At 60.9% G+C, this 113,041-nt stretch carries 108 protein-coding genes, 1 tRNA gene and 1 riboswitch; of the genes, 55 read left to right on the forward strand and 54 right to left on the reverse strand.

Annotated elements, in window-relative coordinates; all coding sequences use genetic code 11:
* Positions 1-79 precede the first annotated feature (79 nt).
* Positions 80-529: a hypothetical protein gene (locus tag KBY99_RS01745; protein WP_254996963.1), complete on the reverse strand. Its 450-nt coding sequence runs from the start codon at positions 527-529 to the stop codon at positions 80-82.
* Between the two features lie 1,286 nt (positions 530-1,815).
* On the opposite strand from KBY99_RS01745, the gene KBY99_RS01750 reads away from it, so the two are divergent.
* Positions 1,816-2,529, forward strand: coding sequence for a hypothetical protein (locus KBY99_RS01750; RefSeq protein WP_254996966.1), 714 nt, complete (start codon positions 1,816-1,818; stop codon positions 2,527-2,529).
* Positions 2,530-2,549: 20 nt separating this feature from the next.
* Here KBY99_RS01750 and KBY99_RS01755 read toward each other — a convergent pair whose 3' ends face one another.
* The 4 genes from KBY99_RS01755 to KBY99_RS01770 all read right to left on the reverse strand — a co-directional run bounded on the left by KBY99_RS01755 (position 2,550) and on the right by KBY99_RS01770 (position 6,717).
* Positions 2,550-3,359 (reverse strand): prohibitin family protein, encoded by an 810-nt coding sequence (locus KBY99_RS01755; protein ID WP_106501758.1) that lies wholly within the window; start codon positions 3,357-3,359, stop codon positions 2,550-2,552.
* A 26-nt stretch (positions 3,360-3,385) separates the two neighbouring features.
* On the reverse strand, positions 3,386-4,465 hold the full coding sequence (locus KBY99_RS01760) for an alanine/ornithine racemase family PLP-dependent enzyme (RefSeq protein WP_254996967.1): 1,080 nt from the start codon (positions 4,463-4,465) through the stop codon (positions 3,386-3,388).
* Entirely contained in the window at positions 4,462-5,547 is a 1,086-nt protein-coding gene (locus KBY99_RS01765) for a DUF1611 domain-containing protein (protein ID WP_254996968.1), read from the reverse strand. Before KBY99_RS01765 ends, KBY99_RS01760 begins: the two co-directional genes overlap by 4 nt.
* Positions 5,548-5,697: 150 nt before the next feature.
* Positions 5,698-6,717, reverse strand: coding sequence for a GGDEF domain-containing protein (locus tag KBY99_RS01770; protein WP_254996970.1), 1,020 nt, complete (start codon positions 6,715-6,717; stop codon positions 5,698-5,700).
* 107 nt (positions 6,718-6,824) lie between these two features.
* On the opposite strand from KBY99_RS01770, the gene KBY99_RS01775 reads away from it, so the two are divergent.
* Positions 6,825-7,145: a 4a-hydroxytetrahydrobiopterin dehydratase gene (locus tag KBY99_RS01775; RefSeq protein WP_254941624.1), complete on the forward strand. Its 321-nt coding sequence runs from the start codon at positions 6,825-6,827 to the stop codon at positions 7,143-7,145.
* On the opposite strand, the gene KBY99_RS01780 is transcribed toward KBY99_RS01775, so the two are convergent.
* The gene (locus KBY99_RS01780) at positions 7,142-7,993 is read right to left on the reverse strand and encodes a galactose mutarotase (protein WP_254941625.1); all 852 of its coding nucleotides are present in this window, start codon (positions 7,991-7,993) and stop codon (positions 7,142-7,144) included. The genes KBY99_RS01775 and KBY99_RS01780 overlap by 4 nt on opposite strands.
* Before the next feature lie 32 nt (positions 7,994-8,025).
* Here KBY99_RS01780 and KBY99_RS01785 point away from each other — a divergent pair, with 32 nt between their 5' ends.
* Complete coding sequence (locus KBY99_RS01785) at positions 8,026-8,316, forward strand: hypothetical protein (RefSeq protein WP_254997294.1); 291 nt, start codon at positions 8,026-8,028, stop codon at positions 8,314-8,316.
* Positions 8,317-8,393: 77 nt separating this feature from the next.
* Positions 8,394-8,597 carry a hypothetical protein gene (locus tag KBY99_RS01790; RefSeq protein ID WP_254941626.1) on the forward strand — a complete coding sequence of 68 codons (204 nt, stop codon included), beginning with the start codon at positions 8,394-8,396 and terminating at the stop codon, positions 8,595-8,597.
* A gap of 3 nt (positions 8,598-8,600) precedes the next feature.
* Here the strand turns inward: KBY99_RS01790 and KBY99_RS01795 are convergent, their stop codons facing one another.
* Positions 8,601-8,825, reverse strand: a complete 225-nt coding sequence (locus tag KBY99_RS01795) for a hypothetical protein (protein WP_254941627.1) — start codon at positions 8,823-8,825, stop codon at positions 8,601-8,603.
* Positions 8,826-9,088: 263 nt separating this feature from the next.
* Here KBY99_RS01795 and KBY99_RS01800 point away from each other — a divergent pair, with 263 nt between their 5' ends.
* Positions 9,089-10,198, forward strand: coding sequence for a DUF4912 domain-containing protein (locus tag KBY99_RS01800; RefSeq protein WP_254996973.1), 1,110 nt, complete (start codon positions 9,089-9,091; stop codon positions 10,196-10,198).
* Here KBY99_RS01800 and leuS read toward each other — a convergent pair.
* Both leuS and KBY99_RS01810 read right to left on the reverse strand, forming a co-directional pair.
* Positions 10,195-12,834, reverse strand: a complete 2,640-nt coding sequence (gene leuS / locus KBY99_RS01805; RefSeq protein WP_409996513.1) for a leucine--tRNA ligase — start codon at positions 12,832-12,834, stop codon at positions 10,195-10,197. The two genes, KBY99_RS01800 and leuS, sit on opposite strands and share 4 nt — an antisense overlap.
* Before the next feature lie 58 nt (positions 12,835-12,892).
* Positions 12,893-13,132 carry an Hfq-related RNA-binding protein gene (locus KBY99_RS01810; RefSeq protein ID WP_254996976.1) on the reverse strand — a complete coding sequence of 80 codons (240 nt, stop codon included), beginning with the start codon at positions 13,130-13,132 and terminating at the stop codon, positions 12,893-12,895.
* Positions 13,133-13,164: 32 nt separating this feature from the next.
* Between KBY99_RS01810 and dapF the strand changes: the two genes are divergently transcribed.
* The 5 genes from dapF (at position 13,165) to dacB (ending at position 18,061) form a co-directional block, all read left to right on the forward strand.
* The gene (gene dapF, locus KBY99_RS01815) at positions 13,165-14,277 is read left to right on the forward strand and encodes a diaminopimelate epimerase (protein ID WP_254997261.1); all 1,113 of its coding nucleotides are present in this window, start codon (positions 13,165-13,167) and stop codon (positions 14,275-14,277) included.
* Positions 14,278-15,462, forward strand: coding sequence for a cysteine desulfurase family protein (locus tag KBY99_RS01820; protein WP_254996978.1), 1,185 nt, complete (start codon positions 14,278-14,280; stop codon positions 15,460-15,462).
* Positions 15,462-16,154, forward strand: a complete 693-nt coding sequence (locus KBY99_RS01825; RefSeq protein WP_254941631.1) for a DUF1995 family protein — start codon at positions 15,462-15,464, stop codon at positions 16,152-16,154. Before KBY99_RS01820 ends, KBY99_RS01825 begins: the two co-directional genes overlap by 1 nt.
* A gap of 73 nt (positions 16,155-16,227) precedes the next feature.
* Complete coding sequence (locus KBY99_RS01830; RefSeq protein ID WP_254996979.1) at positions 16,228-16,767, forward strand: DUF4330 domain-containing protein; 540 nt, start codon at positions 16,228-16,230, stop codon at positions 16,765-16,767.
* A gap of 1 nt (position 16,768) precedes the next feature.
* The gene (gene dacB / locus KBY99_RS01835; protein WP_254996981.1) at positions 16,769-18,061 is read left to right on the forward strand and encodes a D-alanyl-D-alanine carboxypeptidase/D-alanyl-D-alanine-endopeptidase; all 1,293 of its coding nucleotides are present in this window, start codon (positions 16,769-16,771) and stop codon (positions 18,059-18,061) included.
* On the opposite strand, the gene KBY99_RS01840 is transcribed toward dacB, so the two are convergent.
* Both KBY99_RS01840 and coaD read right to left on the reverse strand, forming a co-directional pair.
* Positions 18,058-18,930 carry a hypothetical protein gene (locus KBY99_RS01840; protein WP_254996983.1) on the reverse strand — a complete coding sequence of 291 codons (873 nt, stop codon included), beginning with the start codon at positions 18,928-18,930 and terminating at the stop codon, positions 18,058-18,060. The genes dacB and KBY99_RS01840 overlap by 4 nt on opposite strands.
* A gap of 8 nt (positions 18,931-18,938) precedes the next feature.
* Positions 18,939-19,424 (reverse strand): pantetheine-phosphate adenylyltransferase, encoded by a 486-nt coding sequence (coaD, locus tag KBY99_RS01845; RefSeq protein ID WP_254996985.1) that lies wholly within the window; start codon positions 19,422-19,424, stop codon positions 18,939-18,941.
* A gap of 65 nt (positions 19,425-19,489) precedes the next feature.
* Between coaD and KBY99_RS01850 the strand changes: the two genes are divergently transcribed.
* From KBY99_RS01850 to KBY99_RS01880, 7 genes are read left to right on the forward strand one after another with little or no spacing between them, the layout of a single operon-like run.
* The gene (locus KBY99_RS01850; RefSeq protein ID WP_254996987.1) at positions 19,490-19,984 is read left to right on the forward strand and encodes a flavin reductase family protein; all 495 of its coding nucleotides are present in this window, start codon (positions 19,490-19,492) and stop codon (positions 19,982-19,984) included.
* Complete coding sequence (gene uvrC / locus KBY99_RS01855) at positions 19,981-21,942, forward strand: excinuclease ABC subunit UvrC (protein ID WP_315857930.1); 1,962 nt, start codon at positions 19,981-19,983, stop codon at positions 21,940-21,942. Before KBY99_RS01850 ends, uvrC begins: the two co-directional genes overlap by 4 nt.
* Positions 21,939-22,250 carry a hypothetical protein gene (locus KBY99_RS01860; RefSeq protein ID WP_396093092.1) on the forward strand — a complete coding sequence of 104 codons (312 nt, stop codon included), beginning with the start codon at positions 21,939-21,941 and terminating at the stop codon, positions 22,248-22,250. The genes uvrC and KBY99_RS01860 overlap by 4 nt, the downstream gene beginning before the upstream one ends.
* 2 nt (positions 22,251-22,252) lie before the next feature.
* Entirely contained in the window at positions 22,253-23,764 is a 1,512-nt protein-coding gene (locus KBY99_RS01865) for a cryptochrome/photolyase family protein (RefSeq protein WP_254996988.1), read from the forward strand.
* A gap of 59 nt (positions 23,765-23,823) precedes the next feature.
* Positions 23,824-24,414 (forward strand): protoporphyrinogen oxidase HemJ, encoded by a 591-nt coding sequence (gene hemJ, locus KBY99_RS01870; RefSeq protein WP_254996989.1) that lies wholly within the window; start codon positions 23,824-23,826, stop codon positions 24,412-24,414.
* Positions 24,407-25,069, forward strand: coding sequence for a PHP domain-containing protein (locus KBY99_RS01875; protein ID WP_254996990.1), 663 nt, complete (start codon positions 24,407-24,409; stop codon positions 25,067-25,069). Before hemJ ends, KBY99_RS01875 begins: the two co-directional genes overlap by 8 nt.
* A gap of 29 nt (positions 25,070-25,098) precedes the next feature.
* Entirely contained in the window at positions 25,099-25,653 is a 555-nt protein-coding gene (locus KBY99_RS01880; protein ID WP_254996991.1) for a hypothetical protein, read from the forward strand.
* 19 nt (positions 25,654-25,672) lie between these two features.
* Here KBY99_RS01880 and cobN read toward each other — a convergent pair whose 3' ends face one another.
* Complete coding sequence (gene cobN / locus KBY99_RS01885; protein WP_254996992.1) at positions 25,673-29,401, reverse strand: cobaltochelatase subunit CobN; 3,729 nt, start codon at positions 29,399-29,401, stop codon at positions 25,673-25,675.
* A gap of 85 nt (positions 29,402-29,486) precedes the next feature.
* On the opposite strand from cobN, the gene KBY99_RS01890 reads away from it, so the two are divergent.
* The 3 genes from KBY99_RS01890 to KBY99_RS01900 are packed head-to-tail and all read left to right on the forward strand — an operon-like array spanning position 29,487 to position 34,394.
* The gene (locus KBY99_RS01890; protein ID WP_254997264.1) at positions 29,487-30,404 is read left to right on the forward strand and encodes a branched-chain amino acid transaminase; all 918 of its coding nucleotides are present in this window, start codon (positions 29,487-29,489) and stop codon (positions 30,402-30,404) included.
* Positions 30,405-30,409: 5 nt separating this feature from the next.
* Positions 30,410-34,072, forward strand: a complete 3,663-nt coding sequence (metH, locus tag KBY99_RS01895) for a methionine synthase (protein ID WP_254996993.1) — start codon at positions 30,410-30,412, stop codon at positions 34,070-34,072.
* 49 nt (positions 34,073-34,121) lie between these two features.
* A complete protein-coding gene (locus KBY99_RS01900; protein WP_254931395.1) occupies positions 34,122-34,394 on the forward strand; it encodes a DUF4090 family protein in 273 nt (90 codons plus the stop codon).
* A gap of 3 nt (positions 34,395-34,397) precedes the next feature.
* Here the strand turns inward: KBY99_RS01900 and KBY99_RS01905 are convergent, their stop codons facing one another.
* Complete coding sequence (locus KBY99_RS01905; RefSeq protein WP_106501778.1) at positions 34,398-34,625, reverse strand: hypothetical protein; 228 nt, start codon at positions 34,623-34,625, stop codon at positions 34,398-34,400.
* Between the two features lie 199 nt (positions 34,626-34,824).
* Here KBY99_RS01905 and KBY99_RS01910 point away from each other — a divergent pair, with 199 nt between their 5' ends.
* On the forward strand, positions 34,825-35,208 hold the full coding sequence (locus KBY99_RS01910; protein WP_254942036.1) for a DUF2237 family protein: 384 nt from the start codon (positions 34,825-34,827) through the stop codon (positions 35,206-35,208).
* An 8-nt stretch (positions 35,209-35,216) separates the two neighbouring features.
* Here the strand turns inward: KBY99_RS01910 and KBY99_RS01915 are convergent, their stop codons facing one another.
* A complete protein-coding gene (locus tag KBY99_RS01915) occupies positions 35,217-35,972 on the reverse strand; it encodes an SDR family NAD(P)-dependent oxidoreductase (protein ID WP_254996994.1) in 756 nt (251 codons plus the stop codon).
* 33 nt (positions 35,973-36,005) lie between these two features.
* Here KBY99_RS01915 and KBY99_RS01920 point away from each other — a divergent pair, with 33 nt between their 5' ends.
* The 5 genes from KBY99_RS01920 to KBY99_RS01940 all read left to right on the forward strand — a co-directional run bounded on the left by KBY99_RS01920 (position 36,006) and on the right by KBY99_RS01940 (position 40,707).
* Positions 36,006-36,980 (forward strand): NAD(P)H-dependent glycerol-3-phosphate dehydrogenase, encoded by a 975-nt coding sequence (locus KBY99_RS01920; RefSeq protein WP_254996995.1) that lies wholly within the window; start codon positions 36,006-36,008, stop codon positions 36,978-36,980.
* Positions 36,977-37,909 (forward strand): PhzF family phenazine biosynthesis protein, encoded by a 933-nt coding sequence (locus KBY99_RS01925; RefSeq protein WP_254996997.1) that lies wholly within the window; start codon positions 36,977-36,979, stop codon positions 37,907-37,909. The genes KBY99_RS01920 and KBY99_RS01925 overlap by 4 nt, the downstream gene beginning before the upstream one ends.
* Before the next feature lie 95 nt (positions 37,910-38,004).
* A complete protein-coding gene (locus KBY99_RS01930; RefSeq protein WP_254996999.1) occupies positions 38,005-38,982 on the forward strand; it encodes a SpoIID/LytB domain-containing protein in 978 nt (325 codons plus the stop codon).
* Entirely contained in the window at positions 38,972-39,811 is an 840-nt protein-coding gene (locus tag KBY99_RS01935) for an ATP adenylyltransferase (RefSeq protein ID WP_254997000.1), read from the forward strand. The genes KBY99_RS01930 and KBY99_RS01935 overlap by 11 nt, the downstream gene beginning before the upstream one ends.
* A 95-nt stretch (positions 39,812-39,906) precedes the next feature.
* Positions 39,907-40,707, forward strand: a complete 801-nt coding sequence (locus KBY99_RS01940; RefSeq protein ID WP_254997002.1) for a sigma-70 family RNA polymerase sigma factor — start codon at positions 39,907-39,909, stop codon at positions 40,705-40,707.
* On the opposite strand, the gene KBY99_RS01945 is transcribed toward KBY99_RS01940, so the two are convergent.
* Entirely contained in the window at positions 40,655-40,849 is a 195-nt protein-coding gene (locus KBY99_RS01945) for a sigma factor SigF (protein ID WP_254997004.1), read from the reverse strand. The two genes, KBY99_RS01940 and KBY99_RS01945, sit on opposite strands and share 53 nt — an antisense overlap.
* A 307-nt stretch (positions 40,850-41,156) precedes the next feature.
* Between KBY99_RS01945 and KBY99_RS01950 the strand changes: the two genes are divergently transcribed.
* Complete coding sequence (locus KBY99_RS01950) at positions 41,157-42,686, forward strand: DUF3370 family protein (protein ID WP_254997265.1); 1,530 nt, start codon at positions 41,157-41,159, stop codon at positions 42,684-42,686.
* A gap of 2 nt (positions 42,687-42,688) precedes the next feature.
* A complete protein-coding gene (locus KBY99_RS01955) occupies positions 42,689-43,747 on the forward strand; it encodes a DnaJ domain-containing protein (RefSeq protein WP_254997006.1) in 1,059 nt (352 codons plus the stop codon).
* A 909-nt stretch (positions 43,748-44,656) separates the two neighbouring features.
* Here the strand turns inward: KBY99_RS01955 and KBY99_RS01960 are convergent.
* Positions 44,657-45,151 carry an allophycocyanin subunit alpha-B gene (locus KBY99_RS01960; protein ID WP_254997007.1) on the reverse strand — a complete coding sequence of 165 codons (495 nt, stop codon included), beginning with the start codon at positions 45,149-45,151 and terminating at the stop codon, positions 44,657-44,659.
* Positions 45,152-45,265: 114 nt separating this feature from the next.
* Between KBY99_RS01960 and rlmD the strand changes: the two genes are divergently transcribed.
* Positions 45,266-46,717, forward strand: a complete 1,452-nt coding sequence (gene rlmD, locus KBY99_RS01965; RefSeq protein WP_254997008.1) for a 23S rRNA (uracil(1939)-C(5))-methyltransferase RlmD — start codon at positions 45,266-45,268, stop codon at positions 46,715-46,717.
* Between the two features lie 22 nt (positions 46,718-46,739).
* Here the strand turns inward: rlmD and pheT are convergent, their stop codons facing one another.
* On the reverse strand, positions 46,740-49,190 hold the full coding sequence (pheT, locus tag KBY99_RS01970) for a phenylalanine--tRNA ligase subunit beta (protein ID WP_254997009.1): 2,451 nt from the start codon (positions 49,188-49,190) through the stop codon (positions 46,740-46,742).
* A 111-nt stretch (positions 49,191-49,301) separates the two neighbouring features.
* Here pheT and rpmG point away from each other — a divergent pair, with 111 nt between their 5' ends.
* The 3 genes from rpmG to KBY99_RS01985 all read left to right on the forward strand — a co-directional run bounded on the left by rpmG (position 49,302) and on the right by KBY99_RS01985 (position 51,889).
* Positions 49,302-49,496, forward strand: coding sequence for a 50S ribosomal protein L33 (gene rpmG, locus KBY99_RS01975; RefSeq protein WP_106501787.1), 195 nt, complete (start codon positions 49,302-49,304; stop codon positions 49,494-49,496).
* A gap of 112 nt (positions 49,497-49,608) precedes the next feature.
* On the forward strand, positions 49,609-49,830 hold the full coding sequence (gene rpsR, locus KBY99_RS01980) for a 30S ribosomal protein S18 (protein ID WP_106501788.1): 222 nt from the start codon (positions 49,609-49,611) through the stop codon (positions 49,828-49,830).
* A 295-nt stretch (positions 49,831-50,125) separates the two neighbouring features.
* Positions 50,126-51,889, forward strand: a complete 1,764-nt coding sequence (locus tag KBY99_RS01985) for a ribonuclease catalytic domain-containing protein (RefSeq protein ID WP_254997010.1) — start codon at positions 50,126-50,128, stop codon at positions 51,887-51,889.
* Here the strand turns inward: KBY99_RS01985 and KBY99_RS01990 are convergent.
* Positions 51,886-53,706, reverse strand: coding sequence for an FAD-dependent oxidoreductase (locus KBY99_RS01990; RefSeq protein WP_254997012.1), 1,821 nt, complete (start codon positions 53,704-53,706; stop codon positions 51,886-51,888). The two genes, KBY99_RS01985 and KBY99_RS01990, sit on opposite strands and share 4 nt — an antisense overlap.
* Positions 53,707-53,807: 101 nt before the next feature.
* On the opposite strand from KBY99_RS01990, the gene KBY99_RS01995 reads away from it, so the two are divergent.
* Both KBY99_RS01995 and lptC read left to right on the forward strand, forming a co-directional pair.
* Positions 53,808-55,394 (forward strand): methionine--tRNA ligase, encoded by a 1,587-nt coding sequence (locus tag KBY99_RS01995; RefSeq protein ID WP_254997014.1) that lies wholly within the window; start codon positions 53,808-53,810, stop codon positions 55,392-55,394.
* Positions 55,391-56,581 (forward strand): LPS export ABC transporter periplasmic protein LptC, encoded by a 1,191-nt coding sequence (gene lptC / locus KBY99_RS02000; protein WP_254997016.1) that lies wholly within the window; start codon positions 55,391-55,393, stop codon positions 56,579-56,581. The genes KBY99_RS01995 and lptC overlap by 4 nt, the downstream gene beginning before the upstream one ends.
* Here lptC and KBY99_RS02005 read toward each other — a convergent pair.
* Complete coding sequence (locus KBY99_RS02005) at positions 56,484-57,182, reverse strand: cofactor assembly of complex C subunit B (RefSeq protein WP_254997017.1); 699 nt, start codon at positions 57,180-57,182, stop codon at positions 56,484-56,486. The genes lptC and KBY99_RS02005 overlap by 98 nt on opposite strands.
* Before the next feature lie 68 nt (positions 57,183-57,250).
* Here KBY99_RS02005 and psb32 point away from each other — a divergent pair, with 68 nt between their 5' ends.
* The 6 genes from psb32 (at position 57,251) to KBY99_RS02035 (ending at position 61,389) form a co-directional block, all read left to right on the forward strand.
* Complete coding sequence (gene psb32 / locus KBY99_RS02010) at positions 57,251-57,946, forward strand: photosystem II repair protein Psb32 (protein WP_254997018.1); 696 nt, start codon at positions 57,251-57,253, stop codon at positions 57,944-57,946.
* Positions 57,947-57,950: 4 nt separating this feature from the next.
* Complete coding sequence (gene pxcA / locus KBY99_RS02015; RefSeq protein WP_254997019.1) at positions 57,951-59,096, forward strand: proton extrusion protein PcxA; 1,146 nt, start codon at positions 57,951-57,953, stop codon at positions 59,094-59,096.
* 22 nt (positions 59,097-59,118) lie between these two features.
* Positions 59,119-59,646, forward strand: a complete 528-nt coding sequence (cobU, locus tag KBY99_RS02020) for a bifunctional adenosylcobinamide kinase/adenosylcobinamide-phosphate guanylyltransferase (RefSeq protein ID WP_254997020.1) — start codon at positions 59,119-59,121, stop codon at positions 59,644-59,646.
* A 2-nt stretch (positions 59,647-59,648) separates the two neighbouring features.
* Positions 59,649-60,134, forward strand: coding sequence for a tRNA (cytidine(34)-2'-O)-methyltransferase (locus KBY99_RS02025; RefSeq protein ID WP_254997022.1), 486 nt, complete (start codon positions 59,649-59,651; stop codon positions 60,132-60,134).
* A gap of 144 nt (positions 60,135-60,278) precedes the next feature.
* Entirely contained in the window at positions 60,279-61,301 is a 1,023-nt protein-coding gene (locus KBY99_RS02030) for a peptidoglycan DD-metalloendopeptidase family protein (protein ID WP_254997024.1), read from the forward strand.
* 14 nt (positions 61,302-61,315) lie between these two features.
* Positions 61,316-61,389: transfer RNA gene (locus tag KBY99_RS02035), tRNA-Met, on the forward strand.
* A 55-nt stretch (positions 61,390-61,444) separates the two neighbouring features.
* Here the strand turns inward: KBY99_RS02035 and KBY99_RS02040 are convergent.
* Positions 61,445-61,801 carry a hypothetical protein gene (locus tag KBY99_RS02040; RefSeq protein WP_254997025.1) on the reverse strand — a complete coding sequence of 119 codons (357 nt, stop codon included), beginning with the start codon at positions 61,799-61,801 and terminating at the stop codon, positions 61,445-61,447.
* A 145-nt stretch (positions 61,802-61,946) separates the two neighbouring features.
* On the opposite strand from KBY99_RS02040, the gene KBY99_RS02045 reads away from it, so the two are divergent.
* Positions 61,947-62,537: a peroxiredoxin gene (locus tag KBY99_RS02045; RefSeq protein ID WP_254997026.1), complete on the forward strand. Its 591-nt coding sequence runs from the start codon at positions 61,947-61,949 to the stop codon at positions 62,535-62,537.
* A gap of 101 nt (positions 62,538-62,638) precedes the next feature.
* Here the strand turns inward: KBY99_RS02045 and purQ are convergent, their stop codons facing one another.
* The gene (purQ, locus tag KBY99_RS02050; protein ID WP_254997028.1) at positions 62,639-63,292 is read right to left on the reverse strand and encodes a phosphoribosylformylglycinamidine synthase subunit PurQ; all 654 of its coding nucleotides are present in this window, start codon (positions 63,290-63,292) and stop codon (positions 62,639-62,641) included.
* Positions 63,289-63,561, reverse strand: coding sequence for a phosphoribosylformylglycinamidine synthase subunit PurS (gene purS, locus KBY99_RS02055; protein ID WP_254997030.1), 273 nt, complete (start codon positions 63,559-63,561; stop codon positions 63,289-63,291). The genes purQ and purS overlap by 4 nt, the downstream gene beginning before the upstream one ends.
* 241 nt (positions 63,562-63,802) lie before the next feature.
* Between purS and KBY99_RS02060 the strand changes: the two genes are divergently transcribed.
* Positions 63,803-64,009, forward strand: a complete 207-nt coding sequence (locus tag KBY99_RS02060) for a hypothetical protein (protein WP_254997033.1) — start codon at positions 63,803-63,805, stop codon at positions 64,007-64,009.
* A gap of 4 nt (positions 64,010-64,013) precedes the next feature.
* Here the strand turns inward: KBY99_RS02060 and KBY99_RS02065 are convergent, their stop codons facing one another.
* The 3 genes from KBY99_RS02065 to KBY99_RS02075 all read right to left on the reverse strand — a co-directional run bounded on the left by KBY99_RS02065 (position 64,014) and on the right by KBY99_RS02075 (position 66,525).
* Positions 64,014-65,162, reverse strand: a complete 1,149-nt coding sequence (locus tag KBY99_RS02065; protein ID WP_254997035.1) for a GTP-binding protein — start codon at positions 65,160-65,162, stop codon at positions 64,014-64,016.
* A 1-nt stretch (position 65,163) separates the two neighbouring features.
* A complete protein-coding gene (locus tag KBY99_RS02070) occupies positions 65,164-65,793 on the reverse strand; it encodes a HupE/UreJ family protein (RefSeq protein WP_254997036.1) in 630 nt (209 codons plus the stop codon).
* 14 nt (positions 65,794-65,807) lie between these two features.
* A riboswitch (cobalamin riboswitch) is annotated at positions 65,808-65,990 on the reverse strand.
* A 10-nt stretch (positions 65,991-66,000) separates the two neighbouring features.
* Positions 66,001-66,525, reverse strand: coding sequence for a pentapeptide repeat-containing protein (locus tag KBY99_RS02075; protein WP_254997038.1), 525 nt, complete (start codon positions 66,523-66,525; stop codon positions 66,001-66,003).
* Between the two features lie 15 nt (positions 66,526-66,540).
* On the opposite strand from KBY99_RS02075, the gene KBY99_RS02080 reads away from it, so the two are divergent.
* From KBY99_RS02080 to ilvD, 3 genes are read left to right on the forward strand one after another with little or no spacing between them, the layout of a single operon-like run.
* Positions 66,541-67,221, forward strand: coding sequence for a uracil phosphoribosyltransferase (locus tag KBY99_RS02080; RefSeq protein WP_315857934.1), 681 nt, complete (start codon positions 66,541-66,543; stop codon positions 67,219-67,221).
* Between the two features lie 25 nt (positions 67,222-67,246).
* Entirely contained in the window at positions 67,247-67,519 is a 273-nt protein-coding gene (locus tag KBY99_RS02085) for a hypothetical protein (RefSeq protein WP_254997040.1), read from the forward strand.
* A 55-nt stretch (positions 67,520-67,574) separates the two neighbouring features.
* On the forward strand, positions 67,575-69,245 hold the full coding sequence (gene ilvD, locus KBY99_RS02090; RefSeq protein ID WP_254997041.1) for a dihydroxy-acid dehydratase: 1,671 nt from the start codon (positions 67,575-67,577) through the stop codon (positions 69,243-69,245).
* 15 nt (positions 69,246-69,260) lie between these two features.
* Here the strand turns inward: ilvD and KBY99_RS02095 are convergent, their stop codons facing one another.
* From KBY99_RS02095 to glpX, 7 genes are all read right to left on the reverse strand, one after another.
* Positions 69,261-69,647 carry a hypothetical protein gene (locus KBY99_RS02095; protein ID WP_254997042.1) on the reverse strand — a complete coding sequence of 129 codons (387 nt, stop codon included), beginning with the start codon at positions 69,645-69,647 and terminating at the stop codon, positions 69,261-69,263.
* Complete coding sequence (locus KBY99_RS02100) at positions 69,634-70,176, reverse strand: CIA30 family protein (RefSeq protein WP_254997043.1); 543 nt, start codon at positions 70,174-70,176, stop codon at positions 69,634-69,636. The genes KBY99_RS02095 and KBY99_RS02100 overlap by 14 nt, the downstream gene beginning before the upstream one ends.
* Positions 70,173-70,919 (reverse strand): 6-phosphogluconolactonase, encoded by a 747-nt coding sequence (gene pgl / locus KBY99_RS02105; protein ID WP_254997044.1) that lies wholly within the window; start codon positions 70,917-70,919, stop codon positions 70,173-70,175. The genes KBY99_RS02100 and pgl overlap by 4 nt, the downstream gene beginning before the upstream one ends.
* 4 nt (positions 70,920-70,923) lie before the next feature.
* Positions 70,924-72,342 (reverse strand): NADP-dependent phosphogluconate dehydrogenase, encoded by a 1,419-nt coding sequence (gene gndA / locus KBY99_RS02110; RefSeq protein ID WP_254997045.1) that lies wholly within the window; start codon positions 72,340-72,342, stop codon positions 70,924-70,926.
* A gap of 130 nt (positions 72,343-72,472) precedes the next feature.
* Positions 72,473-73,768 (reverse strand): glucose-1-phosphate adenylyltransferase, encoded by a 1,296-nt coding sequence (locus KBY99_RS02115; protein ID WP_254997046.1) that lies wholly within the window; start codon positions 73,766-73,768, stop codon positions 72,473-72,475.
* 114 nt (positions 73,769-73,882) lie between these two features.
* Positions 73,883-75,193 carry a glutamyl-tRNA reductase gene (locus KBY99_RS02120; RefSeq protein ID WP_254997047.1) on the reverse strand — a complete coding sequence of 437 codons (1,311 nt, stop codon included), beginning with the start codon at positions 75,191-75,193 and terminating at the stop codon, positions 73,883-73,885.
* Positions 75,194-75,228: 35 nt separating this feature from the next.
* Positions 75,229-76,233, reverse strand: coding sequence for a class II fructose-bisphosphatase (gene glpX / locus KBY99_RS02125; protein ID WP_106501811.1), 1,005 nt, complete (start codon positions 76,231-76,233; stop codon positions 75,229-75,231).
* A gap of 202 nt (positions 76,234-76,435) precedes the next feature.
* Between glpX and rpe the strand changes: the two genes are divergently transcribed.
* Positions 76,436-77,110: a ribulose-phosphate 3-epimerase gene (rpe, locus tag KBY99_RS02130; protein WP_254936797.1), complete on the forward strand. Its 675-nt coding sequence runs from the start codon at positions 76,436-76,438 to the stop codon at positions 77,108-77,110.
* A gap of 97 nt (positions 77,111-77,207) precedes the next feature.
* Here rpe and ccsB read toward each other — a convergent pair whose 3' ends face one another.
* From ccsB to KBY99_RS02170, 8 genes are all read right to left on the reverse strand, one after another.
* Entirely contained in the window at positions 77,208-78,122 is a 915-nt protein-coding gene (gene ccsB, locus KBY99_RS02135) for a c-type cytochrome biogenesis protein CcsB (RefSeq protein WP_254941063.1), read from the reverse strand.
* Between the two features lie 46 nt (positions 78,123-78,168).
* Positions 78,169-79,347: an LptF/LptG family permease gene (locus KBY99_RS02140; RefSeq protein ID WP_254997049.1), complete on the reverse strand. Its 1,179-nt coding sequence runs from the start codon at positions 79,345-79,347 to the stop codon at positions 78,169-78,171.
* Positions 79,344-80,072: an LPS export ABC transporter ATP-binding protein gene (lptB, locus tag KBY99_RS02145; RefSeq protein ID WP_254997050.1), complete on the reverse strand. Its 729-nt coding sequence runs from the start codon at positions 80,070-80,072 to the stop codon at positions 79,344-79,346. Before lptB ends, KBY99_RS02140 begins: the two co-directional genes overlap by 4 nt.
* Complete coding sequence (locus KBY99_RS02150) at positions 80,069-80,440, reverse strand: hypothetical protein (RefSeq protein ID WP_409996520.1); 372 nt, start codon at positions 80,438-80,440, stop codon at positions 80,069-80,071. The genes lptB and KBY99_RS02150 overlap by 4 nt, the downstream gene beginning before the upstream one ends.
* A 94-nt stretch (positions 80,441-80,534) precedes the next feature.
* Positions 80,535-80,954, reverse strand: coding sequence for a DUF309 domain-containing protein (locus KBY99_RS02155; protein WP_315857935.1), 420 nt, complete (start codon positions 80,952-80,954; stop codon positions 80,535-80,537).
* Positions 80,955-80,957: 3 nt separating this feature from the next.
* Positions 80,958-82,766, reverse strand: a complete 1,809-nt coding sequence (gene typA / locus KBY99_RS02160) for a translational GTPase TypA (RefSeq protein ID WP_254941067.1) — start codon at positions 82,764-82,766, stop codon at positions 80,958-80,960.
* Positions 82,767-82,873: 107 nt separating this feature from the next.
* Complete coding sequence (locus tag KBY99_RS02165) at positions 82,874-85,432, reverse strand: U32 family peptidase (protein ID WP_254997052.1); 2,559 nt, start codon at positions 85,430-85,432, stop codon at positions 82,874-82,876.
* Positions 85,432-86,178: a D-alanyl-D-alanine carboxypeptidase family protein gene (locus tag KBY99_RS02170; RefSeq protein ID WP_254997055.1), complete on the reverse strand. Its 747-nt coding sequence runs from the start codon at positions 86,176-86,178 to the stop codon at positions 85,432-85,434. The genes KBY99_RS02165 and KBY99_RS02170 overlap by 1 nt, the downstream gene beginning before the upstream one ends.
* 142 nt (positions 86,179-86,320) lie before the next feature.
* Between KBY99_RS02170 and chlP the strand changes: the two genes are divergently transcribed.
* Entirely contained in the window at positions 86,321-87,718 is a 1,398-nt protein-coding gene (chlP, locus tag KBY99_RS02175; RefSeq protein ID WP_254997269.1) for a geranylgeranyl reductase, read from the forward strand.
* Positions 87,719-87,750: 32 nt separating this feature from the next.
* Here chlP and KBY99_RS02180 read toward each other — a convergent pair whose 3' ends face one another.
* Entirely contained in the window at positions 87,751-88,941 is a 1,191-nt protein-coding gene (locus KBY99_RS02180; RefSeq protein ID WP_254997057.1) for a fatty acid desaturase, read from the reverse strand.
* Between the two features lie 61 nt (positions 88,942-89,002).
* Entirely contained in the window at positions 89,003-91,168 is a 2,166-nt protein-coding gene (gene glyS / locus KBY99_RS02185) for a glycine--tRNA ligase subunit beta (protein ID WP_254997058.1), read from the reverse strand.
* A gap of 82 nt (positions 91,169-91,250) precedes the next feature.
* Here glyS and sir point away from each other — a divergent pair, with 82 nt between their 5' ends.
* Positions 91,251-92,987 (forward strand): sulfite reductase, ferredoxin dependent, encoded by a 1,737-nt coding sequence (gene sir / locus KBY99_RS02190; RefSeq protein WP_254997060.1) that lies wholly within the window; start codon positions 91,251-91,253, stop codon positions 92,985-92,987.
* 301 nt (positions 92,988-93,288) lie between these two features.
* Here the strand turns inward: sir and KBY99_RS02195 are convergent, their stop codons facing one another.
* Entirely contained in the window at positions 93,289-94,011 is a 723-nt protein-coding gene (locus KBY99_RS02195) for a M15 family metallopeptidase (RefSeq protein ID WP_254997063.1), read from the reverse strand.
* Between the two features lie 117 nt (positions 94,012-94,128).
* Here KBY99_RS02195 and KBY99_RS02200 point away from each other — a divergent pair, with 117 nt between their 5' ends.
* A complete protein-coding gene (locus tag KBY99_RS02200) occupies positions 94,129-95,121 on the forward strand; it encodes a sigma-70 family RNA polymerase sigma factor (protein WP_254941075.1) in 993 nt (330 codons plus the stop codon).
* Between the two features lie 39 nt (positions 95,122-95,160).
* Here the strand turns inward: KBY99_RS02200 and recG are convergent, their stop codons facing one another.
* The 10 genes from recG to KBY99_RS02250 form a co-directional block, all read right to left on the reverse strand.
* Positions 95,161-97,671: an ATP-dependent DNA helicase RecG gene (gene recG, locus KBY99_RS02205; RefSeq protein ID WP_254997065.1), complete on the reverse strand. Its 2,511-nt coding sequence runs from the start codon at positions 97,669-97,671 to the stop codon at positions 95,161-95,163.
* On the reverse strand, positions 97,620-98,750 hold the full coding sequence (locus tag KBY99_RS02210; protein ID WP_254997066.1) for a hypothetical protein: 1,131 nt from the start codon (positions 98,748-98,750) through the stop codon (positions 97,620-97,622). The genes recG and KBY99_RS02210 overlap by 52 nt, the downstream gene beginning before the upstream one ends.
* Positions 98,751-98,761: 11 nt before the next feature.
* The gene (tsf, locus tag KBY99_RS02215) at positions 98,762-99,421 is read right to left on the reverse strand and encodes a translation elongation factor Ts (protein ID WP_106501824.1); all 660 of its coding nucleotides are present in this window, start codon (positions 99,419-99,421) and stop codon (positions 98,762-98,764) included.
* A 53-nt stretch (positions 99,422-99,474) separates the two neighbouring features.
* Positions 99,475-100,188: a 30S ribosomal protein S2 gene (gene rpsB / locus KBY99_RS02220; protein ID WP_094559589.1), complete on the reverse strand. Its 714-nt coding sequence runs from the start codon at positions 100,186-100,188 to the stop codon at positions 99,475-99,477.
* A 142-nt stretch (positions 100,189-100,330) separates the two neighbouring features.
* Positions 100,331-101,284: a glycosyltransferase family 2 protein gene (locus KBY99_RS02225; RefSeq protein WP_254997068.1), complete on the reverse strand. Its 954-nt coding sequence runs from the start codon at positions 101,282-101,284 to the stop codon at positions 100,331-100,333.
* A 76-nt stretch (positions 101,285-101,360) separates the two neighbouring features.
* Positions 101,361-101,516: a hypothetical protein gene (locus KBY99_RS02230; RefSeq protein WP_011129965.1), complete on the reverse strand. Its 156-nt coding sequence runs from the start codon at positions 101,514-101,516 to the stop codon at positions 101,361-101,363.
* 35 nt (positions 101,517-101,551) lie between these two features.
* Positions 101,552-102,244, reverse strand: a complete 693-nt coding sequence (locus KBY99_RS02235) for an ATP-binding cassette domain-containing protein (RefSeq protein ID WP_254997070.1) — start codon at positions 102,242-102,244, stop codon at positions 101,552-101,554.
* Positions 102,244-103,416, reverse strand: a complete 1,173-nt coding sequence (gene devC, locus KBY99_RS02240) for an ABC transporter permease DevC (protein WP_254997071.1) — start codon at positions 103,414-103,416, stop codon at positions 102,244-102,246. The genes KBY99_RS02235 and devC overlap by 1 nt, the downstream gene beginning before the upstream one ends.
* Entirely contained in the window at positions 103,416-104,351 is a 936-nt protein-coding gene (locus KBY99_RS02245; protein WP_254997072.1) for an HlyD family efflux transporter periplasmic adaptor subunit, read from the reverse strand. The genes devC and KBY99_RS02245 overlap by 1 nt, the downstream gene beginning before the upstream one ends.
* Positions 104,348-105,127, reverse strand: a complete 780-nt coding sequence (locus KBY99_RS02250; RefSeq protein ID WP_409996514.1) for a phycocyanobilin:ferredoxin oxidoreductase — start codon at positions 105,125-105,127, stop codon at positions 104,348-104,350. The genes KBY99_RS02245 and KBY99_RS02250 overlap by 4 nt, the downstream gene beginning before the upstream one ends.
* 49 nt (positions 105,128-105,176) lie before the next feature.
* Between KBY99_RS02250 and KBY99_RS02255 the strand changes: the two genes are divergently transcribed.
* Together KBY99_RS02255 and KBY99_RS02260 are read left to right on the forward strand one after the other, a co-directional pair.
* The gene (locus KBY99_RS02255) at positions 105,177-106,445 is read left to right on the forward strand and encodes a M16 family metallopeptidase (RefSeq protein ID WP_254997076.1); all 1,269 of its coding nucleotides are present in this window, start codon (positions 105,177-105,179) and stop codon (positions 106,443-106,445) included.
* Positions 106,442-107,746, forward strand: coding sequence for a M16 family metallopeptidase (locus tag KBY99_RS02260; RefSeq protein WP_254997078.1), 1,305 nt, complete (start codon positions 106,442-106,444; stop codon positions 107,744-107,746). Before KBY99_RS02255 ends, KBY99_RS02260 begins: the two co-directional genes overlap by 4 nt.
* A gap of 21 nt (positions 107,747-107,767) precedes the next feature.
* Here KBY99_RS02260 and KBY99_RS02265 read toward each other — a convergent pair whose 3' ends face one another.
* Positions 107,768-107,992: a DUF3148 domain-containing protein gene (locus KBY99_RS02265; RefSeq protein WP_315857936.1), complete on the reverse strand. Its 225-nt coding sequence runs from the start codon at positions 107,990-107,992 to the stop codon at positions 107,768-107,770.
* A 125-nt stretch (positions 107,993-108,117) separates the two neighbouring features.
* On the opposite strand from KBY99_RS02265, the gene KBY99_RS02270 reads away from it, so the two are divergent.
* The 4 genes from KBY99_RS02270 to KBY99_RS02285 are packed head-to-tail and all read left to right on the forward strand — an operon-like array spanning position 108,118 to position 112,861.
* On the forward strand, positions 108,118-108,693 hold the full coding sequence (locus tag KBY99_RS02270; protein ID WP_254997080.1) for a biotin transporter BioY: 576 nt from the start codon (positions 108,118-108,120) through the stop codon (positions 108,691-108,693).
* Positions 108,690-109,157, forward strand: coding sequence for a signal peptidase II (gene lspA, locus KBY99_RS02275; RefSeq protein ID WP_254997081.1), 468 nt, complete (start codon positions 108,690-108,692; stop codon positions 109,155-109,157). Before KBY99_RS02270 ends, lspA begins: the two co-directional genes overlap by 4 nt.
* Positions 109,138-111,303, forward strand: coding sequence for a transglycosylase domain-containing protein (locus KBY99_RS02280; protein WP_254997082.1), 2,166 nt, complete (start codon positions 109,138-109,140; stop codon positions 111,301-111,303). Before lspA ends, KBY99_RS02280 begins: the two co-directional genes overlap by 20 nt.
* Positions 111,304-111,313: 10 nt before the next feature.
* Positions 111,314-112,861, forward strand: coding sequence for a DUF697 domain-containing protein (locus KBY99_RS02285; RefSeq protein WP_409996515.1), 1,548 nt, complete (start codon positions 111,314-111,316; stop codon positions 112,859-112,861).
* Positions 112,862-113,041 lie beyond the last annotated feature (180 nt).

The raw sequence follows: 113,041 nt of genomic DNA on the forward strand, positions 1-113,041 counted from the left end.
CACCGGGGTGTGGGCCATGGGTGGGCTGGGAGTCCTGCTCCCCCCTCTGCCAGGGAAGTTGACGCCCCGCCACCCAGGATCAATGAGTAACGGAATGACCGGTCAATGTCACGTGATAGCCAATCGCGTGCAGGACTTCCCCTGTGTTGAACACTCCGATCTCTGCTCGAATGGGCAAGATTTCAGATAACTCGATCGGGCCCGGCCCCTGGCAAGCATTGACAGCCCAGCCGACTGTGGAGACGCCCCCGATTGCATTTATCGTCAGCAGCGGGGCGCATTGCTCAAGGCGAAGACGCTGCCCCCCCGCCACGAATTCGGGGGGAAGTAACAAATCCAGTTGAAGCTCCTCTTCCGCCCACCCACTGGTTTGGGAGTGGCGCTGGGCCTGGTGAGCAGACTTGTAGTCCAAGGTGACGATGCCGCTAAGGGTGATCAGGTGCCTGCCATCCCCCAGAGGCACATGCACCATGTGGGCAGAATTGAACCGCTCTGCGCTGCCACAATCGAGCTGGCTGACGTGAAGCATTGCTGGTGGTCGATCGCAGAAACTCCAGCTTAGTAAGACGCCTATGTCACAGCTTCGTTCCTCTCTTGATGAGAGTTGGCCCGTAACCCACCTAAGCCCTAAGGTTTGGGGCATTAATGAAGTCACTGCAATCCAGATGATCAAGGCACCCTTGCGAGAAGCAATTCACCTGATGTACGGATCAAAAAAGTAAGAACTGTTCCGAACCCGAGGATCGTGAACACGTTAAGCATGGCGTTTGTATTTATCTAGGCTAGACATTGAGCTGCAGATAAATATGACTGGGTATCGCTGATCGATGCAAATGTTGTTAATCTCTGCTCCATTCGACCATTGACGCTGGGTAAATAACTGTATTTGCATCGGACCTTAAGACCCTATGACAGCCTATAAAGATTTGGCGCCTGTCGAGAGTGGAGGAGATCCCTCGCCTGAATAACTCTGTTTGAATTGAAATTAAGACGCAATTAACGCATGAAATAGCACGCTTGTTTCACTATTTGGCGCTACTGCGCCTTCGGGGTATGGCGGCGCGGAGTGAAACTCTAGGTATCTATGTGGTTGAAGAAAGTCAGCAAAAAAGATATTGGAGCAACCTCTTGCTTCAACTTAGAATTGAAATCCATCGCCGGTGAGCTGGGGATTTGGCATTGCCTTTTCATGGGCTATCAAATTGTCTCCTGCGTATGGTCTATTGCCTGGAATAGAGGTGCTGGCTGGTTAGAGGGCCTGTGATTTTTTCTCCATTTCTCTTTCCTTTTATGCCAATTATATTGACGTAGCCATCGCCATCTTCGTCGGTAACCGTGGTGAATTTGTCTCGGGCTTTGATTTTTGGTTCATCAGAATTTTACGGGGTTTAATACCTCCACTACCACTTCCACATCGGTGTGTCAGTCTTTAGCTGTCTCGGGTTCATATGTGGAACAAGAGTGGGTGCGAGAGTAGTCTTTGGGTTAATGAAGGTTGGAAGTTCTGCAACTGGTTTGCCGTGGCACAGGTAATGGTTGCCTTGCATGGTCCGCGTTTCGGTTTTAGCCGCCACAGCCTTGCCCTCCATTACAACACCGGCTTCAGCAATGATGCTCAGAAGTAGTCGGATACCTGGCTAGTATTCCCAGTCGCAAGCCGCAGCAGTTTCCATGCGTGCTCGGCGTCGATCATCAGCGGAGCCCCGGTATGGGGTCCTCGTCATTAAGGCGTGCCGATGTGATTATGGATCCAGCAAGCTGTGCCTGAAGATGCCCGTCAGCGCCATTAGTCGTCTCTTGAGACGGCTTCCGTTCTTGTTGCTCCTTCTAGCCCCGATTGCAGGCAACCTGCAGGCGGCGGAACAACCACTGCCTCACGCCATCGCGGCTGAACAGCAGCAGCAGCACAAGCGCTTCACAGGCGTCTGGGCCCTGACCGACAACGCCAACAACCTTTTCAACGTGCGCCTTAGCGCCGATGGCCGGGCCGTCAGCACCACTGGCGTAGATGGGGTGCCATTGGGCGGTAGCAGCCAGCTGCGCGACAACCAGCTTTACGAGCAGGGGCGCTGGTACCCCTGGGGCAACGGCGTGCGGATCGATTACAGCGATGGCTGGAGCGATGCGATCCTCACCGGGCCGGCCGGCCCCTGGCAATGGTCGTGGGCGCCGGGGGAGAGCCGCCTCGCATCTCCGAGCAACCAAGGCAAGGCCGTGCAACTAAGCGGTGCGATGGCCGATGCGGTTGGTGTTTATCGCATCCAGCCAGCTCAGGCGGATCGGTCCGTCACTACCGTGAGCCTGATGTCAAACGGCCTCGCCTTCAACGCCATCAATACTCAGGCTGGCGGCACTTGGCGGCTGGATAAGAGCGAGGTTGAGATCACCTGGAGCTCCGGCTGGCTTACCCGCTTCGAACCGAAGGTTCAGGGTCTGATGCAGGTGCGGATCTGGGAGCCGGGTAGGCGGCCTCCTTCTTCTCCAACAGCTATTAGGCCCGGCTTGCGCCTGGAGGCTGCGGCGCCGTGAGAGCGACCCACCTAAGGCCATCAGCGCCGACCGTTGACGATCACCGAGTTGCCGCTCCCCCCAGCCGTACCCGGCAGGGCCGGCACCACGGAGGTCTGGCCATCCCACTTGTCGAGGAAGAGCTTGTAGAGCACCTGGTCATCGAGGCTTGAGTTGAGCGTTTCGTAGCGCTTGGCTTCCTGCTCGGCGATCAAGACCTCGGTTTGGGCGCGCAAAAGCTGCTGCTCGGCAATTTGTTTCTGTTCGATCGCGGCGCGGTATTCCTCGGCGATTTGCAGGCCGGTGAGATCGAGTCCCTGCACGCTCACATAATCAAACTTGCGCAGTTCCTCGGCTACCTTCTCCTGAACCAGCTCCGAAATGGAGTTCCATTCGGTGGCAATAGTCACCAACTCGTATTGCGAAAAGACTGATTTGAGTGCCTTCAGTAGTGATGGTTGGATTACGCGCGGATAGATCTGCTGGTCATCTGTGGCGATCGTCTCGTAAATCCGCCCCGCTTCTGCAGGCTTCATGGCGTATTTCACCGTGGCAGTGGCCTGGATCACCTGGAGATCCTTGGTGAGAGTAGAAAACTGCTCCGGTCGCACCTGGGTACGCACGTCAAACAGCGAAGTGTTCTGCACCAGGGGGGCCTTGATGTTGGCGCCGGGGCTGCGGGGGGTACCGGTGACCTTGCCAAGGGTTGTGACAACGGCCACGTTGCCGGCCGGCACGATGAACACGGTTTGGCTGAGCAGAATCGCGATGCCCACCAGCACGGCCGCAATCAGGCTGAGGGTTGCTCCAGGACCATCGGGACTGCCAGCTGAGCGAAGGGGCGACTGCATGAAGGGGCCATTACCAATTGCGAACCCTAGGCAGGTCCGCCGATGAAACAACGGCTCACAAATGGAGATGTCATCGCCCGCAGCAGGCTGCTGTAGCTGACCTGGAAGCGCTGTTCATCGCCCGGCGCCAACGCCTCTGCCGCTCCGCTCACCACCAAGTGGTCGCTGGATGCGCCCTCGATGCTGATCCCAGGGGCACTAAGACCGGCCGGATCGGCATCCTGTTCGCCCAGGGCAAGTAGCGCTCGCATGGCCATGGGCTGGTCTGGTTGCGTTTGGGGAGCGACTGGCCCTTTGGCAAAACTGGTGCAGTGACGCTTTCCCCAGGCACGGCTTGGCTTGCGCTTGGACTCGATCACCTCTGCCACCAGGGTGATGGCATCGGTGTACAGCCCTGGTATGGCTGTGCGGGTGAGGGGCTCTCGCCCCAGCAGTAGGGCCTCGCCGAGGCGCAGGTGGTTGATGCGCCCCGGAACGCCGCCACCAGTCAGCCAGGGAAGATTGGCTGAATTACCTCCCGAACACCACTCGAGCCTGATGCCAAAACGCCTTTCCAGGGCTTCGATCAGACGCGATAGTTCGCCCATATTCGCTTCATCTGGGGCAACGCCGTTTTGACAACCCAGGTTGGTGCCGATGCCCACCAGCAGCAGGTTTGGCAGGGCCAGGGTTAATAACACCATCGCCTCAAGGTCTGCCGCGAGAATTCCCTCGCGCAGATCCCCTAACTCCACCATCAGCAGCACTCCGTGGCGCACCCCCTGGCAATGCGCTGCAGCTGCCAAGGCCTTTAGCACCACCGCCTCGCTGTTGCAGCTAATCGCCGCATGGGCCACCACCCGATCCACCTGGCTGAGCATCGGCGAGCGAATCAGCAGTAGGGGCACGCCAAGCCCGCAGCGGCTAAGCGATTCGATTGATTCAATTCGCGATTCACCGATGGAATGCACCCCTGCCGCCACCCAGGTGCGCACAATTTCCGGCAGGCCCAGGGTTGCCTTGCTCACCCCGGTCACCTTGATTCCTTGGCGGGCAAGCCGATTCACCATGGTGGTGGCATTGTGCTGCAGGTGCTCGAGATGAATCTCCAGCCGCGGTGCGCTCAAAGCTGGCCGTCAGTTGATATACACAACTCGGGGAAAGCCCGCAGCACCATTGCCACCAGAGCAGAGGCAGGTCGGCTCACCGCATCAGTAACAGGAATGGTGAGCTCGGCCGCATAAAGGGCAATGGCCGCACCTACCTCGGCGTCATTCATGCCCTCGTGGTTCAGGGTTAGGCCGATTACCCGCGTTGGCGCGAAGGATTCGATCAGGCGAATTTCGCTTGCAGGCGTGGGCATCGGCATAAACGGAAAGTCGCTCAGCTGCCGGCGTGCCGGCGCGTGCTGCAGCACCACCGCCTGGGGCTGGCTGCCCCGCAGGATGAAGCTGGAAGAGAGGTAGGCGGGATGGCTGAGGGCCCCTTGGCCTTCAATCACGATCACCGCTGGTTTTTCCGTGCAGTAGGCCTCCACCACTGCGGCCTCCACCTCCCCTGAGCAAAACTGCGATGGAATGGCATCAAGGGGAATGCCATAGCGCCCCCCTTGAATCAAGCCGGTTTGCCCGGTGCTCACCAAAGCGGCGTGGATACCGCTGGCGTTTAGGGCTTGAACCAGAAGCGTGGCGGTGGTGCGCTTACCGATGGCGCCATCGGTGCCGAGCACGGCGATTCGAATGCAGCGTGCCTTGGCGATCGAACCATTGAACAGGCGAAGATCCTTCAAAGCGGCTGGACGACGCACATCCCTGATTGACACTTGATGACGCTTGGCCGCTTGGGCAAATTCACTATCGTCGTTGAGGAATTCGCGCATGCCGCTGACCAGATTTAGGCCAGCTGCCATGGCCAGCAGCAGAGCCCGGCGATCCTCTTTGCCATAGAGGCCATCTGCAGGCGCCATGCCATAGATGAAGGTGCTGGCGCGGGGCCCTGGCAAGGCAAGAGCCTCATCTAGATCAGCCACGATGGGTATGCCGTTGCTGATGCCGTCTAGTAGCAGGCCTGCATCAATTCCAGCTGATTGGCTATCAATAATGGCCCTGATTTCAAAGGCCTCACAGAAGCGCACTAGGCCGTGGGCGGTTTTGCCATCGAGCCCCGCGAAGTTTCCCTCGCAGTAGACGACTGCAGCCGACTTAACCACACTGTGATGCGGTGAAATCGCAATGGTCAGGTCATTGACCTGTTTTAGAAATGCCAAATAAGCCAGGACCCATCATTTACCCAGACTTGCAATAAGTCTGATGTGGTGATTTCAGGGCTCAGAATTGGCCGCTGAAGGGCGTGGATATATTTACTCTAGGGCGCTTTCTGCTTCTAGGGGGTCAGCCAGTATTTCGGCGATCTGGTTTTGGCCATTGCCCTGCGCCAGGAATAGGGCCCGTTCGGCCCGAAGTAGGGCATCGAGGGGCTGGTGATCGGCTGGGGCAAGCAGGGTCAGGCCGCCACTGGCGGTTAGCTGGTGGCCGCTGGTCGAAAAGACGCCCCGCAGCTCGCTGATGCCAGTGCGGATGGCATCGGCCCGTTCCATGGCTGTAGCGAGGTCAACATTCACCATCAATAGGGCGAATTCCTGGTCGCCGGTTTGACCCACCAGGTCCTGCTCGCATAGCTGGGAGCGCAGTAGGGCGGCAACGTCCATTACCGCCCGATCCGAGGCCTGCAGACCCCAGCGGTTCTTGATCTGGTCGAAGTGGTCGAGCTGCAGGGCCAGCACGGCCAGGTTTTCGCCTCCCTGGCGGGCCCGCAGCAGTTCAGGCTCAGCTTGCTCCAGGAAGTTTGCTCGATTTGCTAATGCGCTCAATGGATGAACCGTGGTGAGTCGACGCAGTTCAAGTTCCCGCAGCACCAACTGGGCCAGATCCTCGAGCAGTCGCACCTGGCTGGAGCTGAAGTGGCGCGGCAATCGGTCGATCACGCACAGGGTGCCCAGGTTGTGACCGTCACGACTCTGCAGGGGTGTGCCTGCGTAGAAGCGCACCTTTGGGTCCTGAGTCACCAGGGGATTGGTGCAGAAACGCGGGTCTTGGTGGGCATCTGGCACCACCAGGGTTTCATCACCGGCAATGGCGTGGGCGCAAAAGGCCATCTTCCGCGGCGTTTCGGTGCTGTCTATGCCGTGGTGGGCAAGGAACCACTGGCGGTCGCCATCCACTAGTGAGATGAGCGCAATCGGTGTTTCCAGCACAGTCGAGGCGAGCCGCACCAATCGCTCAAAATGCTCATCGCCTGGATGGTCAAGTACCCCAAGGCGCTCTAAATCCCTTTGGCGCTGGGATTCATCCGCCGGAATCGGGTAGTCGGGATACGGCATGTACTTCGCCGATAATGCCAATTCTAGGAAGTCTTCGGCCCGCCAACCGGGCTTCACAAGGGCCATGATTTAGCTATTCCCAACAGACCTTCCCAGCAGTCCTTCCCATGGCCCTCTTCCAAGAAAGCTGTCTTCCCTGCCGCGACGGGGCGCCGCTCCTTGATGCCGCTGAACTGGCCGAATTGTTGCCCCAGTTGCCCGGTTGGGTTGTTGTGGATGGACACCACTTGCAAAAGGCCTGGAGCTTTGCTGATTTTCAGCAGGCTCTCGATTGGCTCAACCGGGCTGGAGCGATCTGCGAAGCGGAGGGTCACCATGCCGAATTCAGCCTTGGCTGGGGTCACGCAAGTGCTGAGGTGTACACCCACAAGGTGGATGGCCTAACCAGAGCTGACGCAGTTTTGGCCGCCAAACTTGACGGGGCTTAGCAGGCGCTAACGGCGTAACGGGTCTGCAGCCGGCACGTTTCGCTGGGACCAATTTCGAGCTTGCCATCGCCACTGATCAGAGCCTGGCGAGGTCCTGTCCAGGGCTCCAGGCACACCATCGGACGGGGCGGTTCGGTCCAGAGCACCACCAGGTTGAACGGGGCGCTTAGCTGCAAATCAAGGGCCAGGCCGGCTTCCGGATCCAGCAAACGCACGTCACCACTGGGACGGACCAACAGGTCAATCCCGTCGTCCAATCGCGCCATTTGTTCTGCCGTGTCGGCGTCGGCCATCGATAGATGGTTTAGGCAGCGCTCCGGTAGCCCCTCAAAGCGGGGAGATTTGAGGTTGCTGAGGTTGAAGTAGGGGTGGAGGCCGAAGCTGAATGGCATCGGCTCCTGGCTGCGGTTCTGCACCGAGGTGTCGATCTCGAGGGCCCCTGGCACCAGGCGCAGCTCAAGCCTCAGCAGAAAGCTGAAGGGATAGCTCGTCAAGGTTGTCTCGCTGTCGTTGAGCTCAAGGGCGATGCCTTGGCCATCCTCTAGTGCGCTCAACTGCCATGGCAGCTGCCGGGCGAAGCCGTGCTGACCTAGGGGAAAGTTCCCCTGGGGCAGGGGCAAGGTGTTGTCCGGCAGGCCGCCGCAGATCGGGAAGAGGATGGGAATTCCTCCCCGCACTGATTGGGCGGGGTCGAGGAAGCGTTCAAGATCGAGGTAAATCAGCTCCTTGCCGTTGCAGCGCCAGCCGGTGACCAGACCTCCCCGCTCAGGCACCACCCGCAGCAGATCCCCGGAGTCGCTGGCGAACTCCCAATGTGGATATGGGGTATCGCGGTGTACCAGGGCCACGGAGCTCGAGCGGGGATGGCCTATTTAGGCCTGTGACCGGCCTCTGGGCGGGTGTTCCTTCACACAATCTTCCATTGATAAAGATCAGAACCGGTCTCGATCCCCTGATCAATTCCATAAGGTCTTGCAATCAACGTGTAGCAGTTATGAATCGTTCAGAGGACAGAGCGCCTCGCCAGGAATTATTCGAGCCCCGCAGCCTGGAGTGGCAAGAAAATGGCGAGTTGGCAAGCACCGAGATGTTCGAGCTGGTCAAGCGTCTGCGGGCTGTGGAATCAGGAAAAACCGTCAACGAGCTTTGGCGGCTCAGCCAGAAAGCCTGAGGCTGGTTGTCGCACCAACACTTCCCCTTGCCATCCCTGGCCAGCTTTGGTTGATTGCAAAAGTCGCAGAGCGTGCCATGCCTGATTCTTCTGCTATTGCGGAGTGGCGACATCGCGGCTGCAGCGTGCGCTTGATCAGCCGCTGTCCAGCTGCAGAGGCCTACCGCATTCAGCACTGCAGTGGCATGCCCATGGGTTCAGTAGCCAGCCTTGAAGAGGCTCGCACCCTCATTGACGACCACATTCAATTGCTTAGGCAGCGCCTTGTAGCTAGCGCTTAGTTTTCAGGGCAAAACCCCCACTAAGCCGCGGCGGCGTAGTTCCTGCTGGAATTCACTGCTGAGCGGATCTAGGCGCCATTGCCGCTGAGTCCACTGCCACAGGGCCTGGAGCCGCCAGCCCAGCCACAGAAGGCACAGCACCAGGCCCAGCCAACGCATCGATAGGTCCACGGAGTTCACCTTGTTTAAGAACGGACCTCGCTCCTGGGGAGGGGCACGGCCATTCATTGACACAAGTCGCCAAGGGCCATGGCCTCGACCCCTCTTGGCGGATCGCTTGATTTGCTCCCGCTGACAGAGCTAGGTCTTCCGTAGCACTAGCTGCCCGCTGGGGAGCGCCTAGAACCGGCTCTTGAGGCAATGCCTGGTGGGGCCGCTTGCTCCCCGGACGTGGCGATCTGCTGACAAGACTCCGGAAACAGGGCCGGAATCCCTGAAAATCGACCGAGTTTCTTCGGAAAGCAGCAGTTATGACTACGTCAGGTTTTCCGATGTCGGGTGATTACGACGCCAACGATCTGACCTTGCGTCAACTGCGCCAGATGGCGAGCAACCTCGGCATCGGCCGCTACAGCCGGATGCTGAAGGATCAGCTGTTGCGGGCTATTGAGCGCAGGTCAGACTCCCAGCCCCCAGCTAGCCAGCCTGGTGGTGAGGTGCCAGAGGGTGAGGGTCTGCGCAGCATGGAAGCCGAGATGAGCGCTGCTCCCCGGCCCGCCTCCGAAACGGCAGTTGTATTTCTACCTAGGGATCCCCAGTGGGCCTATGTGTTTTGGCAGCTCTCCGAGTCCGACCGTCGCCAGGCGATGGCCGACGGTGCCAGCCAGCTGGTACTTCGAGTTGTGGATGTGACCGGTCTCGGTGCTGGTGCTGCCCACCAGCACACCATGCAGGAAGTAGTGGTTAACAGCCATGCCACCGAGTGGTATCTGCCTGTTCCCCTCAGCGACAGGGACTATCGGGTTGAGCTTGGCTACCGGCTAGCTGGGGGCGGATGGCGTTCATTGGCCTTCTCCTCGGTGGCTCGGGTACCTGCCCTCCATCCCAGTGAGCAGATCCTCGATCAGTTTGTGCCCTTCTCTTTAGATGCTGCTGCTACTTCTTCTGCAGCTAGTGGTGCAGCCGTTATGTCGACCGCAGCTCCTGGTATTCACGAGCGGGTTTATCAGGCTGCCACCACTACATGGCGGGCCGTAGGCCGCGGATCTGAGGCTTTCCACGAAGTGGATGCCAATTCCGACCACAATCAGGGTCTGAATGCTTCCGGTGCCGGTCTTTGGGCCAGTGGCCGCAACGAGTCCGGTGCTGGTGGTGTGGCTACTCGTCAGCGGGCCTTCTGGCTAGTAGCCGATGCCGAATTGATTGTTTATGGAGCTACTGATCCGGCGGCAACCCTGCGGATTGGTGAAGAAGTCGTGCCCCTCGGCGAAGACGGCACCTTCAGGCTTCAGGTTCCCTTCCGTGATGGCCAGCAGTTGTACCCGATTACTGCCGTAGCAGCTGACGGCGAACAACGGCGCAATATCACGCTTGAATTCGTCCGCACTACCCCGGACGCCAATGTAAACACCGCTGAAGAAGCGGTGGCTGAGTGGTTCTAGGGCACCAGATTCACTAGCTTTCCAGGCACCACGATTACCCGGCTGGGGGGCTTGCCCTCCAGCCATTTTTGTGCGATTTCGCTGTCGAGTGCCAGCTGTTCAAGAGTTGCTTTATCAGCGTTGGCGGGCACCGCCAAGCTGCCTCGCATCTTGCCCTTTACCTGAATAACCAGGTCAATGGTTTCGCGCACTAGGGCTGCAGGGTCTGGCTGCGGCCAGCTCTGAGCGTGGATGCTGCAGTTTTCGTCTGGATTGGCGCCCAAACGCAGCCAAAGCTCCTCCGCCAGGTGGGGGGCAAATGGAGCCAGGAGCACCAGCAAGGTGTGCAAAGCCTCTTTAGCTACAGGCGCAGATGCTGCCTCGAGATGTTCAGCCATCACATTGCTGAGCTTCATTAACTCAGAAATGGCGGTATTAAATTGATATTCACCATCAAGATCCTCGCTGATCTCGGCTATGGCAGTGTGAACTGCCCGGCGCAGCTCTAGTTCAGATGGCGTCAGGGTCGTGTTGGCAAACTGGGCCGCAGTTAGCTCAACCACTCCCCCAACACCTGATATCTGCAGGTCCCGGGCGCAGGCCCCATCCACCAGCCGCCACAGACGCTGTAAAAAGCGAAACTGGCCTTCCACATCGGCGTCATCCCATTCCAGATCTTTTTCCGGTGGAGCCTTGAACAGGATGAACATCCGGGCCGTATCAGCGCCATACTTATCAATTACCTGGGCAGGGTCGACGCCGTTGTACTTCGACTTCGACATTTTTTCGTAAAAAGTCTCTAGTACTTCGCCACTGATTGGATCACGGGGGTCGCTTGGATCGGCAACATCGCCCGGAGCGATGTATTTCCCGGAGTGGGGGTTTTTGTAGGTAATGCCCTGAACCATCCCCTGGGTAAGGAGGTGGATGAAGGGTTCATCGAAGCCAAGCAGACCCCGGTCGCGTAGCACCTTGGTGAAGAAGCGGGCATAGAGAAGGTGGAGGATCGCGTGCTCGATCCCACCCACGTATTGATCAACCGGCAACCAGCGGTCCACGGCCTCGCGTGTAAACGGAAGGTCTGTGTTGTGGGGATCGCTGTAGCGCAGGAAATACCAGCTGGAGCACATGAAGGTGTCCATGGTGTCGGTCTCACGCTTCGCCGCCTTACCGCAGCAGGGGCAGTCCACGTTCACCCAGCTTTCTAATTGGGCTAGGGGCGATCCGCCCTTGCCCTCAAGGTTGGCCCCCACCGGCAGCTCCACCGGCAGCTGTTCGGCCGGTACGGGCACCACACCGCAGCTTTCGCAGTGGATCACCGGGATCGGACAGCCCCAGTAGCGCTGGCGAGAGATCAGCCAGTCGCGCAGACGAAACTGCACCTTGGCATTGCCCCAACCCTGACCCGCAGCGGCCTCAGTAATCGCCCTTTTGGCTTCACCGCTTGGTAATCCATCGAAGCAACCGGAGTGAATCAAAACCCCGGCTTCAGTCCAGGCACCACCTTCGAAGGCGTGCTCGTCACTGCCCTGGGGAATGATCACCTGCTGCACCGGCAATTCGTACTGCCGCGCGAATACGAAGTCGCGCTGGTCGTGGGCAGGGACCCCCATCACTGCGCCGGTGCCGTAGTCGGCGAGGACGTAGTCGGCGATCCAGAGGGGGATAAGGGCGCCATTGGCTGGGTTGCGCACCCGGGCACCGATCGGCACACCCCGTTTGGGTTTGTCGTCGGCCGTGCGCTCAAGCTCGCTTTGGCGGCTCACCAGATCACAGAAGGCCTGCACGTGGATAGCCTGCTCGGCGGTGGTCAGCCCAGCTACCCGGGGGTGTTCTGGGGCCAGCACCAAGTAGCTGACGCCAAAGATGGTGTCCGGGCGTGTTGTGAACACGGTGATCTTTTCACCGGTGCCGGCGCCAGATGAATCCACAACCTCAAAGTGCAGCTCGGCACCCGTACTGCGGCCAATCCAGTTGGCCTGCATGGTGCGCACCCGCTCCGGCCAACCCTCGAGCTTGGGCAGATCGTCCAGCAGTTGGTCGGCGTAGGCGGTGATCTTGAGAAACCACTGGCGCAGCTTGCGTTTCTCCACCAGGGCTCCGGAACGCCAGGAGCGGCCCTCGCCGTCCACCTGTTCGTTGGCAAGCACCGTTTGATCGATGGGATCCCAGTTGACGCTTGCGTCCTTCTGGTAAGCGAGACCAGCATCTAGAAACTGCAGAAATAACCACTGGGTCCAGCGGTAGTAGTCGCTATGGCAGGTAGCTAGCTCTCGATCCCAGTCGATGGAGAGACCAAGCCGCTTTAGCTGCTCCCGCATCGAGGCGATGTTTTGATCAGTCCAGATGCCGGGTTCAATTCCCCGCTCGATGGCCGCATTTTCGGCTGGTAAACCAAAGGCATCCCAACCCATCGGATGCAGCACCTGCTTGCCCCGTAAACGTTGCACCCGGGCGATCACATCGGTGATCACGTAATTGCGTACGTGACCCATGTGCAGGTTCCCCGATGGATAGGGGAACATCGACAGGGCGTAATAGCTATCGCCGCAGGACCCATCCAGCTTCGCTGGCGTGCGGTGCTGAGCCGTGCTCTCCCAGCGTTGCTGCCAGCGTGATTCGAGGGCCTGGGGTTGGTAGCGGGGGGCTTCGCTCACGGCAGCCAGGCTGGATCAGGGCTTTGATCGTGCCACAGCCCAGTTGGATGACTACTGCTCAGCCGAGCGCACGGATCGTCGCTGCGGCCGCGCGTTTGATCAGGGTGAGGGGGCGATTTTCGTCCTGCTTGAGCGCCAGGTAGTCGATGTCCTGCCAATGCAGGATTCCCTCAAGCTCTCCCACACCCGGCACCTGGACCGCCACCGGGGTTTTATGGCGAATCAGATCTTGTAGGTGCCGAATGCTGGGTTGCGAGGTATCGAGGGCGGTGGACCGCTTCTCGAAAAAGCTCTGCATAAGATCTAGCTGTGGCTGCGCTCGCCCCCATCGTGCTCCAGTTCAGCAAATATCAAGGCCTGGGAAATGATTTCCTCATGCTTGATGGCAGGGGAGCCTCCAGCACCGATGCCAGCTACGGCCTCACTCCGGACCGTATTCAGCGCCTCTGCGACCGCCGCTTCGGGGTTGGCGCTGACGGTGTGATCCTGGCCCTGCCGCCCCGGCAGGGCGGTGAGTTGCGCATGCGGATCTTCAATGCCGATGGCACGGAACCGGAGATGTGTGGCAATGGCATGCGCTGCCTGGCCCGCTTTCTGGCCGATAGCGATGACGATGTTCCCGGGCGTCAATGGCAGATCGAAACCTTGGCGGGGCGCATCGTTCCCGAGCTGCGTCAGGACGGCAGCATCCGCGTCGACATGGGAGCCCCCTTTCTCGATCCTGAAGCCATTCCGACCACCTTGCCTTGCGGCGATAACGGGCTGGCCCAGGGCAACTTGGAAGTTGCTGGCAGCTCGTTTGCGGTCGGGGCGGCCGGTATGGGCAATCCCCACGTTGTGATCCCAGTTGACGACGTTGAGGCGGTGGATTTGGACCGTTATGGCGCGGCATTCGAGGTTCACCCCGCATTCCCCGCCCGCACCAACGTTCATTTCGTTCAAGTAATCAGTCGCACTCACTTGATGATGCGGGTGTGGGAGCGCGGAGCGGGCCCCACCTTGGCCTGCGGCACCGGTGCTTGCGCCACCCTCGTGGTAGCCCATCTGCTGGGGCTGGCTGAACGCTGCGCGCGCCTCGATCTCCCAGGCGGGCCCCTGGAAATTGATTGGGATGGAGCCAGTGGTCATGTGTTTATGTCGGGCCCCGCGATGGCTGTTTTTGATGGCGTCGTGACCCCCGAGCTCTGGGGCGATGAGCCCTTTGAACTCGAGGCCGCCGCCCCGGTGCAACAGCAACCAGACGCTTCGCCTGCTGTCGACTGCGCCAGCGTCTGCACCAATGGCTGCATCCGACCTGAAGCCTGCCCTTCAGCCGAAGCCAGGGCCCGGGTTGATGCCCTGCTCAACAGCAGCTCCCTCGACGACCTAGTGGCCTTGGCCAGCAATTCCCTTGAATCGCGGATTCGCTCCCGCTTTGAGCTGGATCAAGCCAAGGGAGGCTAGGTGGGCTATTCGGCCAGTCAGCTGCCAACACTCGCTGGCTACTTCGACACCAGCGCCACCACTCCCACCGCTACCGAGGTGCTGGAGGCCATGGCCCTTGCCCAGGCCACTGCCTGGGCTAACCCCTCAAGCCTCCACGGCCCTGGCCTTGCGGCAGCAGAGCAGCTCGAACGCTCGCGCCTGAGCCTGGCCGCTGGGCTGGGCTGCGAGCCAGATGAACTGGTGGTGACCTCCGGTGGTACCGAGGCCATTCATCTGGCCCTGCTCGGCGCTGCTGCTGGCCTCACACCCGGCCGGCTGGTGATATCGGCGGTCGAGCATCCCGCCACGATGGCGGCAGCTGCCCAACTGCAGCAGCGCGGCTGGAGCGTCCAAGCGGTGCCGGTGGATAGGCAGGGATTGCTTGATCTCGACGCCCTCGATGGCTTGCTGGTGCCTCCAACCCGTCTGGTCTCGGTGATCTGGGGCCAAAACGAGGTTGGCAGCCTCCAGCCGATTGAGGCGATCGGGGCCCGTTGCCGGCGGGCGGGGGTGCTGCTGCACGTTGATGCGGTGCAGGTTCTGGGCCACCTGCCGATCAATTTTCGCCAGCTGCCCATTGATTTTTTGAGTGGGGCGGCCCACAAGCTGCAGGGCCCCAGGGGGGTTGGGTTGCTGCTGGTGCGTCGTGGCCTCGCCCTCCAGGGCCAGCTTGGTGGTGGCGGCCAAGAGGGCGGTAGGCGTGGCGGCACCGAACCTGTGGTGCTGTTGAGCGGCTTCGCCAAGGCCCTGGAGCTCAGCTGTGCCACGCCTTCGCTGGCACCCCTGCGCGACTCCCTGCTGCATCGGCTACTGAGCCTTCCCGGGCTGCGGTTGAGCGGTCCGCCCCCGGGCGACTCCCGCCTGCCTCACCACCTCAGCCTGCTGGTGGCTAGCGAGGCTGGCCTGCCGCTTTCCGGTCGCAACCTGGTGCGTGAGCTCTCCCGCCAGGGCTTTGCCCTGAGCAGCGGTTCGGCCTGCAGCAGCTCTGGATCGGCTGCCAGCTCCGTGCTCCGGGCCCTGGGCTATGGCGAGGCCGACGCCGCAAGTGGCCTGCGCATCAGCCTCGGGCCCTGGCATTGCGCCGCCGATCTTGAGGCCCTGGTCCAGGCGTTGCAGATGGCGCTTGCGGCCTCGGTAGCGTCGGAGCATCTGTTGACGGCCTAATGCTCCCCCCCGATCTGCGCAGCGCAGAAGCTGAAGCACTGGCGGCGATTCAGAGCGCCTTGGCAGCAGGCGCCAAGGGGCTTTGGAGTGTCGAGCTCCGTTTCGAGGGCCTGCGATTGCTCCCCTTGGCCTTGCGATTGCAGGCTGGTCTTAGTTCCGCCGCACCCAGCCTGAGGCTGCTTTGTGCCGATGCCGGCGCCACTGCCCTTGCCCAACGCGATGCCCCTGATTTCGCAACCCGAATTGCCAGCCTGCGCGATCAGATGCGCCTTCAGCAGGCTGACGGCGGCAGCGAGGGCGTGCTGCTGCTGGTGGCACCTTCCCCCGCCGACTACGAGGAGGTGGAGCAGGTATGCGCCCTGCACCGCGGCGTTGTTTTGCTGTTAAACGGCAACCTCGAGGATGCGGCCATCGGTATCGGCAGCGTGGCTCGGGAGCGCCGCAAGGGGTTTCTGTCAGGCTGGCAGAGCGCCTATGCCCTGATTCCAACAGGAGATGGGGCCCTGCGTCGGGCCTGTCCGGGGATGTGGGAGTTGTATCGCTGCGATGCCGATGGCTATCGCTTTGTTTGCAGTTTCGACCAGAAGCCAGATATGGAGCAACGGGCGTTAGCCATGGCGGGTGAAGCCGGCTTGGGGCTCGGCGCCAACCTCAAAGTGATGGACGCTTTCATTGAAGGCCTGCGCAACTAGCTCCCTGCGGACCCACTTGCACTGGATCTAACCGGCCAGCCTCCGTACACTTCGCCAAACGCAGACCTTGCCGATGGCTTCCGAGAGCGACCAGAGCCCTGCAGCAAAAGGACGCTCCTGGAGCCTTGTTGACATCGGCGCCGGAGTTGCGGTGCTCCTTGCTGCCGCAGGGGTGATCTGGAGCCCCAAGCTGAGCGGAGCGGTGGCTCAGGCCACCGGTGGCCTCACCCCAGTCACCGTGCTGGTGGATGTGCGTGGCGTGCCGGTGGCTGATCCCAGGGCCTTGATTCAGGCCGCCCAGGAGGAGGGCAAGGTTGCAATCGTGATCCGTAACCAGCCCCATGGCTCGGTGGCGATCAAGCAGGTGTTGCCCCTGCAGCGGCGCCTGGTGGCGGTCCAACCCAACGGATCGGTGGTGACGGCTGTGGACCCCAACCAGGCAACCCTGGGCAGCCTCGATGCTCGTTTTGTGCTCCAGGGCCAGGGCCGCAAGAGTGCTGGCGGTGTCGTTTTTGGCAACCAAACCCTCAAGATTGGTGCCCCAGTGGAAATAGAGGGGGAGCAATTCCGCGTGGGCGGCACGGTTAGCGGCCTCCAGGTTGGAGGGGGCTGAGATGGCCCCTCTCAAAACCCCTGCTAAGCGTCAGTTTCTGCTGCGCCTTTCTGGTGTGCATGCCCTTGGGCTCGTTTTGGCGGTTGCGCCAGCTGCCGCCCTGGCCCAGCAAGTGCCCCTGGCATCCCTACCGCCCCTGCCCCCACCGGTTGGCTTGCCCCAGCTGCAGGCCCAGCTGAGCTGTCCGGCCCTGCAGCAGCGGCTGCTTGCCACCGTGACTGGAGAGGCTTCTGTGTGGAGCATCACCATTGCCGATGCCCAGGGGCGCCTGCTGGCTGACCTCAACGGCACCCGGCCCCGCATTCCTGCTTCCAATCAGAAGCTGGTGAGCACGGCCTACGCCCTAGACCGATTGGGCCCTGACTATCGCCTTAATACCCAGCTCTGGCGGCTGGGTGATGGCAGCTTTCGCCTCACCGGAGAGGGCGACCCCGACCTGGCCCTGCCCCAACTGCAGCGATTCGCCATGTTGGCGATGGGGTCGGGTGGCAGCAGTGGTGAGACGCCTTCGCTAGTGCGGTTGCAGATCGCCGAGGAGCCTCGCCAGGCCTGGTGGCCCCAAGGTTGGCACCCAGATGACCGCTACTACGCCTATGGCGCGCCGATCACCCGGCTGGCGGTCACTAGCAATGCCATCAACGAGGCGGTGATGAATCCGCCTTCGCGACTGCAGACCCTGCTGCAGAAAACCATGGTTCAGCGGGGAGCCAAGGTGCAGCTGTCACTGGTGTCGTCCCGCGCCCCCCTGCCCTCTGATGCGGTGCTGCTGCACCAGGAGCCATCGGCTCCGATGCACAACCTGCTGAGCCTGGCTAACACCGAAAGCCACAATTTCACCGCCGAAGTACTGCTGCGACAGGGCGCTGGTACCTGGGATCTGGCCCGAGCCACCCAGCTTCAGATGCTGTGGCTCACCGAACAGGGCCTGCCGATGCAGGGGGTTCGCGTTGCCGATGGCAGTGGCCTCGACCGCGCCAACCGACTCACCAGCCGCTTCTTGGCTGCCCTGCTTATGCGCATGGATCAGCACCCCTACGGCCGCGCCTATCTGGCGTCGATGGCGGTTGCGGGGCAGCGGGGCACCCTGCGCAACCTTTATGTGGGCACCCCCCTGCAGGGCCAGTTCTTTGGCAAGACAGGCACGATCAGCGGTGTGCGCTCAATCAGTGGCGTGCTGATGACGGGGGCCGGGCCCCGCTACGTAAGCGCCATCAGCAATGGCGCCAGCTCACCCAACGTCACTATTGGCAAGGTGTTGCGTCAAGCGCAAAACAGCCAGCTGTGCCCCCCCTAGCCCGCTAGCTGCTTGAGAGTGTTGGCTACCCGGCGGCGGCGGCCCGTCGTCTCCTCGACAGCTGGCGCGGCAGCTTCTGGCGACTGGAGTCGCACCAGCTCGCGGCGGCCCCCCAGTACCACCTGGCTCATCTCCTTCAACCTGCCCTCGAGTTCGCCCAGCACCTGCTCGGCGTAGCGGTTGGCACCCTCTTGAATGGCGGCCGACTCCTGGCGGCTGCGGCTCACCAGGGCGTCGCATTGCTGCTGGGTCTGCTGGCGGAACTGCAGGGCGTCGTTGTGCACCCGCTCCGCTTCTGCCTGGCTATCGCGCTGCACCCTCACTCCCTCTTGGCGGATCTGCTCAAGTTCAGCCATCGCCTGTTGACGATTGCGATCGTGCTGTTCGAGCAGCTGGCGGTTGCGCTCGGCCGTTTCCTGTTCGAGCTGCTGACGGCGGAGCGCAAATTGCTGCTCCATCTGGGCCGTGCGGGCCTGGTGCTCCTGCTCAGCCTGGGCAACCTGCTGGCGGGCTTGCAACATCAGCTGCTCGCACTGCTGGCGGGCCTGATCCCGCAGCTCACCCACCTGCCGCTCCGCCTCCTGACGAATGGCGGCAGAGTTGATCAGCTGCTCCCGCTCCCTTTTGCCAGCAGCAATAATCTCGTCGGACTGCTGGCGGGCCTGGCCAATAAATTCCTCACGCTGGCGGATTAGCGCTACGGCCTGCTGCAGCTGGCCCGGCAGCGATTCCCGCAGGGCATCCATCACCTCAATGGCGTCCTGCTCATTGACCAGCCGTCCGCCGCTGAACGGAATGCGGCTGCCCTCCAGCACGATCTCCTCCAGCTGATCGAGCTGATCCAGCACGGTGATGGTGGGCTCGGTCATGTACAGCTCTAAACAGATGTCCGATTAAAAAGCCTGCACAGGTCTTCCGCCACTCTGGGGGGCACCATGTGACGCACATCTCCGCCAAAGCGAGCCACCTCCTTCACCACCGAACTGCTCAGGAAGCTGTGGTGCACAGCAGTAGCCAGAAACAGGGTTTCCACCTGGGGGGCCAGGCTTTTATTGGTGTGGGCGATCTGCAACTCGAATTCAAAGTCGCTCAGGGCCCGCAGGCCCCGCAGAATCACCTGGGCCTGGCAACGACTGGCGAAATCGACGGTGAGGCCATCAAAACTGCCCACTTCAATTCCCGGGAGATGGGCCGTGGCGGTGCCGATCTGCTCTAGGCGCTGCTCGAGGCTGAAGGCCGGCTGCTTGCTGGGGTTCTGCAGCACGGCCACCACCACGCCGTCAAACAGGCGTGCTGCCCTCTCGATCAGGTCGAGGTGGCCCAGGGTGAGGGGATCGAAGCTGCCGGGGTAGAGGGCGCGCATCGGGCCAGCCTATGGGTGCCCGAGGCGTTTCTAGGGTGGATGTAGTTCTCAGCGCTCTTGCCGCCATGGCCCCCAACGCCGCCCTTAACGCCGAAGCCAAGAAAACCCTGCTGCGCAAAATTCCCCATGGCGTGTTCATCTGCGGCGTAGCTGAGGGGGATGAGGTCAATGGCTTCACCGCCAGCTGGGTGACCCAGGGCTCCTTTGAGCCGCCATTGGTGGTGATGGCTGTGCGGGCCGACAGCACCAGCAACGGCATCATTCAGCGCACCAAGAAATTTTCCCTGAACGTGCTTGCCGCTGACCAGAAGGACCTGGCCGCAGTTTTCTTCAAACCCCAAAAAGCCATGGGCGGTCGCTTCGATGCAGCCCCCTTCAGCCTCGGTGAGCTGGGCTTGCCGATTCTCGAAAACGCCCTGGGTGCGGTGGAATGCGAGCTGGTGGGTCAGGTGGCCCATGGTGACCACACCGTTTTTGTGGGCGAAGTCAAGACGGCCACCTTGCACCGCGATGGTGCTGCCCTTGAGCTCGGCAGCACCGGCTGGCAATACGGCGGTTGAGCCTGCCCCTGCTGCAGCAACCCGAACGCCTCAAGGTCCGGCTCAAGGAGGTTCCCTCCGAGCCGGGCTGCTACCTGCTGCGCGATGCCAGCGATCGCATCCTCTATATCGGCAAGGCCAAGGTGCTGCGCAATCGGGTGCGCAGTTATTTCCAAAGTGGTAGCGGCCATGGCCACAGCCCGCGCATCTCCCTGATGGTGCGCCAGGTGTGTGAGATCGAATTCATCGTCACCGACAGTGAAGCCGAGGCGCTGGCGCTCGAATCCAACCTGATCAAGCAGAACCAGCCGCACTTCAATGTGCTGCTGAAAGACGACAAGAAATATCCCTATCTCTGCATCACCTGGAGCGAGGCCTACCCGCGCATCTTCATCACCCGGCGGCGGCGGTTTCGCTCGCCCCTGGATCGCTTTTACGGGCCCTACGTGGATGTGGGCCTGCTGCGCCGCACCCTCACCCTGGTGAAGCGGGTTTTTCCGCTGCGTCAGCGACCCCAGCCGCTCTATAGGGAGCGCACCTGCCTCAACTACGACATCGGCCGCTGCCCAGGGGTGTGCCAGGAAAAGATCAGCTCCGAGGCCTACCACCTCACCCTGCGCCAGGTGGCGATGGTGTTTCAAGGGCGCAACGAGGAGCTACTCGAGTTGCTGAATGAGCAGATGGGCAAATATGCCGAGCGGCTTGACTTCGAGAGCGCCGCGCGGGTGCGCGACCAGCTGCAGGGCATCGACACCCTCACCGCTGATCAGAAGATGAGCCTCGGCGACAGCTCGGTGAGCCGTGATGTGGTGGCCTTAGCCGCCGATGAGCGGGTGGCGGCGGTGCAGCTGTTCCAGATGCGGGCCGGCAAGCTGGTGGGGCGGCTTGGCTTCACCGCTGATGCAGTAGGCGCCGATGGCCAGCCCCTGGAGCCCGGCCGCATCCTGCAGCGGGTGGTGGAGGAGCACTACAGCCAGGTGGAGCCGGTGGAGATTCCCCCCGAGCTGCTGCTGCAGCACGCCCTACCCCAGCAGCCCCTGATCGAGGAGTGGCTGGCGGAGCGCCGCGGCCGCAAGGTGAAACTTGCCGTGCCCCAACGGCAGCAGAAAGCCGATCTGATCGAGCTGCTGGAGCGCAATGCCAGCTACGAACTGCAGCGGGCCCAGCGCGGTGCCGAGCAGCAACTGCTGGCCACTGAAGACCTGGCCCAGCTGCTGGAGCTGCCAACCCCCCCACGTCGCGTCGAGGGCTACGACATCAGCCACATCCAGGGCAGCGACGCCGTTGCCTCCCAGGTGGTGTTCATCGATGGTCTGCCGGCCAAGCAGCACTACCGCAAATACAAGATCCAAAGCAGCTCGATCCGCTCAGGCCACTCCGACGACTTCATGGCCATGGCCGAGATCATGCGCCGCCGCTTCCGCCGCTGGGCCCAGGCCAAGGCCGAGGGTGCCGACCTGGGCGAGCTCCGGCGGGCCGCCAACACCACACTCCACACAGGTGGCCTCAATGATTGGCCAGATGTGGTGATGATTGACGGCGGCAAGGGCCAGCTCTCGGCGGTGATGGAGGCCCTGCGAGAGCTGAATCTGCACGAAGAGCTGGTGGTTTGTTCCCTGGCCAAGCAGCGGGAGGAGGTGTTTATGCCAGGGGCTAAGCAGCCCCTGGAGAGTGAGCCCGACCAGCTGGGTGTGCAGCTGTTGCGTCGTCTGCGCGATGAGGCCCACCGTTTCGCTGTGAGCTTCCATCGCCAGCAGCGGGGCGAGAGGATGAAGCGCTCGCGCCTCTCCGATATTGCAGGCCTGGGACCGAAACGGGTCAAGGAGTTATTGGCCCACTTCCGCTCGATTGATGCCATCCAGTTGGCCAGTCCAGAGCAGATCGCCGCTGCCCCGGGAGTGGGGCCGGCCCTGGCCCGCCAGGTGTGGGATTACTTTCACCCAAGTGACGAGCTCGTTAGCGAGGAGTTGGCCAGTTGAGGCGTCTGGCTTCCCTGCTGCTACTGCCCTTGGCCCTGGGGCTGCTGCTGCTTTTTTCACCTGCCCTTACGCCGCCGGCCCTCGGCGCCCCCGGCATCTGCGTTGGGCCCGTCTGTGGTGATGAGATCCACCGCAGCGCTAAGCATCACTGGCAGCTGCGGCTGCGGGTAAACGACCAGCAGGGTCAGCACGAGCGTCTGGTGGTGGATTGCCGCAATGGGGTGCTCAGCCCCCTGGCTGGTCCGGTGGAGCGGGGCTATGCCGCGGCCGTAGCCCGCCGTGCCTGCCGGCTGGCTGGTGAGGCCTGAGCGTGATTGGCATCTGGGTGCTGGGCGACCAGCTGGACCCCCTCCAGGCAGCTTTGGCAGCCCACACCCCTGCAACCGCCCGGGTATTGCTGATTGAGAGCAGCTCGGTGCTGCGGCAACGCCGCTATCACCGCCAGAAGCTTGTGCTGGTGTGGAGTGCCATGCGGCACTTCGCGGCCGAGCTGAGCCAGCGCGGTTGGACGGTGGATCTGCTTGAGGCCCCGACCTTTGCTGAGGCGCTGAAAAATTGGCTGGCCGAGCAAGAGATCAGCGAGCTGCATCTGATGGAGCCAGCCGAGCGCCCCTTTCGTGAAGCGATTGAACGGCTGCCCCTGCTAACGCCCCTGGTGTGGCACCTCTCCAATGCTTTTCTCTGGAGCCGGGATGATTTCGGCGCCTGGGCTGCTCCCTACAAGCAGCTGCGCATGGAATTGTTCTACCGGGAGGGCCGCAAGCGTTTTGGCGTGCTGATGGGCGATGACGGCCAGCCGCTTGGTGGACAGTGGAACTACGACCAGGAGAATCGCAAGGCACCACCCAAGGGGCTGGTGGGGCCTGAACCATTGGTCTTTGCGCCAGATGCAATCACCCGGGCCGTGATTGCAAAGGTGGACCGGCTGGCTAAGGAGCTTGAGGCCGCTGCTGAACCTGGCCTACCTGGGATTAGTGCGTCGTTCGGGTGGGCAGTTACCCGCACCCAGGCGCTGGCGGTGCTTGAGCATTTCATCGATACGCGGCTCGATGGCTTCGGTCCTTTCCAGGACGCCATGGTCAGCGGCCAGCCCACCCTGTGGCACGCCTTGCTCTCCCCTTATCTCAACATTGGCCTGTTGCAGCCGCTTGAGGTGATCCGCCGGCTGGAGCAGGCCGGGCTGGAGCGGGGTACGCCCCTTGCCTGCATGGAGGGGGTGATTCGGCAGATCCTGGGCTGGCGCGAATACACCCATGGCCTCTACTGGTGGTTTGGCGCCAACTATCCGGACCGAAATCACTTCGGCGCTAACCGTCCGTTGCCCGGCTGGCTAGAGCAGCTGGGCGGCAGTGGCATGGCCTGCATGGACACGGTGCTGGCCGAACTCGAGGTAAGCGGCTATGCCCACCACATCCAGCGCTTGATGGTCCTAGCCAACTACGGCTTGATCGCCGGCCTCGATCCCCAGACCTTCACCGCTTGGTTTCACCGCATGTTCATTGATGGCTACGACTGGGTGATGCAAACCAACGTGCTCGGCATGGGGTTGTTTGCCGATGGCGGCATGCTGGCCAGCAAGCCGTACGCCGCCAGCGGCAATTACATCAATCGGATGAGCAGCTACTGCAAGGGCTGCCGTTACAACCCGAAGCAGCGCACTGGAGCGGATGCCTGTCCCTTCAACGCGCTCTATTGGGATTTCCTGGCTCGCAACCAAGAGGGACTGCGCCGTAATCACCGCATGGGGCTGGTGATGAAGCAGCTCGAGAAGATCCCCCTCGACGAGCTGGCGGCGATCCGGGCCACAGCTGCGGCTCACTGACTGCTGCGGCCTACTGACCGCTTCAGCCCTAGTTTGTGGGCCCCAGCTTGAACTGCCCCATGCCCTTATTGACCCTGAGCTGGCCCGCCGAGGCCTACCTCTGGTTCAAGACTCTCCACATCGTGGGGGTGGTTGTGTGGTTTGCCGGGCTTTTCTATCTGGTGCGGCTGTTCATCTATCACCGCGAGGCTGAGGAGCTGGAGGAGTCGCTGCGGCTGGCTTTCCAGGCCCAGTACGGCTTGATGGAGCGTCGTCTGGCCAACATCATCACCACCCCCGGCATGGTGGTCGCAGTGGTCTGTGCGGCTGGCTTACTGAGCGTGAATCCCGCCTGGCTACAGCAGGGCTGGATGCACGTCAAGTTGGCCTTCGTGGCTGCCTTGCTGGCCTACCACGCCTTTTGCTATCGGTTGATGGGCCAGCTCAACAGGGGAGCCTGCAGTTGGAGCCCTAAGCAATTGCGGGCCTTAAACGAGTTGCCCACCCTGCTGCTGGTGATCGTGGTGATGCTGGTGGTGTTCAAAAACCAATTCCCCACCGGCGCTGCCACCTGGTTCATCGTGGCCCTGGTGGTGTTCATGGCCGCATCGATTCAGTTTTATGCCCGCTGGCGGCGGCTGCGGGCTGAGCGGTTGTCCGCGAATGCCTGAACTCGTGCCTGATCACCCCTTGCGGCAGGTACTCCGCCAGCTGACGCCGGCCTGCTGCCCTAGCCGGGTCAATTTCCACTGCCACACCACTTGCAGCGACGGCAGCCTGACTCCCCTTGAGCTGGCCCAGCAGGCCCTAGAACTCGGCCTGGAGCACCTAGCCATCACCGATCACCACAGCCTGGCCGCCCACGGGCCTGCCATGGAGGTTTTTATGGCGGCGGCTAGCGAGGGCCGTGCCGTGCCCAGCTTCTGGCGAGGTGTGGAAATCAGCTGCCTGCTCGAGGGGTGCTTGGTGCATGTGCTGGTGCTTGGCTTTGATGCCGATCACCCCAGCCTTGAGCCCTATCTGCAGGGGCGGGCGCTGGTGGGGCCAGCGCTCCAGGCTGAGGCGGTGCTGGATGCGGGCCGCCAGGCGGGGGGGCTGCTGCTGCTTGCCCATCCCGCCCGCTATCGCCTGCCCTTCCAGCGGTTGATCGCCGCCGCCGATCGTCTCGGTTTTGATGGCGCCGAGGCTTGGTACGACTACCAGATGCAGCCGCGCTGGACACCAACGCCTCTGGTGTGCGAGGCGATTGCTGCTGAGCTGCAGCAACGTGGCCTTTTTATGAGTTGCGGTACCGATACCCATGGACTAGCGCTTCTCGGCCGCTAGGGTTTCCTGACGCTTACCCCTGGCAGACGATGGGTTTGTTTGATCGCCTGTTCGCCACCCGCGACGGCAACGCCGCCGCCCCGAAGACCCCCCAGCCCAAAAAGGAGGTTGAAACCTTCTTCCTGGATGCCGACGCTTCCAGCAGCATGGGCAACGTTGATTTCATGCGGCGATCCAACACCATTCGCCGCACCTTCCCGGGCTCGGCTGACAGCCCCGGCAACAAGGAGATGGTGGCAGAGGTGGCTTCGATGGAGTCGCGGCTGGAGCGGGTCTCTGATGGCTTGGGTGGGCAGACCAGCCAGCCTGAACCAGCCTTTGATCTCACCCGAGGTGTCCCAAAACCAGTCAAGAAGACCTTCGCCCAAGCCTTGTCCCAGGCGGAACTTGATCAGCGCATGAAAGGTTCTGCCATGGGCGTGAATGTGCCTGGTGGAAGTGCAGCGATCAAGCAGGAGCAGGCTCAAGCTCAGGCCCAGGCCGCTGCGATGGCAAGCCCGCAGGTCCAGATCAGCCAGCAAGCCAGCGGCAAAGCTGGCGACATTGATCCCTTCAAGCGCATGAGCAGAGAAATAAAAGGTTGAGCAAGTTGGCTTGGTTGCCTTAGCGCTGCTCAATCAGACTTTCGCTATCAAGAACCAGCTGGCGCAACTGCCCCAGCTGGTTTTTTTGTGCCCCTTCCCAGAGGCCCCTGTTGTGGGCTTCCAGTAGCCGTTCGGCCATGTCGCGCAGGGCCCAGGGATTGCTCTGCACCAGAAAATCACGCACTGTCTGATCCCCGAGCCACTGGTCGCAGATGGCGCCGTAGCCCCAGTCGGGGACTCGGCCGGTACTGGCGTCGTAGGCAAACAAATAATCGAGGCTGGCAGCCATTTCGAAGCCGCCTTTGTAGCCATGGCCTTTCATCGCTTCGATCCAGCGGGGGTTGAGCACGCGGCTGCGCAGCACCTTGTCAAATTCCCGCTCCAGCCGGTGCAGCCGGGGCCTGGCAGCTCGGGAATGGTCGCCAAACCAAAGTGCCGGGCGCTGCCCTGAGACCCGCTCCACCGCTGCACTTAAGCCTCCCTGAAACTGATAGTAGTCGTCGGAATCGAGCAGATCGTGCTCCCGGTTGTCCTGGTTGTGCAACACCACCTGCACCGCCTTGAGCCGCTGCTCCAGGCCGCTCCGGTCGGCCTGGGCTTCGATGCCAGCCTGCCCAGAAGCCCCGGCCTGGCTGTCGTAACGCCAGCTGCTCCAGTTCAAAAAAGCCTCGCCCAGGTCAGCCCGCTCCTCCCAGTGGCCGCTGTCGATCAGGCCCTGCAGTCCTGCTCCGTAGGCGCCTGGCGCTGAGCCGTAGACGCGGGCGCTGGTGCCTTCGCGGCGATAGGCAGCGGCGAGGGGGTTGTCCGCCTCTGGTTCGTTTAGGGCGGCTACCAGTTCAGTGGCCCGGTTGACCCACCCCACCAGTTGGGGGAAGGCGTCGCGGAACAGTCCTGAGATACGCAGGGTCACGTCCACCCGCGGACGGCCCAGCAGGCTCAGGGGAATCACCTCCAGATCCACCATGCGGCGGGTTGGTCCATCCCAAACCGGTCGCACGCCAAGTAGGGCCAGGGCCTGGGCGATGTCCTCGCCGCCATTGCGCATCGTTGCCGTGCCCCAAACCGATAGGGCCAAGCTGCTCAGGTGCTCCCCCTGTTCCTGAAGGTGCAGTTCCAGCAGCAATTCGGCGCTGCGTCGGCCCAGGTCCCAGGCCGCTTCAGTGGGTAGCCCGCGCAGGTCGACGCTGTAAAAATTGCGCCCTGTCGGCAGCAGATCTGGTCGGCCGCGGGTGGGTGCTCCGGATGGTCCTGCGGCAATGCGCTCCCCCTCCAGGCCCCGCAGGAAAGCCTGCCGCTCGGCGCGGCCGCAGGCCAGTAGGGGGGGCATCAGGGCCTGGCGCAGGTGCATCAGCGCCTGCTGCAGCCTGGGTCCAGGTGATGGCGAAGGCTGGGCTTGGCTTTGTTGCACGCCGGCCAGCTCCTGCTCCACCAGGGTCAGAGCTTGCGCCTCCAACAGCGCTACCCCATCTCCCACCAGGCGCGGTAGCTCGCCGCCAAAGGCGCCCTGGAGCCGTTGCTGGTCTGCCTGGCCCAGGGGCGTGCTGTCTTCATCACCCCAGGGGTCAAAGCTGAGTTGGAGGTCTTGCGCCAGGGCCTGGGTGAGGCCGGGTTGCCCAGCCAACGGACAGCGGGCCAAACAGAGCAGCAGCTCCGCCAGGCGACCGGGCTCCGGCAGGGTGCCGAAGGTGTGGAGCCCCAGGCGGATCTGGGCCTCCTTGAGCTCGCAGAGGTAGCCATCGGCAGCATCAAGCCGGCTATCAAGCTCCGCTGCGCTACCGAGCGGCAGTTCCATACTCTCGAGCTCCTTGGCCAGGGTCTGGCGCAGGGGACCGGCCCGTTCACTGCCGAGCTGACAGGCTTCCCAATACTCATCCAGCAAAACCTCAAGTCGCTGCAGCGCCCCATACAGGCCCGCCCGCCCCAGGGGCGGTGTCAGGTGATCGAGGATCACCGCCTGGCTGCGCCGCTTGGCCTGGGAGCCCTCCCCGGGATCGTTGACGATGAAGGGATATAGGTGTGGCAGCGGCCCTAGGGCCCACTCTGGAAAACAGCTGGCGGACAGCCCCAATCCCTTGCCAGGCAGCCATTCCAGGTTGCCGTGCTTGCCCACATGCACCACCGCATGGGCGCCAAACTCCAGGCGCAGCCAGAGGTATTGGGCTAGGTAGGCGTGGGTGGGGGGCAGGTCCGGGCTGTGATAGCTGAGGGCCGGATCCCTGTCGTAACCGCGGTCGGGCTGGATCAATACGCTCACATGCCCCAGCTGCAAGCCCCGGATCGGGAAGCCGGGTACAGCTCCGGCGGCGCTAACCAGAGCCACATCGAGTTCGGGCGGTCCCCACACCGCCTCGAGCCTTTGGCGGCCCTCGCTGGGGAGACAGGCATACCAATCCTGGTATGTGGCAAGGGGCAGCAGGGTCAGGGCGGGTCGGTGCTCGCTTTCAGGATCGTTGCTGCGTCCTGCCAGCAGCATCTGGATCAGGGCCTCGCCATCGACAGGTACTGGGTCCTGCAACTTGTAGCCAGCCCCGCCTAGCCACTGCAACATCAAGGCTGTTGAGGCCGGCGTATCGAGTCCAACTCCATTGGCGAGACGGCTGTTGCGGGTTGGGTAATTGGCCAGGACAAGCGCCACGCGGCGTTCGGCAGCTGGGGTTTGGCGCAGCCGGATCCAGTTGGCACAGAGCTGGGCGATCCAGGTCAGCCGTTCCGGATCCGGTTGGTAGCGCTGCAGGGCCGAAGCCAGACGCTCGCTGGCGCCCACGGTCTCCTTAAAGGCGCCAATGCGGGTAGTGAGCCGCCCGTCCAACTCTGGCAAGGCCACTTGGAGGGTGAGGTCGGTCGGGCCTAAGCCGATGCTGCTGGTCTGCCAGCGGCTGCGGGGCTGGCTACTGCAAAGCAGCTGCAGCACAGGCACACCAAGTTGCTCCCATAGCGGCGCCCCTAGGCCGGCCTCCTCAAACTGCACTGAGGCAAAGGAGGTGCTGCACAACACGGCCTGGACTCCTTCCCGCTGCAGCAGGTCGGCCACGCCCCGCTGCACCGCCCCATCCCGTAGACCGCTTACCCACAGCGCCCGCGGGCACAGTCCTGCCTGGCGCAGGGCCTGCAGGGTGGCTTCCATCAGGGCCAGGTCACCGGCCTGCAGTAGGGCCCGATAGGCGATCACGCCTACGCGAGGGCCTTGCTCCTGCTGCCAATCATGGGGCAGTGGATCGGCGAGGGGCTCGGCCCGTGGCGGCGCTGGGGACCGACCTTCAAGGAGACCCTGCAAAGCCTGCAGCACCTGGCGCAGGTTGGCGGGTCCCCCCTCCCGCAGACAGCGGGCCAAGCCGATTGCTAATTCAGGGGCGACGGTGCCCAGCCCCGCCAGCACCTGCTCCTCATCGGCCGTGCCAGCCAGTATGAGCAATTGGCGCTCTGGGGCTGAGCCTGCCCAGCTCTGGAGCTGCTCCAAGCCATAACTCCAGTGACCCCTGCCCCCCAGTAACCGCACAACCACCAGCCGGGCGTGGCGCACCGTGGAATTGAGGTAGTGGTCGATCTGGGCCGGGTGGGCCAGGGCCGCCAGGTTTAGGCCGCGCAGCTCCGCTGGTAGCAGCTGAGGTTCCCGCTCAATCAATTGGTCAATGGCCAGCAGGTCGGTATCGGCACTGCTGAGTAGCAGCACAGGCGCGGCAGGCTGCTCCACCAGCGCGCCGATATCGGCTGCTGCTCCTCCCCCAGGTACCGATGCCAAGCGATGCATCGCCCCATCCTGCTTGCTGCGGTGAGAAGATCGGTTGATCTCGGCCACAGGCCGCCGCGCCAGCACCGCCCGCTACGCCCTCACCATGCACCAGTTCCTGCCCTACGCCTGGTTCGGTGGCCGATGCGTGCCCTTTGCCGAAGCCACCCTGTCGGTGGCCACCCACGCCCTCCACTACGGCACTGGAGCCTTTGGCGGCATGCGGGCCCTGCCCAATCCCAGCGACCCGGCTGAGATCCTGCTTTTCCGCGCCGATCGCCACACCCGCCGCCTCAGTCAGAGTGCCCGGCTGCTGCTCACTGAGCTACCCGAAGAAACCATTCACGACGCGATCGTGGCCTTCTTGCGGGCAAATAAACCAACCTGCCCGGTTTATTTGCGCCCGTTTGTGTACACCAGTGATCTGGGTATCGCACCCCGGCTGCACAACATTGAGACCGACTTTCTCATCTACGGACTGGAGCTGGGCGACTACCTCTCCCCTGAGGGTGTGAGTTGCCGCATCTCCTCCTGGACCCGCCAGGAAGACCGCTCCCTGCCCCTACGCGGCAAGATCAGTGGCGCCTACATCACCAGCTCCCTGGCCAAGACAGAAGCTGTAAAAAGCGGTTTTGATGAGGCTTTGCTACTTAACAGTCGCGGCAAGGTGAGTGAAGCCAGCGGCATGAATCTTTTTATTGTTCGAGATGGCGTTCTTATCACCCCCGGGGTTGATCAGGACATTCTTGAAGGCATCACCCGGGCCAGCGTGCTGGAACTTGCCCAGGCCATGGGCATCCCCACCCTTGAGCGTCCGGTCGATAAGAGCGAGCTGTTTGTGGCTGATGAAGTATTCCTCAGTGGCACCGCCGCCAAGGTCACCCCGGTGCGCCGGGTGGAGACCACCGACATGCCTGGCCATCGGCCGGTAATGACCGCGATTCGTGAGCGCCTTACGGCAATCACGGAAGGGCGCGATTCCGCCTATGACCACTGGGTGACCCGGATTCGCGTAGACGGTTGATCAACATGACTGCGGCAGTAGCACCCCAGCCGGTTCAGCGAATCGGCTTTCTAGATCGCTTGCATGGGCCTGAGCGGCCGGTGCTGGTGTTCGACGGTGCCACAGGCACCTCGTTGCAGCAGATGGATCTAGGCCCCGATGATTTCGGCGGCGCTGCCCTTGAGGGCTGCAATGAAAATCTTGTTTTCACCCGCCCCGATGCGGTGCAGGCAGTGCATCGCCTGTTTTTGGAGGCGGGCTGCGATGTGATCGAAACCGACACCTTCGGGGCCACCTCGCTGGTGCTGGCCGAATACGACATCGCCGACCATACCTTTGCCCTCAACAAGAGGGCGGCAGAGCTGGCCCGCGAAGTGGCGGCTGCCTACTCCACCCCTGAGAAGCCACGCTTCGTGGCTGGCTCCATGGGGCCAACCACGAAGCTGCCGACCCTGGGCCACATCGACTTCGACACGATGAAGGCATCTTTTGCTGAGCAGGCCGAAGGGCTGCTGGCGGGAGATGTTGACCTATTTATTGTCGAGACCTGCCAGGACGTGCTGCAGATCAAGGCGGCCCTGCAGGGCATTGAGGACGCCTTCGCCAAGACCGGCCAGAGGCGGCCGTTGATGGTGAGCGTGACGATGGAGACCACCGGCACAATGTTGGTCGGCTCCGATATAGCTGCTGTGGTGGCGATCCTGGAGCCATTCCCGATTGATGTGCTGGGGCTCAACTGCGCCACTGGACCGGAGCAGATGAAGGAGCACATCCGCTATCTGAGCGAGCACAGTCCATTTGTGGTGAGCTGTATCCCCAATGCAGGGCTGCCAGAAAATATCGGCGGGGTAGCCCACTACCGCTTGACACCGCTCGAAATGAAGATGCAGTTGCTGCACTTCGTTGAAGATCTAGGCGTGCAGGTGATCGGTGGCTGCTGCGGCACCACCCCTGCCCACATCGCCGCATTGACCGAGTTGGCAGCCGAGTTGCATCCAGCTGCACGACCGGTGCGCACCCCCCTGACCCAGCACGCACGTCCCCTGCTGCAGGGTGAGCCTGCTGCGGCCTCGATCTACAGCACCACGCCATACCACCAGGACAATTCCTTCCTGATCATTGGTGAACGGCTTAACGCCAGCGGCAGCAAGAAAGTGCGCGAGCTGCTAGCTGAGGAGGATTGGGATGGCCTAGTGGGAGTGGCGCGGGGTCAGGTTAAGGAGAACGCCCACGTGCTCGACGTCAACGTCGATTACGTCGGTCGCGATGGTGAACGGGACATGCATGAGTTGGTGAGCCGTCTCGTCACAAACGTCAACCTGCCGTTGATGCTTGATTCCACCGAGTGGCAGAAGATGGAGGCCGGGCTCAAGGTGTCCGGTGGTAAATGCATCCTCAACTCCACCAACTACGAAGATGGTGATGAGCGTTTCTTCAAGGTGCTGGAGCTGGCCAAGGCCTATGGCGCCGGGGTGGTCGTGGGCACCATCGATGAAGAGGGAATGGCACGCACAGCGGAGCGCAAATTTGCTATTGCCCAGCGCGCCTACCGAGACGCGGTTGAGTTTGGAATTCCTGCTCACGAGATTTTCTACGACCCCTTAGCCCTACCGATATCCACGGGAATTGAGGAAGATCGGCTCAATGGTGCGGCCACGATTGAGGCTATCCGCCGCATTCACACCGACTTGCCAGGGGTGCATGTGGTGCTGGGCGTCAGCAACGTGAGTTTCGGCCTGTCGCCGGCCTCCAGGATTGTGCTCAATTCGGTATTTCTGCACGACTGCTGCGAAGCCGGTATGGATGCGGCGATCATTAGCCCTGCCAAGATTCTGCCCCTGGCAAAGATCAGTCCAGAGCATCAGCAGGTGTGCCGCGATCTGATCTACGACCGGCGTCGCTTCGAGACCAATGAGCCGGGTTCTATTTGCAGCTACGACCCTCTCACCGTGCTCACCACCTTGTTTGAAGGGGTGAGCGCTAAAGAGGCCAGGGCCTCAGGCCCCTCTCTCGCCGACCTGAAGGTGGAGGAGCGTCTCAAGCAGCACATCATTGATGGTGAGCGAATCGGTCTTGATGCCTCCCTAAACGAAGCGCTTGCTACTTACCCGCCACTGCAGATCATTAACACCTTTTTGCTCGACGGTATGAAAGTAGTGGGCGAGCTCTTTGGCTCCGGCCAGATGCAGTTGCCCTTCGTATTACAGAGCGCCGAAACCATGAAGGCGGCAGTAGCCCATCTCGAGCCCCACATGGAAACGGCCGAGGGAGAGAGCTCGGCCAAGGGTAAATTCCTGATCGCCACCGTAAAAGGCGATGTGCATGATATCGGCAAAAATCTTGTAGATATTATTCTCACCAACAACGGCTATGAGGTTGTCAATCTAGGTATCAAGCAAAGCTGCGAAGCTATAATCGATGCCCAGCAGCAGCATCAGGCCGACTGCATTGCCATGAGCGGTCTACTTGTGAAGTCTACGGCCTTCATGAAAGACAATCTAGAAGCCTTTAATCAGGCTGGTATTGCTGTGCCGGTAATACTTGGCGGAGCAGCACTTACGCCTAGGTTTGTCAATGGTGATTGTCGGGCCGCCTATCAAGGTCAAGTTATCTACGGCCGCGACGCATTTGCCGATCTCCGTTTTATGGACGCCCTGATGGAGGCAAAAGCAGGCGGTGTCTGGGACGACCTACGGGGTTTCCTTGGACCGATTCCGGAGGGGCTTGGCATCGTTTCTCCCGAGACCCCCGCAGAAGAGCCTGCCAAGGCGGATGGGGTAAGAGAAGCCGTAGCTATTTCCCCTACAGAAGTCACTGTCAGCGTTGAACCAAATGATCAGCGCTCTACGGCTGTGGCCGAAGAGAGCGCCCTTGAGCCACCCTTTTGGGGTAGCCAGATTTTGACTGAGCAGGAGATCGACCTGCAGGAAGTATTCGCTTACCTAGATCGCAACGCCCTATTTGCAGGCCAGTGGCAGCTGCGTAAGACCCAGCAGCAGAGCCGCGAAGACTACGAAGCAATGCTGGTCGAGAAGGCGGAGCCCGTTCTGGATCAATGGATGGCGCGCTGTCTCGAGGAGGGCCTGCTTTCACCCCGGGTGGCCTACGGCTATTTCCCTTGCGGCCGTAGTGCCAACGCCGTGGTCTTGTTTGACCCAGCTAAGCGCCAGCAACAATTAGGTCGCTTTGAGCTGCCCCGCCAGCGCTCAGGCAACCGCTATTGCATCGCTGATTTCTACCGAGATCTCGCAATCGCAGCCGATGGCTCGTCGCTGCCAACTGATGTGTTGCCGATGCAGGCCGTAACCATGGGCGAAGGCGCCACCAGCTTTGCCCAGCAGCTTTTCAAAGCCGATCAATACACCGATTACCTCTATTTCCATGGACTTGGAGTCCAGATGGCTGAGGCTCTGGCCGAATGGGTGCATGCGCGCATCAGGCGTGAGCTTGGCTTTGCTGATCCCACCGCGATGCCGCTGCGCGACGTGCTGGCCCAGCGCTATCGCGGTAGCCGCTACTCCTTTGGCTATCCCGCCTGTCCAAACGTGGCCGACTCCCGCCAGCAGCTCGCCTGGCTCGGTGCCGAGCGGATTGGTATGTCGATGGATGAGAGCGACCAACTCGAACCAGAGCAGAGCACCACTGCCCTGGTGGCCCTACATACCCAAGCTCGATACTTCTCAGCCTGAGCAGGGGGGCGGCGGCTTCTAGCCTGACCAATCACCTTGCAAAACGGCTATGGCCATTGCCGGACCTGGCGGCGTTGATGCCGCAATCGCCTCGGGCATCGACCTGGATGGCACCCCGATCCCCTCCGAGATGATCGCTCTCTACACGGAGGTGATGGATCTGGAAAGCCAGCGGGCCCGCAGCGGTGTCAAAAAATCGATGCGCAATCGCATCGTCAAGACAGGTTCGAAGCATTTCGACCAAGCCAGCCTCGATGCCCGGCTTAAGGCCGCCGGATGGGATGGCTTGAAAGCTAAGGAGATTGCTTTTTTCTACTCCTGAGCTCTAGCTGCAAAGGTCTTCGAGGGCGTCGATCACCTCCTGCTGAAACTCCTCCAGGTTGGAGGAGTCGCTCAGGTCGATGCCTTCGCCGGCGGCGTTCTGGGTGAGTTCCTGGAAATGGAAAGCCCCTTCGCCGTGGGCGAGGAATTCCATGGCGGAGGGTTCACCGCTTTCTTTGTACGCATCGCAGAGGGCCAGAAAGGCCGCGTCTTCGGTGAATTCCCAGCTCATGAAGGGGGCCGCGCTGAAAGACAGGGTGAACGCGCTCTTCGACCTTTAACGCCTCCCCCCCGGAATCCGTCAACTACCCAGCCCAACTTTGTGCGGGTGTGTTGCCTTTCGCATAGCTCTGAAGCTTGTCGTCAGCCCAGTGCTGCAACCTCCGAACTGCCTGGCCAGACTGGAGCCATCCACATTTTCCCCGGTTCCCGTGAGCGATTCCAGCCAGCCAGCTTCCGCTTCGCTAAACGTGCTGGGTGAACCCTTGGTGGTGTGCGGCTGCCAACCAATGACAGGTTGGTTCCGCGACGGTCATTGCCGCACCAATGCCGCCGACCTGGGTCGTCACAGCGTCTGCTGTGTGGTTAGCGATGCCTTCCTGCGCTACAGCCAGGCCCAGGGAAACGACCTCAGCACCCCGGCGCCCGCCTATGGCTTCCCCGGTCTCAAGCCTGGAGACCATTGGTGTGTGTGTGCGCCGCGCTGGCTTGAGGCCTACGAGGACGGCATGGCACCACCTGTGCGCCTAGAGGCCACGGAGGATTCCGCTCTGGAGGTGATTTCTTTAGCAATCCTGCAAGCAAACGCTGCTTGATTTGAGAGCTACCAGGCGATTTGCTGCCCATCCCAGGCCCAGAAATGCCCAGTCTGTTGGGGCCCAAGCACCGCTAATACGTCGAGCAGCTGCTGAGCAGCGCGCTCTGGGCTGAACAACCGATCTGGCGGCACACCGGCCTGGAAGGGGGCGGAGAGGCCCGTGGCCGTGGTTCCGGGGTGGAGCAGGCTCACACACCCCTTTGGCTTTCTGCGAGCCCATTCCAGGGCCAGGGTGCGCAGCATCTGATTTTGGGCAGCCTTGGCGGCCCGATAGGAATACCAGCCCCCGAGTTGGTTGTCGCCGATGCTCCCCACCCGGGCCGAAAGGCTGGCGAAATGAAATGGGTCTGCGGGGCTAAACAGGGATTCGATCGCCTGGGCCAGCAGCAGGGGCGCAAAGGCATTCACCGCAAAGCTGAGCTCTAGGGCCTGGCGATTCACCTGACTGAGGCGCTTTTCCGGTTGGAGCAGGGGCCCATGCAGCAGGCCGGCCGTGTTGATCACCAGCCGAAGGGGGGGGCGATTTTCAAAGCTTGCTGCCAACCCCGAGAGGCTGGAGTCGTCGGTGAGATCCAGCGGTAAAAACCCGACCTCTCGCCACAGGGGATCCCCAGGCAATCGCCAGTCCTGGCGTGAGGCTCCCACAAGCTGCAGCCCCGGGGCGATTCGGCCCAGCTCCTGGAGCAGGGCCTGGCCGATGCCGCCACACCCCACCACTAGGCCTGTGCCATGCCAGTCCTGCCAGGGCGAAGTTGAGCTCATTGCCACAAAAATTCCAGAGCTGAAGCCGCACCCATGGGCCTGCCGCATGATGGCAGTGCCTACCTGCCTGCTGCTTCGGAGTCGATGGGCATTCGCATCGCCGTGTTGGGCCTGGGGGCTTGGGGGCAGACCCTGCTTGAGCGCTGGGGTCAGCAAGGTCACATCGTCACGGGTTGGTCCCGGCGCTCTGGCAGCAGTCCGGTGGACCTGCTTGCCAACCAGGATCTCGTGGTTTCGGCGGTAGCCATGGCAGGGGTCCAGCCCCTGGCTGAGCAGCTGGCTCCCCATTGGCCCACTGGACTGCCGTTATTGAGCTGCAGCAAGGGGTTGGATCTCCAGCTGCTGGCAACTGCCACCCAGCTCTGGTCAAACCAGTTGGCGGATGCCCCCTTGCTGGTGCTGAGTGGGCCGAATCTGGCAACCGAGGTGCGCCAAGGGCTACCTGCGGCCAGCGTGATCGCAGCTGCGGATCAGGATCTAGCCCGCCGCTTTCAGCAGCAGCTCAGCGACACTTCGCTGCGCCTGTACACAAACACAGATCCGATTGGCACCGAGGCCGCAGGGGCACTCAAAAACGTTATGGCAGTGGCCGCCGGCATCTCCGATGGTCTGGCTTTAGGTGCGAACGCCAAAGCATCCCTGCTCTGCCGGGGCTTAGCCGAAATTGGCGTGGTGTTGGAGGGTTTAGGCGGTGCCACCAGCACTCTCTACGGCCTGGCTGGCTTGGGTGATTTGTTGGCTACCGCCAACAGCAGCCTCAGCCGTAACTATCGCTGCGGCGTGCTTCTGGCCGAGGGCTGCAGCGAGCAGCAGGCAAGCGAGCGCATCTCAGCAACCGTTGAGGGCCCTCGCACGGCACGAGCGGCTCTGCAGCTCGCCAGCCGCAGAGGCTGGCATCTGCCGATCTGTGAGCAGGTTGTGCTGGTGCTCGAAGGTCGCACCACCCCTGCCGCCGCCGTCAAGGCTCTGATGGAGCGCGATCTGCGGCCGGAGCGGCAGCAAGCATGACCTTTCCCGGATCTGCGGTAACGCCACTTGTCTCCCTGCCAGCTGTGCTGGTTGAGGCTTTTGCTGACGGACCCTGTTGCGGCAACGGTGCGGCCGTGGTGCAGCTACATCAGCCCATGGGCGATGGCGCACTGCAGGCCATTGCCCGCAGTCTCAACCAGTCTGAGACTGCTTTTTTGCTGCAGCAGCAAGGCCGCTGGACCCTGCGCTGGTTCACCCCCAGCTGCGAAGTCCCCCTCTGCGGCCATGCAACACTCGCCGCCCTGCTGGCCTTGGGCCACTGGCAGCAGCTGGCGCCCGGCGGGGGATTGGAGCTGTTCACCCGCAGTGGCCCCTTGGCGGTAGCCCTTGATGCCAGCGGCAGCTCAGGGCAGCTGGTGCTGCCTAGCGCCGGTCTGCTGCCGGCCGAGCCATCGCCACCGCTGATCCGGTTGCTGCATGAGCGACTAGGGGTGTCACCCCTGGCCTGCTGGAGCTCAGGCCTCGGCTATCGGGTGGCCTTGCTAGCGCCAGAGGCAGCGCTGGCCCAGTTGCCTGGCCTGGCTTCGGAATTAGAGGGTCCTGATCGGGGCGGCTTGGTGTTGATGCAGGCCATCGAGAAGGTATCGATGGACGACCTTCCCTCCGTGCTTGGACGGCCAGCCGACTACCAGCTGCGTTTCTTCGCTCCAGGACTTGGCATTGATGAGGATCCGGTTACTGGATCTGCCCACGCTCTTGTTGCGCCTTTTTGGCTCGATCGCCTAGGCCGCAGCTCCGTAGTGGGTTGGCAGTGCTCGCCGCGGCCGGGGGGGATGGTGTGCGATGGCGCTTCTTCGGGCATGATCCGACTTAGCGGTTCGGGCCACCTCCTTTGGAACGGCACATTGCGGGTGCAGGCCGATGGCTCCGGAGCCGACTCCTGGGCCTCCCTGGCCGTCTGCGCCTGAATCAGGGACTACTCCAGAACACAGGGCTACTCCAGAACAGAGGTCTTCTCCAGGCAAGAAGACTTCATCTGCATGGTCTCTTCAGCCGGAGACTGATGCTGGCTGGCCCCATGGCCGTTGTGGCCGTGGCGGTGGGATTTGCGGCCCAGGGCCTGGCTCCCCGCCCCTATGGGGCCGCCCAGGGCGAGTTGCTGGATGCACTTATTGATACGCCGCCCCCGGCGCAAGACACCACTACCGCAGCTGAGCAATTGCGTCGTCTCGAGGCGCGCCGGGCCACCCCTCAAGCCACTGCCACTGCCACTGCCACTTCCACTGCCACTTCCACTTCCAGCCTCGGCCTGGCTGAGCCCGAAGCGGGTCCGGGAGTCGATCTGGAAATCCGCGTCGCCCTGCTTGGCGCCGGCACCAACCCCGATCTCTCCGCCAGCGGAGCCTGGCAGGTTGTCAGCCGAGACGGCCAGCTGCTCCAACAGGGCGGCGCTGGCAGTTCGGTGAACCTAAATCAACTCTGGCTCCAGGGCCCAGAAGCCTGGCTGCAGGCCAGTGGGAGCTCCGTACTGGTCAACGGCCGCCCCTATGGAGGGCGCCTACGTCTGATTCCGGAGAGTGGCGGGCTCAGGGTGGTCAATCACGTTGGTCTGGAGACCTACATCGGTGCCGTGGTTGGAGCTGAGATGCCTAGCAGCTGGTCGTTAGAGGCTCTGCGGGCCCAGGCCGTAGCCGCCCGCTCCTATGCCCTCGCCCACATGGCTCGCCCAGCCAACCGTCACTGGCATCTTGGTGACACAACCCGTTGGCAGGCCTACAAGGGCCTCTCCAGCAGCAACGAACGCACCCGCCAGGCTGCCGCTAGCACCGCAGGCATGATCCTCAGCTATCAGGGCGCCATCGTGGAAAGTCTTTATGCCGCCAACCGCCAGATATCCCTGGAAGCCCATGGCCATCTCGGCGCAAGCATGAGCCAGCACGGCGCCCAGGATCTGGCTATGCAGGGCTATCGCTACAACCAGATTCTTGGTCACTATTACCAGGGAGCATCTCTGGCCCGCCTCAAGGCTGGTGCGAGCTGAGCGCATCTGGCAGCTGGCGCTGCAGTTATCCAGCCAGGCGCAGGCCAGCGGCTCCTTGGTTCCCCTAGCTACCGAGGTCCTGGCGGCCCCGCAGCACCAGCCATTTGTGTTGCGGCGTTTGCTGAGCACCACCCCCAAACACCTACGCCGTGATGGCCCCAAGCCGAATCCTTTTTTGCCCTGGGAGCAAGCTCTGGAAGTTGAACGGCTCAGCAGCGGCCATGTGGTGCTGCTCAACAAATATCCAGTGCAGGCGGGCCATCTGCTCCTGATCACGGACTCCTGGCAGCCGCAATCCGGCTGGCTTTCTGCTGACGACTGGCGCGGGGTTTCGCTCCTGGCCAGTGACACCGGTGGGCTGTGGTTCTTCAACAGTTGTGCCGCCTCTGGCGCCAGCCAGCCCCACCGGCATCTTCAGCTGCTGCCCCGCCGCGCTGGCGAGGCCAGCACACCCCTGTCTGCGTCAATCCAAGCTCAGCTGGATAGGGGCGAGCGCCCCTGGCCCTGGGCCTATCGGCTGAGTCGCCGCACAGATGCCCCCGGGGATAGGGATCTACCCGCCCTTTACCTGGAGCATGCCGAGCAGCTGGGACTTGGCCATCCCCACCAGGACGCCCAGCCCAGGCACCCATACAACCTGCTCTTTGACGACAACTGGCTGCTCACCGTGCGGCGCACCCAGGAACATTGCGCTGGCTTCAGCCTCAATGCCCTTGCCTTTGCTGGCTATCTGCTGGCCACGGAAAGGTCCGATCTCGAGTTGCTGGAGCGAGAGGGGCCTTGGTCCTTACTGCAGTCGGTTGCCGCTGCCCCCGAAAAGCACCTGTGATCAAGGTTCCGTAATTTTTCGGTTGCGCAATAGGGCCCCGTCGCGGCTGGTTGGAAAGGAAGGGAACAAAAACCCCGCCAACCGAACTTCAGCCCATGACCCAATCGATCAAAACCAAATCCCTCTGCCGCCGTGCCCTGCAACAACGCAACCAGCGGGTGAACCAGTACTGCGGTCTGGTTACCCCAATTGCTGTGCACTACTGCCGCCGCTGTCCGGAGCCCCTCGACGACCTGGTTCAGGTGGGTCTGATGGGCCTGCTACGAGCCGCTGAGCTCTATCAACCACAAACAGCAACTCCTTTCGAGGCCTTTGCCAGACCCCACATCCGGGGCGCCATCCTGCACTACCTGCGCGATTCGGCATCGGCCGTGCGGTTACCGCGCCGGCAGATGGAGCTGCACGACAAGCTGCGCCAACTGAAGGCCAGCTGGAGCAGTGGCCATGGGCAGGAGCCCAGCGCCGAAGATCTGCGACTAGCTCTGCAGCTCAGCCTTGAGCAATGGCAAGAACTGCTACGTGGTCAAGCCCTAGCCAGGCCTCTGGATCTGGAGACTGGCTATGAGGAAACCAGACTTCACGAGGGTTGGAGCGGCAGCCCCTCGGAATCTGGATTCACCGGGGCGGATGACTGGGAGTATCAGGGAGCTGAAGTGCGTCAGCAACTTGCTTGCCTTGAGCCGGGATTACGTCGTGTGATCCAGAAGGTAGTGCTCTCGGGCTGGAGCTACCGGCGCACGGCAGCCCTGCTTCAGGTGAGTCCGATGACCGTGCAGCGGAGGCTCAAGCAGGGCCTGGCACAGATGCGTGCCGCCCTGCTCAATGCAGACGCGTTCTCAAGCCTCAGCTGCCAGCCGAGGCCGCATCCCGCTCCATCTGTCGCTCCAGCGTGCTGATCGAGGCATTCACGGCTGCCAGCTGGCGTTCCACACCGTCCCGCCAGAACTGCAGCATGCGCAGCTTGCGCTCTTGATGACGCCTCCAGCTACCAGCACCACCGTCATCAACGCTGCCACAGCAGCCCAGGCCGGGAGGCATGAGAAAGTGGGAAAGTTCCTAAAGGTTCTAGCGAGCCTGACGGGCTTGCCGAGTGTTGTGTTTCTCCCCCAGCGATGGCCCCGAAACACCCTTCGGTCAGTTCCATTCCCAGCCCCTGTACGAGCTCTCAATCTGGGTTTGCAACCAACTGCCCGTCATACCCTTTTGGAGTGGGGCCATTGCACTCAAACCCAACACCCTGATTACCAGATTTCCGTTGCGGCCGATCAAACTGCTGATAGCAGCTGCCCTGGGCGCTCCCCTCGGCCTGTTGCAGGCGCTGCCAGCGGCCGCTTACGTGGCTCTGATGGCGGGACAACAGGCCCGTCCCCTAAATGGCACCTTCAACAAGGTGCCGGTTCTGCACTCGAACCAGCCGGAGGAGGTTGAAGGCCCCGGGATCCTGATCAGCACAGCGCCGGGGTATGCCTACGCCGAAGAGACTGGCCAGCCCTTGCGCAACGCCGAATTCACCTTCAACGGTGATTTTGGGGTGCACATGCACCACAAGTACTTCCCCCCCAACCGCCGCCAGCTATCCCGCTCTGGTAGGCGTCCAGAACTCACCCTAGGGCTGATTCTGATCAATCCCGGAATGCGGGCAGTACACATCCGCTTTGAAACCGGTGCAGTACGCAACAGCTTTGAGGCGCCCTATCTTGTCAATTACAAGATGGGAGTAAGGCCTCTCGGGCCTCGCCCTTGGAATACCGGTCCTGGAGATGCAACCGCTGTGCAGGTTCTACGCGGTCGTCTAGATCCAAAACTTGATCAGGAAATTACTATTCCTGCCCGCAGCCGCATTGTGCTATTTCAGACCCAGCTGCCTGCGCTTGGCATTGCTAACGCCTTGTTGAAAGGTAATAGTGATGGACCTTTTCAGATGGCTGTTGTTGCTGGGAAAGAACCTAATAGCGACTGGGATCTAATCGCTATTTTGGATCGGGGACGGCTTGCTCCGGGCAGGGTCTACCTGAACCGCATCGCTGACATCAATGGCCGCCGAATTTTCTCCCGTGTGGGAGGTGTTGCCATAGGTGATACTTATCAAGCCACCCTGAACCATAATCTCGCTCAGCAAGGTCCATTACATTTTCCGCTAACGAGCACTAACCGCCATAATTTCGGCACCCGCGAGGCGCAGGTTAATCCACTCGTCAGTCGCATGGTGGATTCATCCCTAGATAATGTTGGCACCTACGGCGTTCGATTTGATGTCGATCTAAATCTCAAGGGAGCTGGCCCCTATGAGCTGGTTCTCAGCCATCCCACCGCTTCAGGCACTGGTAAACCTTTCACCGCCTTCAGGGGATCATTGCAAGTACGCACTGAGGAAGGGCTTCAAGAAATGCACGTAGGCATGCGCTCTGGCCAAAGCTTGCCCCTCACCTCTTTGAATCTTCGTGGAGGTGTATCCAACCCAGTTCGAATCAGCTTGGTTTATCCGGCCGATGCCACCCCTGGTCACCTACTCAGCATCGTGCCAGCTAGTCAGGTCGCCATGGTGCAGGAGCGACAGCGTTTGCTTGAGTTGGCTCGCAACACAGCCTCCCCCGCGGCGATGACGCCCCCCCAGTCCCTGCCTGCTATTCCAGATCAAGATCGTGATGGTCAGGATGGTCAGGATGGATCAGAATTAATGGCCCCGTTGGTGTTGCCGCCACGTTTCCCCAGCTTGCCGCCCCTCAGAGCAAATCCGCTGCCGCCACCGCCAATTTATCAGCCGCGTTATTCCCCCAACCAAACTTCAACCCCTGGGAATAAAAGCTTGGTTGATCGCTACCAGCAGGCTCTGGAAGCGCAGCAGGAAATGATGCGCGACCTTATTGGCCGTTAGGCATGGCTAAGCCGGCGGACCCCAATCGTCGCCGCTTCAGTCTGGAGCTGCCCGTCGATTTGCTCGACAAAATTGATGCGCTTAGGGCTGAGTGGGGCATCCGCAGTCGCGGAGATATTTTGGAGCGTCTGCTACAAGAGATCTTCCCAGCTACTGAGGAAGCTGAGACCTCTGTTCTGGCCGACGCCGGCAAAAACCAGCCTGATGGCTTTGTTAGCGAACAAATCAGCCTGGAATCAACCTTCAACGAACAGGGGGCTTTGGTGTTGATGACCCGGGGCTCCGGGGGAGACCTATGCCTGGATCGGGAATCAGCTGATCGTGAATTTGCCTTCGACTTCGATGTTGATGCGTCGATGGCAGCGGAAGTGCGTCCTCGTCAGAGCGGCATTGACCTACCTGGCTTTGTGAGGCGCCAATCTGACCAGCTCAAGCGCAGTCTGCAGCCCTTACGCCAACCCATGGATCTGGCGCAAGAACCCCTCCCCCATGTAGGAGGTGATGTGCTCGAACGCTCCCTGGCCAGAGCCCGCGACCACTGGCTTGAGCTCTACGGCAAGGTTGCCAATGAGGCGGTGCTGGAAGCCGCAATGGTGTGGTTGGCGCAGGACATTTGGGGCCAGAGTGATCAAAGTGAGGGCCGCCCTTTTACTTGGTCGCTTGCCTGCGATGTGGTGGCCAATACGGCTCCCAGTTGGGGCAGGGAGCCCGCAACTTTTGAGCGAGTCATGGTGATGGCAGGTTTGCTGGAGGATCCCTTCAGCACGTCAACCTTGGAGCTCCGCTTACCAACGCTGATCAGGCGCTTTGTTCATCGTTTCCGCAAGCGACGTAAGGGCACCTCGTTCCAGACCCTGGAACACACCATGACCCTGCATGGAGCCTTGAAGCTGCTGCAACTGCCAACGGCGCCGGGTCAGCGTCTCACCCTGCGACAGATACGGGAGGCTTACCGCGAGTTAGCGATGAGCCATCACCCCGACTCTGGCGGCACGGAAGAAACCATGCGGCGCCTAAACGAGGCCTACCAGCTACTGAAAGAGCTCTACCGCAACGAATAGACTCGTATACTGCATCTCATCTGGGACGCTTTATTAGTCTTGTATTAATTCTTGGACGAGACAAGCGATCTACGGCTTCCTTGCGCGCATCATCATTGCAAGCCACAACGGTTTGATATCCCGGATGCTGGACGGAAAGCTGCTTATCTTTCTCGCCTGAGATTCATGATTGGTCTCCTTAAGGGTCTTGCCTGAGCGGAATTGGATTCTGTATTCTTGGCCTAAGCAGCCTGGTCTTGCTATAAGACTACTAATCAGTCTTGGATGAGATAGCTGAGGCATAAGCCAGTGAGCTTTGCTCCCTGGTTGATGGCATCTAATTGGGCTTATTCCCAATTTTTCCGTATTTCTGCCTGCATCTCCTTGGGCGCTATGGGTTCCCTCGGACTGCCACGCCTCGAAGTCGTTTCATTGATTGCTTGTTGTTGTGGCCGGATGACGGCCTGAATAGCTTGTCCAGCCATCTCAGCTGGTCTGGTCCAGATCATCCGTCTCGCTTCAGAGTCGTTGCAGCAGCACACTCGGAAGTCTTGCGTCACTGTGTCATACACAGGTACGCAAGCTCTCAGGGCCATGCAAGAGGCTTGCCGAGGCTTCGGAACTTGCTGGCCCGAGAGGGGGGTCGAGCAGCTGGCCGAGCAGCTTGCCAATAGGATGATCAGCTATCTCATCTTGGATTTAAATATAGACTATGTTTGCGTCTAGAGTGAGACTTTTGGCAAGGGCGTTGGCTGAGGTGCACGGTCCCTCCGGCAGTTATCAAAACTTGAGCTTCGGCCTACCGCTCAATCTGTGCGAGCAGCCTGTGATTCTCTTGCGTCCCAATCAGGACGCATTAATAGTCCAATAAAAAGACCTGGACGAGACAAGCGCTCCTCCAGGTCATGGTTTTGGTTGGGATGGTCTGAATCAGGTGCTGGTTTGCATACCCTGGATCAGAAAGTCGAAGTAAGGGCCCGCAAGGGATGCCTGGTCTGTGCTCAACAGGGCTAGCGAGGCCTCCTTCATAGTGCGCATTGCATCCACCATGCCTGGCATGGGTACGCCGAGGCTGTTGTACATCTCACGGGCACCAACCAGGCCAATCTGTTGAATCATTTCGGTGCTACCGGCGAGAACGCCGTAGGTCACCAGGCGCAGATACCAGCTGTAGTCGCGCAGGCACTGGGCCCGCTGCTTTTGGCCGTAGGCATTGCCACTGGGGGCCACGTAGTCGGGGTTGCGCTGGAAGAGCTGCTTGGCCGACTCATCAACAATTTTTTTCTCGTTGTCGGTAAGAACCCGAACAACCGCCAGCCTTTCGGCTCCCCGGCTGAGGTACTCCACCATGGAGCGCAACTCGCCGCCACTGGGATACCGCAGCTGATCATCAGCCTGAAGGATCAGATCCCGAACGACGCTCATCGCAGCGACCACACGTGTCCATCACTGTATCTACTCCTCAGCAAGATCACCGTGCCCCGCCGCAAGGTGTAACGCCCCTTTGCACGGCGTAGGGTGAAGGATTGGTAGGCGGGCGTGGGCACTAAAAGCTTTGGCAACGGCGCTGGTGGTGGCAAGAGCGATGGCCTCGATCTATCCACCGGCATGACCGTGACGGTGGCCATCACCGGCCTATCCCATGACGGGCAGGGCGTGGCCCGTCTCGCAGATCGGGTCTTGTTTGTAGCTGGTGCCTTGCCTGGGGAGCAGGCGAAAGTACGCCTCACCCACAAGGCCCGTCGCCACTGGTTGGCCGAGCTGCAACAGGTGCTTGAGCCGGCAGCGGAGCGTCGAAGGCCTCCTTGCATCCTTGCTGAAGACTGTGGTGGTTGCAGCTTGCAGCACCTAGACGACTCGGCCCAGCAGCACTGGAAGCACCAAAAAGTCGTTGATGCCCTACGGCGTATTGCCCACCTTGATACGGAGGTTGCGCCCTTAATGGCAGCGCCAGAAGGGCTCGGCTATCGCAACAGGGCGATTATCCCGCTTGAGCGCTGCGAGGACGGGCGGTTGCGGGCTGGCTTTTATCGCCCTGGCACCCACAAAATTGTCAATATGAATCGCTGCCCGGTGCTTGATCCGCGCCTGGACGCTCTGATCGCACCGCTTAAGTCGGATCTTGAGACCAGTGACTGGCCGGTTGATCGGGACTGCCGCGAGGGGGGTGGCCTGCGCCATTTGGCCCTGCGAATCGGCAGCTACACGGGTGAGTTGCTGATCACCCTGGTAAGCAGCACCCCAGACCTGGAGGGCATCGAGATCCTGGCTGCCCAATGGATGCACCGCTGGCCCGAATTAGTGGGGGTGTGCCTGAACCTGCAACCCCTAGCCACCAACACCCTGATGGGACCCGAGACACGTGTGGTGGTCGGACGTAGCTGGGTGCAGGAGCGTTTCTGCGACCTCGAGCTGCGCATTGCAGCAGACACCTTTTTCCAGGTCCATACCCGACAGGCTGAGCGAATAGTACCCCTGGTGCTTGCAGCCCTTGCGGGCTCTGCGCCTGGCGTGATGGTTGATGCCTACTGCGGCATTGGCACCTACAGCCTGCCGGTGGCTGCGGCTGGTTGGCACGTTCACGGCATTGAACTAAGCCCCGAGGCCGTGCACCAGGCCAAGGCCAATGCCCGCGAAAACGGCCTAAGTGAATCAGCCACCTTTGAGACCGGGGTCGTGGCCGAGTGCCTGGCTGAGCACCTAGTTCACTGCGATGCGGTGTTTCTCGATCCCCCCCGCAAGGGACTGGAGCCCGCCACCCTGCAGGCGATCATCGAACGCCCCCCTGCCCACCTGCTCTACCTCAGTTGCGACCCCGCCACCCTGGCCCGGGACCTGGGCCAGCTGGTTGGCGGCGGCAGTTATCGATTGGAGAGCGTTCAGCCGATCGACTTTTTCCCCCAAACAAGCCACGTAGAAACATTGACCGTTCTGAGCCGTATCGGAGCTGGCGTCCCAACCCCGCAGCCCGAGGCAGCGGAGCAGGAGTAGGGGTAGATCCGCCGCCTGGATATCAGCTACGCAACAGGGCGCCCAGCTGCTTTTCCAGGGCTGCCCGGATCGAGGAGTGGGCTGCTTCCACCTCTTCATCGGTGAGGGTGCGGCTGGCATCGCGGTAGCGCAGCCGGAAGGCTTGACTGCACTGGCCTGCAGCAAGTTGACCGCCCTCGTAGCGGTCTACTAATTCCGCATGCTCCAGCAGCGGCTTGCCGGCTTTGCGAATCACCTGAAGCAGCTCAGCTGAGTTCGTGCTGGCTGCCACCACTACGGCCAGATCTCGCTCCGAAGCTGGAACTGTGGCATAGGGGGCAAAGGCTGGCTGCCAGCGGTTGCGGCGGGTGGCGGCGATCAGCAAGGCATCGAGTTCGAGCTCGAAGATGATGCTTGTTTGCGGCAGGTCTAGCTTTTCGGCCTGCTCAGGGTGCAGCTGGCCAAACCAGCCCTGGGGCCGCCCTTCCACTACTAGCTGGGCGGCTCGACCCGGGTGTAGCAATGGGTGCTGGGTGAGTGGGCGATCTTCGATTGGGATCGCCAGCGCTGCCAAGGCTTGCTGCAGCAGGCCGCGGGCCTGGTGATAGCTGGGAGGCTGGGGTTTACCACTGCTGCTCCAGCGCTCACCTCGCCGTTCGCCACAGATAACCCCAGCCAGCAGCTGGCGAGCAGACCTGGCGGCATCGCTGCTGAACACCTGGCCGATCTCAAAAGCCCAGAAACCTGGCTGCCCACTTTGCAAGTTGCGGCGTGCAGCGGCGAGCAATTCGCCATGCAGGTTGTCGCGCAGGTAGCCGTAATCAGCTAGCAGGGGATTAGCCAGGGGTATGCGCCCAGCTGCTGCCGGCACCAGTGAAAAGCTGCAGGCTTCCTGCAGCCCGGCAGCGCACAGTTGGCGGCGCAGGCGGCGCTCCACCTGCTGGGCTGGAGTAAGTCCCCCAGGCTCCAGTGGGTCGGGTAGGTGGCAGGCGAAGTGGTCGTAACCAACCAGGCGGGCCACCTCCTCGATTAGGTCAACCTCCCGTTGCAGATCCATCAACCGTGAGGGGGGCACGGTGACGAGCCAACCCTCACCATCTACGTTTTCTGCCAGCTGGCAACCAAGGGCCGTCAAGGTCTGGACGATCCTGTCGTCACTGAGGTCTGAATAGTCTTCGCCGTCTTGAACAGGTCCAAGCAGATTGTGTAGGGCGTCGCGCCTCAGCTGCAACGGCTCGATTGGCTGTTCGGCTCGTTGATGCAGCCAGCGGCCCGAAACCTTGGCAGCGCAATGTTGCTTAAGCAGGGCCACGGCCCGATCTGCAGCAGCGAGGGTGGCCTCCCTTGGCAACCCCTTCTCAAAACGGCTGCTTGCTTCAGTGCGTAAGCCAACGCTGCGGGCGGAGCGGCGCACCGCCTGGGGAGCAAACACAGCAGCCTCAAGCCAGATTGAGGTGGTGGCTTCATTAACGGCTTCATCCGCACCACCCATCACGCCAGCCAGGGCGATGGGGCGGTTGCTGTAAGTAACCACCAGGGCTTCGGGGCTGAGTTTGTGCTCCGTGGCGTCCAGGCTGGTGAATTCCTCACCATCAAGCGCCTGGCGTAGCCCCAGGCTGGCTAGCTGGGGTTCGTTGTCTCCGTCGATTACAGCTAGGCGCTTGCTGTCGAAGGCGTGCAGGGGTTGTCCCGTCTCCAGCATCACCAGGTTGGTGATGTCAACAATGTTGTTGATCGGGCGAATGCCGGCCTTCTGCAGGCGCTGTTGCAGCCAGAGGGGCGATGGGGCGACCTTCAGCCCATCGAGGGCCGTGATGCTGAATAGCCCCCCAGCCTCAACTGCGATCCGGTCGCTGGCGGAAAGAGGCAGCGGCTGGCTGGGTGCGGCAATTTCAGGGGCCTTTATGTGGGTCTGGCCGCCCACCAGGGCCGCCACCTCCCTCGCTATGCCTTGCATTGAGAGGCCATCAGGTCGGTTGGCGGTGATCGCCAACTCCAAAACCTGGTCATCCAGCCCCAGGCTTGGTCCCACTGCTATGCCCAGGGGGGGCACCTGCTCCAGCAGCTCATCAAGAATGGCGATTCCTTCCCCCTCTGCCGTCTGGCCAAGCTCGGCAAGGGAGCAGATCATGCCGCTGCTGGCCACACCGCGCAGTTCGGCGGGCTTGATCGTCAGGTTGACCGCCGGCAGAGTGGCGCCCACCAGGGCAACGGGCACATGGATACCCGCCCGTACATTCGCTGCCCCGCAGACGATCTGCAGGGTTTCGGCGGCGCCGATATCAACTGAACAGACGCTCAGCTTGTCTGCGTTGGGATGGGCCTGACGTTCACGCACGAAGCCCACCACGACACCGCCGGCTTGGGCGGCTAGGTCCTCTATGGCATCTACCTCAAAACCAGCCAAAGACAGACGCTCTGCTAGCGGCCCTGGAGCGAGGGCTTGTTCGGGGCCGGTCACCAGCTCCTGCAGCCATTGGAGCGAGACCCGCATAGCCCGTGGTGTGTTGAACCTTGATCTTAGGGATCAACTGGGGGGTGGGACTACCGCCAGGTAAGGTGTCAACTTGTCCTTTCGCATCGCTCCAGCGGCGCAACGTCCTTCATGGCTAAAAACAAGGGCGTCCGGATCGTGATCACTCTCGAGTGCACCGAATGCCGGTCCAACCCCGCAAAGCGTTCTCCAGGTGTGTCCCGTTACACCACTGAGAAGAATCGCCGTAACACCACCGAACGGCTTGAGCTGAAGAAGTTCTGTACCCACTGCAACTCCTCGACGGTTCACAAGGAAATCAAGTGATTCAGGCTTGGGCCCCAGCTTTGGAGCTCAATCATCAGTTTCAACTCGATTGCCCCAGCCCCGTCAGGTACTGGTCAGATTCAGCTTCATTCACTACTCGCCTTCGTAATCCATGTCCAGCTCTTTTTTCAAAAAGCGCCTGTCGCCAATCAAGCCTGGCGATCCTATTGACTATAAAGACGTCGATCTGCTCAAGAAGTTCATCACTGAGCGTGGCAAGATCCTGCCCCGCCGTCTCACTGGCCTGACAGCCAAACAGCAGCGCGACCTGACCAACTCTGTTAAGCGTGCCCGAATTGTGGCCTTGCTGCCTTTTGTGAATCCCGAAGGCTGAGGCCTGTCCCCTGGCGGCTTCAACCTTCCATCCTGGCGATCTGGTGGGACTGGGCGATGAGCGCGGTCCCCAGCTTGCTGTTGTTTTGGCTGTGGCCTCAAACAAGGCCTCTCTAGCAATTGGAACCAGCGCTAGGCAGCAGATCCAGCCGCTGCGGCAACTTTTGCTTCTCACTTCGTTTTCCGGCGAGTGCGACCCACCCCAGCGGCTCAGCCAAGCTCCGTGGTCGATTAGCGACGACGCTTTGACGGCAGTGCTGCCTTCTCGTAGCGATTTCGCGGCAGCTTGGATCCTGATGCAGGCTGAACCTCAGGGATTGCAGCTGAGCGACTGGGTTGATCTGGTTTCTTCGCGACGGGATGGCCTAGCTGTTGCATCCTGCTGGCGCTGGTGTGCTGGTCCCCAGACCCTGTTCCGTCTGCGTCAAAACCTCGTTGAGGCCAGGCCCCTGACGGATCTTCGCCGGCTGCGGCGAGAACGCCGATTGCGGGTGCTCCAGGAGCAAGCTGAAATGCGCTGGCAGCAGCAGCTGCGCGATCGTCAGCCGCTTGATCTGCAACTGCTCAGCGCAGAGCAGCGCCAGCAGCTTGAGCTATTGGTTGATTGGGCTGGAGGTGAGTGCACAACTCCCCTACCCCTTCCCCTGCGTCAGGCTTTGCAGGCCGCCAAAGTTACGGCCGATACGGGTTCAATTCGCCACCTGCTGGTTGATCTGGGCCAGTGGCAAGCCCACAATTTGCCGTCCCTCCGAGCCACGGTCTGGGAGCAAGGCTTTTCTGCTGATCTACTGGCTGATGCCGAACGCCTACTAGCTAGCGCTGAAACTGAACTACCGGGTGATGCCGAGCGTCTGGACCTCAGCGGCCAGCGCAGCGTCACCATTGATGACGCTGATACCTGCGACATTGACGACGGGTTGGCATTGGAAACAACCCCCGCTGGCCAGGTGAAGATTTGGATCCACGTGGCGGATCCAGGTCGCTTGATTGCGCTGGATTCGCCCCTCGACTTAGAAGCAAGACGGCGGGGCAGCAGTCTTTATCTGGCATCTGGAATTTTGCCGATGTTCCCGGAGGCGCTTGCCACCGGACCGATGAGCCTGCGGGCCGGCCATCGCAGTGCCGCCTGGAGCATCTGGGTTGAACTCGACGGCGATGGGGCTGTTAAGGCTTCGGGATTGCAGCGAAGCTGGGTTAAGCCCACCTACCGGCTCAGCTATGGAGATGCCGACGACCTGATCGATCTAGCCCCGCCTCAGGAGCGCGACCTTGCCGACCTGCACGGCCTGCTGCTGCGCCGCCGCCAGTGGCGTGTGCGCCAGGGGGCCCTGCTGCTGGATCAGCCGGAGGGTCGGATTCGGGCCCAGGGAGACGCGGCCCAGGGAGACGCTCCCCAGCTTGAGATCACCGAACCCAGCCCCGCCCGATTGATGGTGGCCGAAGCGATGATTCTGGCGGGTGCGGTGATAGCTGGCCTTGGCCAAGACCAAGCTTTAGCTCTGCCCTATCGCAGCCAACTAACGGCAACTTTGCCGCCGGAGGCCGAGCTGGCAGCCCTGCCGGCTGGCCCGGTGCGCCATTGCGCCATTAAGCGGTGCCTAAGCCGCGGCCATACCGGCACGGAACCAAGCCCCCATTTCAGCCTGGGCTTGCCGGCCTATGTCCAAGTCACCTCGCCGATTCGCCGCTACGCCGATCTAGTGGCGCAACGGCAACTGCTGGCACTTCAACAGGGAAGCCAGCCCATGATTGCCACCGATCTAGCCGCCCTGCTCTCCGACTTAGACGGTCCGCTCAGGCAGGGGATGCAGATCAGCAGGGAAGACCAGCGTCACTGGCAGCAGGTGTGGTTTGCGGCGCATGGGAGTCAGCATTGGCAGGCCTGTTTCCTGCGCTGGCTGCGGCCCCAGGACAGGCTGGGGCTGGTGCACATTGAGTCCCTGGCCATGGATCTGGCGGCTGAGTGCCCAGCCGGCTCGGATCCAGGCGATCTGCTGCAATTGCGAGTTCAGGCTGTAGACCCCCTGCGCGACCAATTGCGACTGCAGGCCACGGGCTAATCCGCGGCCAGTCGCGAGGCCCGCAACCACGGTCCCCAAGGATTGGCACAGCCAATTAACTTGGCCTTGGTCGGCTTTTCAAGGTTCTGCAGCCAGCGGTTCAGGTCTGGCTCCAGGGTGATGAGAGGCCACTCCCGTTTGGCGTTTTCACTGCTGAGATCGGTGTCGCTCACAAAGGTGTATCCGCCCTGGCCGTCCGGCAGCACCCTTCCATCCCACAGAGACTCCCTGGGTTCTGGACGGCCCTGGCTCGGACTTAGGGGTTTTTGGAATGGGCGCTCAATTTGGCCATTGGCCTGCAGGAGATCGGGATTGGCCAGCAGCTGCAGCTGTCGGGCTAACCAGTCGCTGGTATGCCAGGGGGTGTCCCAGAGCGGCACTACCGCCGCTGGAGCACTTTGATCGTGGAGCAGGCACTGCTGAACGTCCAGGGGCGCAAGCTCAGCTGGGGGGATGCCCCGCTGTACCGCCAGGGCCGCTGCCGCCCCGGCCGCCTGGCCGATGTTCAGAATTAGGGGCTGCAATCGGGTGGCCCCATTGGCCATGTGGCTGCTGCTGAAGGCCTTGTCAGCTGCCAGCAGGTTGTCGATCTCAGCGCTCAGCAGTGCGCCGTAGGGAATGCAGAAGGGAGTGCCGCTCCAGCGCCCTCCCCAGCGGATGCTTTTAGGTGCCAGTGGCCAGTCAGGCCCGGGGTAGTGGTGATCGTTGGCGTAATTGCCCACCGCTATCGACTCCAGTTCGCCGCTGGCATTGAGCGGCAGTGGCCCCTGGGATTCAGCGCTGCCTAGGGGGAGCAGGTGCTGCTCCAGCACCAGCGATCGGCCCAGCAGTCTTCGCCCCTCCCGCCAGTAGGGCATGGCAGCTAGCCAGGGGGCAGGACTGCCGGCTTCAGCTGGAAAGGCATGGCCCAGTTGAAGCCAGCCCCCACTTGCCTGCTCAAGGGCTCTTGCAAACTGCAGGCTGTAGGACTGCATTTCGGCAGCTAATGCAGCTTGCTCCGCTGGATCAGCGCTGAAGGCCCGTTCCAGCCCCTGGTGCCAGTCATTACCGTGCAGCGGCCAGTTGAGCATCACCAGGCCCCCCGGCAGGCGCCCGTAGTTGATCGTGCGCTCTAAACCGAAGGCTTCGCTGGCTCGTTCAAATGGCGCAGCCAAGGGCGGTGGGGTTGGAGCTGGCGTCAACACTTCGCTCTGGAGCTGGCCCATCACCACCCAGGTGGGCGATTGCACAGGTTGTTGCTTAAAAAAAGCTTCCGTTTGCAGCCGTTGCAGGCTGGGGGCACTGGGTTCGCCCCATTGCTCCTGGGCTTCCCAGCCGAATCGAAATGGAGCTTCCGCTAGGGGCAGCAGGTCGCCACGGTCGCTGCCATCGACCACAACTTTGCAGTCCAGCCATTGGGTTTCACCCTTGTGCTCCAGCTGTACTGCTGTGATGCGGGCCCCCTGACGCCGCACCGCCAGCAGGCTGCAGCTTGGCCACCACTGCAGATTGGCCAGTTCGCTTACCCAGCCTTGCAGGATCGCTTCTGCGGTGGCGGGCCGATAACCAAAGCAACTCACCCAGTTTTGATCCAGTCCCTCGGGCTCGGCCTGCTCAAGGGCGCGCAGAAAGGCTCCCCAGAGACCTGTCTGCCAAGGGGTGAGCTCATTGCCATCGGGGCAGCAAACCCCGGCGGCGCTCACCATGCCCCCAAGCCAATTGCCAGGGGTGAGCAACAGCGTGCTGGCACCGCCGCGGGCCGCCTGGATTGCTGCGGCCACCCCACCGGTGCCGCCCCCCCATACCAATACATCCACTGCTTCTGAAGGCAGGGTCATGGCTGGCGGACACGGCTGACCCAAGACTCGCAGGAGATGATCTGAGCAGGCGTGCTCGTGGTCAGCCTTTCTGTCCGTCGCCGCTCCGTAGGATTAAAAGGATGACTTACACGCTCACCACCCCCCTCTATTACGTCAACGACCGCGCCCATCTCGGCAGTGCCTACACAACGCTTGCCTGCGATGCGGTGGCACGCCACCAGCGGCTGAGGGGGAAGTCGGTGATGTTCATCACCGGCTGCGATGAACACGGCCAGAAGATCCAGCGCACGGCCGAAGCGGCTGGACTCAGTCCGCAGGCCCATTGCGATCTAATCAGCGAGGGATATCGCGATCTTTGGAACCGTTGGCAAATCAGCAACGACCGCTTCATCCGCACCACCGACCCACGCCACCGCCAATTGGTGGCTCAATTTTTTGCCCGCGTGGAGGCCAACGGCGACGTAGTGGAGGGGCGTCAGCAGGGCTGGTATTGCGTTGCTTGTGAGGAATTCAAAGATGACGCACCGGGCAGTGAGGATCCCGAATGCCCCATTCATCGCAAGCCCCTGGAATGGCGCGATGAGGTCAATTTGTTTTTCCGCCTTTCCCGCTATCAGGCGCAGATCGAGGCCTTGATCCGCCAGCCGGGCTTCATTGCCCCCGCCAGTAGGCAGAAGGAGGTGGAAAACTTTGTGGCCCAGGGACTGCGCGATTTCTCAATCTCCCGGATCGACCTGCCATGGGGCATTCCGGTCCCCGGCCATGAAGGCCATACCTTTTATGTGTGGTTTGACGCCCTGCTCGGCTATCTCACTGCCCTGCTCGACCCGGCGGAGCCAGTTGTGCTGGAGCAGGTGCTGGAGCGTGGCTGGCCGGCTCAGCTTCATGTGATTGGCAAGGACATCCTGCGCTTCCACGCGGTTTATTGGCCAGCGATGTTGCTGTCCGCAGGGATGCCGCTGCCAGAGCGCGTATTTGGCCACGGCTTCTTGACCCGCGAAGGCCAGAAGATGGGCAAGTCCCTTGGCAATGTGCTTGATCCCGAGATGCTGCTGGATCGTTGTGGCCGCGATGCTGTGCGCTGGTACTTGCTGCGCGACATTCCCTTCGGCGAGGACGGTGATTTCCAGCAGCAGCGCTTCACTGATCTGGTCAACAACGATTTGGCAAATACGATCGGCAACCTGCTGAATCGCACCTCTTCGATGGCACGGCGCTGGTTTGCAGATGCCGTGCCTCCAGCCGGAGCCGCCGCTGAGGCCGATCACCCCCTGGCTGTTGCTGCCCTCGCGGCCGGCAGCAGTGTCAATACGGCCCTAACCGACCTGGACTTCCGTCGCGCCGCTGAAGCGGCGCTGCAACTAGCAATCGCTGCAAATGGGTACCTCAACGACCAGGCCCCTTGGAAGCAAATGAAGTTGGAGGGTCAGGAGAGTTTGGTGGCAGCCGATCTTTATGCCGTGCTTGAGGCCACCCGCTGGGTGGCAGTGCTGTTGGCCCCGCTCCTGCCTGAGCTTTCTGATCGGATGCTGCTCCAGCTCGGTCAGGAACCATTTGCTAGCGGTCCGCTGGCTCCTGCCTGCGCCCCTGGCAGCCAAGCTTCTCCTTGGCTGTTGGCCCAGCGATGGGGTCAGCTAGAGCCCGGTCTCGCCCTGATTGAGCCGCAGCCGGTGATGTTGCGACTTGAGCTCGAGTCACCTTTGTGACCACTACTGCTGTGACCACGACTGCCCGGGTGCAGTGGTGCCCCCTGCTGGCCCTGAGCCTGGGTGCCCTGGTAAGCCTGCCCATGCTGCTGGTTGGATGCGGCACCCAGGTCTCTAAGGAGGAGCCGGCCCAGCCTTTTGTCTTCCGCTCCCTCAACCTGCGCCAGAAGGATTCCAGCGGACGCCCCCTGTGGGAATTGACCAGCCCGGAGGTCCGCTACGACCTCGGTCGTCGTGTTGCCCAAGCCCGCGACCTGCGCGGCACCATCTATGCAAAGGGCAAACCCCTGTATCGAATAACGGCCAGCAGTGGCACCGTCATTAACGATGGCGAAGTGGTCCAGTTGGAGGGCCCAACCCGGCTGCAGCGCCTTGGGCCCAAGCCACTTGTTGTGACCTCTACTCGTGTGCGTTGGTATCCCAAGCAGGAGCGCATGGAATTGGACCGCAGTCCCCGCGCCTCCCAGGGGGCGTTGCTCGTGTCCGCTCGCCGGGCCCGCTTTTGGATCAAGCAGGACAAGTTGGAGTTGAGGGGGGACCCCCTGTTAGAGGGTTCAGGGGCGGTCGGCTTGAAGCTGGCGCTGAGTTCTGCAGATTGGTTCCCAACGACTGGCCAACTGATCGGTCGAGGGCCAGTTCGGGGAGAACGGCGTCTAGCAGCTAGTGGAGTTCAAAAACTTTCGGCGCCTTCCCTTACCGGTAATTCCCTGCTTCAGCTGATCGACCTACAGGCGCCGGTGCAGGTGCTGGATCCTGGCCGGAAGGGCCGTCTTGATGCCAGCCATACTCGCCTCGACCTGGCGCGGGAGCGCCTTAGCAGTGCCTATCCATTCACCGCTGTGCTGGATCAGTCCCGGCTTAGCGGCACTGGTTTTGAAGCGATTGGTCCTAGTCACACCCTGGTGGTTCCCCTTAATTGCCGCCTGACCCAACCGACCGATTCCCTCTTCGCCAATAGCTGTAGCTGGAATTGGCAGACAAATCAGATTGAGGCCCTTGGTGCTGTCGAGCTGCGCCGTACGGCTCTTGCCCAGGTCACCCGCTCTCAGCGGCTTCAGGGCGTGCTTACTAAGCAGGGGATGGCCGTGGTTAGCAGTCCGGGGGCGCGGGTGGAATCTCGGGTGACCTTGCCTCCCCGGGCCCGATCAGGTCCTGATTCCCGCAAGCCGGTTCCATTCGCTCTCTAAGCCGCTGGGACCAACCCTCGAGCCAGGTCAAATCGCTGCGGCTAAAGCAGCGCGGCGACCAGCCGGCAAGCACTACCAAGCCCCTCGAGTCAATCGGCTGAACCACTACGGCTGGCACCCCTGGCAGCAGGCACTCAAATTCAGCACGGCCTGGATACAGGTTCAGATCTACAAGTGAGATGGCGGCACCTTTTTCTTGGGCTCGCTGGCAGATAGCTCCTGGTTCAAAGGGCACCTGCGCCAGTAGGCCGCGGCGCAGCAAACACTTGTTTTGCCACAGCACCACCACCGCTGCCGCCGGGGTGGCGGTGAGCAACATCTGGCTACCCCACCCCAATTCTTCTAATAACGCTTCCGGTAGCCCATCTGCGAGCTCCACTCCCTGCACCCCTTCGAGGGCAACTCGGGCAGCCGCTTCGGGCAAGGCCCGGGTCCAGAGCACACCTACCAACATCAGAGCAACCGCCAGGAAGCTGGCCAATACGGCGGCTCGCTCGAGGGCGGGATCGATGTTGGTCGCGGTTGTTTGATTCAGTACAACCAGGGCCAGGGAGGCCACCCCAGAGAGAAAACAGACCCTTGCGGGTGTGGAGGGGGCCATGGGGGTTAAGCAGGAGGCGACAGCTGGGCCCGCAGGCGGCAAACTAGATCCATGTTGGGCCTGAACCGTTGCCCCCTTCCCTGCGTGTGACCCGTCGGATTCCCTTATTGGGAGTTGTGGCAGCCCTGTTTATGGGCTTTGCAGCCTTTTGGATGCCTGCCCCGGCCCTGGCAATTGCCGCAAGTGGTCTACCGGCCTCCGCTCCCCAGGAACGCATCCTTGACACCGCAGATGTGCTGAGCCGAGCAGCCATCGGCGAGTTAAGTAAAACCCTCGAAAGTTTTTCAGCAGAGCGGGTGGATGCCCACTTGATCACCGTTAACCGCCTTGACTACGGGCTTAGCCTTTCCCAGCTGGGCAATTCAGTGCTGGAGCGTTGGTCTGAGTCTGGGGGTGAGCCCAACCAGGTGCTCTTTTTAATCGACAGCCAGACGAACAGTGCGGCGGTTGTTTCCTCTCCAGGCCTGGTTACCCAGCTTGATGCCAGCCTGCTACGCAGCACGGCCCGAACCACGATGGCCCAGCCGATCCGCGATGGCGGTCGCTATCGCCAGGGCAGCCTCGATGCCATGACTCGCCTGCTCACCGTGCTGCAGGGAGGTGAGGATCCCGGTGAACCAATCACCGCTGAGGTTGTCACCCAGCCCACCAACATCCCCACGAAGGAGGAAACGAAGTCAAGTAATGCCTTTACTTGGATTGTGGTGCTTCTAACGGTTGGCACGATTGTGCCCATGCTCACTTGGTGGGTCTTCTCGCGCTGATCCGATGGCACTTACCAACTGGATGGGGGCATTTGGGCGCGCCCAAGCCCTAGACCTCAGCAACGATCTTGAGCGCGGTTATGAATCCGCCCTACTAATCCAGAGCATCGAGCTAGAGCACTACAACGACCGGCCCGTACGCCCTGAATTGGACCTGCGTATTCCCAGGTCGGCCCAGGCCCAGTTACTGCGTCGTTTTCGAGCTGCGCTAGAGGTCTGCCGCCAGTCTGTACAAACCTTGCAGACCCACCGAGGCGAGCTGGCAGGTCAGGAAATTCGCCAGTTTCAACTGATTGAGTCTGTAGTTGCCCGCTACGCGGCCAGTAGGGATCCTCTGCCTGCTATCAGTCGCTCCCCGGAGGTGCTGCCCCGCAGCCTGATTGGTGTTGTTGATCAGGTGCGTCGCCAGCTCGACCCCGAGGCTGAAGCGAATGTGGTGGCTGGCTTTCGGCGACGCAGAGACTCCACTTTGGTGTCATTGCGCATCCTGCTACTGCTGATTTTGGTGCCGGTGCTGGTGCAGCAAATCAGCCGCACCTATGTGTTTTCCCCCCTGGTTGATCGCTTCGCTCCAGATAACGCCTTTCTTACCTATCCCAAACCAAAGCTTGAGGAGAAAGCCGTAGAGAAATTACGGCTTTTCCAGGCGGAGATTGAATTTGATGCCCTCTTGAACGGCAATCCCCTGCCAAGCCGTGATGAGCTGCAGATGCAGTTGGCGAGCAAGGCTCAGTCGCTCAAGGATGAAGCTGATCTGGAAAGCACCCACGCTATTAAGAACGTGCTTGCCGATCTCGGTGGCCTGGTCGGTTTTGTTTGCGTTTGCTTGTTTGGTAGGCGTGATCTTCAGGTGTTGCGCGGTTTTCTAGATGAACTTGTGTATGGATTGAGCGACAGCGCCAAGGCCTTCGGAATCATCTTATTTACCGATATTTTTGTTGGCTTTCACAGCCCGGAGGGCTGGACAGTGCTGCTGGATGGCGTTGCTCACCACCTCGGCCTGCCTGCCCAGGAGAATTTTATAATGCTATTTATTGCTACCTTCCCGGTGGTTTTAGCGACCGTGTTCAAATACTGGATTTTCCGCTATCTCAACCGTGTTTCACCTTCTTCTGTGGCCACGCTCCACAACATGAATGGTGGTGGTTGATTCCTACCAGCCATGCACTCTTGTGCTCGGTCCTGCCCGTAGTGGCAAGAGCCGCTGGGCCGAGCACCTCGCCAAGGAGTCGGGCCTGCCGGTTACCTACTTGGCAACCGGGCCTCAGCCAAGCGCCGAAGATGCTGCCTGGTTGGCGAGGGTTGAGGTCCACGCCGCTAGACGTCCACCGCACTGGAGCGTCTTGGAGGTTGATAGCGCTTTAGCCGGCGCCCTCGACTGCCTTAGCCCCCCTGGCATTGCTCTTGTCGATTCCCTCGGCACCTGGGTCGCTGCTGGCCTTGAGCTCGATAGTTCTGCTTGGCAACAGCGCTGTACAGCTCTTGTCCAAAGCCTGAGCAGCTGCAAGGTGCCCGTGCTGCTCGTGAGTGAGCAAACCGGGTGGGGGGTTGTGCCTGCCACTGCGATTGGCGGTTTGTTTCGCGATCGCCTTGGCTCCTTGGAGCAGCAGCTTGCCCCCCTCTGCGCTGCCATCTGGCTTGTGGTTGCGGGCCGCGCTCTCAATCTGAGCAACCTGGGTTTTGCCGTACCAGCTCTTTGATCGTGCCCCGGATCGTTTTGTTTCAGCCCCAAATCCCACCCAACACGGGCAGTGTGGCGCGAACCTGCGCGGCCACCGGCACGGAGCTGCACCTAGTGGAGCCCCTGGGCTTCCAAATCAATGATCGCCAGCTCAAGCGGGCTGGCCTCGACTATTGGCCCCTGGTGTCATTGCAGCGCCATGCCGACTGGTCAGCGTTTGCTGATCACCGTGTCCGCAGCGGCGGTCGCCTGATCGCCCTTAGTAGCCATGCAAGCCAGCCCTACACCAGTTGGCAATTTGAACCCGATGACTGGCTGCTGTTTGGCCGCGAAACCGACGGCCTACCAACGGATGTGCTGGCCTCGGCCGATGCGGCTCTCACGATCCCAATGTCAGGTGCCAAGCGGCCCCAGCAGGCCGGAGTGCGTAGCCTCAACCTCTCCGTGTCGGTTGGGGTGGTGTTGTTTGAGGCGCTGCGACAACAGAATTTGCTGACATTGGCGTGATCCCCTGAGGTGACAGGGATCTGGTCACCCCATCAGCGCCCTTGGTCGCAACCACCACTTGTGGCGGTGAGTTCCGTCCGCTACTGTCTGCCCGACTTGGGGATATCGGCTTCTCCACAGGTTTTGTCCGACTGAATGAATTGCATGAAGCCTTTGCAAACGACTCTGCGATTCCTGATCCCCTGCGCCATTGCCCTGCCGGCAGTGGTCGCAGCTCTTGACCCCGCCGATATCGAGAAGGCTTCTGTTGATTCTTTGATCGCTGCCCTACCTGCCCCCAGCATCGACAAGATCTGGGTCAAGGTGCGGCAGCCCATCAGCGTTGAAGAGCTATCCAGCAGCCTCAAGCTCGCCGAAGAGCGATTGGCCAAGCTCAACGACGTCAACGAAGACCACCATTTTCGTCAAGGTGACTGGCTTGTTGTTCCCAGCCAGCAGTCGAGGCAAATAAAGCAGCTGGCAGCGATCGATACCAGCGAGCTGCGCCGTACACCTCCTCTCCAGTCCCTTCCTCCTGTGGAGGAGCGTGCTGTTGTCCGCTTTGGCGACACCGTCGTAAAGATTGCTCAGCGCTATGGACTGACCCTGCAGGAACTGCTGCGTCTCAATCCTGGCCTTGAAACCGCACGCCTTGTCGTCGGTAGCCAGGTACGCCTCGCTCAGGCGTCTTCCGGTCGCACCCGCATGGTGCTGGGGCTCAAGCCAACCACTAGCGGCGGTATCAGTTGGCCCGAACTGCCTGGTTTTGATGAGCTCAACAATCCCTTTGCTGGCCCAAGCTCAGCCCAGGGCTGGATTTGGCCGACCAAGGGAGTTTTTTCTTCCGGATACGGCTGGCGCTGGGGTCGCATGCACAAGGGGATCGACGTAGCCAACAACGTGGGGACACCGATCGTGGCGGCCAAGGCCGGTCGGGTGGTCTTCTCGGGCTGGCATGACGGCGGCTACGGCTACTTGGTGACCTTGGCCCATGCCGATGGCAGCCGCTCCCTTTACGGCCACAACAGCCGCCTAATGGTCCGAGTTGGGCAGGATGTTGAACAGGGATCATTGATTTCCCATATGGGCAGCACGGGCCGAAGCACCGGACCCCACCTCCACTTCGAGATCCATCCCCCGAGCTCCGGGGCTGCCAACCCTCTTCAGTTTCTGCCACCTAGGGCCTGATAAACTCAATCAACGGCTCGGTAGCTCAGCTGGTTAGAGCGTGGGATTCATAACCCCAAGGTCGGGAGTTCAAGTCTCCCCCGAGCCATTTCTTTGACTGGGCCTTGCTTTTGGCCCCTTTTTATTTTCTATCTCCCTCCTAACTAGCGCAACTCGACTGTGTTGAGCCTTTCTCGAAATGAGGCCCCATCGACGTTTTCGCTTGCAATGCTTCCCATCAGCTCAAGTGGATCTGGATCAAGCTTTAATTGTTGAATTTCCGACGAGGCAGAGGAGGCGCCAGCAGTTGTGGCAGCACCACCCCGGCGTCCACGGCCATAGCCCTGGGAGCGCCCCTCAATTGCCCGAATCAACGACTTGCTGCGGTTGACCTCTCCAATGCTCTGGCCTTCCTTGGGCCGGACCAATGGGTTGCCCTTCAGTTCAGAGCGCAGCTGGCTAAGCAGACGGAAATGCCCAGTCGTGTTGTATTTCCGCAGCACACTCGGCTCCCAAGCCATCGCCATCACTCCCATAGACAACACAAGGATCAGCCTATGGCCCCATCAGCCTGGATCATGTGATAAATTGTGAACAGCAACTGGTAGTCGATCCGACTTTGGACTGAAGTCCCCAGTGCGCCCAGCCCTCACTTCCTTAACCAGCATGTCCCGGCTAGTTGGCCTGCAGGCTCCAGATTTCACAGCCACCGCCGTGGTGGATCAGGAATTCAAGGAGATCAGTCTCTCCCAGTACCGCGGCAAGTACGTGGTGTTGTTCTTCTACCCCCTCGATTTCACCTTCGTCTGCCCAACGGAGATCATCGCTTTCTCCGAACGCTACGCAGACTTCTCCAGCCGCAACTGCGAAGTGCTGGGTGTTTCCGTCGATAGCCAGTTCAGCCACCTCGCCTGGGTTCAGACAGATCGTAAGAACGGTGGTATCGGCGATATCGCCTATCCCCTCGTTGCAGACCTCAAGAAGGACATCGCCCGCTCCTACGAAGTACTCGATGAGGATGCAGGCGTGGCTCTACGTGGTCTGTTCATCATTGATCCTGATGGCGTGATCATGCAAAGCACAATCAACAATTTGCCCGTGGGCCGCAGTGTGGACGAGACCCTACGTCTGCTGCAGGCTTTCCAGCACATCCGCAACAACCCAGACGAAGTCTGCCCAGCAAACTGGAATCCCGGTGATAAGACCATGAATCCCGACCCGGTTAAGAGCAAGGAGTTCTTCGCCGCCGTCAACTGATTGCTATCAGGGCTGGAATTGTTTGGTCCTCAGCGATCAAACCGGGGGCCTTCGGCCCCCTTTTTTTGCGACCAATTGCTGTGTGTCGAGCTCGCCCGGCTTCAATTGCGCAGGCTGGCAAGCAGCCTCAATCCGTCGAGCCCCCCCGTGAGCGGGTCGCAGGCCCGCTCCGGATGGGGCATCAGCCCCAGCACATTGCCGCCTGCGTTGGTTAGGCCCGCCACATCACCAACCGAGCCGTTGGGATTGCTTGCATAGCGCAACACCACCTGACCATTTGCTTCGAGCTCGGCCAGTTGCTCGCTCTCGCACTGGTATCGCCCCTCCCCATGGGCGATCGGCAGCACGATCGCTTCAGCCTCGCCATACCCTTTCAGCCAGCGACAGTTGCCCGGATTAACGCTCAGCGGGGTTGGTTCACAGAGAAAATGCAGCCGTGCATTGCGAGTGAGAGCACCTGGCAACAACCCCATCTCAGTGAGTACCTGAAAGCCATTGCAGATACCCAACACCGCACCGCCTGCTTCAGCGAAAACCCTCACCGACTCCAATACGGGGGCAAACCTGGCAATTGCACCGCAACGCAAATAGTCTCCATAGCTGAAGCCGCCAGGGATTACCACAGCGTCTAGGCCGCTGAGATCGCGCTCCTCATGCCAAAGGAAGCGAGTCGGTAGACCGACACAACCCTCTAAGGCCCAGCGCACATCCCGGTCGCAATTTGAGCCTGGAAACACCACGATGCCAATGGTCATTGCTGCTGCTCCCCGGCCTTTTCAAGCAGCTCTAGCTGCCAATTTTCGATCACAGGATTGGCAAACAAGCGGTCACTGAGTAGCTCCAGCTGAGCTTGGGCGGTGGTTTTGTCCGGAGCCTCCAGTTCCAGCTCTATTGCCTTGCCGATGCGCAAGCTGCGGACGCCATCGACGCCGAGTCGGGCCGCTGCAGCCCTGGTGGCCTCGCCAGCCGGATCAAGCACCGAGGGCCGAAGTGAAACCTGAACGCGAGCGCGGAAGAGTGGCACCAGAGGAGCAGGAGGTTTGTTAAATCTTGGCAGCCCGGTGGCCCGCTGACGTCACTTTTGGTCAGCTTGAAAGCAGCCCGCTGGTATTTCGGCCGTGGTTTGGCGCTTCAACTCAGTTCCAATTGGCGTCTTGCCAGCCTGCAGGGCTCTGCTGGCTGGCTTGATAGCCCTTTGTGTGCCAGCTGCGCTTTCCCAGCCGTTGCAGTGCCGTCTGGCTGATGGGCCTTGGCAGCCATGCACGATGCTCGTTCAAGCCCCGGCAGCAGAGCTGCCTATTCGGTGGACAATTGAGCTCGGCCCGCGTCGAATCGACTTCCGCAACGACGGCACTGGCACGGTGCAGATGCTTGATTCAACAGGGTGGTTGCCGGTTGAAACCAGCTGGATTGCGGGGCCTGCGCTCTGCTGGAACGGGCTATGCGCCCAAGGGGATATCCCCTTGGATTGATCAGCTAGTTAGCAGCTGCCAGCTCACCGGTCAGGGCCTGGTCTAGGCAGGCTTCGATTGCAGGGCGATCCAGTTGGAAGCCAAGCAAAACCAGCTCTAGGCCTGGGGCCTGCTGGGTGACCGAAGCCTGCCCAGCCCCGGATTCAAACCAGCACTCCAGCCGTGGTCCAACAGCCTGGATCTGAAGCGGCAAGTTCTTACCTGAAAGCCAAAGACGGCCCTTGAGCCGGATCAGGGCGCTATCACTCACCAAATGCAGCAGTTGTTGCTCAAGGGCAACCCGGCAAAAATCGCCAGCCAGCTCGAGGGCAAGCGTCTCGATGGCAACATGGCTGTGATCGTGATGCCCGTGATCGTGGTGATCATGGTGATCATGGTGATCATGGTGATCATGGTGATCATGGTGATCATGATCATGGTCATGGTCGTGATGCTCATGGCCTGTGGTGTTTGGCTGCCGGCGCTCAAGGCCCAGCACGAGCTCTGGGGAGACCACCCCCCTGCCCATCGACAACAGCACAGCTCCGGGCTGCAGCTGGGGGGCAAGGGCCTCATGCACCAGATCAATCTCGCCTGCAGATAGGCAGTCGGCCCGGCTAATCAAAACCAGATCGGCAGCCTCAAGCTGCTCGGCAAACAGTTCATCGATAGCCGAAGCGTGATCCAGGCTTGGATCAGCGAGCCGCTGGACCTCGAGAGCGGCTGGATTTGCCACCACACTGCCTGCTGCAAGGGCTTCGCCATCGACTACTGCCACCACGCCATTGAGGCGAATGCGAGTGCGGATTTGCGGCCAATTCAGGGCTGCAATCAATGGTTCGGGCAGGGCCAGGCCACTGGTTTCCACCACGATCCCATCGAGGCTTTCTGCTCTCTCAAGCAGCTTCTCCATGGTTGGCAGGAAGTCGTCTTGGACCGTGCAGCAGAGGCAGCCATTTGCCAACTCCACCAGGCGGGTGTCTAGCTCATCTTCTGGGCAAAAACCACAGCTGCGGAGCAGGTCTCCGTCGATACCCACCTCGCCAAATTCATTGACCAGCACAGCCAGTCGCTGACCGCTGTTCAGCAGCAGATGACGCAGCAAGGTTGTTTTGCCCGCGCCCAGAAAACCTGTCACCACGGTGACAGGCAGCCTTCCACTTTGTGTCGTCATCTCAGGCCGCCAAGCCTGCCAGGGCCCAGGTGCCGCCAAGGGCCATTAGGGCGAAACTAAGCCAGCGCAGCTGGGTTGAAGAAAGGCGTGTCCCCAAGGGTCGCAACGCAATAAGTGCCAGCGCAAGCAGGCCTGCCTGGGAAAGAAACAGGCCAGTGCCGTAGGCCACTACGGGCATGGCGCTCCAGCCAAAAACGGGGCCGCTTAGTACATAGCCGTGCAAGGCCATGGCGGGAAGCAGCAGCAAGGACGGCAAGCGCCTTAGCAACACCAGGGCCTCAACAATCAGGGTGCAGGCCACCAGGGATTCAGCGCCTGGCATCCCTGGCCACAGCAGTCCAGCGCCACTACCAAGCAAGCCAACAGCGAGAAGTCCCAGGCTCCAGCTAAGCCGTTTTTGCAGCCCTACCAAAGAAAGTGCCAGCAGGAAAAGCAGATGATCCGGCCCCAGCACTGGGTGGGCGAGGCCACTCAGCACGCCATTGAAAATGGTTGGCTTTAGCTGGCCGATATCGGCAAAATGATGGGCCTGGACTGGGCTAAGGGCGCCAATGCCGATTGATGCCAGGCCAGCAACTAGGAGCCAGCTGACCAGGGCTTGGCCGTTGGATGGTGTTTTGATCAAATTCATGGGCCGGTCCGCGCCGTAGGAGGAACAAAACCGGCGGGCGTTCTGACTTGGTAATGGATCGCAAGCAGGCCCCAAAGTTGGAGCAGATTTGCGGGCCATAGCCTTCACAGCTGCGGGACAGTGCCGGATTTTCACCGACCTTTCCCCCTTACCTCCAGTGGCTGATCCCCACTGGAACCGGAAATTAGATGCTAAGTGCAAGGGGCCCTACCGGCACGCCAGGCTCTCTTTAGTGGCGACTCCGGTGCTCGGATTGACACCGGCAGCTCTTTTACAGAGTGCTTTCTGCTCAGGCAGATCGAGCACTGCATCACTGAAGTCGGCGCCTTCAATGGTTGCCCCTTTGAAGTGGCTTTGCATCAACATGGCGTTTCGCAGCACGGCACCACTGAGGTCAGTGTCTTCAAAGTGACTTGCGAAGGCCACCGCGTCTTCCAGGTTGGCGTCCTTCAGGTTGGCTCCCCGTAGGTCGCTGCTGTTGAAAACAGCTCCGCGCAGATCGGTGCCGCTCAGATCGAAGCCAGCCAAAGTCGCCTTCAAAAACTCCTGCTGTTGAAGGTTGCGGCCGTGCATGTCTGGTTGGAGGTCTTGTAGAGAACGCTGGCTGCGCAGCTCAGGCGCGGTGATCGCTGCGGCCGGAGAGACCCCAAGGCACCAGGTCAGCACCAGGGCCAGTGCGGCCAGCAGCCAGCCACCAGACCAACTCGCTCGGCTTTCAGATCTCGAGCTCATGGGCGCGCACTTACGGTGAATCATCAAGTTATGGCAACCATGGTGATGGCTTTGCGGGTGGTGGTTCCCCCCCACCCCCTGATTGGCCACTGGCTTGGCGTACTGCGCGATCGACACACGCCTAGTTCGCTTTACGCCTCCGCTACTACCGAGCTAGGTCGCTGGCTCACCTATGAGGCTGTGCGCGATTGGCTGCCCCACAGGCGCATCCAGTTGGAATCACCCCTTTGTGCGGCGGAGGCAGACGTGGTGGATCCAGCGGTTCCCCTGCTGGCTTTGCCCCTCCTAACCGCTGGGCTTGGCCTTTGGCAGGGCGGCCAAACAGTTCTTCCCTCGGCCCAGGTGCTCCACCTACAAGAAAGCCTGGGCGTGATAACCCCTCCAGCCGGGCCAATCGCCCCCCGCTGCGGAGTTTTGCTGTTTGTAGCGGAACTGGGAGACGGCGAATCCCTGCTCCAACTCCTCGATGACCTTTCAGCCCTAGGCGTGACCGGTGATCGCCTACGAGTGATTACATCCCTGGCCTCTGGGCCAGGACTCAAGGCTGTGGGTGAGCGGCACGGCAGCCTCACCATCTATGCCGCTGGCATCGATCCTGATTTGAACGAAGTCGGTGCGATCGTGCCGGGTATCGGCGATGTGAATCAGCGGTTGTTCGGTGGCACGGTGCTGGATGAAATGCCCACCGATACCTAGGCTCGCTAAAGAAAGGGCTTGATTTATGGGTAATCACAACGGCGGCACCCCAGCCGGTGGCAGTTCCAGCCTCAGCGTCTTGGCTGGAGCTGTTATTGGTGCTGCTGGCCTTGCCTGGTGGTTGCTTGCTGAAGCAGAGCGACGCCGGCACCAAGGCCGGCCTGCCCGGGCCGCTGCCATCGCTGCCTCGCCGGCGGCTGTCAGGACGGATCGGGACCTTCACGATCGGGTCCATGAGCTCAACCAGGCGATCGATGATGTGCGCCGTCAACTGGAGACCATGACCATCCAGGGTTAGGGCTCCGGGGTCATTCGGCCCGGTGGGTAGGTTTCTTCAAGCCCAACCCATCACCATGCTCCGCTCCGCAGCGATCACGCAAGGCATCCAGCGCTCCCCTAACCGTGCCATGTTGCGGGCGGTTGGCTTTGGCGATGGCGATTTTAACAAGCCAATTATTGGCATTGCCAATGGCTACAGCACAATTACACCCTGCAACCTGGGCTTAAACGAGCTTGCCCAGCGCGCCGAGACGGCTCTTCAAACAGCCGGTGCCATGCCCCAGATGTTTGGCACCATCACGGTGAGCGATGGCATATCAATGGGCACGGAGGGTATGAAGTATTCCCTGGTGAGCCGCGAGGTGATTGCCGATTCGATTGAAACTGCCTGTAACGCCCAAAGTATGGATGGCTTGCTGGCAATTGGTGGTTGTGACAAAAATATGCCAGGAGCCATGTTGGCGATGGCGCGCATGAATATTCCCTCGATCTTTGTTTACGGTGGCACGATTAAACCTGGCAAGCTCGGTGCCTGTGATCTCACGGTAGTAAGTGCTTTTGAGGCAGTCGGTCAATACAGCGGTGGTCGCATTGATGAGCAGGAGCTCACTGCTATTGAAAAGAATGCCTGTCCAGGTGCCGGTAGTTGCGGTGGCATGTTCACTGCCAACACCATGAGTGCTGCCTTTGAGGTGTTGGGGTTAAGCCTGCCCTACAGCTCCACCATGGCAGCTGAGGACCCTGAGAAAGCAGAGAGTGCTGCTCGGAGCGCTGAGGTTTTGGTTGATGCACTTAAGGCAAACATCTTGCCTAGTGACCTACTCACCCGCGAGGCCTTCGAAAATGCGATCAGCGTGATCATGGCGGTAGGTGGCTCTACCAATTCCGTGTTGCACCTACTGGCGGTCGCCCGCACCGCTGGAGTACCTCTAAGCATCGACGACTTTGAGACGATCCGCCAGCGGGTGCCAGTGATCTGCGATCTAAAGCCCAGTGGCCGCTATGTAACCGTTGACCTCCATCAGGCCGGTGGCATACCCCAGGTGATGAAGCTGCTGCTCGATGCGGGCTTACTTCATGGCGATTGCCGCACCATCGAGGGCAAAACTCTGGCTGAGTTGTTGGCGTCTGTTCCTTCCGAGCCCCCCTCTGGTCAGGACGTGATCCGTCCACTTAGCAACCCCCTTTATCCCAAAGGGCACCTGGCGATACTCAAGGGAAACTTGGCTGAAGAGGGTGCGGTGGCCAAGATAAGTGGTGTTAAAAACCCTGTAATTACAGGCCCAGCAAGGGTTTTTGAAAGCGAGGAATCCTGCCTGGCCGCAATCCTTGATAAGCAGATCAACCCCGGTGATGTGGTCGTTGTGCGCAATGAGGGCCCGGTGGGTGGCCCTGGGATGCGAGAGATGCTTAGTCCCACGGCGGCAATCGTGGGCCAGGGCATGCTCGATTCGGTGGCTCTGATCACCGATGGCCGCTTTTCAGGTGGCTCCTTTGGTCTTGTTGTGGGTCACGTTGCACCCGAGGCTGCCGTGGGCGGCACAATCGGCCTGGTGGAGGAAGGGGACAGCATCACGGTGGACGCCATCGAACTACTGATCCAGCTCAATGTGCCAGATGCGGAAATCGCTCGGCGGCGCTCCGCCTGGGTCAAGCCTGAGCCCCGTTATCGCACCGGGGTACTTGGCAAATATGCCCGGCTTGTTGGCAGCAGCAGCAGGGGTGCGGTGACCGATGAGATCTGATCGTTGAGCTAAGACTCAGTCAAGCGGCACCAACAGCGCCCTGAGCCTTCGTGCCAATGCCTCCAGGGGGGCACCATCAACTGGTCGCTCGCAGCGGAGCCCTGACTCCGGCTCCATCCACACCGGATGGCTCCCCTGCCAAAGCAGGGGGCGTTGCTGGTCGTGGCACCAGGCCAGGGTGAGGTTGAGGTCATTACCGCTGCGATAGATCTCAATTTCGAGATCGGCGGCGGGATAGCGCTCCCCATCAGCCTGTCTTACCTCCAGTCTCAGGTTGCAATCGTCGCAGCGCTGGGCATCATCCAGGGGCAGCACGGCATGACGCCAAGGTTTGCGGCAGAGATCGGCGGCGGCTGCCACCAGCTGTTGCAGGTTGCTATTAACTAGCTCAGGGGTAGCCACGTACAGCGCGAAGTTGTAGGTATATCGGACCGGCGCGGAAGCCAGCATTTAAGCCGCCATCATCGGCGAAGCGTGAATGCAAAAGCTGCAGCCGGGTGATCCGGCTTGGGTCAAAGTTCAAGGGCAGTCCCACCGGCTTAGCGCGCACCGAGGCTCTTAGATCCGCGAATGGAATCCTCAAGAGGCTGGGCCCCTCTGGCTCCGTAGCGAATTCGATCACCCAGCGCAGGCCCCCCGGGATTAAGTTGGTGAGTCCGGCCAGACCGTCAGCGCAGGCAACCGCCAACTTGAAGCGTCTGCCAGCACCAAGCAGCTCAAGTTCGAGCCCCTCACAACTCGAAAGATCGAGAGGGGGAGAAAACAGAGGCGAGCGGCAACTGATGAAGCCCCCTCCCTCCTCAACGAGCGTGCCTTCAAACTCCAGCCCGGTTGAGGCGATCCGGCAGTTGCCCTGGCTGCGCCCACCCATCACGGTGTCGTTTAAGGCATGCCAGCCAATGAAGCCGTCGCCGCTGGCGATGGGAATCACAGGCTGACTCCAGCTGCTGCTGCTTGGTCAGCCAATATCAGCACCTCAGTCTCACTGGTGGGCTGCACCAACTTGGCTGGGGTGCGCAGGGGCGATTCTTCTGGATCGAGTAACCGTTGCAAGGCCTGCACCTTGCCAGCCCCACTCACAAGGAAGACCACCCGCCGCGCCGCTGAAAGGGTTGGTGCCGTAAGGCTGACCCGGGGCAGACCCTTGCCCTCCCCCAGGGTTACGGAGCGGTCCCGCACCCCAGGTGCAGCGGTGCCAGGAAACAACGAGGCGGTGTGACCATCGTCGCCGAGACCCAACAGCACCACGTCCAGCACTGGTGGGAAGTCGCCGCACAGCTGTTGCAGCAGGTCTGCGTACGCTGCCGCTCCTTGCTCGGGGCTGGCGAGCTGGGTGGGAACCCGGTGCAAGCAGGCCTTGCTACCGGGGAGCTCCGCCATCAAGGTTTCCCTAAGCATGCGGGCATTACTGGAGGGGTCTTCGCTTGGTACCCAACGCTCATCGCCGAGGAGCACATCGACCCGATCCCAGGGCAGGTGTTGCTGACCAAGTAAGCGATAGGTCGCCCTTGGTGTCTCTCCGCCGGCGAGTGCTATCTGAGCGCGGTCGCGCTGGGCAAGTACCTGATCAATCTCAGAGGCCAGGGCTTGGGCCGTCTGACGGGCGAGCTCAGCTGCCGACTCAGCCACCACCAGGCGATAGCGAGTGGTGGAGCCTGGAGTTATTGGGGTCATTGGATCAGTCCAGCCACTCGGTGTGGAAGTTGCCAGGCTTGTCGACCCGCTCGTAGGTGTGGGAGCCAAAGCAGTCGCGCATGGCCTGGACCAGGTTTTGGGGTAGGCGGGCGCTGCGGTAGCTGTCGATGTAATCGAGGGTGCTGCTTAAGCAGGGCACGGGAATCCCCGCCAGGGCAGCGCCGGCAACCACCTGCCGCAGGCCCGGTAGACGGCTGTTGATCTGCTCGGCAAACCAGGGGTCGAGCATCAGGTTTGCCAGGCTGGGGTTGGCGCTGTAAGCATCCTGAATTCGCTGCAGCAAGCGGGCCCGGATGATGCAGCCCCCTTTCCAGATCTGGCCGATGGCCGAAAAATTGAGGTTGTAATCGTGCAGCTTTGAGGCTTCCTGCAGCAGGGCCATGCCCTGGCCGTAGCTGACGATGCAGGCGGCAATGCAGGCATCGCGCAGGGGAGCCATGGCATCTGCCGCGCTGCCAAGATCGAAGCTGTGGGGGAAAGGCTCTGGCAGCAGGGCGCCCGCCTCTAGGCGCTCGGAGCGCAGCGAGCTCAGCACTCGGGCATTTAGGGCGGCATAGATGGTTGGCACGGGAACACCCATCTCCAAGGCACTCACCACGGTCCAAAGACCAGTGCCCTTTTGGCCAGCCGCATCCACAATCGCCTCCACCAGATCGGCACCGGTTTCTGGATCCTTGGTGCGCAGGCAAACCTCGGTGATCTCCACCAGGAATGAGGCCAACTCCTCGGTTTGATTCCAGCTGGCTAGAACGTCGGCCATCTGGTCGCCGTTCAGTCCGCCAACCCGCTTCATCAGGTCGTAGGCCTCAGCCAGGATCTGTTCAATGCCGTATTCGATGCCGTTGTGCACCGTTTTGACGAAGTGGCCAGCGCCCCCGGGGCCGATGTAGGTGACACAGGGACCATCGTCTACCTGGGCTGCCATCTTGCGCACCAACGGTTCAATGGCGTCGTAGGCCGCCTTGGTGCCACCGGGCATCATGCTCGGCCCTTCCAGGGCGCCTTTAGCGCCACCGGAGACGCCCATGCCGATGTAGCCGAAGCTCTTGCTCTCCAGCTCGGCAACGCGGCGTTCCGTATCGGCGTAGAGAGAATTGCCGCCGTCAATCAGCAGGTCACCCTCCTCAAGGAAGGGGGAGATTGCCGCAATCGTGTCGTCAACGGGCTGTCCCGCCTTGACCATCATCAGGATGCGGCGTGGACGCTCCAGGGTCGCCACAAACTCCTCAAGGGTCGCGGCGCCAACAATGTCCTTGCCGGCGCCACGACCAGCCAGAAACTCATCGGTTTTTGCCTTGGTGCGATTGAACACAACTGAGGAGTAGCCGTTGCGCTCAGCATTTAGGACGAGGTTTTCCCCCATCACTCCCAAACCGATCAGGCCGAAATGCGCCTTGCCCATGACTGAATTTGAAGCTTTTGGCGACAGTGTGGCGAAGCGTGCTGGTCAGCCCAGGCATCCGTCACAACTTGGTGGCAAAGGTGTCAGCAACTCCTGGTTTTTGGCCTGACACCTTGGCCGCTTCCCCTGCTCAGATCACCGTGCCGTCAGCGATGGTCCCATTTTTGACAACCACCACAATGCCGTTGCGTATGTAGAAACTGAGCTCGGGCCGGTCAGCTTCCTCCACGTGGTCCTTGTTGACGATCGTGACGTTGTCTCCGATCCGCACGTTCTTGTCGATGATGGCCCGTTTAACGGTGCTGCCCCTGCCCACGCCGATGGGGATGCCCCCACGTTCACGTAGTAGAAGGCGTTCCTCAGAGGACTCGAAGTAGTCGGCTCCCATCACCAGGGTGTCCTGGAGCACTACCTCGTCTTCAACTCGGGAGCGCACGCCCAGTACGCAGTGATGAATGCTGCAGGCCTTGAGCAAGGATCCCTCACCGATGATCGAGGCGGTTACCTGGGCGTCCTGCAACTTGCTGGGCGGCAAGTAGCGAGGCCTGGTGTAAATCGGGAACTTCTCGTCGTAGAAGGAGAAGGCAGGGTTGGGTTGATCGGTAAGCGCCAGGTTGGCTTCATAGAAGGCGCCGATAGTACCGATGTCCTCCCAGTAGTCGTCAAAGAGGAAGCTTTGGAGCCGGTCGCCGCGGGCCAGGGAGGCGGGGATGATCTCCTTGCCAAAGTCTGTTGAGGACGGGTTGCTGCTCAGCAGGTCAAAGAGGGTGTCGCGGCTGAACACATAGATGCCCATCGAGGCGAGGTATGGGCGCTTGGCCGCCTCCTCCGGCGACAGGCCAAGGGCCTGGGTGTCAACCCGCATGCTCTCCAAGGCTTCACCCTTGGGCTTCTCCCGAAATTCTTGGATACGGCCATCACTGCTGGTGCGCATCAGGCCAAAGTCCTCAGCCTGGGCAGGATCTACCGGGAGGGCGCCAACGGTGAGCTGGGCGCCGGTGTCGATGTGGTGCTGAACAAAACGGCTGTAGTCCATCCGGTAGAGCTGGTCACCGGAAAGAATCAGGTAGTGGTCCACGTCCCATTCGTGGAAAAGCCCCTGGTACTTACGGACTGCATCGGCTGTGCCCTCAAACCAGCTTGGGCTTTCTGGGGTCTGCTGGGCTGCCAAAACCTCCACAAAGCCTTGGCCGAATCCAGCCGAAAGGTTGTAGCTCATCGTCAGGTGACGATTCAGCGACGCACTGTTGAACTGGGTAAGTACATAGATTTTATTGATTTCCGAATTAATGCAATTGCTGATTGGAATATCAATTAGCCGATATTTACCTGCCAGTGGCACAGCTGGCTTGGCCCGCATTTTGGTCAATGGGTAAAGGCGGGTACCAGCACCACCTCCCAGAATTATTGCCAGTACACGCTTCATAAATCCTGCTGCCAGCGGTTCTCGGGGCTGACCGTACTTGAGCGTCCTGCTATTGGGCGAGCCTTTTGATCCCCTGCGGCACGAACTGTTGCAGTGCCCAAGGCTGGGGCTGGTTCAAGGCTCTGGCGGGCGCTCCTGCAGCTCAAACAGATCCTCCAGGACCCTCATGGCGCTGTGTCGCTGCTGGCGCGGTTGGGGGGCCCGCAGGTTGGTAACAGGGGTGTGCAGGATCTTGTTGATGATGCCCTTGCTGAGGGCTTCAACCACCTTGCGCTCCCTGGCTGACAGGTCTGGACCCATGCGGCTTAAGGCCTTCTGGAGCTCCTGCTCACGGATGTCTTCCAGCTGGCGCCGGAGCCGGTTTACGACCGGCACCGCTTCAAGCCCGTCCCACCATTCCAGGAAGACACGAGACTCCTCCTGCAGCAGCCCTTCGGCCTCAGCTGCCATTTCGCGCCGAGCCTCCTGGTTGCGGTTCACCACCTCTTGCAAATCATCAACGTCGTAGGAGTGCACGCCGGGCAGGCCAGCCGTATCCGCCGAAATGTTGCGGGGCACGCCGATGTCAACCAGCATCAAGCTGGAGCGGCGATTCAGTCCGCTGAGGCGCTGAGCCGTGATGATTGGTGTGTCAGCAGCGGTGCTAGTGAAAACCAGCGAGCAGGTGCTGAGGCAATGGTCAAGGTCGTCAAGGGGACGGCACTGAACGGGCAGAGCTGGAAAGTCAGCGGCCAGTAGTTCCGCCTTGTTAACCGTGCGGTTGAGCAGCACAAGGCCCTTACAGCCTTTGGCTTGAAGGTGCTGTAGCAGCAGACGGGCCATGCGCCCTGCCCCCACCACCGCCACCTGCTCCTGATCAAGGGGCACCAGCTCGTCGAGGCCTCGAGCTTGGCCCACCTTGAGCTGGGCCAGCTCCACAGCTGCTGAACTTATCGAAACAGCGCCGGTGCCAAGTTTCGTTTCTGTACGGACCCGTTTACCGGTACTAACCGCCTGGGTAAGCAGCCGATTGAGGATTGGCCCAACGGAGTGGTGCTCCTGGCCAAGCCTCACCATTTTTTTTACTTGAGAGAGGATCTGCCCCTCCCCAAGCACTAGGGAATCGAGGCCTGCTGAAACCCTAAGCAGGTGGCTGATCGCCTCCTCGTGGTGAAAAGTAAATAGATGCGGTGTGAGCTCCTCGACCGCCAGGCCGGAGAGCTGGCTTAAAAATGCTCCTACTGCGGAAATACCCCGCTCCGGATGACGGAGCAGGGTGTAAATCTCCAGCCGATTGCAGGTGCTGAGGATGGATGCCTCCAGCACCTGGTCATCGGCCCGCAGCTGCTGCAGCGAAGCCTCCATGGTTTGATCCGGGATGCTGAGGCGCTCCCGGATCTCCACTGGAGCCGTGCGATGACTGAGGCCGACGACGGCAATGTGCATGGAGGCTGGCTGGGGTGCTCGGACTGGGGCAGGCGTCAGCTCAGCGCAATGCTCTGGGCCCCATCCTTCATGTGAATGGTATTGGTAAAACGAGCGGTGTTGTCCAGGTTGCTGATCACCAGGGAGCTGGTGCGGGTGCAATCCTTCTCAAACTTGACACCGTGGAACAGCAGGCCATCGGTGATGCCACTGCCTGCGAAGACCACGTTTTCACCGGAGGCAAGCTCCTCTGCTTCATAGATTTTGTCTACGTCGGTGATACCCATCTCGTTAAGACGGGCGATGTTGCCTTCCTTGGTGTAGTCAGCCCACTCAGAGGTCTGAGCCACGGCCGGGTCGTACACGAGCTGGCCCTGAAAGTGACCGCCAAGGGCGCGCATGGCTGCGGCGGAGATCACGCCCTCGGGGGCTGCGCCGATGCCCATCAGGCAATGGGTGCCAGTGCCTGCAAAACCGCAGGCGATGGCGGCCTGAACGTCGCCGTCCGAGATGGGTTGAATCCTGGCGCCAGTGGCCCGGATCTCAGCGATCAGGTCTTTGTGACGAGCGCGGTCCATCACGACGATGGTCAGTTCGCTGGCTGCAAGGCCAAGGCACTCGCTGAGGATCTTGATGTTCTCGGTAGCCGACTTACGGATGTCCACCTTGCCTTTGGCTGCCGGGGGTGCAGCCAGTTTCTTCATGTAGAAGTCGGGAGCGTTGAAAAGTCCACCGCGATCAGAAGCGGCCAGGACGGCCATGGACCCTCGCTGGCTGTTGGCGCAAAGGTTGGTTCCCTCGCAGGGATCAACGGCGAAATCCACACCGGGGCCGGTGCCACTGCCCACTTCTTCGCCGATGTAGAGCATGGGAGCTTCATCGCGCTCGCCCTCACCGATAACGATGCGGCCCTGCATCTGGATTAGGCCCATGCGAGTGCGCATGGCCTCTACTGCTGCAGCGTCAGCTTCATCTTTCTTGCCCAGGCCGGTCAGTTCGGCAGAGGCGATGGCAGCTTGCTCAACGACCTCGAGAATTTCCTGGATGAGGGTGCGATCCACGTTGATCCGGCAGGGGAATGGGCTTCAGTAATGGCGTCGGCCTGGCGGTACACGAGGTCAGAAGCCTGTTGCTGCCAAGCCTTTCGAAGATGAAGCGGCCGCAACTGTATCAGTGCTCGCGGCCATGGCACCTAGGGACCACCCAAGGCTTGTCTGCAGACCACTTCCTACAATCCAAAGCCACCCGATCGGTTGATCCAGCATGAGCACCAAATCCCTGGTGATCTCCCCGTCAATTCTGTCCGCCGATTTCTCCCGTCTCGGCGACGACGTTCGTGCTGTCGATCAAGCTGGTGCCGACTGGATCCACGTTGACGTGATGGATGGCCGGTTTGTGCCGAACATCACCATTGGACCCTTAATTGTGCAGGCGTTGAGGCCTGTAACCACCAAGACCCTCGACGTTCACCTAATGATCGTTGAGCCCGAGAGATACGTGGCTGATTTTGCCAAAGCTGGCGCTGACATCATTTCTGTGCAGGTTGAGGCTTGCCCGCACCTGCATCGCAACCTTGCCCAGATCAAGGATCTAGGCAAGCTCGCTGGTGCGGTGCTCAACCCCAGTACCCCTCTAGACACGCTGGACTACTGCCTGGAGCTCTGCGATCTAGTGCTGATCATGAGTGTCAACCCGGGGTTCGGTGGCCAAAGCTTCATCGACAACCAAGTGCAAAAGATTCGCGACCTGCGCCGCATGTGCGATGAGCGTGGCCTCGATCCCTGGATTGAGGTGGATGGCGGCATCAAGGCTGAAAACGCCTGGAAGGTGATTGAAGCGGGCGCCAATGCCATTGTTAGTGGTTCTGGTGTCTTCAACCAGCCTGATTACGCCGCAGCAATAACCGGTATTCGCAACAGCAAGCGTCCCGGCGCATGAGCATCTGACTAGTACAAAATCCCCCGCGCCCGTGTGCGGGGGGGGGGGGCAGATAAGGTTTCACTCCTAATCTATTTTGAATAGGCGCGCTTAGGCCTTAGCTGTCAAAGAACCATCCATAGCTGTGCAAGCCAATGCCCAGCAGATTTACACCGATATAGCAAACCACGATCACGACCAAACCCGCTGCGGCTACGAGCGCGGGCTTGCGGCCCTGCCAGCCACGGATCAAGCGAGTGTGCAGATAGGCGGCGTAGACGAGCCAGCAGATCAGGGCCCAGGTTTCCTTCGGATCCCAGCTCCACCAGCTGCCCCAGGCCTCGTTGGCCCACACCGCTCCACTTACCAGACCAACCGACAGCAGTAGGAAGCCCACTGTGATCGTGCGGTAGCTGAGTGAATCAAGCTGTTCAACCGCGGGCATGGCCACGCTGCTTAGTTGTAGCTGGGGTGTAGCCAGCTGGGCCTGGCGATAGCCGCCACTGCCGATGGAGCTGCTGCGCAGTTCCATCGAATTGCCGCGGTCAGTGAATAGCACCGCCAACGAAAGCAGTGACCCCACCAGCAGGGCCGCATAGCTGATCATGATCACGCTCACGTGCATCACTAACCAGCTAGAGCGCAGGGCCGGCACCAGTGGCGAGGCTTCCTGGAGCCGATCCGGCAGAGCGAAGCTTGCAAAAGCCACACAGCCGAGGGCCATGGGGGTGGCCGCTGCAGGCACCAACGGCGAAGGCCAGGTGCGCTCCACCAGCAGCTGGGTGAGGGTGCACCCCCAGGCGAGAAAGCAGAGGGATTCGTAGAGGTTGCTGATCGGGAAATGGCCCGATTCCCACCAGCGCAAGACCAATTGGGCCGTGAGGCAGAGATTGGCGCCGGCAACCAGCAAGCGGACCGCCGTGCTTGATCGGCCGCCGCTAAGGGACCAGAAGGCCAGCGGCAGGGCGACTAGCAGGAGGGCAAACGCCGTCAGACCCAGTCCAAGCACTGGGTCGTTCAACAGGGCGGGCACGGGCAACGACTCGATATCTGCTCAGTTTGGCGAATGGCAGGTGCTGTTAGCGGCTGGCCTGGCGTAACAGATACACGCCGCCACCCAAACCGATCACCACTGGCAGCCAGGCGGAGAAGTAAGGACTGAGCGTTCCCTTGACCCCAAGCGAACTGAAAACAAACGCCACCAGGTAGTAGCCAAAGATCAGCAGGACGCTGAGCCCGAATCCCTGGCTACGGCTGCGGCGCGAATGGGGTCGCACTCCAAGGCTGCTACCAATTAAGCCAAACACCAAGCAGACCGCGGGGAAGGCGAACTTCTCCTGGATGCGAACTCGAAGCTTGCGGGCACCCTGCAGATCACTGGCCTCTCTGAGCAGCCGCTCGGCGGTCCGCGCTTGGCCGATTGTCATTGAATTGGAATCCTTTGGCAGCTTTGCGACTTGGAGCGGCTGACTACCAAGGGGGTATAGGTAGCGGTCGAAATCAGCTGAAGTGGTGGAGCTGTCCGATCCTTCCGTGACTCCAAATACATGGCCATCTAGGAATTCCCACTGGGCATCGGCCTCGCTCCAGCGGGCCCGATCGGCACTGAGCAGCACCCGTTGATCTCGGCGTGAGAGGTCAAGCAGAGTGACCCGCTCCATCACCCCTTTATTGAAGCGTTGGGCATAGAAAAAGTGAGTAAGGCCGCGCTCCGTGCTGCCGTCTTCAGCCTGTATGTCACCGTATTTAGAGAACATGACGTTGTCTTTCTGCTCGCCAGCTACGGCACGGCCAATCGCTCGGTTGAGGGTGTTTTTAGCCTCGAACAAGGTGCGCGGCACGATTGCCTCGTTGAAGGTGAAGGTGAGCATGGTCATCACCAGAGCGATGGCAACGGCGGGCACCACCATTCGCCAAGTGGCAACCCCCACACTTCGCAGGGCGGTGAGCTCACTATTGCCTGAAAGCTTTGAATAGGTGAGCAAGGTGGCCATTAGCGTGGCCATGGGGAAGGAGAGCACCAGAAAGGAGGGCATCTCCAGCACCAGCACCCGCACGGCCACATCTAGGGGCAACCCCGATTCCGCAACCCGGCGCACAAGCTCAAATACGGCACCCACTGAAAGGGATACGGCGGTGAATGCGGCTACACCGAAAATCAGGGGGCCGATCAGTTCGGCTAGGAGCCAGCGATCAAGCAGGGGTAGCTGGCGCCAAGGGGTCAGCAACTGCTGGCGTGCGCGGTGTGACCAACTCATAGCTGGAAGGATTCTCCGAGGTAATGGCGGCGGACCAGGGGATCGGAACCCACCTGCTGAGAGCTGCCAGCAGCCAAAATCGATCCCTCAGAAAGGATGTAGGCCCGATCGGTGATTGCCAGGGTCTCGCGCACGTTGTGGTCTGTAATCAGCAGACCCATGCCCCGCTCCTTGAGCTGGTGGATCAACTGCTGCAGATCCGACACCGCGATTGGGTCGACTCCCGCAAAAGGCTCATCCAGCAGCAGGTAGCGGGGACCCTCAATACCCACGGCCAACGCCCGGGCAACTTCGCAGCGCCGCCGCTCGCCTCCGGACAACTGATATCCCTTGCGGTTTTGAAATTCGCTGAGGTGAAAATCCTCGATTAAGCCATTGAGACGCTGGCGCCTCAGCTCCATCGGGGTGGCACTTTCCTGCAGGGCAAGGCTCAGATTGTCACGCACACTCAGCTGGCGAAAGACGCTGGGCTCCTGCGGCAGGTAGCCAATACCTAGGCGGGCCCGTTGGGGCATGGGCAGTTTTTCGATTGCCTTGCCATCCATCAACACCTGGCCGGAGTCGGGGCGCAATAAGCCAGTCACCAAACCAAAAGTGGTGGTTTTGCCCGCCCCGTTGGGACCAAGCAGGCCCACTACTTCACCTGGCTCGAGCTGAAGGGAAACGTGGTTTACCAGCAGTCGGCCACCGATGGCCAGCGCCACATTTACGAGCTCGAGACTCATGGCATTAAGCCTTCCTTTGCTGTAGGCGCATTCATTCGGTAGTAGGTGATCACCTGTTGACCAGGGGCCGGCTCAGCCACGATCCGCTCCCTCTCCACCAGATACACCAGCCTTTCAGCCTGGATGCTGTGACCCGTATCTTGAATTACATCCACATCACCGCTGAGCACCACCCTGCCCTCACGACTGAAGTATTGGGCCTGACGGGCCGTGGCTACCACCCGTTGGTCGGGGTAAACGATGCGCACATTGCCGGTTGCTGTCACAACTCCGGTGCTGTTATCGGCCTTTTGCAGGTCGGATTCAATTGTTACCAGCCCGCTGGTGGGAGTCACCACGGCGGGGGCTGCAAGCGCAGGGGCCAACATTGCCGAGAGGAAAAGGGGCAGGGCCGTGAGCCGCAAGAACGCGGAGCGCACAAAGGGATATAGCAACAGTTGGGTGTGGGACATGGCGTAATTTTTAATCTACAGAAGGGTTTTGGGGCGCTGTCCCAACCAATCTGGGCGATTCCAAGCCCTCAATTGACCTCTGCTGCTGCAACGCCAGCAAACGCTGCATAGATGAGTCGATCAAGGCGGCTAAATCTATGCCTAGGGAGTTATGAGGACAAGCCTTAAGGCGGCCGAGACCCTCACCCATCAAAATTGTGGCGCCGCGGCAGTTACCTCGTTCAAGGTGCAGTTCAGCCACGGCGATCTGCAGAATTCCTTGCAAAACCGGCCTCATGGGGCCAGCGGTCTCATGCCAAAGGGCTTCGAAACCGTCGTGGCAGGCATACCAGTCAGCGCTGTTAAACAAGGATATGGCCTCCCCCAAGCGGGTGTCGGCCAATAATTCCTGTTCTTCGCTTAAAAACTGCTGCTCAGAATTCGGGCGCACTGATCAGCGCTTAGCGGCCTTTTTGGATGGAAGTTTGCGAAGTCTGATCGATTGGGGTGTGACCTCAAGCATTTCATCGGGTCCGATGTACTCAAGAGCCCGCTCCAGGGTCATCTGGATAGGTGCCTGCAGGGTGTCGAGCACCTCTGCACCAGCTGAGCGGATGTTGGTCACCTGCTTTGCTTTGCAAACGTTGAGCTCTAGGTCGGGTGGACGGTTGTGTTCACCAACAATCATCCCCTTGTAGACTTTGGTACTAGGCGTAATAAAGAACTGGCCGCGATCTTCCGCGCCCTTCAGTGCATAGAAGGTGGCTGTGCCTTCTTCAAAGGCAATCAACACACCATTCCGGCGGTTTTCCATGTCTCCCTGCATCGGCCTGTAGTCGAGGAAGGAGTGGCTCATGATCCCCTCGCCCCTTGTGGCTCGAATGAATTCGCCTCGGAAGCCAATCAGGCCACGAGCTGGCACCACAAACTCAAGCTGGGTGCGTCCGTCGTTTGTATTTTCCATGTTCTGCATCTCGGCCTTGCGGACGCCGAGCTTTTCAATGCAGCCGCCCACAGATTCCTCAGGCACATCCAAAACCAAGGTTTCGTAGGGCTCTGATGGGGTGCCATCAATGGTGCGGAAAATCACTTGGGGCTGAGATACTTGGAACTCATAGCCTTCGCGTCGCATCGTTTCGATCAGGATGCCCAGGTGTAATTCACCACGGCCGCTGACCGCCCAGCGATCCGGTGAGTCGGTGTCCTCTACCCGTAGGGCGACGTTGGTGAGCAGCTCTTTCTGTAGGCGATCGCGCACCTGACGGCTGGTCACGAATTTGCCCTCCTTGCCAGCGAAGGGAGAGTCATTGATGACGAAAGTCATCTGTAGGGTGGGTTCGTCAACCCGAATCAGCGGCAGGGCCTCAGGGTGATCGGGGCAGGCAATCGTCTCACCAATATTGACCTCGTCAAAGCCGGCCACGGCCACGAGATCGCCAGCGCTGGCCTGCTCAATCTCAACCCGTTGCAGTCCCTGGAAGCCAAGCAACTTGCTGATGCGGCTGCGCTTGATGCTGCCATCGTCACGGATGAGGGCAGCAGGTTGGCCAGCCCTGATTGTGCCGTTGTGGATGCGACCAATCATGATCCGACCTAAAAAGTCGGAGTAGTCCAAAGTGGTGACTTGAAGCTGTAGCGGCTTCTCGGGATCGCCAACCGGGGGCGGAACGTGCCGCAGGATTGCATCGAAGAGCGGCTTCATATTGTCACTCTCAGTCTTCATGTCTGGCTTGGCGTAGCCGCCCATGCCACTCCCAAACAAATAGGGGAAATCGCACTGATCGTCGTCGGCACCCAGCTCAAGGAACAAGTCGAGAACCTTGTCGACAGCCACCTCGGGGTCAACTCGGGCTCGGTCAATCTTGTTTACGAAAACAATTGGACGTAGCCCTTTCTCGAGGGCCTTTTTAAGCACAAATCGGGTCTGTGGCATGGGCCCCTCGTTGGCATCAACGATCAGCAGGCAGCCATCAACCATGCCGAGAACCCGCTCTACCTCGCCGCCAAAATCTGCGTGCCCAGGGGTGTCAACGATGTTGATACGAATTCCTTCGTAATCGACAGCGGTATTTTTGGAAAGAATTGTGATCCCGCGCTCACGCTCAAGATCGTTCGAGTCCATCACACAGGTTGGAACCGCCTCTCCCTCGCGGAAGATGCCCGATTGGGTGAGCATGGCATCCACCAATGTGGTTTTGCCATGGTCAACGTGGGCAATGATCGCAATGTTGCGAATCGGCGTACCTGGGTGTGCACCGCTCATACAAATAAAACCCTACTTTTACGTTGAATGGAATCTGTTGACTTGAAGTTTATGTAGACGGAACGTTTGATGGAACGTTTACGCAGACTTAAAGCCATGATCCAACTCTATCCCACACCCCTACCGCTTTTGAGGCTGCCGCGGGTCACGCCAAGACGGCTGTCCAACCGTTCCTGCTGCCAGAGGCTGCGTCCGCTGATCTCACCACGCAGTGCCGCTGAATATTGCTGCACCCGATGCTGGCTCTCGGCCGCTGATTCCTGCAGCAACTCAATTCGGAACTGCCTCACCCCAGCACGCATCAACTGCGGCAGGGCCTCAGCAGCTGTCTGAGCTCGGCCATTAAACAAGGTGTTACGGCAGCCAAGATCAGCCCGCAGCGGGTGCTCACTGCCGCTGCGATCACGCAGAAGCACCGTGTGCTTTTCGCAAGGGCGGCCGCAGTCGGTGTGGTCGTGCCCGTCGGATAGGAAGGCGCAAAACAGGCAGTGCTCCATGTGGAACAGGGGCATGTGCTGGTGGGCTGTTACCTCAACCTGCCCGGGGGGGCAGCCCCGCACCAGGGCCAGCATTTGCTTGAGGTCAAGGTCGTAGCTGGCGGTGATTCGCTGCAGCTTCCAATGGTCCAGAAACCACGCGGCGGAAAGTGGATTGGCGACATTCAAAGAAAAATCGCCACAGCAGGGAGCAAGGGGTGTGAGCACCTCGAGCTGGTCGGCATTGCGCACCAGGTAGCCATCGGGGGCCGCCCGCACCAGGGGCTCCAGGGTCCAACGCTCATCAGTCCGTGTGATTCGAGCCCCAGCCAGCCAAATGCCTCCAGGCCAGCAGCCACGGCCGATTGCCACGGCCTCGCGCAGTTCGGACGGTTGATCAAGGTCGGCAATCACTGACGCAACTGGTTGATCCCGCAGGGCCTTCAGTTGCTCAAGGCTGCGCACCAGCACAACCAACTGCGGCTCCGAAATCTCAGCAGTGCCCAAACCAGGCCCAGGTAGGGGCGAAGCATGGGCAGGGCTTGAAAGACTCTGCAGTAACTCGCTGAAATCAGTTGTGTCCCCTGCCAGGGGGGCCTGCGAGCCGCTTTGGCCAGGCTCAATTGCGGCTAACTCTTCAACTAGCTCGCGGCGCAACTTGTTGAGCTGGGCTATCGGCAGAAAAAGAGCTCCCTCGAGAGCAATCTCTAGCTGTTCCAACTGCCAGCAGGTGCCCCCTAGGCGCCCCAGCTGGGTTTGAAGTCTGGAGGTGTCTAGGGCTTGCTCGCTGGCTGTCTGCAGGGCCGAGGCGGAGCGCAGCTTTATTTGCGCAGTTGCTGCTGGATCGAGCCCCTCTGCCCCCTCAACCGTCAGCTCCAATGGCTCGCCAAGCCGTCCTTGCAGGCGAAGCCGCAGGCCTCGGCTGCATTCCGGAGTTGCCTGGCCAGCCATGCGCTGCCATTGACTTTCAAGGGCGGGATCGCTGGTGAGCCAGCAAGGGCTACCCGCTGACAGCCCGCGGGCGTCGATCCGGCCAGGGCCAAGCCGTACGGCTAGCCGGCTCATCGGGCGCTTCTGCACAGCCATCAGCCGGCCGCCAATTTCGGCTGGTGCCTCGAGGGGACCATATCCAGCGGCCTCAAACACAAGACCATCGCCTGGTTTCAGATCCGCCTGCGTCTGGATGATCCACCAGCCGTCGGCACTGAGGCGCTCGAATGCCCCAATCTGCGGGCCACGCTTCTTGCTCCAGCGGCCGTGCACGAGTGTCTGGTGGTCGAGGCCCCCCAACCACCCTGTGGAAAGTCCCCGCGAGAAGCTCAACTCCAGGGAGCGCTTCTGCTCAGCTGACTGGGGCGCGCTGGGTAGGCCCTCGGCTAAACGATCAAGTCCTTGCCGGTAGGCATCGGTAACAGCTGCCACGTAGGTGGCGTCCTTAAGGCGCCCCTCGATCTTGAGGCTGGCGATGCCGATCTGCTCGAGCTGGGGCAAAAGCTCCCAGGCTGATAGATCCTGGGGTGAGAGCAGATATCGCTGGTCTTGAAGATCGCGTACTTCGCCGTCAACAATCAGCTGGTACGGCAAGCGGCAAGCCTGGGCACACTCGCCCCGGTTTGCACTGCGCTGGCCCAGGGCTTCGCTGGTAAGGCACTGGCCCGAATAGGCAACGCACAGTGCGCCATGCACAAACACTTCCAGGGGGATGGCCAACTGGCGCCGTTGCAGCTGACTTTGCAAGCGGCCTAGGTCGGTGAGAGTCAGCTCCCGTGCAAGCACGACCCGGGCACAACCAAGCTCTGCGGCCATGGCGACCCCTGCGGCGCTGGTGATCGACATCTGAGTGGAACCGTGCACAGCCAGTTCGGGCGCCAGCCTGCGCGCCAAACGAGCCAGGCCTACGTCCTGAACAATTAGGGCATCGACATGGGCCGCAGCCGCAGACCTGATCAAACTTGCCGCCTCGACCAGCTCATCGCTGAACACGAGCACATTGACGGTGAGAAATCCCTTCACCCCCCGCCGATGCAGCCAGTGCATGAGTTCTGGCAATTCCTCCTGCTCAAAATTGGCGGCCCGCATGCGGGCGTTAAATGTCTCCACACCGAAATAAACAGCGTCGGCGCCATTTGCAACCGCGGCGCGCAAGGCCTGCCAATTACCCGCAGGGGCCAGCAATTCCGGAATAGTCATCAGCGCGCCAACCGCTGGGCGGGCTCAAACAACTGCAGGGCCTCGGCGCTGCCCTCGAATCGCCAATGCCAGGGCTCGTAACTCACCCCCTGGGTGTTACCCCGGGGGAAGGAGAGGATGAAGTGATAGCGAGCTCCATTGGCCTGCAGCCAGCCATAGGCTGCAGTTTGATCGAAGCTTGGTGAGAGGTTGGTGGCTGGTGCCAGGCCATCGCCGAGATCGATGGCGAAGCCGGTGCTGTGCTCAGAAAACCCAGGCGGAGCGCTAACCATGGCCCTTTCTCGAGCGCTCTGGTTGCGATCCGATTTCACATCAAAAAAGAGTTCTTTTTGAAGCGTATGAGATCGGAAGGCGCTCAGCACCACTAGCTCGACCCCACTACTGGCTGCATCACGCTGCATGGCCAGAAGCGCTGCTGCTGCTTCTCGATGCAGGCTTAGCCCAGGGGCAATCGCCACCCGTTTGGAAGCGGCCAGCTCGCCGTAGGGGAAATGGCCCAGCAGGCGCCCGTCAAGGCCCGTGCGGGCGTCTAGTCCCTTTACTGGCGGCGGGGCTAAAAGGCGCTGCAGCGGGCCTGGTCGCCAAACCACCAATAGGGCAAGGGTGATCAAAAGCGAACCTGTGCCCACGCTGACTCCCAGTAGCCAGCGGTTGGCCTTGGCTGAGGGCGGGCTGGTGCGGCGGGCGACAGGAATGTCTCCCAGGGCTAGGGGTTGGCCTGGCCTGCGGGAATTGCGATGCGTCACGCGGGTTCCCTGCCTGGCACCGATCAAGCTTCCTAAACACAAGCAATGAAGATCCTAGGCGGGGAGGTCCGATTGCCCACCACCTGACCGGTTATCGGTGTTAGCTTCCGACCAGCATCCATATTGGCGGAGCGTTTTTTTGATGTTGCGAGTCGCGGTTGTGGGTGGCGGCCCCAGTGGATCTTGTGCGGCTGAGGTGCTTGCCAAGGCCGGTATTCAAACCTGGATTTTTGAGCGCAAGCTCGACAACGCCAAGCCATGTGGCGGTGCCATTCCGCTTTGCATGGTTGAAGAATTTGACTTGCCTGAGTCGATCATCGACCGTAAGGTGCGCAACATGAAGATGATCTCCCCCTCAAACAGGGAGGTAGATATTAATTTAGAAAATGACAATGAATATATTGGCATGTGCCGCAGGGAGGTTATGGACGCCTTTCTCCGCAACCGAGCTGCCGAACTAGGTGCCCAGCTCGTGAATGGATTGGTTACCAAAATTGATACAGGTGCCAACCGACAGGGCCCTTATAAGCTTACCTATTCTGATTACGCCGCTGGCGAAGCAACAGGTGAAACCAAGACTCTTGAGGTTGATTTGATTGTGGGGGCTGATGGAGCCAATAGTCGAGTTGCCAAGGCTATGGATGCCGGCGACTACAACGTAGCCATTGCCTTTCAGGAGCGCATCAGGCTGCCTGCCGAGGAGATGAAGTACTACGAAAACTTGGCTGAGATGTATGTAGGTACGGATGTATCGCCTGACTTTTATGCCTGGGTGTTTCCCAAGTACGACCACGTGGCGGTTGGTACCGGAACCATGCAACAAAACCAAGGGTTGATCAAGGGACTTCAGGAGGGCATCCGCGAACGGGCCAAAAAACGGTTGGTTAACGGCGAAGTAATCAAAGTCGAGGCTCATCCGATCCCGGAACATCCCCGCCCACGTCGGGTGGTTGGCCGCATGGCACTAGTTGGTGATGCTGCTGGCTATGTCACCAAGAGCTCTGGCGAGGGTATTTATTTTGCGGCTAAAAGTGGCCGCATGTGTGCCGAACAGATCGTTGAATCTAGTGCCGGTGGCAGCAAGGTTCCCACCGAAGCAGACCTTAAAAAATACCTGAAGAAATGGGATCGTCAATATGGCGCTACCTACAAAGTTCTCGAGATTCTTCAAAATATTTTCTACCGCAATGATGCTGCTCGTGAAGCATTTGTCGAGATGTGCGATGACAAGGACGTTCAACGCCTCACCTTCGACAGTTATCTTTATAAGCGGGTGGTAGTGATGAATCCTTGGCAGCAGTTGAAACTTACGCTGCTCACCTTGGGCTCGGTTCTTAGGGGCAATGCCCTTGCTCCTCAGGGCTACAAGCCTGTAGATAGCGCAGTACGAGGCGAAGCTGAAGTTAATGCCATGCTGGCGGTTAGCACCATTAAAGGTGGCATCAAGGTTGGTGTTAAATCTCGCAAAACTAACGCAAAGCCTGCAAATAATGCAGAGCCTGATCAGGATCGCGAACCGGCACTAGCTGCAATGGATTGATTCCGGTTAGATTGTTCAATTAGAAATTTTGCTTAGCAGTTTGCAACGCTCACATTGGCTTCGCTCAATGTGAGCAATTTTTTTGTATCTGAATTCCACAGAACGTATCTAAAGCTGCTGGGGAAATCTTCTAGGCGTAATCGCGTGCAATCCTCAAGTAGCACCGCATTGGCTTCGTGGCATGCCCGCAGGCGGTAATTAGGGATTCTTTCGCAGAGGTGATGAATGCTGTGGAAGGAGATGTCTGCCCAAAACCAATTGAGGATTGCTGGCATTTCCAAGTTGCTACTGCCTTCTAGGGCGCCGCGCTGATAGTCCCAGCCTTCGTTGCCACTGGCATAGGAATCAGCAAAATTGTGTTGAATGAAAAAGATGCAAAGAAATAATGCTGCCGATAAAGTCATTACAATTAGATAGCAGCTCCAAAACAGGCCATGGCCAAGCCATGATCCCATCAGCCACCAACTAGTAAGCACCACCAGATTATTAGCAAAAAGATCTATGCACTCAGCCGATGTATACCAATGACTGGAGCGAAAATTACGATTCAGCTCTGGCAGGTCGGCAAGGCCAGCTAGTCCTTTTTGGCCTAGGTGGGATGCCATAGATGCCAGCCATTCAGCTACGCCGAGCACAAGCTGAAGCCTTGGCCGAACCAGTAGGTAGTAGCATCCACCTGGAAAAAGCATCAGAGGGTGGCGGCTAAGTCCATAAAACCAGCGTTGGCGCGGTGATAGGGCCAGGTATTCGCTAAGGGTCAGCAGCGCAGATGGGCCCCGGTAGCGATCCCAGTTGCCGTTATGTTTATGGTGAAAAGCGTGGCCGCGGGACCAGGGGTGTTGGGGGATTGCATTTAAGCAACCCAAGAGAAAACCAACGGGCCTGTTTAACCAGCGAGTTTTGAAGAGAGATTCGTGGCCGCAATCGTGCATTAGCGCGAATGAGCGCGCCGAAAAGAGGACTAATAGCAGCAGCACTGGTAGCAGCAGTAGTCGCAGAGCAGGCCCGGCGGCAGCGAGCGTGGGTACGGATACCCAAAGCAGGGCTGTCGGCAGGAGAGTATTGATTAACTGCCAGCTGGCGATACGGTCATCGGCTTGGCGAAAGGCCTCAAGCTGAAAATCTCGGCGGCGGGGGGAAATCGCGGGCGGGGCCTGCGGTGAAGGTGTCTGTGGCGATTGGGCCTGCGGTGATTGGGCAAGTGGCGATGGAAGCAAACTCAATTATTACCCTCAATTTGGAGAAGCATTTTGTTCAATAACAGGAATACACTCTATGGGAATCTCATCCCATGATGCGACTGAAGTCAGCCAATACGGCAGCTTGATTGCGCAGCACCCCCAGCAAATGTAGACGATTTTTGCGTACCGCTCCATCTTCAGCCATCACCATCACGCTCTGCTCACCATCAAAGAAGGCCGCCAGGGCTGGGGCGCCAGCCGAAAGTCCGCTAGCCAGGTTGCGGTAGCGATCGTTGGCGCTACTGGTGGTGAAGGGCTCAAGCTTGTTGAGCACCCCCAACATGGCTGCCTCACTGCTTTTTTCAAATAGGCCAGGATCGACTACTGCCGCGGCACTGAGCACGCTGCTTGGCAGATCGGCCTGGTTTGCGAGCCGCGCAGCACGTGTAACTACCGCCTGCACCGCTGCCAACTGACCCGAGCTGCGCAGCTCCATAAGCAGGGCGACTCGTTGCCGTGCATCCTCTGGATCGGAAAGCACCCGCCCTTGATCTCCCGTTTGACCTGCCACCGCTTGTACAAGGTCGATATCCATCCCACCTTCCTCGAGCAGGCTTACCAGTCGCTGGCGCAGAAAGTCGGCGAGCTCAGTGGTTAAACCCTCCGCATCCACGTTGAAGTGGGGCAGCAGCTCAGCAAAGTGCTGACATGAGCGCTGCAACAGGGCGAGCAGATCCAGGCGCCAGCCCTTCATCCACAAAATCTGCAGCAGGCCTTGGCCCGCACGGCGCAGGGCGTAGGGATCGGAGGAGCCGGTAGGACGCTCCCCCTTGGCGTAAATGCTCAAGAGCAACTCCAGGCGCTCAGCCAGGGCGACAACAGCTCCCGCATCGGAGCTTGGTAGGGCGTCGCCCGCACCACGCGGTAAGTAGTGCTCCAGTACAGCGAGGCCTACCTGATAGGGCTCTCCCTCTGCCACCAGGTATTTGCCCCCCATTGCCCCCTGCAGCTCTGGGAATTCACCAACCATCTGGCTGACAAGGTCGTGCTTGCACAGATGGGCCGCCCGACGGGCATGGCTGCCACAGCTCGAGGAGAGCTCGAGCTGCTCAAGTAGGACCTCGGTGCACCATTCGAGCCGCTCAGTGCGAGCTAGCAGGGAGCCCAAGCCCTCAGCGAAGGTGACACGCTCTAGCTGAGACCTGCGATCAATACTGGCGACATTACGGTCAGCCCGTACAAAGAATTCAGCGTCGGCCAATCGAGCCTTCAGCACCCGCTCGTTGCCACGCGCCACGCTGGCAGCGGCTTCGGGCAGGGCGTTACTGACGCACAAAAAGCGTGGCAGCAGGCTGGCTCGGGCATCAAGGGCCAGGGGATCAAGGTTATGCCCCTTTGCATATAGGGGCACATAGCGTTGGTGCGAGCGCATCACGGTGCTGAGCACCTCGGCTGGCAGGCCTAGATAGTGCTCGTCGAAATGACCCTCCAGCAAGGTGGGTGATTCGACCAGGTCAATCAGTTCCTGGAAGAGCGTCTCCGGCAGATCGGCATCGGCGTTGTGGGTTGAGGCTGCAGCCTCAACAGCGCTGCGGATCAGAGCTCCACGGCGATCGCGATCAACCTCCACCCCGGCTGCGGCCAGCAGATCGGTATGGGCCTCGGCGCTAGGAATAGTCACACTGGCCTGATGCAGGCGGTGGCCCCGGCTCTCCCGTCCCGCCGTCACTACCGGATCACTGCCCATGAGGCTTACGGGCACCAGCTCGGCATCGAGCAGAGCCACAAGCCATCGCACTGGCCTGGAGAAGCGACTCTCCCCCTCCCCCCAGCGCATGAAGCGGCGTCCCTGCAGGGCCTCAATCCAGAGGGGCACCTGGGTTGCCAGCACATCAGTGGTGGACTGCCCTGGTTCGAGGCAGCTGGCAAATAAAAACGGCCCCTTAGGCGTGTCACGAATTTCCAGGGCCTCTGGAGCGACGCCACAGCGTTTCGCAAAGCCAAGGGCTGCAGCAGTTGGCTCGCCATCCTTCAGTGCCTGAGCCTGGGGAGGGCCCTTGCGCTCCTCCTCCAGGTCTGGCTGGCGATGCGGCAGCCCAGTCACCCTGACCACCAACCGGCGGGGCGTACTTGTGCAGTAGATGCCGGCGTGACTAAGCCTCAAGGTGGCGAGATCGCGGCCCACTAACTGCTCCAGCTGGGGCAGGGCTAGCCGTGCAAAATCAGCCGGAAGTTCCTCAGTGCCGATTTCGAGCAAAAAAGTCGACACGGAGGCAGGGCAACACAGGACGACTGTATTGAACGCTGTTCGCTAGCTTCATTGATGTGCTGAGCGTTGTGCAAAGGACCTGATGCCCGAAGTCAAGCCGGCCGCCTCCAAATTTGAGCAGCTCAAGGCCAGCAGTGGCCACCTGAAAGAGCCATTGCTGACGGAGCTCGGCAACGACTCCGCCAATTTCACGGAGGGTGCTGTCCAGATCCTGAAGTTTCACGGCAGTTACCAGCAGGACGACCGCGAAAACCGACGCAAGGGCGCGGAGAAGGATTGGCAGATGATGCTACGGCTGCGCAATCCCGGTGGCCGAGTACCTGGGACTCTCTTTCTGGCGATAGACGAGCTTGCAGACAGGCTGGGCAACGGCAGCTTGCGGGTCACCACTCGCCAGGCATTTCAAATGCATGGCGTCCGAAAGGAGAACCTCAAAGAGGTGATTGGCACGATCGTGCGCGAGCTGGGCTCGACCCTGGCTGCCTGTGGCGATATCAACCGCAATGTGATGGCCCCGGCAGCACCCTTTGAAAAGGGGGCTTACCCGGCAGCCCGCAAGCTTGCCGACGACATCGCTGATTTGCTCGCCCCCCAGGCGGCAGAGGGTTCCTACCTCGACCTCTGGGTTGATGGTGAGCTCAGCTACAGGATCAAGCCCAGTCCGGCGGTAGCCAAAATCAAGGCACTGCAGCAGGAGGGTGCTGTCTTCAGCGGTGATGCGGCCGAACCGCTCTATGGCGGCACCTACCTGCCTAGAAAATTCAAGGTTGCGGTCACCGTTCCCGGCGACAACTCGGTGGACCTGCTGACCCAGGACATCGGCTTGGTGCTGTTCTGTGACCCCCAAGGCAGCCCCCTCGGCTGCAACGTTTACGTAGGTGGTGGCATGGGCCGCACCCACAACAAGGAGGAGACCTTCGCTCGTACAGCGGACCGCCTCGGCTATGTGGCCTATGGGCACGTGCTTGAACTGCTGCAGGCGATCGTCGCCCTCCAGCGGGACCACGGCGACCGGGAGCAACGGCGTCATGCCCGGATGAAGTATTTGATCCACGACCGGGGTGTCGACTGGTTTCGTCAGGAGCTGCAGGAGCGCTATTTCGCCCACCCGATCAAGGCGATGCGGCTAGAGCCAAAAACCAAACTCGAGGATTACCTCGGCTGGCATCGCCAGAGCCGTGGCCTCTGGTTTGTGGGCCTGCCGGTGCTGTGCGGACGCCTTTCCGGTGAGTTCAAGGGTGGTTTACGTCGACTGGTCGACACCTACAAGCTGGAGGTGCGACTCACCCCCAACCAGGATCTGCTGCTCTGCAACATCGGCACCTCCCAGCGCTCCACCATCCGTGCTGCCTTGGCAGAGCTTGGTATGGGCGCACCGGAAGCACCTGCACCGCTGCAGCGGCACGCATTGGCCTGTCCGGCCCTGCCCCTATGTGGTCTCGCTGTTACGGAGGCTGAGCGCATCCTGCCAAGCGTCCTGGAGCGGCTTGAAGCCCAGCTCAAGCGCCTTGAGATTTCCCGGTCGGTGCTAGTGCGCATGACCGGCTGCCCTAATGGCTGCGCCCGCCCCTACATGGCTGAGATCGGCCTGGTTGGCAGTGGTGTCGACCAATATCAGTTGTGGCTGGGGGGCACCCCCAACCTCAGCCGATTAGCGGAGCCCTACCTAGAGAAAATGCCGCTGGATGATTTAGAAACCACTCTCGAACCGCTTCTGAAGGCTTGGCAGAGTGCCGGCGGCCGCCGCAGCTTTGGTGATTTTGTGGTCAACAGTGGCCGTGACACCGTGCAGCAATGGCTAGAAGCAGGGGCTGGATGAGCTGGGCCCGCTTTGCCCTGTTCCTCCCCTTCATATTTCAGGTGGCCTTGATAAGGGCTCCCCTTTTGGCTCAGGGCCGCCAACAGTCACCACCACCTGCCTAACGCCAAACGCTCTACGACCCCGATCTGAGCACTTGCGATTCGGAGCGGATTCGAACCGCCTTTCAGCAGCAACTGCAGCCCTTTGCGGACCAGGGTGATGCCGTGCTGGCACGCCTACGCCAGATTCAGCTGGAGATGACAGCCAAAACCCTCAGCCGCTGCGTAAGCCGCCAGTTGCTGAGCCCGGAACAGGCCGCTCAGCTGAGCCGGGAACTGGCCGAATCACCTACTCGTCCATAAAAGGCCTCCCTGGCGCCGCTACGCCAGGCCCACAGCTGATCCCCCCAGCTGAAGTGCCACCACTCGTTGGGGTGCTGCTCAAATCCTGCCCCAGCCATCACCCTGGCCAGCAACTGGCGCCGCTGGTGCCAGGTAGCGGCAGGGCTGCTGGAATCAGCCAAGGCGGCAGCCTGATGAAATAAGGGTTCGGAAACCCTGCCAATTGCATCGATCTCTCCCCCCATCGCCAGGGCCTGGCCGCCAGCATCAGCAAGGGTGAGATCCACGGCGGCTCCGGTGCTGTGGGGTGGTGGGGTGGCCGGATCATCGCTGGGAGGGGCCCAGAAGCGGCCCACTGCAGCCTCTGCCCGATCTCGCTCTGGGGAGGGATGGTCGGGGTTGATGCCGATTCGGCCACACTCGGCCACTAGGGAGTGGCGCACCATGAAGCGCTGCACGGCCACGGGCCTCCAGGCATCAAAAATCGCCAAGCTCCAGCCAGGCTGCTCCTTCTGCAGCTCCTGCTGGGCTTGCAGCAGACGGGTGACCACCCCCTGCCGCAGCCGAAATGGAGATGCATCAGGCCCATAAGGCGCTCCCAGGGCCGCGTAGGGATGGGGTTCGAGCCGCAGCAAGGCCGTTGGAATTTCATGCAGCGGCTCATCAACCTCAGTAATCGGAATGGAATTCCAGGGGCGCAAAGGAGCTGCAGTCAGGCTTTGCCATTCAAGCTGGGCAGCAAAGCCAGAGGTGACCGGCAGATCAGGGTATCCAGCTCTTAAGGTTTCGAAACTCTGACGATCACCCAGACCTCGCCCATGCCCACTCGCTTCGTTTTGAGCGGCGATCACCCCCTAGATGGCAGCCATGGCCGAGATTTGTTGCGCTCCTACATGCGCGACATCAGCAGGGTGCCGTTGTTGAGCGCCGAGCAGGAGATCACCCTTGGGCGCCAAGTTCAACAACTGGTCGCACTCGATGAGGTTCGCGAGGAGCTCACCTTGAGGGCTGGCGGGGTTGCCCCTAATGACCAAGAGTTTGCTGTTGCTGCCGATCTGGAAAAAGATGAGCTTCAAGCCAGGATCCGAGATGGCAGGCAGGCCAAGGAAAGAATGGTTTCGGCGAATCTGCGCTTGGTGGTGTCAATCGCCAAGAACTACACCAACAGCAGCTTTGAGCTTGCAGATCTGATCCAGGAAGGCACGATTGGCCTGGTGCGAGGCGTGGAAAAATTTGATCCCAGTCGTGGATATAAGTTTTCTACCTACGCCTACTGGTGGATACGGGAGGGGATCACTCAAGCAATCAAGAACAAGAGCCGCACGATTCGCCTACCAGCACCAATAACGGCCGCCCTCAGCAAGCTCAAACGCTGTCAGCGAGAGCTTACCCAGCTATTAGGCCGTCCGCCCAGGCTTCATGAGCTTGCTTCAGCCGTAGGCATGTCTGAACTGGACGTAGAGGAGCTGATGTTTCGAGCCGTTCAGCCGCTCAGCTGCGATTACACCACAGCCGAAGGGGAAGCCATCAATCTGCTTGACAAAGTAGCCTGCGACGGGGTACAGCCAGATCAATTAGCCCTAGAAAATTGCCTCAAGAGCAATATCCGTAAGTTGCTGGATCAGCTGCCTGAACAGGAAGCCCAATTACTGAAGATGCGTTACGGCATCGACCAGGAGACGGCTTTGAGCTTGTCAGCGGTGGCCCGCGAACTTGGTATCAGCCGTGATACTGCCCGCGGTCTAGAGCGTCGGGCTGTTGCTTCTATGCGTGATTTATCAGGGCAGGTTTCCGACTACCTATCCGCCTAGGTAGGCAGCTCGCCATCTCATCCTGGGGCGTTTTGGTGGCTAGTTAAGCCGGGCCGCTTGATCCATCTGGCGGCGACGCTGCTCAGCCAGGGCATGGGCTAACCCCTGATGCTGCTGTAATTCCGGATCAGCGGCTGTGATCATGCGGGCTACGTCGCGGGCTTCTTCGAGCACAGTTCCATCTTCGGTGAGACTCGCTAGTGCCAAATCAGGCAAGCCGCTCTGGCGTGTACCTAATACCTGGCCTGGCCCCCGCAGGCGCAGATCCATCTCGGCTATTTCAAAGCCATCGCTGGTGCGCACCAGCACCTCCAGCCGCTGGCGGGCCAGCACGTTGCTGCTGTCGTTGATCAACAGGCAGTAGGAGGAGGCAGCTCCCCGCCCCACTCGACCCCGCAGCTGGTGCAACTGGGCAAGGCCGAAGCGTTCAGCATGTTCAATCACCATCACGCTGGCCTCCGGCACATCAACCCCCACCTCCACGACCGTGGTGCTTACAAGCACCTGGGTTTGTCCGCTGGCGAAGGCGCCGATGGCAGCCTGCTTCTCAGCGCTGCTTAGCCGGCCATGCAATAGCCCCACCGCTAAATCCGGAAACTCCTCCTCACTTAGCTGGCGGTGCACCTCCACAGCCGAGCGCAGCTCGAGCTTCTCCGACTCCTCCACCAGCGGCAACACCACATAGGCCCGCTGCCCAAGGGCCACTTGCTCGCGGATCAGCTCATAGCCCCGCTGGCGCTGACTGCCTTTGATCATGCTGGTGCTGATTGGCTGGCGTCCTGGGGGTAATTCGTCGATCTGGCTGACATCCAGATCGCCATGAAGAGACAGAGCCAGGGTGCGAGGAATTGGTGTAGCCGTCATCGTCAGCAGATGGGGCTGCAGCCCTTTGGCCAGTAAGCGATTGCGCTGGCGCACCCCAAAGCGGTGCTGTTCATCAACGACAACCAAACCAAGCCGATCGAACAGCACTGGGTCCTCCAGCAGGGCGTGGGTACCCACCAGCAGTTGCAGCTGACCGTTGACTAGATCCTGCAGCAGCTGGCGCCGTCGCGGAGCTGGGGTGGAGCCAGTGAGAAGAGCTGAAGTGACGTGCAACTGGGGCAGCCATTCAGCCAGCTTGCGGTAGTGCTGTTCGGCCAGCACCTCGGTAGGGGCCATCAGAGCCCCTTGGCAGCCCGCCTCGATCGCAGTGAGTAGGGACGCCAGGGCAACAACGGTTTTGCCACTGCCCACATCCCCTTGCACCAAACGGGCCATGGGCTGGGGGCGGGCCAGATCGGCGCGGATCTCAGCCAGCACCCTTTGCTGGGCACCGGTAAGACCAAAGGGCAGGATGGTCAGAAATCTATGCACCAGGCCCTCGCCACCAGGGGGCAAAGCCAGTGGTGGAGCAGGTCTCAGGCTCAGTTGGCGGCGCCGTTGGGCCAGGCCCAACTGCAGCAGCAAAAACTCATCAAACACCAGGCGGCGGCGGCTTGCCTGCAGCTGCTCCTGGCTGCTGGGCCCATGGATCTGGGTAAGCGCTTCGGAGCGGCCCATCAGCTTCTGGCTGCGGCGCAGGGCCTCAGGCAGGGGATCTGGCCAGCTACTCACTAAGGGAATCACGGCTTCGACCACCTGGCGCAGCCGGTCTGCACCCAATCCTTCAGTGAGGCCGTAGACAGGCAGGAGCCTGCCGATCGTTTCGGAGCGCACCGGTGACTGGGGCGACTCCAATACCTCCATTAATGGATCCTGAAACGCCGGCCCATAGGGGGTTTCCTTGACCAGACCACTGACGGCCACGGTGGCTCCAACTGGAAAAAGGCGTTGCTGGGATTGCAGCCAACCAGGACTGGAAAAGCGCTGCCCGGCAAAAAAGCGAGTCACCTTGATCCGCCCAGTGCAATCGACTAGGTGAAGTTCGAGAATCGAAAGATTGGGATTGCGCGGGCTGGCAAAGGCATGGCTGCGGCGCACCGTTGCCACAATCGTTGCGGTGGTTCCCGGTTTGAGCCCGTTGATCCGCACGAGATTGGCGTAGTCGAGATAGTCACGCGGGTAGTAGTGCACCAGGTCGCGCACCAGCAGTAAGCCGAGCTGGGCTAAACGGCTGGCGGTCTTGGGGCCAACCCCGCGAACTTCCGAGAGGGGCGTATCGGCATTGAGGCTGGCTGAATTGGGGGCCTTGCCGGCGACTGTTGAGTTTGATACCAGCCGCAGCCGGGGTGGCGCCATCGCCAGCACTGGCTGCTGGGCCTGGCGTAGGGCATGCAGCCTTTCCCTAGCCGTTCGCACCAGGCTCTGGCGCCTGGCTAGAGGCAACTCGCCATAGGACTGAAAACCAGCTGAAAGATCAAGTAAGCGCTGCAGGGCTTCGGCAGGCAGATCCTGCGGCCGCAGTTGCAATTGCTGCACCACAAAGCTGCTGAAGCAGGTTTGACGGCCCTTCAGGTCGATAAATCCCCTGTTGGCCTCCACCTGCAGGGCTTGCTGCAGAGCCCGCAGCCAGGCCTCTAGTCCGGGCAGCTCGGCAGGCTCTGGACTGGGTTGATGTCCTGCAGCCACAGCTGTTCCGCCTCTAATGCCTGAACCCGCCGCCTGAGACGGCGATAGTGCTGAGCCATTCTGCGCACCTCCTGCCGGTGCTGCTGGATCCGCGTTCGACAGGTGTGCAATTTGGGCAGGGAATGCTCCAGGTCAGCAGGTCGAAGCAGCACCGCTATAGCTTCAAGGCGACCGGCTGCAGGCTCCGGGCCGAAGGGCAGGGGCAAGCGCAGCAGATTCGCTGGAGCTTCCAGGCTCTCCAATTGCGCTGTAAGAGCAGCATCAAGCAGGCTGACAGGCAACAAGGTTGTGGTTATCCCAAGCCGCATTAGCTCAACGTTGAGAGCGTGGGAGAGATTGCGCAGACGGCGGCTGAGAGCCTGCTCAAAGCCGGCGATCCAGGCGAGCAGCAGCGCAGGGTCTGAAGGTAGGCGCCCTCCGTCCCATGGCGTAGGAGTCCGGTTGGACGGCTCCACCAACCATTCGCTGAAGGCTTCCGCCATGGCCCGCATCGTCACCTCACGGTCTTGCTGGCCATCTACCTCTTCAAATTGCTCGTCCGCTTCCTCGATCTCAGCCCCTGTGTGATTGCTATTGGGCTCCGCCAGCTCAACCGGGGGGCGGAGGGTGAAGCTGGAGGGGCTGAGGAAGTCAGCTCCAATGGGAAGGGCCATTCCAAGGTTGATTGATCCCCTTGCTGGAGTCTCCTCAGCCTGGTCGTGCTCCTCTGATTCAGAGTCGTCCCCTCCCAGGGCCGCCAGCAGCCTGCTGCGCTGGCGGCTGCGTTGCTTGTTGTGTTCGCTGGCTATCTGAGCGGCTAGGTGGGCGGTCTGCTCAACTGTGAACAAGCTGCTAGCCCTCTGCACCAGGTTGCGGATGCGCCGATGCAGCACCCGGCGCTTGTTGCCATCCAGATCGCTGTAACGATCAGGATGCACTTGGGTCGCAACATGAAAACAAGCCTGTTGAACACTGTTCAACAGGCCGTCTCTGAGCACCTGGAGATAGAGAGCCAAGTGGCGATAGAGCTGGGGGTTGGAGGCCCCCAGCTGGGATTCCAGATCCTCAAGCTGCTGATGGGCAGCCTCCAATGGGGTCACTAGCTTGCTGATCAGGCCGTCTGGCTCATGGCTGCCACTTCGGCCGCGAAATCAGATTTCTCCACCTCAATGCCCTCACCAAGGGTGAAGCGGGTGAAGCGACGCACCTGGATGTTTTCGCCTACCTTGCCGGCCACCTGCTTCACCATCTCCGCCACGGTGACAGCGCTGTCTTTGATGAAAGGCTGATCTAGCAGGGCTAGTTCCTTGAGGCGCTTGCCAATTCGGCCCTCAACGATCTTGACCTTCATCTGCTCTGGTTTGCCCTCGAGATCATCACGACCCATCTCGATGGACTTTTCGCGCTCAGAAATCTCAGCAGGAATCTGATCGGTGCTTACGTACTCCACACCAGGACAGGCAGCGATCTGCATGGCCACATTGCGCAGCAATTCCTGGAAGACGTCGCCACGGGCAACGAAGTCGGTTTCGCAGTTGACCTCCACCAGCACGCCCACACGAGCGCCAGTGTGGATGTAGCTGCCCACGGCACCTTCAGCGGCGGTGCGTCCAGCCTTTTTCTCAGCGGTCGCAATGCCCTTCTGGCGCAGCCATTCGGTGGCTTTGGTGGCATCACCACCACATTCAGAGAGCGCCTTCTTGCAGTCCATCATTCCTGCGCCGGTTTTATCGCGCAGTTCTTTAACCAGCTTTGCCGAAATCTCAGCCATGGGTTGGTATGGGGTACGGGTTACTAAGTTGTGAACGATAAGAGGGAAGGGGATCAGCCCTCGTCGTCACGGCCCTGATCTTGAGCTCCGTGGCGGCCTTCGTTGATGGCATCGGCAAGGCGGCCAAGTACCAGCTGCACGGAACGAACGGCGTCGTCATTGCAGGGGATCGGCACGTCGCAGAGGTCGGGATCGCAGTTGGTGTCGAGCATGGACACCAAGGGAATATCAAGCTTGCGAGCTTCAAGCACGGCGTTGGTTTCACGGCGCTGATCGACCAGCACGACTACGTCGGGCAGGCGACGCATGTTTTTCAAACCACCCAGATACTTCTGCAGGCGCTCCAGTTCACGGCGCAGCACAGCAGCTTCCTTCTTAGGACGCATAGCGATGGCGCCCGAACTTTCCATGCGCTCCAGATCCTTGAGCCGATCGATGCGAGCACGCATCGTGGTCCAGTTGGTGAGCATGCCGCCCAGCCAGCGCTGGTTGACATAGGAGGCGCCGCAACGGGTGGCCTCCAGGGCAATCACTTCAGAGGCCTGCTTCTTGGTACCAACAAACAGGAAGCGCTTGCCACTGCGGGCCGCACTACGAGTCCACTTGTAGGCGTTGTTCATGCAGACGGCGGTCTGCACCAGATCAATGATGTGAACCCCGTTGCGCGCGCAATAGATGTAGCGCGACATCTTGGGATTCCACCGGCGCGTTTGGTGCCCAAAGTGGGCACCTGCCTCCATCATCTCGGCAAGAGTTACAACAGCCATAATTTGGGGTTGGGGTTTCGGGTTTGCCTCCACCTGCCAGGGATCCAAAACAACCCGAACGACCAGAAGGGTCGACGGGCATTGCTGCTCGGATCACCCGAAACACGCAGGTGTGCGGTGTGATTTGTACGAAAGTACCCTATCAAATAGGGCTAGGGGCTGGACCTGAGCCCTTGATTGCTTTGGCTTCTGCAAACAGGGCCCGCACTCCCAGCCGGTTGAGTGGCACTCGCAACAGCTCCATTGCCACACCGGGATGGCCGCGGCGGATCAACCAGGCCAGCAGGGGCCGCAGGCTGTGTTCGTTGAGCAGGCCGCCCAAGGTGAGCGCCTCCCAGAGCAGGCGATGCATCCAAGTGAACTGAATGATCAGCCGCACCCGCCGGGTTGGGTGCTTTTGGTAGAAGACCAGTCCCATTTTTGCTCTCTCCCGCTCCACCCGAATCAAATCAGGTATCTGTTCCAAATTCAGCGCCGGATGCCAGTGATAGCCAACGGCCTCCGGGCAGCGCACCAGGCCAACTCCAAGCCGCCGCAGTCTTTCGCCGAGCTCCAGGTCTTCCCAGCCATACAAACGGAAGCGCGTGTCAAACAGGCCGGCCTGCTCAAGCAGCTGGCGATCGATCGCCACGTTGCCGGTGGCGAAATAGGCAAAGGAATAATCCTGAAGCTTGTGTGGTTCGCTGCAGGGATCCTGGAAATTTGCGGTGTTTATGACGGCCCCATAGGTGAAACAGCGGCGGTTGCCTCGCCGCTGCCACTCGCGCTCCAGGGCTGCAGCGTGGCAACGCAAAAAGCTGGGGGTGACCACCAGGTCGCTGTCAATGAAAACGACCACGTCGCCGCGGGCTGCCTCCACACCCCGATTGCGGCCCTGAGCCGGCCCACCGTGTTCCTGCTCGATCAGTCGCAGGTGCGGCAGCTGCAGGCTGTGCTGCCGCAGCCAGCTAACGGTGGCATCGGTTGAGCCATCGTCGACGAGTACAACCTCATAGCCCGTGATCTCCGCTGCAGGATCCTGGGCCTCAAGGGCCAGCAGGCACTTCTGCAGGATCGGCAGGCGGTTGTAGGTGGGGATGACGACGCTGAGGAACATCGGGGTCGCCGCGAGGGTCTAAACAGCAAAAAGGGGATCCTTCCGGATCCCCTCAGCGGTGCAAGGGCTGCACCGATCAGTCGGCGGCGCCACCGTTGTTGGCTGTGCCGGTCACACCATTGCCGGCGCCTTCACCGCGGCCGTCGTTGCGCAGCTTGCGCTTCTTGAATTTGCGCGCGTAGGAGCGATTCCGCTCTTGCTTTTCCTTCTTGAGATTCCTGCGCTTAGCCATGCGAGCGGCGTGTTGGGGAGATGCGATCCTCCACTCTACTCAATTGCGAAGGCGCCGTTGCTCAACTGACCGTCCTCCATCTGCACAAGACGGTCTGCCACATCAAGAATCCGGGGGTCGTGGGTCACCATCAACACACCGCAACCCTGGTCCTTGGCTAGCCCCTTAAGCAGCTCGACCACCTCACGCCCGGTACGGGAGTCTAGAGATGCCGTGGGCTCATCGGCCAATAGGAGCTGGGGCCTGGCGGCTAGAGCCCGGGCGATCGAAACCCTTTGCTTCTGCCCACCGGAGAGATCATGGGGCAGCTTGCCGAGATGGTCACTCAACCCCACGGCCCGCAACCATTCCCGAGATCTATCCCTACGGGCTCGATAACTGAGCCCTTGGAGCAGGTCTGCACCCATCTGTACGTTTTGCTCTGCCGTAAGGCACCTGAGCAGGTTGTGGCCCTGAATGATCATGCCGATCCTGCGGCGCAACTTGAGCCGGGCGGCGCGGCTAGCTCCCCTGAGCTCCTCGCCAAACACCTGTACCGAGCCTTCCTGCACCTGCCGCAGGGCTCCAATCAGTGTCAACAGGGTTGTTTTGCCGCAGCCGGAGGGGCCGGTAAGCAGCACCACCTCACCGGGATTGACGCAAAGGCTGATGTCCTGGAGCACCTGGCGGCGATTGACTCCACTGCCAAATGAGTGCCTCAAGCCTTCCAGGCGCACCATCGCAGCCATCAAAAAATCTCCGCGGGGTCTGCATCACCAAGGCGCCGCATCGCCAGGGTTGCCGAGCCCATACACATCACCAAAATCATGATGAAGACCGTCAGTGCCCTGGTCAGATTCATTGATACAGGTAGCTGGGTGGCATTGCGCACCAGTAAATAGAGACCCTGGCCGGCGGCGTAGGCAGGTAGATAGCCGAACACAGCCAGCAGCATCCCCTCCCTAGCCACCACTCCAAGCAGGGTGGGGAGCCGGTAGCCCATCGCCATCAAGGTGGCGTATTCCGGCAGGTGATCGCTGACGTCCGAATACAAAATCTGGTAGACGATTACACAGCCCACCACGAAGCCCATGGCAGCACCGAGGGTGAAGATAAAACCGATCGAGGTGCTAGATCTCCAGTAGTCCTGCTCAAAAGCGATAAAGCCTGCTTTGGTCAGCACGCTGACGTCATCGGGTAAATCCCGCTTCAGCCTTTTGACCACCGCATCGGCATCGGCCCCAGCTTGCAAGCGGATCAGGCCCACCTCAATGCTGCCTGGAGCAGTATTTGGCAGTAACTGGAGATAGGTCTCCTGGCTGGTGAGCAGATTGCCATCAGCGCCAAAGGAGGTGCCGAGCCCCACCAGGCCTGCCACCCTTACTTTCTTGCCATTGATCTCGCTTTCGACGGTGCGTCCGCCGCGAAACCATTCCGCTACAGGCCCAAACTCTGGCCTGGAGAGCTCATCAAACAGCACTCGGCCCCGATCCTGCAAAAGCTTTGCCTTAGGCGCGAGGCTGGGGTCGGTGAATAGGGGATCGGCAGGTTCAAAGCCCAGGGTGAGAATTGAGCGGGTTGCCTTGGTGTCTGGGTTGCGCCAAAGCAGCAAATTCCAGTGAACCGGAGTAATCCCCTCCACATCTGGATCTGCCATGGCCTGCACAAGACGGCGGCGGGGAAAGCCGGCCATGCTCACCGAGCTGCTGGAACGGGGGCTGATTAACACCAGGTCGGTGTCAAAGAGGCGGTGAATAGTGACGCTGGCATCAAACAGGCCGTCCCTGAAGCCCAGCTGCATAAACATCAAGATGCCGGCGAAGGCGATGCCAGCCAGGGCGACAGCCAGGCGCACGGGCTGGCGAGTCAAGAGCAGCCAGGCAAGGGGAATGCGGCGGCCCTGCCAGATACGGCCAAGCATCAGGGCTGCCCAGGCGCCCTGGTGGCAGCGAGGCGCGCAATCACCTTTAAGCCCGTCAGATCACGCACCCGCTGGCTATCAGCAGGATCTAGGGCCACCCGCACCTCCACAACCCTCGCATCGGCGTCTCCGGTGGGATCGGTCGAAAGCACTGAACGCTGCCGCACCTGGGGACTAATGCGAATCACCTCGCCAGTAAGGGTGCCTTGATAACCACCGTTTTCGCTAATCAAAGAGACGCTCTGGCCAAGGCGCACTCGGTCGATGTCACTTTCGTAGATCTCAACCAAGGCCTGCATGCGGTTGCTGGCGCCGAGTTCAAGTACGCCTGTTTCAGTCGGGCGCTCTCCAACTCGTGCATGGAGTTTGAGCACGGTGCCAGCCATGGGCGCCCGTAGTTCGGTAAGCAGCAACTCAGCTTTGAGTTTCTCGCGTTCAGCCCATGCCTCGTTGCGATCCCCCTGAAGCTTGAGCAGGTCCGTCTCCCGGTTGTCAAGCTCACCGCTGGGTATGGCGCCGGAACGACTCAGCTGGCGGTAGCGACGGACGTCGCGGGTTTGTACAGCCAATCTGGTGTCAAGGTTGCGAAGACGAGCCTCGATTAGACGTTGTTGGGCCACAAGGGTGGGTGCTGTGTCAAAGCGAGCCAGCAGCTGGCCACTGCTCACGCGGTCGCCTTCCTCAACCAAAAGCTCGGAGATACGGGGGCTACCGCCGATGCCGCTGATGGGGGCCGCCAGCAAGCGCACATCACCAGCCGGCTCCAGCCGGCCAAGCGCTGCCACCGCTTCCTGATTACTAGGAGTGACGGCAACCACCGGTTCAGTCACTGGCGATGGTCGCTGCTGGCGGACTAGGGCGACAGCCAAAATCAACACCAAGGCCGCTCCGCCGACCCACCAAAGCCGGTTAACTCCCAGCAAGACGCTCTTCACGGTGCTGGCGGATCGTCGAACAACAACTCCTCAATGTAACGATCGGCCCACTCCGGGTTGAAGGCCTTCTCCAGCACCCGGCGAGTCTTGTCGTTTTGTTTCTGTTGCTTGCAATACCGGAGCTGACCCTGCCATCTGGCAAGCGTAGCTGGGTGGGTTGGTGCCTGAGCCTCGCTGGTGGCTATGGCCGACGCCAGCACATCGAGGTAGCCGCTGACCTCATCTAGAAACCCGGCCTCCTCAGCGGCGCTCGTGGGTCTCACAAAGCGAACGTAGGGCGAAAAAATTGACGCCCAGCCCGGCAGCTCCCGTTCCTGTTCAAAGCTGATGCGGGGCATGGCAGCAAGAGCTTCGGCGATACCAACTGGTAGCTCCCCGCAAACTGGCGATAGGTCGACAATGGCGGCGGAGACCCCGGCCGGGCCGGCCACGATGTCTGCCCCAAAAACAGGTAGGTCGAAGCGGGGATCCGGGAAGAGTACGCAGTGCAAAATCTGCAATCCCGCTCCAAGGCGAGCGGTTTCTAGGTGCAGCTTGCGCAGTCCTAGGCAGCGACGCAGCTCATTGCGTATGAATAGCGATTCGCCATCGAGGCTGCCACTGATGGCTTCGAGATCGGCAGAAACCGCAAACGCTTCCAATTCGGGCAGGCCCTGCCAGAACGTACGAATCCGCGCCGCTAGGGCCTCCATCAGGGGGTGAATCGCGCCGCTTTCGGCGCCAAAGCCCTCGGGGCCAGCGTCGGGACTCTGAGACGAAGCGGGGGCGGAACTCACGACAGGAGGTGCAGCCAGCAGAATGCAGATCCTGCCACGCATCTGAGCCTTGCCCCTGGCCCCATCCCAGCCCCTGCTGCCAGGGCTGGCTAATCCCAGCGACCAACTTCTTGCCAACGGCGCCACCGTGGTCAGCCTGTCCTTGCCCGACTCGCCGCTGGTTTGCCTCGACTTTTGGTGCCGGGCAGGCAGCGTTTTTGAATCTGCCGCAGAAAGCGGCATGGCCCATTTCCTTGAACATATGGTGTTCAAGGGCAGCGAGCGGCTTGGGCCTGGTGAATTCGACCTTCGCATCGAGGCGATGGGTGGCAACAGCAATGCCGCCACCGGCTTCGACGACGTTCACTACCACGTTTTGATCCCACCGGAGGCGGCTGCAGACGCCCTCGACCTACTGCTTGATCTGGTGCTGCATCCCCGCCTCGATGCCGCAGCCTTCGACATGGAGAGGCAGGTGGTGCTCGAGGAGCTGGCCCAAAGCGAAGATCAGCCCGATGAAATCGCTCTGCAGCAGTTACTTCGACTTGGCTGCCCAAAGCATGCCTACGGCGAACCGATCCTGGGCCAGCGCGAACTGCTTCTTGAGCAGACACCCGATGCCATGGCCGCCTTCCATCGGCGTCTTTATGGCGCCAACCGTTGCGTGCTGGCCATGGGCGGCGCCTTCGAGCTGGAGCCCCTGGCCGAACGCATCGACGCCAGTGGCCTGGCCCAATTGCCGCTGGTGGAGGAGCCCTGCCGCCGACCAGCCCTTCTGGTGCAGCCAGGGGAGCACCGGATCGAAGTGCCGCGGCTCGAATCGGCGCGCCTACTGATGCTCTGGGGTCTGCCTCCCGCCTCTCAACTGCACGACGTGATGGGCGCAGACCTTCTCACAACCGTGCTGGCCGAGGGGCGCCGCAGCCGCTTAGTGGAGAGGCTGCGAGAGCAACTGCGCATCGTGGAAAGCATTGATCTCGATCTGCACGTAATGGAGTTCGGCAGCTTTGCCCTGCTGGAGGCGATCTGCGAAACGGACGAGCTGGCCTCCGTTCGCAAAGCGATTGATGCGGTCTGGTATCAGCTGTTGCAGGAGGGTATGGCTGAGGCTGAATGGCAGCGAGCCCAGCGGCTGGTGGCCAATGGCTACCGCTTTGGTTTAGAGGCCGCTGGCAGCGTGGCTGGCCTGATAGGCAACAACCGCCTCTGGGGGCGCCACCACAGGTTGGAGCTGCCACTAGAAGAGATTGGTTGCTGGAGTGCGTCCGAATTGCTGCAGCAGGCCGTTCCCCTGCTGGATCCCAGCCGGGCCTGCGTGCTCGAGGCGGTGCCGGCATGACCAGCACCAGCACCCATCCATCCTCTGCCAACTGGCAGCACACCAGCCTTCAGGGCGGCCTACCGCTGATCTGGCAGCGCCGACCTGGACCGGCGATCGTGGCCTGCCGGCTGTGGATACGGGGAGGCAGCAGTCAGGATCTGCCGGGCCAGCGCGGGGCTGGTCAATTGCTGGCGGGCTTGATGACCCGCGGCTGCGGCAACTATGGGCCAGAAGCCTTGGCCGACCTAGTGGAGGGTCGCGGGGCGGCCCTGCGTGCTGAAGCCGCCGAAGACTTCCTGGTGATCAGCCTCAAGTGCGCCAGCAGCGACACGAGCGAGCTGCTGCCCCTGTTGCTGTCAATGGCCAGGCAGCCCTGGCTCAGCCCTGACCAACTCGAGCTAGAGCGGGACCTGAATCTCCAGAGTCTGCAGCGCCAGCGGGAAGATCCGTTCCAGCTAGCCCACGACCAGCTGCGCCACATGCTCTACGGCGATGGGCCCTATGGCCACGATCCCCTCGGTGTAGATGGGGAATTAGCTGCCCTGCACACCGAACAGATAGGGGCGTTGGTGCCTGATCTCGGCCAGAACGGCGCCCTTTTAGTGGCCTGCGGCGATCTGGATGACGAACTACCCCAGCTGCTCAATCCCCTGCTGAATCAGTGCCCTTGGAATACGGCCCCGCCAAGCCCCGGCGCCGGACCGGGAGCAGCATCCGGGCAGGAGCGCTTTGCCTCCTTGGAGCAGGACACTGAGCAATTGGTACTGATGCTGGGTACGGCTACCGTGCCCCTGGGCGATCCGGATGGTCTGGCCCTGAGGCTGCTTCAGGCCCACCTGGGCATGGGCATGTCCAGCCGTCTTTTCGTCACCATGAGGGAGGAGCGGGGCCTGGCCTACGACGTTGGGGTTCACATGCCGGCCCGCCGCGGCGCTACTCCTTTCATCTGGCACCTCTCCACTTCCGCCGAGCGGGCAGAGGAGGCCACCACCGCTCTTCTGGAGGAGTGGCAACGAGTTCTCGATCAGCCCTTGAGCGTGCCTGAGCTCGCTTTGGCCAAGGCCAAATACCGCGGCCAGGACGCCATGGGGCGCCAGACCTGTGGCCAGATCGCCGATCGTCAGGCGCTGGTGCTGGGCAATGGCCTGGGCTGGAGTTACGTGGAGGACAGCCTGGAGCGGGCTCAGCATCTGGATGCAGGCACCTTGCTGGCGGCAGCTCGCCGCAGGCTTTCTGCTCCCTCCCTCAGCATCTGTGGTCCAGCGCCAGCCCTAACCGCAGCAGAACTGGCCTGGCAACGCCACGATCTCAGTTCCTGATAGGCCGTGCCCAGTGCCTGATTAAGGCGCGGCAGCATGTAGTTGGTCAGCTTCCAGCAAAAAGGTGCCGCGACGAAAGCGAACAGCCAGTTGATTGCGCGCCTTAATGGCCAGCACCTGACCCTGCTCATCGCTGTCCACCAGGTCTGGCGGACGCAACATCGGCATGGGATCAGCTGTTTTTAGATAGTTGGGCCGGCCCTTCAGCTGCACCGCATCTCCCACACCAAAAGGCAGTGACTCCACGCCAAAAGGCAGTGGCTCCAACGACTCGGCTCCTAGTGGCTCTTCCATAGCTTCTCTTGATATCTAGAAGTTAGCGGCCCCATTGGCGCGACCCCCCAAAATGGGGCCAGAAACGATGTGATCAGTTGAGGGCCCTAGCCACCTGGAGCGGCGCAATCGCCGGTCTGCTGCTGATCTTGGTAGGCGGGCTGATTCAGGCCGCCGCTCCGCTTCCGGCCGCCAGCGGCGGCTTGAACCTCACGACCCTGCCCATCACCCTGCAGGTGCCGGCCCTGCTGCTAACCGCCTTGGTCTGCGGCCCCCGCAGCGGCATGCTCGCAGCAGTTGCTTACCTGAGCCTGGGCCTGTTCCAGCTGCCTGTGTTTCAGGGTGGGGGCGGAGCCGCCTACCTGTTGGATCCTGGCTTTGGTTTTCTGGCTGGCTTCATCCCGGCGGCCTGGCTCACCGGCAAGCTCGTGCGCCAGCAGGGAATGAACGACCTGCTTGGTTTATTTGGCGCCGCAGTGGTCGGGCTGGGCGTCCTGCAGGTCTGCGGCATAGCCAACCTCTTGCTTGGAGCACTTGCTGGCCGCTGGGGACCAAATCTTGGAATCCTGCTGTTCAGCTACAGCCTGGCGCCCTTGATACCCCAGTTGCTCCTTTGCTGCGCCGTAGCCCTGATGGCCCTGCTGCTGCGCCGTCTGCTGCTGGTGGAGTCATGAGACGGCTGCGCAACCTCGCCTTCGCCTGCGCTGCCTTGGTGTTGCTGCTTGACCAGCTCAGCAAGGCTCTAGCCGTTGCCAATCTGCCGCTAGGAAGCAGTTCAACTTTTCTGCCGGGGCTCCTTTCACTGCAGCTTGTCCGCAACACCGGAGCTGCCTTCAGCCTGTTCAGTGGCAACCCCCAGTTACTTGGCCTGGTGAGCCTTCTGGTCTCCATTGGTGTGGCTGTCTGGATTCAGAGGCAGGGTCAGTTGACCCTCACCCGTAGCCTTGGGATAGGGCTGCTGCTCGGGGGAGCGCTCGGAAACGGGCTCGATCGCTGGCGTCTTGGCTATGTGGTGGATTTTTTAGCCCTGGTGCCGGTTTCCTTCCCGGTGTTCAACCTGGCCGATGTGGCCATCAACCTGGCGGTGCTTTGCTTCGCCATCGAGCTGCTGGGTAACCATGGCCAAGCCAGCGTTTGAAGCCCTAGGCCGCCGTTGGCAGCGGTTCAGCCAGCCCGGGCAAGCCCAACTCCAGGTGCATTTACCGGGCCAAGCCTCGCGCCTGGTGCCCCTGCACCCGGGCATCTACCGCATCGGGCGCGACAAAGACTGCCAAATTTGCGTTGACCATCCGGCGGTCAGCCGCCAGCACGCCCTGCTGGAGCGGCGCGGATCCCACTGGTTGCTAAGCGACGACAGCTCAACCAACGGCCTCTGGTGGCAGGGTAGGCGGGTGCAGCAGTTGTTGCTTCGCGACGGCGACAGCCTGCGCTTCGGCCCCAGCCAGGAGGCGGGACTGCCTGAGCTCGATTTTCAGGTCCGTCCCCTGCCCCAGCTGCAAAGGTTGCTGCGGGCAATGAGCCTGATGCTTGGGGCGGCGGCCCTGGGCGGCCTGGGCCTGCAGGTCATCTCCGGACTCCAGGTGCCCATACGCGGCAGCCTCGCCACGGTGAGAGGGCCGCTGGTTCTCTACGACCGGCAGGGCAAAGCAATCGCAACAGCCCAGGCCAAAGAACATCGGGAGCTCAAAGCCTTGCAGGGCTATCCCCGGGTGTTGATCGATGCCCTGCTTGCCAGTGAGGACAGCCGCTTCTGGTGGCATCCCGGCGTCGACCCGGTTGGTACGGGCCGAGCCCTTGTTACCAACGTGCTCGGAGGACGGGTACTGGAGGGAGGCAGCACTCTCACCCAGCAACTGGCCCGCAGCTTGTACCCCGATCAGGTGGGTCAAGGTGAAACCCTGGGCCGTAAGTGGCGTGAGCTACTGGTGGCGCTACAGCTTGAGGCCCGGTTCAGCAAGCGGGATTTGCTACTGAGCTACCTCAACCGGGTTTATCTAGGTGTTGGCTGGGGTTTTGAGGATGCCTCCCGCCACTATTTCGGTAAGCCCGCCAGCGACCTAAAGCTTGAGGAGGCCGCCCTACTGGTGGGCCTACTTCCCTCGCCCAATGGCTACGACCCCTGCTTCGATCCCCAGGCGGCTCTGAGCTCCCGCAATGCCGTGCTCACCAAGATGGGAGATACGGGTCGCATCAGTGCCGATCAGGCCCGCAGCGGCCGCCGTAGCCCAATCCGGCTTTCGCCCCAGGCCTGCCGCAGCAGCACCTCCCTACGCGGAGTCCCCTTTTATTCAGATCAGGTGGGCCGCGACCTCGAGCAGCTGGTGGGGGCAGAGGTGGCGGCCGAGGGCAATTTCCTGATCGATACCTATTTGGATCGACCCCTGCAGGAGCAGGTGGAACGGTTGCTGCGTCAACGACTTAGCGACAGCAAGTCGCTGGGGGTGGGGGAAGGGACCGTGGTGGTGCTCGATTCGCGCACCGGCGGCATCCTTGCCCTTGCCGGCGGTCGCGACTACCGCCAGAGCCAGTTCAATCGAGCCACGATGGCCCTGCGCCAGCCAGGCAGCACCTTCAAGCTGATTCCCTATTTGGTAGCTCTCGAGCGGGGCGGCAAGCCCAGTGATCCAATCAGCTGCTCGCCATTGCGCTGGCGCGGTCAGAGCTTTAGCAGCGGTTGTGGTGGCAATTTGAGCCTGGTATCCGCCTTCGCCATCAGTAGCAACACGGCAGCGCTGCGTCTGGCCCAGCGGGTAGGTCTTGATGCATTGGTGCAGAAAGCCCGTGATCTTGGCTTCACCAGCCCCCTGGCGGCCGTGCCCGGATTGGCCCTCGGCCAGAGCGAGGTAACCCTGCTGGAACTCACAGCTGCCTACGCGGCGATCGCCAACGGTGGCGTTTGGCATTCCCCCAGCACAATTCGGCGCCTTACCGATGGAGAGGCATGTAGCGGCCAGTCATCAAACCAGTGCCGCCAGGCCAACGTCCCTTCAACATCCCAGGCGGGACGCCGGGTAAGCAGCGAGGCGACGGCCCGCGCCATGCAGCAGTTGCTTCGAGCAGTGGTGCAGCGGGGTACGGGCCAGATGGCCAGTCTTGGCGGTCAGGAGGGTGGCAAAACCGGCACAACCAATGACAGCCGCGATTTGCTCTTTGTGGGCTATGAACCCCAGCGCCATTGGGTGGTGGGTATCTGGTTGGGTAATGACGACAACAGCCCCACTCGCGCCAGCAGCTCCTTGGCTGCAGGACTGTGGAGCGAGATCATCCGAGCAGCCCGACCCTGATGCCTGAGTTGTGAGCACCCGCACCCGCCTGTGGATGATCGCCGGCCTGGCTGTGCTGGCCCTGATCGCCGTTGGCGCCTTGCTGCAGGGGGTCAACAACCTCTACTGGCAACTGAGCTGGTATTTGCCGAGCTGGATAGTTCAGCCGCTGTTTGCCCTTGTTTTCGCTGGCTTCGTGCTCCTGCTGGTGCAACTGGCCTGGCCGTGGCTGCGGACGATTACCGGCAAGGCCAGGCCAGGTGCGGCTGCCAGCTTGCCGCCACCGGGTAACCGCCGGGAAGCAGCCGCCCAAAACCTTGCCGCCATCGATCAAACCCTCGATCGGGTGCGCGATGCGGTGGAGCGGGAAGCCCTGCGTCAAGAGCGGCAGCGCATGCAGGCCGAGCTGGAACGGGGCGATCTCGTGATTGTGCTGTTTGGTACAGGGTCCGCAGGCAAAACCTCTCTGATCCGGGCCCTCCTGCAAGAGCTGGTGGGCAAGGTGGGAGCTGCCATGGGATCCACCAGCGAAACCCAGCGCTATCGCCTGCGGCTGCGCAGCCTGCAGCGAGCCGTGGTTTTAGTTGACACGCCCGGCATCCTCGAATCAGGTGCTGCTGGCCTGGAGCGGGAGCGACTCGCCCGCGACCAGGCAAGCAAGGCGGACCTGCTCCTACTTGTGGTGGACGGCGACCTGCGCGCCGCCGAGCTTGAGGTTTTTGAAGCCCTGGCTGGTCTGGGAAAGCGGCTGATGCTGGTGCTCAACAAGTGCGACCTGCGGGGCGAGCAGGAGGAAGCGCGCTTGCTGCAGCTACTGCGCCAACGCAGCCGCGACCACGTTGCGGCCGAAGACGTGATCCCTGCAAGCGCGGCACCCCAGAGCGTGCCTATGCCAGGGGGGCGACCTTTGCAGCCAGCTGCCGAAGTCGATGCCCTGTTACGCCGCATCGCGGCCGTGCTCCACGCCGATGGGGAAGAACTGATTGCCGACAACCTGCTGTTGCAGTGCCGGCGGCTCAGTGAGGCGAGCCGCTCCCTGCTGACCAGGCAGCGCCGCAGCGACTGCGAGGTAATCGTTGATCGCTACATGTGGATCGGAGCCGGGGTGCTTGCCGTCACACCCCTACCTGGCCTGGACCTGCTCGGTGCCGCAGCTGTAAACGCCCAGATGGTGGTGGAGATCGCCCGTATTTATGGCATCAGCATGAGTCGCCAGAGTGCCCAGGATCTGGCCCTTTCCGTTGGACGCACCATGGCTGGCCTCGGGCTGGTGAAGGGGGGCGTCAGCTTGCTTAGTGCGGCCCTAAGCCTGAACGTACCTGCTCTGGTTGTGAGCCGTGCCATTCAGGCGGTCAGCGCTGCCTGGCTCACCCGGGTTGCGGGGCTGAGCTTCATCACCTACTTCGAGCGCGACCAAGACTGGGGCGACGGCGGTGTGCAGGAGGTTGTGCAGCAGCAATACGACCTCAGCCGACGCGACGGGGCCATGAGTCGCTTCCTTAAGGCCGCCTTCAGCCGGGTGGTGCAACCGCTGCAGGCAAAGCAGCGGAGTTTGCCGCCAAGGCCTGGGACCGACTGAGCGGCAGTTCTCCTAAGGCCTCCGGTGGCGGTGGCTGCAGTGGTCCCCGGCTATCAAGCACCACGATCATGGCCAAATAAAGAACGCCGATTAGCACCGAAATTGCGCCAGTCACAATCGCGACCCAGCGGCCGCGGCCGGAGCTCGTCACAGCAGGGGGTTCACTCAAGGAGGAAAGGG

The organism is Cyanobium sp. Maggiore-St4-Cus (assembly GCF_024345615.1).
GTDB classification, from domain to species: Bacteria; Cyanobacteriota; Cyanobacteriia; order PCC-6307; family Cyanobiaceae; genus Cyanobium_A; species Cyanobium_A usitatum.

What these genes read in the sequence shown, in the direction of transcription:
- KBY99_RS01745 (WP_254996963.1), bottom strand. Translation starts at nt 529, where the DNA reads ATGCTTCACGTCAGCCAGCTCGATTGTGGCAGCGCAGAGCGGTTCAAT.
- KBY99_RS01755 (WP_106501758.1), bottom strand. Translation starts at nt 3,359, where the DNA reads ATGCAGTCGCCCCTTCGCTCAGCTGGCAGTCCCGATGGTCCTGGAGCA.
- KBY99_RS01770 (WP_254996970.1), bottom strand. Translation starts at nt 6,717, where the DNA reads ATGCCGTATCCCGACTACCCGATTCCGGCGGATGAATCCCAGCGCCAA.
- KBY99_RS01775 (WP_254941624.1), top strand. Translation starts at nt 6,825, where the DNA reads ATGGCCCTCTTCCAAGAAAGCTGTCTTCCCTGCCGCGACGGGGCGCCG.
- KBY99_RS01790 (WP_254941626.1), top strand. Translation starts at nt 8,394, where the DNA reads ATGCCTGATTCTTCTGCTATTGCGGAGTGGCGACATCGCGGCTGCAGC.
- KBY99_RS01795 (WP_254941627.1), bottom strand. Translation starts at nt 8,825, where the DNA reads ATGAATGGCCGTGCCCCTCCCCAGGAGCGAGGTCCGTTCTTAAACAAG.
- KBY99_RS01800 (WP_254996973.1), top strand. Translation starts at nt 9,089, where the DNA reads ATGTCGGGTGATTACGACGCCAACGATCTGACCTTGCGTCAACTGCGC.
- KBY99_RS01810 (WP_254996976.1), bottom strand. Translation starts at nt 13,132, where the DNA reads ATGCAGAGCTTTTTCGAGAAGCGGTCCACCGCCCTCGATACCTCGCAA.
- KBY99_RS01825 (WP_254941631.1), top strand. Translation starts at nt 15,462, where the DNA reads ATGCTCCCCCCCGATCTGCGCAGCGCAGAAGCTGAAGCACTGGCGGCG.
- KBY99_RS01830 (WP_254996979.1), top strand. Translation starts at nt 16,228, where the DNA reads ATGGCTTCCGAGAGCGACCAGAGCCCTGCAGCAAAAGGACGCTCCTGG.
- dacB (WP_254996981.1), top strand. Translation starts at nt 16,769, where the DNA reads ATGGCCCCTCTCAAAACCCCTGCTAAGCGTCAGTTTCTGCTGCGCCTT.
- KBY99_RS01840 (WP_254996983.1), bottom strand. Translation starts at nt 18,930, where the DNA reads ATGACCGAGCCCACCATCACCGTGCTGGATCAGCTCGATCAGCTGGAG.
- coaD (WP_254996985.1), bottom strand. Translation starts at nt 19,424, where the DNA reads ATGCGCGCCCTCTACCCCGGCAGCTTCGATCCCCTCACCCTGGGCCAC.
- KBY99_RS01850 (WP_254996987.1), top strand. Translation starts at nt 19,490, where the DNA reads ATGGCCCCCAACGCCGCCCTTAACGCCGAAGCCAAGAAAACCCTGCTG.
- hemJ (WP_254996989.1), top strand. Translation starts at nt 23,824, where the DNA reads ATGCCCTTATTGACCCTGAGCTGGCCCGCCGAGGCCTACCTCTGGTTC.
- KBY99_RS01875 (WP_254996990.1), top strand. Translation starts at nt 24,407, where the DNA reads ATGCCTGAACTCGTGCCTGATCACCCCTTGCGGCAGGTACTCCGCCAG.
- KBY99_RS01880 (WP_254996991.1), top strand. Translation starts at nt 25,099, where the DNA reads ATGGGTTTGTTTGATCGCCTGTTCGCCACCCGCGACGGCAACGCCGCC.
- cobN (WP_254996992.1), bottom strand. Translation starts at nt 29,401, where the DNA reads ATGCATCGCTTGGCATCGGTACCTGGGGGAGGAGCAGCAGCCGATATC.
- KBY99_RS01890 (WP_254997264.1), top strand. Translation starts at nt 29,487, where the DNA reads ATGCACCAGTTCCTGCCCTACGCCTGGTTCGGTGGCCGATGCGTGCCC.
- metH (WP_254996993.1), top strand. Translation starts at nt 30,410, where the DNA reads ATGACTGCGGCAGTAGCACCCCAGCCGGTTCAGCGAATCGGCTTTCTA.
- KBY99_RS01900 (WP_254931395.1), top strand. Translation starts at nt 34,122, where the DNA reads ATGGCCATTGCCGGACCTGGCGGCGTTGATGCCGCAATCGCCTCGGGC.
- KBY99_RS01905 (WP_106501778.1), bottom strand. Translation starts at nt 34,625, where the DNA reads ATGAGCTGGGAATTCACCGAAGACGCGGCCTTTCTGGCCCTCTGCGAT.
- KBY99_RS01915 (WP_254996994.1), bottom strand. Translation starts at nt 35,972, where the DNA reads ATGAGCTCAACTTCGCCCTGGCAGGACTGGCATGGCACAGGCCTAGTG.
- KBY99_RS01920 (WP_254996995.1), top strand. Translation starts at nt 36,006, where the DNA reads ATGGGCCTGCCGCATGATGGCAGTGCCTACCTGCCTGCTGCTTCGGAG.
- KBY99_RS01925 (WP_254996997.1), top strand. Translation starts at nt 36,977, where the DNA reads ATGACCTTTCCCGGATCTGCGGTAACGCCACTTGTCTCCCTGCCAGCT.
- KBY99_RS01930 (WP_254996999.1), top strand. Translation starts at nt 38,005, where the DNA reads ATGCTGGCTGGCCCCATGGCCGTTGTGGCCGTGGCGGTGGGATTTGCG.
- KBY99_RS01940 (WP_254997002.1), top strand. Translation starts at nt 39,907, where the DNA reads ATGACCCAATCGATCAAAACCAAATCCCTCTGCCGCCGTGCCCTGCAA.
- KBY99_RS01945 (WP_254997004.1), bottom strand. Translation starts at nt 40,849, where the DNA reads ATGCCTCCCGGCCTGGGCTGCTGTGGCAGCGTTGATGACGGTGGTGCT.
- KBY99_RS01950 (WP_254997265.1), top strand. Translation starts at nt 41,157, where the DNA reads ATGGCGGGACAACAGGCCCGTCCCCTAAATGGCACCTTCAACAAGGTG.
- KBY99_RS01955 (WP_254997006.1), top strand. Translation starts at nt 42,689, where the DNA reads ATGGCTAAGCCGGCGGACCCCAATCGTCGCCGCTTCAGTCTGGAGCTG.
- KBY99_RS01960 (WP_254997007.1), bottom strand. Translation starts at nt 45,151, where the DNA reads ATGAGCGTCGTTCGGGATCTGATCCTTCAGGCTGATGATCAGCTGCGG.
- pheT (WP_254997009.1), bottom strand. Translation starts at nt 49,190, where the DNA reads ATGCGGGTCTCGCTCCAATGGCTGCAGGAGCTGGTGACCGGCCCCGAA.
- rpmG (WP_106501787.1), top strand. Translation starts at nt 49,302, where the DNA reads ATGGCTAAAAACAAGGGCGTCCGGATCGTGATCACTCTCGAGTGCACC.
- rpsR (WP_106501788.1), top strand. Translation starts at nt 49,609, where the DNA reads ATGTCCAGCTCTTTTTTCAAAAAGCGCCTGTCGCCAATCAAGCCTGGC.
- KBY99_RS01985 (WP_254997010.1), top strand. Translation starts at nt 50,126, where the DNA reads ATGCAGGCTGAACCTCAGGGATTGCAGCTGAGCGACTGGGTTGATCTG.
- KBY99_RS01990 (WP_254997012.1), bottom strand. Translation starts at nt 53,706, where the DNA reads ATGACCCTGCCTTCAGAAGCAGTGGATGTATTGGTATGGGGGGGCGGC.
- KBY99_RS01995 (WP_254997014.1), top strand. Translation starts at nt 53,808, where the DNA reads ATGACTTACACGCTCACCACCCCCCTCTATTACGTCAACGACCGCGCC.
- KBY99_RS02005 (WP_254997017.1), bottom strand. Translation starts at nt 57,182, where the DNA reads ATGGCCCCCTCCACACCCGCAAGGGTCTGTTTTCTCTCTGGGGTGGCC.
- pxcA (WP_254997019.1), top strand. Translation starts at nt 57,951, where the DNA reads ATGGCACTTACCAACTGGATGGGGGCATTTGGGCGCGCCCAAGCCCTA.
- KBY99_RS02030 (WP_254997024.1), top strand. Translation starts at nt 60,279, where the DNA reads ATGAAGCCTTTGCAAACGACTCTGCGATTCCTGATCCCCTGCGCCATT.
- KBY99_RS02040 (WP_254997025.1), bottom strand. Translation starts at nt 61,801, where the DNA reads ATGGCTTGGGAGCCGAGTGTGCTGCGGAAATACAACACGACTGGGCAT.
- KBY99_RS02045 (WP_254997026.1), top strand. Translation starts at nt 61,947, where the DNA reads ATGTCCCGGCTAGTTGGCCTGCAGGCTCCAGATTTCACAGCCACCGCC.
- purQ (WP_254997028.1), bottom strand. Translation starts at nt 63,292, where the DNA reads ATGACCATTGGCATCGTGGTGTTTCCAGGCTCAAATTGCGACCGGGAT.
- KBY99_RS02060 (WP_254997033.1), top strand. Translation starts at nt 63,803, where the DNA reads ATGCTCGTTCAAGCCCCGGCAGCAGAGCTGCCTATTCGGTGGACAATT.
- KBY99_RS02065 (WP_254997035.1), bottom strand. Translation starts at nt 65,162, where the DNA reads ATGACGACACAAAGTGGAAGGCTGCCTGTCACCGTGGTGACAGGTTTT.
- KBY99_RS02070 (WP_254997036.1), bottom strand. Translation starts at nt 65,793, where the DNA reads ATGAATTTGATCAAAACACCATCCAACGGCCAAGCCCTGGTCAGCTGG.
- KBY99_RS02075 (WP_254997038.1), bottom strand. Translation starts at nt 66,525, where the DNA reads ATGAGCTCGAGATCTGAAAGCCGAGCGAGTTGGTCTGGTGGCTGGCTG.
- KBY99_RS02085 (WP_254997040.1), top strand. Translation starts at nt 67,247, where the DNA reads ATGGGTAATCACAACGGCGGCACCCCAGCCGGTGGCAGTTCCAGCCTC.
- ilvD (WP_254997041.1), top strand. Translation starts at nt 67,575, where the DNA reads ATGCTCCGCTCCGCAGCGATCACGCAAGGCATCCAGCGCTCCCCTAAC.
- pgl (WP_254997044.1), bottom strand. Translation starts at nt 70,919, where the DNA reads ATGACCCCAATAACTCCAGGCTCCACCACTCGCTATCGCCTGGTGGTG.
- gndA (WP_254997045.1), bottom strand. Translation starts at nt 72,342, where the DNA reads ATGGGCAAGGCGCATTTCGGCCTGATCGGTTTGGGAGTGATGGGGGAA.
- KBY99_RS02115 (WP_254997046.1), bottom strand. Translation starts at nt 73,768, where the DNA reads ATGAAGCGTGTACTGGCAATAATTCTGGGAGGTGGTGCTGGTACCCGC.
- KBY99_RS02120 (WP_254997047.1), bottom strand. Translation starts at nt 75,193, where the DNA reads ATGCACATTGCCGTCGTCGGCCTCAGTCATCGCACGGCTCCAGTGGAG.
- rpe (WP_254936797.1), top strand. Translation starts at nt 76,436, where the DNA reads ATGAGCACCAAATCCCTGGTGATCTCCCCGTCAATTCTGTCCGCCGAT.
- KBY99_RS02140 (WP_254997049.1), bottom strand. Translation starts at nt 79,347, where the DNA reads ATGAGTTGGTCACACCGCGCACGCCAGCAGTTGCTGACCCCTTGGCGC.
- lptB (WP_254997050.1), bottom strand. Translation starts at nt 80,072, where the DNA reads ATGAGTCTCGAGCTCGTAAATGTGGCGCTGGCCATCGGTGGCCGACTG.
- KBY99_RS02150 (WP_409996520.1), bottom strand. Translation starts at nt 80,440, where the DNA reads ATGTTGGCCCCTGCGCTTGCAGCCCCCGCCGTGGTGACTCCCACCAGC.
- typA (WP_254941067.1), bottom strand. Translation starts at nt 82,766, where the DNA reads ATGAGCGGTGCACACCCAGGTACGCCGATTCGCAACATTGCGATCATT.
- KBY99_RS02165 (WP_254997052.1), bottom strand. Translation starts at nt 85,432, where the DNA reads ATGACTATTCCGGAATTGCTGGCCCCTGCGGGTAATTGGCAGGCCTTG.
- chlP (WP_254997269.1), top strand. Translation starts at nt 86,321, where the DNA reads ATGTTGCGAGTCGCGGTTGTGGGTGGCGGCCCCAGTGGATCTTGTGCG.
- sir (WP_254997060.1), top strand. Translation starts at nt 91,251, where the DNA reads ATGCCCGAAGTCAAGCCGGCCGCCTCCAAATTTGAGCAGCTCAAGGCC.
- KBY99_RS02200 (WP_254941075.1), top strand. Translation starts at nt 94,129, where the DNA reads ATGCCCACTCGCTTCGTTTTGAGCGGCGATCACCCCCTAGATGGCAGC.
- tsf (WP_106501824.1), bottom strand. Translation starts at nt 99,421, where the DNA reads ATGGCTGAGATTTCGGCAAAGCTGGTTAAAGAACTGCGCGATAAAACC.
- rpsB (WP_094559589.1), bottom strand. Translation starts at nt 100,188, where the DNA reads ATGGCTGTTGTAACTCTTGCCGAGATGATGGAGGCAGGTGCCCACTTT.
- KBY99_RS02225 (WP_254997068.1), bottom strand. Translation starts at nt 101,284, where the DNA reads ATGTTCCTCAGCGTCGTCATCCCCACCTACAACCGCCTGCCGATCCTG.
- KBY99_RS02230 (WP_011129965.1), bottom strand. Translation starts at nt 101,516, where the DNA reads ATGGCTAAGCGCAGGAATCTCAAGAAGGAAAAGCAAGAGCGGAATCGC.
- KBY99_RS02235 (WP_254997070.1), bottom strand. Translation starts at nt 102,244, where the DNA reads ATGGCTGCGATGGTGCGCCTGGAAGGCTTGAGGCACTCATTTGGCAGT.
- devC (WP_254997071.1), bottom strand. Translation starts at nt 103,416, where the DNA reads ATGCTTGGCCGTATCTGGCAGGGCCGCCGCATTCCCCTTGCCTGGCTG.
- KBY99_RS02260 (WP_254997078.1), top strand. Translation starts at nt 106,442, where the DNA reads ATGACCAGCACCAGCACCCATCCATCCTCTGCCAACTGGCAGCACACC.
- lspA (WP_254997081.1), top strand. Translation starts at nt 108,690, where the DNA reads ATGAGACGGCTGCGCAACCTCGCCTTCGCCTGCGCTGCCTTGGTGTTG.
- KBY99_RS02280 (WP_254997082.1), top strand. Translation starts at nt 109,138, where the DNA reads ATGGCCAAGCCAGCGTTTGAAGCCCTAGGCCGCCGTTGGCAGCGGTTC.